General features: G+C 47.2%; 128 protein-coding genes, 1 riboswitch and 1 other annotated feature (2 of these 130 cut by a window edge). Of the genes, 118 read left to right on the top strand and 10 right to left on the bottom strand.

Annotated features, from left to right (window positions below):
• From ABEQ74_RS19450 to ABEQ74_RS19355, 20 genes are all read left to right on the top strand, one after another.
• On the top strand, window positions 1-660 hold the 3' portion of the coding sequence (locus tag ABEQ74_RS19450) for a SpoIIIAH-like family protein (RefSeq protein WP_430123791.1). The gene continues 198 nt to the left of window position 1, outside the view; only the last 660 of its 858 coding nucleotides appear in the window; its start codon lies off the left edge, out of view; it ends in the stop codon at window positions 658-660.
• A gap of 167 nt (window positions 661-827) precedes the next feature.
• Window positions 828-1,331, top strand: a complete 504-nt coding sequence (gene accB / locus ABEQ74_RS19445) for an acetyl-CoA carboxylase biotin carboxyl carrier protein (protein WP_430123790.1) — start codon at window positions 828-830, stop codon at window positions 1,329-1,331.
• Window positions 1,332-1,385: 54 nt separating this feature from the next.
• Complete coding sequence (gene accC, locus ABEQ74_RS19440) at window positions 1,386-2,729, top strand: acetyl-CoA carboxylase biotin carboxylase subunit (RefSeq protein WP_430123789.1); 1,344 nt, start codon at window positions 1,386-1,388, stop codon at window positions 2,727-2,729.
• Window positions 2,730-2,848: 119 nt separating this feature from the next.
• The gene (locus ABEQ74_RS19435) at window positions 2,849-3,262 is read left to right on the top strand and encodes an Asp23/Gls24 family envelope stress response protein (RefSeq protein WP_430123787.1); all 414 of its coding nucleotides are present in this window, start codon (window positions 2,849-2,851) and stop codon (window positions 3,260-3,262) included.
• 70 nt (window positions 3,263-3,332) lie between these two features.
• The gene (gene amaP, locus ABEQ74_RS19430; RefSeq protein WP_430123786.1) at window positions 3,333-3,872 is read left to right on the top strand and encodes an alkaline shock response membrane anchor protein AmaP; all 540 of its coding nucleotides are present in this window, start codon (window positions 3,333-3,335) and stop codon (window positions 3,870-3,872) included.
• A 15-nt stretch (window positions 3,873-3,887) separates the two neighbouring features.
• A complete protein-coding gene (locus ABEQ74_RS19425) occupies window positions 3,888-4,121 on the top strand; it encodes a DUF2273 domain-containing protein (protein WP_006209372.1) in 234 nt (77 codons plus the stop codon).
• Between the two features lie 177 nt (window positions 4,122-4,298).
• The gene (nusB, locus tag ABEQ74_RS19420; RefSeq protein WP_053488855.1) at window positions 4,299-4,769 is read left to right on the top strand and encodes a transcription antitermination factor NusB; all 471 of its coding nucleotides are present in this window, start codon (window positions 4,299-4,301) and stop codon (window positions 4,767-4,769) included.
• A gap of 48 nt (window positions 4,770-4,817) precedes the next feature.
• Complete coding sequence (gene folD, locus ABEQ74_RS19415; RefSeq protein ID WP_430123785.1) at window positions 4,818-5,678, top strand: bifunctional methylenetetrahydrofolate dehydrogenase/methenyltetrahydrofolate cyclohydrolase FolD; 861 nt, start codon at window positions 4,818-4,820, stop codon at window positions 5,676-5,678.
• Window position 5,679: 1 nt separating this feature from the next.
• Window positions 5,680-7,050 carry an exodeoxyribonuclease VII large subunit gene (xseA, locus tag ABEQ74_RS19410; protein WP_430123783.1) on the top strand — a complete coding sequence of 457 codons (1,371 nt, stop codon included), beginning with the start codon at window positions 5,680-5,682 and terminating at the stop codon, window positions 7,048-7,050.
• Window positions 7,040-7,300: an exodeoxyribonuclease VII small subunit gene (gene xseB, locus ABEQ74_RS19405; RefSeq protein ID WP_053488852.1), complete on the top strand. Its 261-nt coding sequence runs from the start codon at window positions 7,040-7,042 to the stop codon at window positions 7,298-7,300. The genes xseA and xseB overlap by 11 nt, the downstream gene beginning before the upstream one ends.
• The gene (locus ABEQ74_RS19400; protein WP_430123782.1) at window positions 7,275-8,198 is read left to right on the top strand and encodes a polyprenyl synthetase family protein; all 924 of its coding nucleotides are present in this window, start codon (window positions 7,275-7,277) and stop codon (window positions 8,196-8,198) included. The genes xseB and ABEQ74_RS19400 overlap by 26 nt, the downstream gene beginning before the upstream one ends.
• Window positions 8,199-8,306: 108 nt before the next feature.
• On the top strand, window positions 8,307-10,214 hold the full coding sequence (gene dxs / locus ABEQ74_RS19395) for a 1-deoxy-D-xylulose-5-phosphate synthase (protein WP_430123781.1): 1,908 nt from the start codon (window positions 8,307-8,309) through the stop codon (window positions 10,212-10,214).
• Between the two features lie 19 nt (window positions 10,215-10,233).
• Window positions 10,234-11,106, top strand: coding sequence for a TlyA family RNA methyltransferase (locus ABEQ74_RS19390; RefSeq protein WP_430123780.1), 873 nt, complete (start codon window positions 10,234-10,236; stop codon window positions 11,104-11,106).
• A gap of 68 nt (window positions 11,107-11,174) precedes the next feature.
• Window positions 11,175-11,666 carry a hypothetical protein gene (locus ABEQ74_RS19385; protein ID WP_430123779.1) on the top strand — a complete coding sequence of 164 codons (492 nt, stop codon included), beginning with the start codon at window positions 11,175-11,177 and terminating at the stop codon, window positions 11,664-11,666.
• Between the two features lie 18 nt (window positions 11,667-11,684).
• On the top strand, window positions 11,685-12,134 hold the full coding sequence (ahrC, locus tag ABEQ74_RS19380; protein WP_430123778.1) for a transcriptional regulator AhrC/ArgR: 450 nt from the start codon (window positions 11,685-11,687) through the stop codon (window positions 12,132-12,134).
• 49 nt (window positions 12,135-12,183) lie between these two features.
• Window positions 12,184-13,908 carry a DNA repair protein RecN gene (gene recN / locus ABEQ74_RS19375; protein ID WP_430123777.1) on the top strand — a complete coding sequence of 575 codons (1,725 nt, stop codon included), beginning with the start codon at window positions 12,184-12,186 and terminating at the stop codon, window positions 13,906-13,908.
• 115 nt (window positions 13,909-14,023) lie between these two features.
• The gene (spoIVB, locus tag ABEQ74_RS19370) at window positions 14,024-15,358 is read left to right on the top strand and encodes a SpoIVB peptidase (RefSeq protein WP_430123776.1); all 1,335 of its coding nucleotides are present in this window, start codon (window positions 14,024-14,026) and stop codon (window positions 15,356-15,358) included.
• 194 nt (window positions 15,359-15,552) lie between these two features.
• Window positions 15,553-16,356, top strand: a complete 804-nt coding sequence (gene spo0A / locus ABEQ74_RS19365) for a sporulation transcription factor Spo0A (protein ID WP_054401615.1) — start codon at window positions 15,553-15,555, stop codon at window positions 16,354-16,356.
• 464 nt (window positions 16,357-16,820) lie between these two features.
• Window positions 16,821-17,708, top strand: coding sequence for an NAD-dependent epimerase/dehydratase family protein (locus ABEQ74_RS19360; RefSeq protein ID WP_430123775.1), 888 nt, complete (start codon window positions 16,821-16,823; stop codon window positions 17,706-17,708).
• A gap of 65 nt (window positions 17,709-17,773) precedes the next feature.
• The gene (locus ABEQ74_RS19355; protein WP_430123773.1) at window positions 17,774-17,986 is read left to right on the top strand and encodes a hypothetical protein; all 213 of its coding nucleotides are present in this window, start codon (window positions 17,774-17,776) and stop codon (window positions 17,984-17,986) included.
• 56 nt (window positions 17,987-18,042) lie between these two features.
• Here ABEQ74_RS19355 and ABEQ74_RS19350 read toward each other — a convergent pair whose 3' ends face one another.
• Window positions 18,043-18,348: a DUF2627 domain-containing protein gene (locus ABEQ74_RS19350; protein WP_430123772.1), complete on the bottom strand. Its 306-nt coding sequence runs from the start codon at window positions 18,346-18,348 to the stop codon at window positions 18,043-18,045.
• A 158-nt stretch (window positions 18,349-18,506) separates the two neighbouring features.
• Between ABEQ74_RS19350 and lpdA the strand changes: the two genes are divergently transcribed.
• The 5 genes from lpdA to lipB all read left to right on the top strand — a co-directional run bounded on the left by lpdA (window position 18,507) and on the right by lipB (window position 24,359).
• A complete protein-coding gene (lpdA, locus tag ABEQ74_RS19345; RefSeq protein ID WP_430123771.1) occupies window positions 18,507-19,928 on the top strand; it encodes a dihydrolipoyl dehydrogenase in 1,422 nt (473 codons plus the stop codon).
• Between the two features lie 176 nt (window positions 19,929-20,104).
• Window positions 20,105-21,133, top strand: coding sequence for a thiamine pyrophosphate-dependent dehydrogenase E1 component subunit alpha (locus tag ABEQ74_RS19340; protein ID WP_430123770.1), 1,029 nt, complete (start codon window positions 20,105-20,107; stop codon window positions 21,131-21,133).
• Between the two features lie 2 nt (window positions 21,134-21,135).
• A complete protein-coding gene (locus ABEQ74_RS19335) occupies window positions 21,136-22,122 on the top strand; it encodes an alpha-ketoacid dehydrogenase subunit beta (protein ID WP_430123768.1) in 987 nt (328 codons plus the stop codon).
• A 19-nt stretch (window positions 22,123-22,141) separates the two neighbouring features.
• Window positions 22,142-23,533: a dihydrolipoamide acetyltransferase family protein gene (locus ABEQ74_RS19330; protein ID WP_430123767.1), complete on the top strand. Its 1,392-nt coding sequence runs from the start codon at window positions 22,142-22,144 to the stop codon at window positions 23,531-23,533.
• Between the two features lie 145 nt (window positions 23,534-23,678).
• A complete protein-coding gene (gene lipB, locus ABEQ74_RS19325) occupies window positions 23,679-24,359 on the top strand; it encodes a lipoyl(octanoyl) transferase LipB (protein ID WP_430123766.1) in 681 nt (226 codons plus the stop codon).
• Between the two features lie 25 nt (window positions 24,360-24,384).
• Here the strand turns inward: lipB and prli42 are convergent, their stop codons facing one another.
• Window positions 24,385-24,486, bottom strand: coding sequence for a stressosome-associated protein Prli42 (gene prli42, locus ABEQ74_RS19320; RefSeq protein WP_015734477.1), 102 nt, complete (start codon window positions 24,484-24,486; stop codon window positions 24,385-24,387).
• A 110-nt stretch (window positions 24,487-24,596) separates the two neighbouring features.
• Here prli42 and ABEQ74_RS19315 point away from each other — a divergent pair, with 110 nt between their 5' ends.
• The gene (locus ABEQ74_RS19315; RefSeq protein WP_430123765.1) at window positions 24,597-25,727 is read left to right on the top strand and encodes a tripeptidase T; all 1,131 of its coding nucleotides are present in this window, start codon (window positions 24,597-24,599) and stop codon (window positions 25,725-25,727) included.
• 72 nt (window positions 25,728-25,799) lie between these two features.
• On the opposite strand, the gene ABEQ74_RS19310 is transcribed toward ABEQ74_RS19315, so the two are convergent.
• Window positions 25,800-27,011 carry a tetratricopeptide repeat protein gene (locus tag ABEQ74_RS19310; protein ID WP_430123764.1) on the bottom strand — a complete coding sequence of 404 codons (1,212 nt, stop codon included), beginning with the start codon at window positions 27,009-27,011 and terminating at the stop codon, window positions 25,800-25,802.
• Window positions 27,012-27,099: 88 nt separating this feature from the next.
• The gene (gene mciZ / locus ABEQ74_RS19305; protein WP_430123763.1) at window positions 27,100-27,273 is read right to left on the bottom strand and encodes a Z-ring formation inhibitor MciZ; all 174 of its coding nucleotides are present in this window, start codon (window positions 27,271-27,273) and stop codon (window positions 27,100-27,102) included.
• Window positions 27,274-27,367: 94 nt separating this feature from the next.
• Between mciZ and ABEQ74_RS19300 the strand changes: the two genes are divergently transcribed.
• The 16 genes from ABEQ74_RS19300 (at window position 27,368) to ABEQ74_RS19225 (ending at window position 40,813) form a co-directional block, all read left to right on the top strand.
• Window positions 27,368-27,949, top strand: a complete 582-nt coding sequence (locus tag ABEQ74_RS19300) for an NUDIX domain-containing protein (RefSeq protein ID WP_430123762.1) — start codon at window positions 27,368-27,370, stop codon at window positions 27,947-27,949.
• Window position 27,950: 1 nt separating this feature from the next.
• Window positions 27,951-29,165 carry an endonuclease Q family protein gene (locus tag ABEQ74_RS19295; RefSeq protein ID WP_430123761.1) on the top strand — a complete coding sequence of 405 codons (1,215 nt, stop codon included), beginning with the start codon at window positions 27,951-27,953 and terminating at the stop codon, window positions 29,163-29,165.
• Window positions 29,166-29,254: 89 nt separating this feature from the next.
• Window positions 29,255-29,878, top strand: coding sequence for a stage II sporulation protein M (spoIIM, locus tag ABEQ74_RS19290; protein WP_430123760.1), 624 nt, complete (start codon window positions 29,255-29,257; stop codon window positions 29,876-29,878).
• 109 nt (window positions 29,879-29,987) lie between these two features.
• On the top strand, window positions 29,988-30,449 hold the full coding sequence (locus ABEQ74_RS19285; protein WP_430123759.1) for a Fur family transcriptional regulator: 462 nt from the start codon (window positions 29,988-29,990) through the stop codon (window positions 30,447-30,449).
• 276 nt (window positions 30,450-30,725) lie between these two features.
• Window positions 30,726-30,959, top strand: coding sequence for a YqzK family protein (locus ABEQ74_RS19280; RefSeq protein ID WP_430123758.1), 234 nt, complete (start codon window positions 30,726-30,728; stop codon window positions 30,957-30,959).
• Window positions 30,960-30,998: 39 nt separating this feature from the next.
• The gene (xerD, locus tag ABEQ74_RS19275; RefSeq protein WP_430123756.1) at window positions 30,999-31,883 is read left to right on the top strand and encodes a site-specific tyrosine recombinase XerD; all 885 of its coding nucleotides are present in this window, start codon (window positions 30,999-31,001) and stop codon (window positions 31,881-31,883) included.
• Window positions 31,884-31,937: 54 nt separating this feature from the next.
• The gene (locus ABEQ74_RS19270; RefSeq protein WP_430123755.1) at window positions 31,938-32,759 is read left to right on the top strand and encodes a purine-nucleoside phosphorylase; all 822 of its coding nucleotides are present in this window, start codon (window positions 31,938-31,940) and stop codon (window positions 32,757-32,759) included.
• Window positions 32,760-32,959: 200 nt separating this feature from the next.
• Entirely contained in the window at window positions 32,960-34,153 is a 1,194-nt protein-coding gene (locus tag ABEQ74_RS19265; protein ID WP_430123754.1) for a D-alanyl-D-alanine carboxypeptidase family protein, read from the top strand.
• Between the two features lie 88 nt (window positions 34,154-34,241).
• Window positions 34,242-34,595, top strand: coding sequence for an anti-sigma F factor antagonist (gene spoIIAA, locus ABEQ74_RS19260; protein WP_430123753.1), 354 nt, complete (start codon window positions 34,242-34,244; stop codon window positions 34,593-34,595).
• Complete coding sequence (spoIIAB, locus tag ABEQ74_RS19255; protein ID WP_054401627.1) at window positions 34,592-35,050, top strand: anti-sigma F factor; 459 nt, start codon at window positions 34,592-34,594, stop codon at window positions 35,048-35,050. The genes spoIIAA and spoIIAB overlap by 4 nt, the downstream gene beginning before the upstream one ends.
• 11 nt (window positions 35,051-35,061) lie before the next feature.
• Entirely contained in the window at window positions 35,062-35,817 is a 756-nt protein-coding gene (sigF, locus tag ABEQ74_RS19250) for an RNA polymerase sporulation sigma factor SigF (protein WP_053488823.1), read from the top strand.
• Between the two features lie 184 nt (window positions 35,818-36,001).
• Window positions 36,002-36,646 (top strand): stage V sporulation protein AA, encoded by a 645-nt coding sequence (locus tag ABEQ74_RS19245; protein ID WP_430123752.1) that lies wholly within the window; start codon window positions 36,002-36,004, stop codon window positions 36,644-36,646.
• Window positions 36,643-37,071: a stage V sporulation protein AB gene (locus tag ABEQ74_RS19240; protein ID WP_430123751.1), complete on the top strand. Its 429-nt coding sequence runs from the start codon at window positions 36,643-36,645 to the stop codon at window positions 37,069-37,071. Before ABEQ74_RS19245 ends, ABEQ74_RS19240 begins: the two co-directional genes overlap by 4 nt.
• A 23-nt stretch (window positions 37,072-37,094) precedes the next feature.
• A complete protein-coding gene (locus ABEQ74_RS19235; RefSeq protein WP_430123749.1) occupies window positions 37,095-38,732 on the top strand; it encodes a spore germination protein in 1,638 nt (545 codons plus the stop codon).
• Between the two features lie 117 nt (window positions 38,733-38,849).
• Window positions 38,850-40,181: a diaminopimelate decarboxylase gene (gene lysA, locus ABEQ74_RS19230; protein WP_430123748.1), complete on the top strand. Its 1,332-nt coding sequence runs from the start codon at window positions 38,850-38,852 to the stop codon at window positions 40,179-40,181.
• A 200-nt stretch (window positions 40,182-40,381) separates the two neighbouring features.
• On the top strand, window positions 40,382-40,813 hold the full coding sequence (locus ABEQ74_RS19225; protein ID WP_009595227.1) for a peptidylprolyl isomerase: 432 nt from the start codon (window positions 40,382-40,384) through the stop codon (window positions 40,811-40,813).
• 71 nt (window positions 40,814-40,884) lie between these two features.
• On the opposite strand, the gene ABEQ74_RS19220 is transcribed toward ABEQ74_RS19225, so the two are convergent.
• Window positions 40,885-41,286: an acyl-CoA thioesterase gene (locus ABEQ74_RS19220; RefSeq protein ID WP_430123747.1), complete on the bottom strand. Its 402-nt coding sequence runs from the start codon at window positions 41,284-41,286 to the stop codon at window positions 40,885-40,887.
• A gap of 202 nt (window positions 41,287-41,488) precedes the next feature.
• A riboswitch (FMN riboswitch) is annotated at window positions 41,489-41,672 on the top strand.
• A gap of 272 nt (window positions 41,673-41,944) precedes the next feature.
• On the opposite strand from ABEQ74_RS19220, the gene ribD reads away from it, so the two are divergent.
• The 6 genes from ribD (at window position 41,945) to scpB (ending at window position 47,184) form a co-directional block, all read left to right on the top strand.
• Entirely contained in the window at window positions 41,945-43,045 is a 1,101-nt protein-coding gene (gene ribD, locus ABEQ74_RS19215; RefSeq protein WP_430123746.1) for a bifunctional diaminohydroxyphosphoribosylaminopyrimidine deaminase/5-amino-6-(5-phosphoribosylamino)uracil reductase RibD, read from the top strand.
• A 24-nt stretch (window positions 43,046-43,069) separates the two neighbouring features.
• On the top strand, window positions 43,070-43,738 hold the full coding sequence (gene ribE, locus ABEQ74_RS19210) for a riboflavin synthase (protein ID WP_430123745.1): 669 nt from the start codon (window positions 43,070-43,072) through the stop codon (window positions 43,736-43,738).
• Between the two features lie 49 nt (window positions 43,739-43,787).
• Window positions 43,788-45,026, top strand: coding sequence for a bifunctional 3,4-dihydroxy-2-butanone-4-phosphate synthase/GTP cyclohydrolase II (locus ABEQ74_RS19205; RefSeq protein ID WP_430123744.1), 1,239 nt, complete (start codon window positions 43,788-43,790; stop codon window positions 45,024-45,026).
• 259 nt (window positions 45,027-45,285) lie between these two features.
• Window positions 45,286-45,753, top strand: a complete 468-nt coding sequence (gene ribH / locus ABEQ74_RS19200) for a 6,7-dimethyl-8-ribityllumazine synthase (protein WP_053488812.1) — start codon at window positions 45,286-45,288, stop codon at window positions 45,751-45,753.
• Window positions 45,754-45,818: 65 nt separating this feature from the next.
• The gene (locus ABEQ74_RS19195; RefSeq protein WP_430123743.1) at window positions 45,819-46,610 is read left to right on the top strand and encodes a segregation and condensation protein A; all 792 of its coding nucleotides are present in this window, start codon (window positions 45,819-45,821) and stop codon (window positions 46,608-46,610) included.
• Window positions 46,579-47,184, top strand: coding sequence for an SMC-Scp complex subunit ScpB (gene scpB, locus ABEQ74_RS19190; RefSeq protein WP_053488810.1), 606 nt, complete (start codon window positions 46,579-46,581; stop codon window positions 47,182-47,184). Before ABEQ74_RS19195 ends, scpB begins: the two co-directional genes overlap by 32 nt.
• 164 nt (window positions 47,185-47,348) lie before the next feature.
• Here scpB and ABEQ74_RS19185 read toward each other — a convergent pair whose 3' ends face one another.
• Entirely contained in the window at window positions 47,349-47,963 is a 615-nt protein-coding gene (locus tag ABEQ74_RS19185; RefSeq protein ID WP_430123742.1) for a hypothetical protein, read from the bottom strand.
• 222 nt (window positions 47,964-48,185) lie between these two features.
• On the opposite strand from ABEQ74_RS19185, the gene ABEQ74_RS19180 reads away from it, so the two are divergent.
• The 12 genes from ABEQ74_RS19180 (at window position 48,186) to ABEQ74_RS19125 (ending at window position 58,899) form a co-directional block, all read left to right on the top strand.
• On the top strand, window positions 48,186-48,866 hold the full coding sequence (locus tag ABEQ74_RS19180) for a DUF2953 domain-containing protein (RefSeq protein ID WP_430123741.1): 681 nt from the start codon (window positions 48,186-48,188) through the stop codon (window positions 48,864-48,866).
• A complete protein-coding gene (gene ytfJ, locus ABEQ74_RS19175) occupies window positions 48,839-49,282 on the top strand; it encodes a GerW family sporulation protein (RefSeq protein WP_430123740.1) in 444 nt (147 codons plus the stop codon). Before ABEQ74_RS19180 ends, ytfJ begins: the two co-directional genes overlap by 28 nt.
• Before the next feature lie 120 nt (window positions 49,283-49,402).
• Window positions 49,403-50,584, top strand: coding sequence for a D-alanyl-D-alanine carboxypeptidase family protein (locus ABEQ74_RS19170; RefSeq protein ID WP_430123739.1), 1,182 nt, complete (start codon window positions 49,403-49,405; stop codon window positions 50,582-50,584).
• Between the two features lie 59 nt (window positions 50,585-50,643).
• A complete protein-coding gene (locus ABEQ74_RS19165) occupies window positions 50,644-51,276 on the top strand; it encodes a nucleoside recognition domain-containing protein (RefSeq protein WP_430123737.1) in 633 nt (210 codons plus the stop codon).
• Between the two features lie 6 nt (window positions 51,277-51,282).
• Window positions 51,283-51,816, top strand: a complete 534-nt coding sequence (locus tag ABEQ74_RS19160) for a spore maturation protein (RefSeq protein ID WP_430123736.1) — start codon at window positions 51,283-51,285, stop codon at window positions 51,814-51,816.
• Between the two features lie 124 nt (window positions 51,817-51,940).
• Window positions 51,941-52,279 (top strand): N-acetylmuramoyl-L-alanine amidase, encoded by a 339-nt coding sequence (locus ABEQ74_RS19155; RefSeq protein WP_430123734.1) that lies wholly within the window; start codon window positions 51,941-51,943, stop codon window positions 52,277-52,279.
• A gap of 21 nt (window positions 52,280-52,300) precedes the next feature.
• Window positions 52,301-53,056 (top strand): pseudouridine synthase, encoded by a 756-nt coding sequence (locus tag ABEQ74_RS19150; RefSeq protein ID WP_430123733.1) that lies wholly within the window; start codon window positions 52,301-52,303, stop codon window positions 53,054-53,056.
• A gap of 126 nt (window positions 53,057-53,182) precedes the next feature.
• The gene (locus ABEQ74_RS19145) at window positions 53,183-53,710 is read left to right on the top strand and encodes a redoxin domain-containing protein (RefSeq protein ID WP_430123732.1); all 528 of its coding nucleotides are present in this window, start codon (window positions 53,183-53,185) and stop codon (window positions 53,708-53,710) included.
• Window positions 53,707-55,410 (top strand): cytochrome c biogenesis protein ResB, encoded by a 1,704-nt coding sequence (locus ABEQ74_RS19140; RefSeq protein ID WP_430123731.1) that lies wholly within the window; start codon window positions 53,707-53,709, stop codon window positions 55,408-55,410. The genes ABEQ74_RS19145 and ABEQ74_RS19140 overlap by 4 nt, the downstream gene beginning before the upstream one ends.
• A complete protein-coding gene (ccsB, locus tag ABEQ74_RS19135) occupies window positions 55,397-56,650 on the top strand; it encodes a c-type cytochrome biogenesis protein CcsB (protein WP_430123730.1) in 1,254 nt (417 codons plus the stop codon). Before ABEQ74_RS19140 ends, ccsB begins: the two co-directional genes overlap by 14 nt.
• Before the next feature lie 97 nt (window positions 56,651-56,747).
• Window positions 56,748-57,464: a response regulator transcription factor gene (locus tag ABEQ74_RS19130; RefSeq protein ID WP_430123729.1), complete on the top strand. Its 717-nt coding sequence runs from the start codon at window positions 56,748-56,750 to the stop codon at window positions 57,462-57,464.
• 1 nt (window position 57,465) lies between these two features.
• Window positions 57,466-58,899 carry an ATP-binding protein gene (locus ABEQ74_RS19125; protein ID WP_430123728.1) on the top strand — a complete coding sequence of 478 codons (1,434 nt, stop codon included), beginning with the start codon at window positions 57,466-57,468 and terminating at the stop codon, window positions 58,897-58,899.
• Between the two features lie 125 nt (window positions 58,900-59,024).
• Here the strand turns inward: ABEQ74_RS19125 and serA are convergent, their stop codons facing one another.
• A complete protein-coding gene (serA, locus tag ABEQ74_RS19120) occupies window positions 59,025-60,617 on the bottom strand; it encodes a phosphoglycerate dehydrogenase (RefSeq protein ID WP_430123727.1) in 1,593 nt (530 codons plus the stop codon).
• A 172-nt stretch (window positions 60,618-60,789) separates the two neighbouring features.
• Window positions 60,790-61,017: a binding site (T-box leader), on the bottom strand.
• Between the two features lie 227 nt (window positions 61,018-61,244).
• Here serA and ABEQ74_RS19115 point away from each other — a divergent pair.
• The 3 genes from ABEQ74_RS19115 to ABEQ74_RS19105 are packed head-to-tail and all read left to right on the top strand — an operon-like array spanning window position 61,245 to window position 63,053.
• A complete protein-coding gene (locus ABEQ74_RS19115) occupies window positions 61,245-61,838 on the top strand; it encodes a CPBP family intramembrane glutamic endopeptidase (protein WP_430123726.1) in 594 nt (197 codons plus the stop codon).
• Entirely contained in the window at window positions 61,831-62,238 is a 408-nt protein-coding gene (locus ABEQ74_RS19110; protein ID WP_430123725.1) for a hypothetical protein, read from the top strand. Before ABEQ74_RS19115 ends, ABEQ74_RS19110 begins: the two co-directional genes overlap by 8 nt.
• Complete coding sequence (locus ABEQ74_RS19105; protein ID WP_430123724.1) at window positions 62,235-63,053, top strand: metallophosphoesterase; 819 nt, start codon at window positions 62,235-62,237, stop codon at window positions 63,051-63,053. Before ABEQ74_RS19110 ends, ABEQ74_RS19105 begins: the two co-directional genes overlap by 4 nt.
• 64 nt (window positions 63,054-63,117) lie before the next feature.
• On the opposite strand, the gene ABEQ74_RS19100 is transcribed toward ABEQ74_RS19105, so the two are convergent.
• Window positions 63,118-64,035: a polysaccharide deacetylase family protein gene (locus ABEQ74_RS19100; RefSeq protein WP_430123723.1), complete on the bottom strand. Its 918-nt coding sequence runs from the start codon at window positions 64,033-64,035 to the stop codon at window positions 63,118-63,120.
• Between the two features lie 93 nt (window positions 64,036-64,128).
• On the opposite strand from ABEQ74_RS19100, the gene ABEQ74_RS19095 reads away from it, so the two are divergent.
• The 47 genes from ABEQ74_RS19095 (at window position 64,129) to ABEQ74_RS18865 (ending at window position 106,904) form a co-directional block, all read left to right on the top strand.
• Window positions 64,129-64,488 (top strand): hypothetical protein, encoded by a 360-nt coding sequence (locus ABEQ74_RS19095; RefSeq protein ID WP_430123722.1) that lies wholly within the window; start codon window positions 64,129-64,131, stop codon window positions 64,486-64,488.
• 200 nt (window positions 64,489-64,688) lie between these two features.
• Window positions 64,689-65,297: a genetic competence negative regulator gene (locus ABEQ74_RS19090; RefSeq protein ID WP_430123721.1), complete on the top strand. Its 609-nt coding sequence runs from the start codon at window positions 64,689-64,691 to the stop codon at window positions 65,295-65,297.
• 58 nt (window positions 65,298-65,355) lie between these two features.
• Window positions 65,356-66,051, top strand: a complete 696-nt coding sequence (gene prsW / locus ABEQ74_RS19085) for a glutamic-type intramembrane protease PrsW (RefSeq protein WP_430123720.1) — start codon at window positions 65,356-65,358, stop codon at window positions 66,049-66,051.
• Between the two features lie 311 nt (window positions 66,052-66,362).
• Window positions 66,363-67,712 (top strand): germination protein YpeB, encoded by a 1,350-nt coding sequence (gene ypeB / locus ABEQ74_RS19080; protein ID WP_430123719.1) that lies wholly within the window; start codon window positions 66,363-66,365, stop codon window positions 67,710-67,712.
• Window positions 67,713-67,864: 152 nt separating this feature from the next.
• Window positions 67,865-68,518 (top strand): flagellar brake protein, encoded by a 654-nt coding sequence (locus tag ABEQ74_RS19075; RefSeq protein WP_430124239.1) that lies wholly within the window; start codon window positions 67,865-67,867, stop codon window positions 68,516-68,518.
• Window positions 68,519-68,581: 63 nt separating this feature from the next.
• Window positions 68,582-68,869, top strand: a complete 288-nt coding sequence (locus ABEQ74_RS19070; protein ID WP_430123718.1) for a DUF5359 family protein — start codon at window positions 68,582-68,584, stop codon at window positions 68,867-68,869.
• Between the two features lie 176 nt (window positions 68,870-69,045).
• Window positions 69,046-69,726, top strand: a complete 681-nt coding sequence (gene cmk / locus ABEQ74_RS19065) for a (d)CMP kinase (RefSeq protein WP_430123717.1) — start codon at window positions 69,046-69,048, stop codon at window positions 69,724-69,726.
• A 21-nt stretch (window positions 69,727-69,747) separates the two neighbouring features.
• Window positions 69,748-70,338: a lysophospholipid acyltransferase family protein gene (locus ABEQ74_RS19060; RefSeq protein ID WP_430123716.1), complete on the top strand. Its 591-nt coding sequence runs from the start codon at window positions 69,748-69,750 to the stop codon at window positions 70,336-70,338.
• Between the two features lie 121 nt (window positions 70,339-70,459).
• Window positions 70,460-71,677 (top strand): 30S ribosomal protein S1, encoded by a 1,218-nt coding sequence (gene rpsA, locus ABEQ74_RS19055; protein ID WP_430123715.1) that lies wholly within the window; start codon window positions 70,460-70,462, stop codon window positions 71,675-71,677.
• A 211-nt stretch (window positions 71,678-71,888) separates the two neighbouring features.
• Window positions 71,889-73,211 (top strand): ribosome biogenesis GTPase Der, encoded by a 1,323-nt coding sequence (gene der, locus ABEQ74_RS19050; RefSeq protein ID WP_430123714.1) that lies wholly within the window; start codon window positions 71,889-71,891, stop codon window positions 73,209-73,211.
• 11 nt (window positions 73,212-73,222) lie between these two features.
• A complete protein-coding gene (gene plsY, locus ABEQ74_RS19045; RefSeq protein ID WP_430123713.1) occupies window positions 73,223-73,849 on the top strand; it encodes a glycerol-3-phosphate 1-O-acyltransferase PlsY in 627 nt (208 codons plus the stop codon).
• Window positions 73,842-74,882, top strand: coding sequence for an NAD(P)H-dependent glycerol-3-phosphate dehydrogenase (locus ABEQ74_RS19040; RefSeq protein ID WP_430123712.1), 1,041 nt, complete (start codon window positions 73,842-73,844; stop codon window positions 74,880-74,882). The genes plsY and ABEQ74_RS19040 overlap by 8 nt, the downstream gene beginning before the upstream one ends.
• A gap of 63 nt (window positions 74,883-74,945) precedes the next feature.
• Window positions 74,946-75,221 carry a stage VI sporulation protein F gene (locus tag ABEQ74_RS19035; protein WP_009595189.1) on the top strand — a complete coding sequence of 92 codons (276 nt, stop codon included), beginning with the start codon at window positions 74,946-74,948 and terminating at the stop codon, window positions 75,219-75,221.
• A 144-nt stretch (window positions 75,222-75,365) separates the two neighbouring features.
• Complete coding sequence (locus ABEQ74_RS19030; protein ID WP_006209457.1) at window positions 75,366-75,545, top strand: DUF2768 family protein; 180 nt, start codon at window positions 75,366-75,368, stop codon at window positions 75,543-75,545.
• Window positions 75,546-75,587: 42 nt separating this feature from the next.
• The gene (locus ABEQ74_RS19025; RefSeq protein ID WP_430123710.1) at window positions 75,588-76,172 is read left to right on the top strand and encodes a hypothetical protein; all 585 of its coding nucleotides are present in this window, start codon (window positions 75,588-75,590) and stop codon (window positions 76,170-76,172) included.
• A gap of 74 nt (window positions 76,173-76,246) precedes the next feature.
• On the top strand, window positions 76,247-76,606 hold the full coding sequence (locus ABEQ74_RS19020; protein ID WP_430123709.1) for a 2Fe-2S iron-sulfur cluster-binding protein: 360 nt from the start codon (window positions 76,247-76,249) through the stop codon (window positions 76,604-76,606).
• Window positions 76,607-76,672: 66 nt separating this feature from the next.
• Complete coding sequence (locus ABEQ74_RS19015; protein WP_430124238.1) at window positions 76,673-77,383, top strand: hypothetical protein; 711 nt, start codon at window positions 76,673-76,675, stop codon at window positions 77,381-77,383.
• Window positions 77,384-77,884: 501 nt separating this feature from the next.
• Window positions 77,885-79,363, top strand: a complete 1,479-nt coding sequence (spoIVA, locus tag ABEQ74_RS19010; RefSeq protein ID WP_430123708.1) for a stage IV sporulation protein A — start codon at window positions 77,885-77,887, stop codon at window positions 79,361-79,363.
• 259 nt (window positions 79,364-79,622) lie between these two features.
• Complete coding sequence (locus tag ABEQ74_RS19005; RefSeq protein ID WP_053488776.1) at window positions 79,623-79,895, top strand: HU family DNA-binding protein; 273 nt, start codon at window positions 79,623-79,625, stop codon at window positions 79,893-79,895.
• Between the two features lie 85 nt (window positions 79,896-79,980).
• Entirely contained in the window at window positions 79,981-80,205 is a 225-nt protein-coding gene (gene mtrB / locus ABEQ74_RS19000) for a trp RNA-binding attenuation protein MtrB (protein WP_053488775.1), read from the top strand.
• Window positions 80,206-80,389: 184 nt separating this feature from the next.
• Window positions 80,390-80,968 (top strand): DoxX family protein, encoded by a 579-nt coding sequence (locus ABEQ74_RS18995; RefSeq protein WP_430124237.1) that lies wholly within the window; start codon window positions 80,390-80,392, stop codon window positions 80,966-80,968.
• Between the two features lie 120 nt (window positions 80,969-81,088).
• The gene (locus ABEQ74_RS18990) at window positions 81,089-82,060 is read left to right on the top strand and encodes a 1,4-dihydroxy-2-naphthoate polyprenyltransferase (protein ID WP_430123704.1); all 972 of its coding nucleotides are present in this window, start codon (window positions 81,089-81,091) and stop codon (window positions 82,058-82,060) included.
• Window positions 82,061-82,473: 413 nt separating this feature from the next.
• Window positions 82,474-83,019, top strand: a complete 546-nt coding sequence (locus ABEQ74_RS18985) for a hypothetical protein (RefSeq protein WP_430123703.1) — start codon at window positions 82,474-82,476, stop codon at window positions 83,017-83,019.
• A gap of 112 nt (window positions 83,020-83,131) precedes the next feature.
• Complete coding sequence (locus tag ABEQ74_RS18980; RefSeq protein ID WP_430123702.1) at window positions 83,132-83,989, top strand: heptaprenyl diphosphate synthase component 1; 858 nt, start codon at window positions 83,132-83,134, stop codon at window positions 83,987-83,989.
• 8 nt (window positions 83,990-83,997) lie between these two features.
• The gene (locus ABEQ74_RS18975; RefSeq protein WP_430123701.1) at window positions 83,998-84,750 is read left to right on the top strand and encodes a demethylmenaquinone methyltransferase; all 753 of its coding nucleotides are present in this window, start codon (window positions 83,998-84,000) and stop codon (window positions 84,748-84,750) included.
• A complete protein-coding gene (locus ABEQ74_RS18970; protein WP_430123700.1) occupies window positions 84,743-85,615 on the top strand; it encodes a UbiA-like polyprenyltransferase in 873 nt (290 codons plus the stop codon). The genes ABEQ74_RS18975 and ABEQ74_RS18970 overlap by 8 nt, the downstream gene beginning before the upstream one ends.
• A complete protein-coding gene (locus tag ABEQ74_RS18965; protein WP_430123699.1) occupies window positions 85,615-86,217 on the top strand; it encodes a UbiX family flavin prenyltransferase in 603 nt (200 codons plus the stop codon). The genes ABEQ74_RS18970 and ABEQ74_RS18965 overlap by 1 nt, the downstream gene beginning before the upstream one ends.
• A 145-nt stretch (window positions 86,218-86,362) precedes the next feature.
• Window positions 86,363-87,337 carry a polyprenyl synthetase family protein gene (locus ABEQ74_RS18960; protein ID WP_430123698.1) on the top strand — a complete coding sequence of 325 codons (975 nt, stop codon included), beginning with the start codon at window positions 86,363-86,365 and terminating at the stop codon, window positions 87,335-87,337.
• 103 nt (window positions 87,338-87,440) lie between these two features.
• Window positions 87,441-87,884 (top strand): nucleoside-diphosphate kinase, encoded by a 444-nt coding sequence (ndk, locus tag ABEQ74_RS18955; RefSeq protein WP_053488769.1) that lies wholly within the window; start codon window positions 87,441-87,443, stop codon window positions 87,882-87,884.
• A gap of 37 nt (window positions 87,885-87,921) precedes the next feature.
• Complete coding sequence (locus ABEQ74_RS18950; RefSeq protein WP_430123697.1) at window positions 87,922-88,722, top strand: CheR family methyltransferase; 801 nt, start codon at window positions 87,922-87,924, stop codon at window positions 88,720-88,722.
• A 169-nt stretch (window positions 88,723-88,891) separates the two neighbouring features.
• Window positions 88,892-90,061 carry a chorismate synthase gene (aroC, locus tag ABEQ74_RS18945; RefSeq protein WP_430123696.1) on the top strand — a complete coding sequence of 390 codons (1,170 nt, stop codon included), beginning with the start codon at window positions 88,892-88,894 and terminating at the stop codon, window positions 90,059-90,061.
• Window position 90,062: 1 nt separating this feature from the next.
• Entirely contained in the window at window positions 90,063-91,157 is a 1,095-nt protein-coding gene (aroB, locus tag ABEQ74_RS18940; protein WP_430123694.1) for a 3-dehydroquinate synthase, read from the top strand.
• A gap of 3 nt (window positions 91,158-91,160) precedes the next feature.
• Window positions 91,161-91,535: a chorismate mutase gene (gene aroH, locus ABEQ74_RS18935; RefSeq protein ID WP_430123693.1), complete on the top strand. Its 375-nt coding sequence runs from the start codon at window positions 91,161-91,163 to the stop codon at window positions 91,533-91,535.
• A gap of 356 nt (window positions 91,536-91,891) precedes the next feature.
• A complete protein-coding gene (trpE, locus tag ABEQ74_RS18930; protein WP_430123692.1) occupies window positions 91,892-93,445 on the top strand; it encodes an anthranilate synthase component I in 1,554 nt (517 codons plus the stop codon).
• 18 nt (window positions 93,446-93,463) lie between these two features.
• Window positions 93,464-94,504, top strand: a complete 1,041-nt coding sequence (gene trpD / locus ABEQ74_RS18925; protein ID WP_430123691.1) for an anthranilate phosphoribosyltransferase — start codon at window positions 93,464-93,466, stop codon at window positions 94,502-94,504.
• Window positions 94,494-95,303: an indole-3-glycerol phosphate synthase TrpC gene (gene trpC, locus ABEQ74_RS18920; RefSeq protein ID WP_430123690.1), complete on the top strand. Its 810-nt coding sequence runs from the start codon at window positions 94,494-94,496 to the stop codon at window positions 95,301-95,303. Before trpD ends, trpC begins: the two co-directional genes overlap by 11 nt.
• A gap of 14 nt (window positions 95,304-95,317) precedes the next feature.
• Window positions 95,318-95,992, top strand: coding sequence for a phosphoribosylanthranilate isomerase (locus ABEQ74_RS18915; RefSeq protein ID WP_430123689.1), 675 nt, complete (start codon window positions 95,318-95,320; stop codon window positions 95,990-95,992).
• Window positions 95,989-97,185, top strand: coding sequence for a tryptophan synthase subunit beta (trpB, locus tag ABEQ74_RS18910; protein WP_430123688.1), 1,197 nt, complete (start codon window positions 95,989-95,991; stop codon window positions 97,183-97,185). Before ABEQ74_RS18915 ends, trpB begins: the two co-directional genes overlap by 4 nt.
• Window positions 97,182-97,988, top strand: coding sequence for a tryptophan synthase subunit alpha (trpA, locus tag ABEQ74_RS18905; RefSeq protein ID WP_430123686.1), 807 nt, complete (start codon window positions 97,182-97,184; stop codon window positions 97,986-97,988). The genes trpB and trpA overlap by 4 nt, the downstream gene beginning before the upstream one ends.
• Before the next feature lie 41 nt (window positions 97,989-98,029).
• Window positions 98,030-99,127, top strand: coding sequence for a histidinol-phosphate transaminase (gene hisC / locus ABEQ74_RS18900; RefSeq protein WP_430123685.1), 1,098 nt, complete (start codon window positions 98,030-98,032; stop codon window positions 99,125-99,127).
• Between the two features lie 54 nt (window positions 99,128-99,181).
• Complete coding sequence (locus ABEQ74_RS18895; protein ID WP_430123684.1) at window positions 99,182-100,270, top strand: prephenate dehydrogenase; 1,089 nt, start codon at window positions 99,182-99,184, stop codon at window positions 100,268-100,270.
• A gap of 976 nt (window positions 100,271-101,246) precedes the next feature.
• Window positions 101,247-101,753 carry a MauE/DoxX family redox-associated membrane protein gene (locus ABEQ74_RS18890; protein ID WP_430123682.1) on the top strand — a complete coding sequence of 169 codons (507 nt, stop codon included), beginning with the start codon at window positions 101,247-101,249 and terminating at the stop codon, window positions 101,751-101,753.
• Window positions 101,750-102,310, top strand: coding sequence for a TlpA family protein disulfide reductase (locus ABEQ74_RS18885; RefSeq protein WP_430123681.1), 561 nt, complete (start codon window positions 101,750-101,752; stop codon window positions 102,308-102,310). Before ABEQ74_RS18890 ends, ABEQ74_RS18885 begins: the two co-directional genes overlap by 4 nt.
• A 278-nt stretch (window positions 102,311-102,588) precedes the next feature.
• The gene (locus tag ABEQ74_RS18880; RefSeq protein ID WP_430123679.1) at window positions 102,589-104,412 is read left to right on the top strand and encodes an ABC transporter ATP-binding protein; all 1,824 of its coding nucleotides are present in this window, start codon (window positions 102,589-102,591) and stop codon (window positions 104,410-104,412) included.
• Window positions 104,413-105,099: 687 nt separating this feature from the next.
• A complete protein-coding gene (locus tag ABEQ74_RS18875; protein ID WP_053488756.1) occupies window positions 105,100-105,693 on the top strand; it encodes an RNA polymerase sigma factor in 594 nt (197 codons plus the stop codon).
• Window positions 105,690-106,292: an anti-sigma factor family protein gene (locus ABEQ74_RS18870; protein ID WP_430123678.1), complete on the top strand. Its 603-nt coding sequence runs from the start codon at window positions 105,690-105,692 to the stop codon at window positions 106,290-106,292. Before ABEQ74_RS18875 ends, ABEQ74_RS18870 begins: the two co-directional genes overlap by 4 nt.
• A gap of 24 nt (window positions 106,293-106,316) precedes the next feature.
• A complete protein-coding gene (locus ABEQ74_RS18865) occupies window positions 106,317-106,904 on the top strand; it encodes a histidine phosphatase family protein (protein WP_430123677.1) in 588 nt (195 codons plus the stop codon).
• Between the two features lie 66 nt (window positions 106,905-106,970).
• Here the strand turns inward: ABEQ74_RS18865 and ABEQ74_RS18860 are convergent, their stop codons facing one another.
• The gene (locus ABEQ74_RS18860; protein ID WP_430123676.1) at window positions 106,971-107,729 is read right to left on the bottom strand and encodes a class I SAM-dependent methyltransferase; all 759 of its coding nucleotides are present in this window, start codon (window positions 107,727-107,729) and stop codon (window positions 106,971-106,973) included.
• A gap of 349 nt (window positions 107,730-108,078) precedes the next feature.
• Here ABEQ74_RS18860 and ABEQ74_RS18855 point away from each other — a divergent pair, with 349 nt between their 5' ends.
• The 8 genes from ABEQ74_RS18855 (at window position 108,079) to ABEQ74_RS18820 (ending at window position 114,170) form a co-directional block, all read left to right on the top strand.
• Window positions 108,079-109,227 (top strand): hypothetical protein, encoded by a 1,149-nt coding sequence (locus tag ABEQ74_RS18855; RefSeq protein WP_430123675.1) that lies wholly within the window; start codon window positions 108,079-108,081, stop codon window positions 109,225-109,227.
• Window positions 109,228-109,340: 113 nt separating this feature from the next.
• On the top strand, window positions 109,341-109,520 hold the full coding sequence (locus tag ABEQ74_RS18850) for an IDEAL domain-containing protein (protein ID WP_430123674.1): 180 nt from the start codon (window positions 109,341-109,343) through the stop codon (window positions 109,518-109,520).
• Window positions 109,521-109,623: 103 nt separating this feature from the next.
• Window positions 109,624-110,061, top strand: a complete 438-nt coding sequence (locus tag ABEQ74_RS18845) for a DUF2487 family protein (protein ID WP_430123673.1) — start codon at window positions 109,624-109,626, stop codon at window positions 110,059-110,061.
• Between the two features lie 168 nt (window positions 110,062-110,229).
• Window positions 110,230-110,775: a ubiquinol-cytochrome c reductase iron-sulfur subunit gene (locus ABEQ74_RS18840; protein WP_430123672.1), complete on the top strand. Its 546-nt coding sequence runs from the start codon at window positions 110,230-110,232 to the stop codon at window positions 110,773-110,775.
• Window positions 110,776-110,790: 15 nt separating this feature from the next.
• Window positions 110,791-111,462 (top strand): menaquinol-cytochrome c reductase cytochrome b subunit, encoded by a 672-nt coding sequence (gene qcrB / locus ABEQ74_RS18835; protein ID WP_006209500.1) that lies wholly within the window; start codon window positions 110,791-110,793, stop codon window positions 111,460-111,462.
• A gap of 21 nt (window positions 111,463-111,483) precedes the next feature.
• Complete coding sequence (locus tag ABEQ74_RS18830; RefSeq protein WP_430123671.1) at window positions 111,484-112,368, top strand: c-type cytochrome; 885 nt, start codon at window positions 111,484-111,486, stop codon at window positions 112,366-112,368.
• A 245-nt stretch (window positions 112,369-112,613) separates the two neighbouring features.
• A complete protein-coding gene (locus tag ABEQ74_RS18825; protein WP_430123669.1) occupies window positions 112,614-113,246 on the top strand; it encodes a DUF1405 domain-containing protein in 633 nt (210 codons plus the stop codon).
• A gap of 66 nt (window positions 113,247-113,312) precedes the next feature.
• On the top strand, window positions 113,313-114,170 hold the full coding sequence (locus tag ABEQ74_RS18820) for a sporulation protein YpjB (RefSeq protein WP_430123667.1): 858 nt from the start codon (window positions 113,313-113,315) through the stop codon (window positions 114,168-114,170).
• A 51-nt stretch (window positions 114,171-114,221) separates the two neighbouring features.
• Here the strand turns inward: ABEQ74_RS18820 and ABEQ74_RS18815 are convergent, their stop codons facing one another.
• Window positions 114,222-114,365, bottom strand: the 3' end of a protein-coding gene (locus tag ABEQ74_RS18815; RefSeq protein ID WP_430123666.1) for a YitT family protein. The gene runs 726 nt beyond the window's last position; only the last 144 of its 870 coding nucleotides appear in the window; its start codon lies off the right edge, out of view; it ends in the stop codon at window positions 114,222-114,224.

Here is a 114,365-nt window from a genome sequence, read left to right as displayed (position 1 = left end):
AACGAAGTGCTCGAAGAAGGTACAGATGGAGATTCTGGCGCTAATGAGCAGGGAGCTGGACTGACAGATACCGGAGTTACCGGTGTAGATGACCCGGCGGAAGCCACACAAGGTAAAGAAGGGGAACAAGGTAAAACAAGCGGCAGCGCAGAGCAAGGCAAAGCTGGCGGAGAAGCGGATAAGGCAGCTGAACCCGAAGTTAAGGAGTCCAAGGAAGGATCCGAGAAATCCAAAGATACAAGCAGTATCGACAGCGGCGTGAAAACAGAGAAGGAAGTACTGGAAGAAGTGGCGGCTAACGCAACCTCAGCTGTAGCTCAATTGGATTCCTATAAGCTGGATCGCAATCAGAAAAATATGAAACTGTACGATGATTTAATTGCCAAGATAAACAATCATGAAAATCAGCCGGAACAAACGGCACAAGCAGCTGAGCAACTGAAAGCGGCCGAATGGAAAGAAGAGGTAATTAACAGCATTGAAGAATCACTGCAGCAGCAATTCGGCAACGCTGTTGTTAAGGAAGAGAGCGAGAAATATAATGTGGTTGTCCTGAGTGAGAAACTGGATGCAAAAGGCGCAGCGGGCATCATGAATCTGGTGATGAAGGAACTTAAAGTATCACCTGATAAAGTAACTGTTCAATATGTTACGCCATAAGCAGGTCTACAGATTTCAACAAAAATCCCGAAATTATGATTAACCTGAAAGAGTCTAAGGATTCCCTTGGACTCTTTCTATTTCGCTCGATTGTGATATAATACTCTAAGCTATTGACTGACTGTCCCAAGCGGGCTTCCAAGAAAGTGAAGGAGTGAACGTCGATAATGTTCAAATTAAATGAAATCAAGGAACTTATTAAGCTGGTGGATCAAACGTCCGTGCATGAATTGGAGATTGAAAGCGAAGGTACACGCTTATCCATTAAGAAACCGAATGCGGCCGAGATCGTAAACCATTACCAGGCAGCACCGCAAGCGTACATGCCGGCGCAGCAAGTGATGGCACCGCCAGTCGTGCAGCCAAGCACAGAGAATCAAGCACCTGCAGCAGCACCTGCGCAGGAAGCAGTGGAGGATAGCAACAGCTCATTACATAAAATCGTATCGCCGATGGTTGGAACCTTCTATCGTTCCCCATCCCCAGAAGCAGGGCCATTTGTAAGCCCTGGAGACAAGGTGAGCGACAAGACAACGGTCTGCATCATTGAGGCCATGAAATTGATGAATGAACTGGAAGCAGAGATCACAGGCGAAATCGTTGAAGTCCTCGCGCAGAATGGTCAACTTGTTGAATTCGGGCAGCCTCTGTTTCTGGTAAAACCGGAGTAATATGGAGGGACTCGCCAAGAACGAGAGTCATATGAGTCCGAAGGAGGTTACTGCATGACATTTCAAAAAATACTTATCGCGAACCGCGGAGAGATTGCTGTTCGTATTATCAGAGCTTGCCGGGAACTTGGCATCGCAACCGTTGCTGTATACTCAGAGCCGGATCGTGAATCTCTGCACGTTCGCTTGGCTGACGAGGCTTATTGCATCGGCCCGACTTTATCGAAAGACAGCTATTTGAATATTACCAATATCATAAGCGTCGCTACGTTGACCGAATGTGATGCGATTCATCCGGGCTACGGCTTTTTGGCCGAGAATGCGGATTTCGCTGAAATCTGTGAATCCTGCAATATCACCTTTATCGGCCCTTCTGCTGATGCAATTAACCGTATGGGCGACAAGGCGGTTGCGAAGCAAACGATGAAGGATGCTGGTGTACCGGTTATTCCGGGGTCCGATGGATTGGTTGAGGATTTGAATGAAGCCGTTATGCTTGCCCGGGATATCGGATATCCTGTCATTATAAAAGCAACAGCAGGCGGTGGCGGTAAAGGCATCCGAATCGCAGAAGATGAAGAAACGCTGGTTAAACAGATCACTAACGCCCAGCAGGAAGCTCAAAAAGCGTTTGGCAATGCCGGCGTTTATCTTGAGAAATACCTGACTGGCATGAAGCACGTTGAAATTCAAATCATCGCTGATAAACATGGCAATGCCGTTCATCTTGGGGAGCGTGACTGTTCTGTGCAGCGTCGGAGACAGAAGCTTGTTGAAGAAGCTCCTTGTCCGGTGCTAAGTGAAGAGGTACGCAGCCGGATGGGGGCAGCCGCAGTTCGTGCAGCGAAGGCGGTTAACTATTCGGGAGCGGGAACTCTGGAATTTCTATTGGGTCCAGATGGTCAATTTTACTTCATGGAGATGAATACACGAATTCAAGTGGAGCATCCAGTCACCGAAATGGTTACCGGAATCGATTTGATTCAGGAAATGATTCATGTGGCAGAAGGCAACCCGCTTTCTTTCAGCCAAGAGGATGTTGTCATCAATGGCTGGTCGATCGAGTGCAGAATTAATGCCGAGAATCCGGACAAGGGATTCATGCCTGCTCCTGGAACCATTCAATTCTATTTGCCTCCAGGCGGACCTGGTGTGCGTGTAGACAGCGGAGCATATCCTGGCTATACGATTTCACCTTTTTATGATTCCATGATTGCCAAATTAATCGTTTGGGCACCGACAAGGGATGAGGCGGTCGCGAAGATGAGACGTGCATTGGCTGAATTCGAAATTGAAGGAATTCATTCAACCATTCCATTTCATCAAAAGCTCTTGAAACACCCTACCTTCTTGAAAGGTGATTTTGATATTAAATTTCTGGAAGAAAATGAGATTTAAAAACTTTGGCCAAGTTTGTCATAAACTTGGCCAAATGGTATAGTATGAGTAATAAGAGCGCATGTCCTTAAGCTGTTTTCGGATCATTCGCTAACTTATTCTGAAAGGGTGTTGAGACAATGGCGGAAACTTTGCCTACTGAATTTGAACGTACAGATATTGGAGAGATTCAAATTGCCCCGGAAGTAATTGAAGTTATTGCTGGGCTTGCCACGGTAGAGGTGCGCGGAGTGGCTGGAATGAGCGGAGGCTTTGCTGGTGGCATCGCTGAACTGCTAGGCCGTAAGAATTTATCCAAAGGTGTCAAAGTAGAAGTTGGACAGCGCGAAGCTGCTGTTGACGTATCCGTCATCGTGGAATATGGTCATCGTCTTCCGGAAGTAGCCGGGGAAATCCAACGCAATGTGAAGCGTTCTATTGAGAATATGACAGGACTCACGGTGATTGAGGTCAATGTACATATTCATGACGTCCATTTCATGAAAGCCGCTGAGAAGACGGAAGAATTGGATTTGGCTCAACGCGTGAAATAGAATAGTTTCAGGCTAGCCCTGGACAGCGATGTCGAGGGTTTCAACTAATTTAAGGAGGCTGTGCTATATCGTGGCCAAAATCATGGACAGACTTCTACTGTTTATATACAGCTTAAGCATCGGTGTTATATCCGTAGTTGCCATCCTCCTATTGAGCGGCGCTGTTCCTTATTCATTGACGAGTGTTCAGGAACAACGCCTTTTCTGGGCTGGAATTATCGTTGCTGCGGTTGTGTTTCTGCTGAGCATTCGTTTCTTCTACATCTCTGTAAGACGCGATCGCTCGAATCTGAATTCCATCGATCAGCGCACGGAATTCGGTGACATTCAAATTTCGGTGGAGACGATCGAGAATCTATGCCTGAAGGCCGCTTCTCGCGTTCGGGGTATCAAGGATTTGAAGTCACGGATCAAGGTGTCCCAATCGGGTCTTAATATTGCGATTCGGGCTGTGGTTGATGGCGAGGAATCTATTCCTGTTCTGACTACCGACGTGCAGAAGCAGGTGCATGACTTTGTTGAAGATACAACAGGAATACCCGTATCCTCTGTATCCGTGTATATAGCAAACGTGGTTCAGGCACCAAGCTTCAAGAGCCGCGTGGAATAGAGGTGAGCTTCCCAAATGCCTTGGAAAGAAATATGGGAGAGTCACAGAGGAAGAATTGCCGGGGTAACCGGCGGGCTTGTGTGCGGACTGATTTATTTATTATCCGGTTTTTGGGATATGCTGTTCTTTGCATTAGTGGTATTTATCGGCTATATATTTGGCAAGCGTAAGGATTTGAAGCAGGGCTCCATGTTCCACTTTCAGGAATGGGGACGCTGGCTTTCCGAGCGCTGGCGGCCGTTTAAATGAACCCTGTGATATGCTTTCTCCGGAAAAAATGCTAAAGGACAGGCGTAGTGTGCCTTTTTTGCGGAGAGAGATATTCACAGGTTTTTTTTTGGCGTTTAATTGTTGTCAATTCTTGATGGCAAATGGATCATACTAATTAGAAAAAATGGATTCAGCAGGGTCCGCAGGAGGAACAAGATGAAAAGACGTGTAGCTAGAGAGATTGTCGTTCAGAGTCTTTATCAGATGGAAATGAACGAAGTCGACAGTGTAGAAGCCGTGTCGATGCTGCTCTCGGAAGCGGCCGAAGAAAATGAGACCGAGCGGGTCATCGGTGACGAAGTCCAAATGAGGGACTATGTACTGCAGCTGGTTGATGGAACTTGGGCACTCAAGGATGCGATTGATGAACTGCTCGCTCATTATTTAAAAGGTTGGCAGGTGAGCCGTCTTTCCCGTGTGGATCGTCAAATCCTGCGTTTAGCGGTATATGAGCTGACTCATCGTGAAGACGTGCCAGGGAAAGTGGCGGTAAACGAAGCGATTGAGTTGTCCAAGCATTTTGGAACCGAGGAATCAGGTAAATTCGTTAACGGTGTGCTTGGCCGGATGATCCAGGAGCTGGATCAAGTGAAGGAGAAGCTTGCTCCTCCATCGGCGAACGGCTAGGCTTTTTCGTAAACGGCATCATTCTATCATAGTGGAGGAGAGATGAGGATGACAGCAGCAACGATTATTAGCGGCAAACAGATTTCTGAAGAAATTCGCAAGGGGATTGCGTTAGAAGTAGAGCAATTGTCCAAGCAGAATATACGTCCCGGTTTGGCTGTTGTACTTGTAGGTGATGATCCGGCTTCCCATGTTTATGTCCGCAACAAGGAGAAAGCATGTCAGGATCTGGGCTTCTATTCTGAGGTACACCGCCTGCCAGCGGAATCCAGCGAAGACGAAGTACTGGCTCTTGTGGACAAGCTGAACGCACAGGCGTCTATTCACGGAATTCTCGTCCAGCTTCCTTTACCCAAGCACATCCGCGAGAAAGCAATTATAGATGCCATCGCAGTGGAGAAGGATGTGGATGGTTTCCATCCGGTAAATGTGGGCAATCTCGTCATTGGCGATGACAGTCTGCTGCCATGTACGCCTGCGGGTGTTATTGAGATGATAAAACGGACAGGCATTCAGATCGCGGGTAAACATGCTGTTGTTATTGGCAGATCCAATATTGTCGGCAAGCCGGTGGCACTTCTCCTTCAGCGTGAGAATGCTACCGTTACAATGTGTCATTCGAAAACGCATAATATGGCTGAAATCGCCCGCCAAGCCGACATTCTGGTTGTTGCGATCGGCCGAGCGAATATGATTGATGCCAGTTATGTGAAACCTGGAGCAATCGTTATCGACGTCGGAATGAATCGTCTGGAGAGCGGAAAGCTTGCCGGGGATGTTGACTTCGAAAGCGTCAAGGAAGTGTCCGGCCCGATCACTCCGGTACCTGGCGGGGTGGGACCCATGACCATCACGATGCTCATGCAGAATACTTTGATAGCGGCCAAAAGACTGAATGGGTTGAATTAATATGAAGTCTTCAGATCCGGGACGTGTATTATCCGTAAAGGATATAAACCGTTATATTCGTATGAAAATGGAAGGCGACGCGAGACTATCTGACGTATGGATCCGCGGAGAAATTTCGAATTTCACCCATCATTCCAGCGGACATATGTATTTCACCTTAAAAGATGAGAGCAGCCGGATTCGTGCGATTATGTTTGCGACCCATAATCAGAGGCTTCCTTTCATACCGAAGGAGGGTACTCGCGTCATTGCCCGCGGCAATGTGTCTGTATATGAACGGGATGGTCAGTACCAATTCTATGCGGTTCAAATGCAGCCCGATGGGATTGGCAGTTTGTATCTGGCTTATGAACAGCTGAAGACGAAGCTGGATAACGAGGGATTGTTTGCTGTTGGACGCAAGCGGCCTCTACCTCGTTATCCTCAGACAATTGGTGTTGTCACTTCACCTACAGGAGCTGCCGTCCGGGATATCATGATTACCATCCGCAGACGCTATCCACATGCCAGGACGATCTTGTATCCGGTGCTCGTTCAGGGCAAAGGAGCTGCCCCTTCGATTGTGAAGGCTATCCAAGTGATGAACGACATGGCTGAGGCGGATGTGCTTATCGTGGGGCGCGGCGGGGGATCACTTGAGGAACTTTGGGCGTTCAATGAGGAGATCGTTGCCAGAGCCATCTATCAATCCGATATTCCTATCATTTCAGCCGTTGGACACGAAACGGATTTTACAATTGCTGATTTTGTTGCCGATCTTCGTGCTGCTACGCCAACTGCTGCAGCGGAGCTCGCTGTACCAAGCAGTGCAGAGCTGAGAGGGCAGCTTCTTCAAAAGCAACGGCAGCTGAATCAGGGGCTCCAGCAGCGCCTGAAACGAAGTCGTGAGCGTTTAAGCTCGCTGCAGCGTTCTCCGGTCCTCATATATCCCAGAAGGTATATGCTTCAGCATGCTGAGCGGCTCGATATGCTAACACAGCAGCTGCAGAGCAGCCTGAAATCACGGCTGTCCTTGACCCGCCAGCGGCAGCTGTCCTTGCACCGGGGGCTGATCCGGTTTAATCCTCGGACTCAAGTGGAGATAGCCGTCAAAAGAAAAGAGCAGGCCAACCGGCAGTTAATGAATGCGATGCAGTTGATCATGAAATCGAAGATGTCGGAGCTGCAAACGGAAATAAGGCATCTTGATGCGCTCAGCCCGCTGAAGATTATGTCCAGGGGATATAGTCTTGTGTACGATGAGAAAGAGCAGAAGCTTGTTAAGTCTATAGATGAAGTGCAGTTAGGTGATTTGGTTAACGTAAGGGTGACCGATGGACGTCTGCTGTGCCAAGTGTGGGGAATGAAGGAGGATGAAGAGTATGGCGAGTGATACATTGGAGATTAGTTTTGAAGACGCAATGGCTCAGCTCGAAACGATCGTGGAACAGTTGGAAGACGGAGATGTGCCGCTGGAAAAAGCCATCGATTTGTTCCAACAAGGCATGAAGCTTTCACAAATCTGCAGTAAAAAGCTGGAGCAGGTGGAGCAAAAAATCGAAATGATCGTCGAAGAAGGCGGAGAATTAAAGCGTAAGCCTTTTGGCGGAATGCTTGATGAGACAGGTGAAATCATTGAATAATCGAATTTCGATCCATCAATATATGAATGACATCGGAGACCGACTGGATCGCGAGTTTAGCAATCTTTTTCCGACGAGCTGGAAAGTTCCTGAAACTTTGCGTGAATCCATGTCGTATTCATTAAAGGCTGGAGGTAAGCGAATGCGACCGCTGCTTGTCGTTGCGGCATGCGAGGCTGGTGGCGGCAACCGTGACGCTGCCCTTCCTGTGGCGGCAGCCGTCGAAATGGTCCATACCTATTCCCTTATCCATGATGATTTGCCGGCAATGGATAATGATGATTATCGTCGAGGCAAATTGACCAATCATAAGGTCTTTGGCGAAGCGAGTGCTATATTAGCAGGGGATGCTTTACTGACACATGCATTCTATAGCGTAATCCAAGCTTCGAGACAGCATGGTGTTTCAGCGGAACGCGTGCTGACGATTGTCGAAGATCTGGCCGAGTATGCAGGCCCCCGCGGGATGGTAGGCGGGCAGGTTGCCGATATGGAGGGTGAGCAAGGTTTAACGACACTGGAGCAGCTTGAATACATCCATCTGCATAAAACAAGTGATCTCATTATGTTCTCACTAATGGCGGGTGGACATATAGCCAACTGTTCAGAGTCACAAATCGAATCACTGCGAACCTTCGGGCATCATATTGGGCTGGCTTTTCAGATCCAAGATGACATCTTGGATTTGGTCGGGGATGAGTCTAAGCTTGGGAAACCGGTACAAAGTGATCTGAAACAAGAGAAAGTGACCTATCCGTACTTCATCGGTTTGGATGCATCCAAACGTGAGGTTGAGCGCCTGACAGCAGAGGCTAAGCGAGTTATTTCCGAAGGAAACTTCACCGATCCAACAAGACTTCTGGAAATCGCAGATTTCTTGATGGCTAGGGACCACTAAGCACGCTTTACATGCAAACGGTTTTTTTGTGATATAATGTCTGTTAATGGCTGAACTCATTCAGCTTAAGAAACGTAAACTTATTCAAGGAAAGCGGGGAGATTCTTCGTGCTTCTTCCAAATATCAAACATCCCGAACAACTTAAGTCTCTATCGGTGGACGAACTCGAGGATTTAGCAGGACAAATCCGTCATTTTCTAATCGAAAAGCTCTCCGCCACCGGTGGCCATCTAGCACCGAATCTGGGAGTCGTTGAACTCACGCTGGCCTTGCACTACTGCTTTGACAGCCCTCGTGACAAAATGATTTTCGACGTTGGGCATCAGGCCTACGTACACAAGATTTTAACCGGGCGAATGGAGAAATTCGATACCCTCCGTAAATACAAAGGTTTGTGTGGGTTCGTCAAGCGTTCAGAAAGCGAGCATGATGTGTGGGAAGCCGGACACAGCAGTACCTCACTATCTGCTGCAATGGGAATGGCTATGGCGCGTGATCTGAAAGGTGAAGACAACCGTGTTATCGCTTTGATCGGTGACGGCGCACTCACCGGAGGCATGGCGTTTGAAGCGCTGAACCATATTGGACACGAGCAGAAAAAGCTGATGGTCATTCTGAATGACAATGAGATGTCCATTGCTCCGAATGTCGGCGCCATGCACAATTATCTAAGCAAGATTCGCTCTGACCGTTATTATCTGCGGGCCAAAGACGAGGTGGAAATGCTCCTGAAGAAAATCCCGGCCATCGGAGGCAAGCTTGCCAAGACCGCGGAGAAGATGAAGGACAGCCTTAAATATATGATGGTTCCGGGCGTATTATTCGAGGAATTAGGATTTACGTATCTCGGGCCTGTTGACGGGCATGATCTGAACAAACTGATTGATACACTAAAACAGGCCGACAATGTAGACGGACCTGTCCTGATTCATGCTGTAACTACGAAAGGCAAGGGATATCGGCCAGCGGAATCCGATTCCCATAAATGGCATGGTATAACGCCTTATAAAATAGAATCCGGGCAAGTGTTAAAGGCAGTAGGGAATCCGATGTACACGGAAGTGTTCGGCCAGACTCTCGTTGAACTGGGCGAACAGGACGAACGGATCGTAGCCGTTACGCCAGCGATGCCTGGCGGCTCGGGACTCATCCCGTTTAGCAAGAAGTTCCCGAACCGGATGATCGATGTAGGGATTGCGGAGCAGCATGCGGCAACATTATGTGCAGCGCTGGCCATGGAAGGCATGAAACCTGTATTTGCGGTCTATTCCACATTTATGCAGCGTGCCTATGATCAAATCGTTCATGATATTTGCCGTCATAATGCGAATGTTATGTTTGCAATTGATCGTGCCGGGTTCGTCGGTGCTGATGGCGAAACACATCAAGGCGTTTACGATGTAGCCTTCATGCGCCATATCCCGAATATCGTGATCATGATGCCGAAAGACGAGAATGAGCTTCGTCATATGATGAAGACCGCTCTTGATTATAATGAAGGACCTATCGCATACCGCTATCCGCGGAACAATGTGCGTGGTGTCCCTATGGATACTGAACTCGTGCCGATCCCTATCGGTACATGGCAAGTCGTCCGGCCTGGTGAAGGATACGCTATTCTGGCTGCCGGTCCTATGGTGCAGCTTGCCGAAGAAGCAGCGGAACAGCTCAAGCGTGAAGGAATCATGGTCGAGGTGGTCAATGCCCGTTTCCTTAAACCGCTTGATGGTGATATGCTGAAGAACCTGGCGAAGAAGGGAACCTCGATGCTGGTTCTGGAAGAGGCTTCACAAGCAGGCAGCTTGGGCAGTGCCGTCTTGGAATACTTCGCTGAACAAAAACTCCATGATGCGGTAGTATCCTTAATGGGCATTGAAGACCGCTTTATTGAACATGGAAGCATTCAGCAGCAGCGTGAAGAAGTAGGTTTAACATTGGAAAATGTTTGTCAGGAAATACGGCGTTTGAAGAATGCCCGGACAGCTGTGCTTGGCAAGAGAGGTTTTATGTCTTAGTAACGATCGGGAGTATAATATGGATCCAACTCAGAAAGAACGCATTGATGTCCTGCTCGTGGAGCAGGGATATTATGAGAGCCGCGAAAAAGCCAAAGCGGCGATTATGGCAGGCCTTGTGTATGCCGGAACCGAACGGATTGAGAAAGCCGGCATGAAGATACCAAGGACGTCGGAGCTGAAGGTCAAGGGTTCCGTGCATCCGTATGTTAGCCGTGGAGGATTAAAGCTTGAGAAAGCGATTCGTTCATTCGGTATCGATATGAAGGGACGCACTATGCTGGATATCGGGTCATCGACAGGCGGGTTTACGGATTGCGCGCTTCAGCACGGGGCAAGCTACGTTTATGCCATTGACGTGGGGTATAATCAGTTGGATTGGTCACTTCGTAATGACGAGCGTGTGTGTGTCATGGAACGAACGAACTTTCGTTATATGACCCCTGAGGACCTGAAAGGGCCACATCCCGACTTTGCCAGCATCGACGTTTCTTTTATATCTCTACGCATTATCCTGCCGCCTTTGAAAAATCTTCTGGGTCATTCCGGAGATATAGCCGCTCTGATCAAACCTCAATTTGAGGCAGGGCGGGATAAAGTAGGCAAATCGGGTGTGGTACGGGATCCGAAGGTTCATAAAGAAGTGCTTAGGCAAGTGCTGACTTTCGCTGATGAATTGGGCTTTAAGTTGAAAAATCTGACCTTCTCTCCCATTACGGGAGGGGAAGGAAATATTGAATTCCTGGCCCACTGGCGTATCGAGCCAGAGGGTGCTGAAAGCTCGGAAGAACCGACTCAGGAGAGTGGACAAGATTCGGTCCACTTGAGTCAATGGATTGACACCGTGGTCATGCAAGCGGCTCATACATTCACAGGAAACTCATCGAAATGATGAGTTTCTTTTGTTGAAAAAGAGGAATTTATGTTCTCATCCGCGAATACAAAATTCGAGGTGAGAGGATGAATGAGCGTTATGATTGGTTAATAATGATACTGCTTGGTATCGTCATTGCCCTGCTTATCGGCTACAGGCTGAATCGTTGGCTGATGTCGCCGACACCGGACCGGCTGCCGGGCATCCCGATTAATGAACGCATTCCAGATCACCCAGTGATTGGGCTGCTTGAACAAGAAGGATATGATGTGGTCGGGGGCAAAGTAAAAATAAACTTATCGTTTGAAACAGGACATAAGCCCATCCTAAGTCGTTTGTTTATTGATTATGTAGCGTCCGATGAAAGCGGCGAGCTCTATATGGTGAAGCTGGCCCGGGATCGAATGCCGGTCGATTGGACGGGATCAGGCATTCGTGATCGGTTGATGCCGTTTCTCCTGCTGTACCCCGAGTGCGCCGGGCTGCTCTACATTGATGCCAATGAGAAGGCGATCCACCGTATCAGCATGGATTGGTCAGACGAAGAATGGACTGGTCAAGATGAATACAACAGTTAAAAATTCAGGAGGCTCTTTATGAAGGGACAACGTCATATAAAAATCAGGGATATAATAACTCACCATGATATCGAGACACAGGATGAGCTTGTTGACGCTCTAAGGGCTGAAGGATTTCAGGTTACACAGGCTACGATATCGCGTGATATTAAAGAATTGCTCCTTATCAAAGTACCTACAGATGATGGGCGATATAAATACTCCATGCCGACAGATCAGCGTTATAACCCTGTACAGAAGCTCAAGAGAGCGCTTGTTGACAATTTCGTTTACATTGATCGTACTGGTAATCTTGTCGTCATGAAATGCTTGCCAGGGACAGCTAATTCGGTTGCAGTACTACTCGATAATATGGAATGGTCCCAGGTAATGGGTACTATATGTGGAGATGATACGATCTTGTTAATTTGCCGTACGGAAGAGGATGGGGAACATGTGGTTTCCCAAATCAAGAATTTTCTTTTGTAATGAGTAATAAAACACGTGTCTTTCTATATGCAGTAGTGGAGGTGGTTACATGTTAAACACGCTATCGATTCGGAATTTGGCTGTCGTGGAAAGTGTGGATGTTCACTTTTATCCAGGGTTCCACGTTTTGACAGGGGAGACCGGAGCAGGTAAGTCCATCATTATCGATGCCTTGGGATTGATTGCTGGAGGGCGCGGTTCGGCTGAGTTAATTCGTTATGGCTGTGATAAAGCGGAAATTGAGGCTTTATTTGAACTTCCTCCTGCACATCCTGTATGGCATACGTTGAATAAGCTTGGTGTGGAAGCGGATCCAGAAGAGCTTTTATTAATCCGGCGTGAATTGACCTCGCAAGGAAAGAGCACTTCGCGCATTAATGGACAACTGCTGAACCTGAGCATGCTGCGCGAGGTTGGTGAGAAGCTGATTAATATCCATGGTCAGCACGAACACCAAAGCTTGCTGCGAGCAGAGCAGCATATGAGTCTCTTGGATACATATGGAGATAAGGTCATAGGACCAGCCAAGCGTAAGTATCAGGAGCTGTATGGCGAATTCAGCAAAGTGGAGAAAGAGCTTAAGGAACTGCAGGAGACCAGTCAGAAGGCCTATCAAATGCTGGATATGTATCGTTTTCAGCTGGAGGAAATTGCGGCAGCAGATCTGAAAACCGGTGAGGATGAGGAATTGTCTGAAGAGCGGATCAAGCTGTCTCATAGCGAGAAGATGATGGATTCAGTAGCGGGCGCATATGACCAATTGTATGGATCTTCGGGTCTTGAATCTGTCAGCCGATCCCTATCCAGATTGGATGATGTGTCCGGTTATGACGAGAAGGGCTTAAAGCCAATTGTAGAACAGCTTCAATCCGCATATTATCAGCTTGAAGATGCGGTATTTCAGCTAAGGGATTATCGCGACAGCATTGAGTTTAATCCGGAACGGCTGAATGAAATTGAGCTTCGTTTAGATATGATATCCGCATTACGGCGTAAATATGGGGATAATGTAGAACAAATTCTGGAATACTACGGGAGAATTCAGCAGGAAGCCGATATGCTGGAGAATAAGGACGAATTTATCCAAGCATTGGAACAGCGTCGGGACGAGCTGTTGAGTGTGCTCTTGGTCAGCGCCAAGGAGCTTCGCCATGCCCGTAAACAATGCGCACTGGATTTGGCAAGGCAAGTGGAGGGCGAACTGAAGGATCTTCAAATGGAAAGAACCTCGCTGGAAGTTCGTTTGGACTTGCAGCTTGATCCGCACGGCTATGAATTTGAGGGCCAAAATGTACGCTTGACCAAGCATGGAATAGATACGGCCGAATTCCTTATATCCGCGAATCCAGGGGAGCCTCTGCGTCCGCTTGCCAAAATTGCTTCAGGTGGAGAGATGTCCAGAATTATGCTGGCGATGAAGAGTATATTTGCCCGTCATGATCAAATCCCTGTCCTTATCTTTGATGAAGTTGATACAGGGGTCAGCGGAAGGGCTGCCCAATCGATTGCTGAGAAGCTGTTCCTGCTGGCAAAAACCTGTCAGGTGTTCTCCATTACCCATTTACCCCAGGTTGCTTGTATGGCGGATCATCAGTATCTAATCGAGAAGAGGCTTGAAGCCTCAAGAACCATGACCCAGGTAGAACATTTGAATGAGGAAGGACGGGTAAAGGAGCTTGCGCGCATGCTCGGCGGAGTCGAAATTACCGAAAAAACATTGCATCATGCCCAAGAAATGCTCAATCTGGCGGCAGCGCAAAAGGCATCCAGATAGGCATTGGGTCAATGATTGACAGTTATAAATCCTTAGGGGCAGGGTAACTTAAAGGTACGCAATTGGCGACCACCTTTTCGTCAAGCGAAAGAAGAAAAAGGGAGCGTGACAGCCATTGAAGCCCAACCTCAGGAGAAAACTGCTCGGTTTCGTTCTTGCTTTCCTTCTTTGTTTCCTTGGAACTGCTGATCCTGTTCAGTCGTTTGCTTCATTGCCTGATGAGCTTAGATTGATTTCCGGACAGCAGTCCCATCTTGATGTTGCTATGCCCGTTCAAGCCCTCGCTTCAGTTGATCGACCCGATGTCCTGCAGTTAAATGGTTCCCCTGAATCGAAACTTCAAGTATCATTAAAGCAGCCATTGGAGCTTAATCCCCAGCAAAGCGGCAAAGCCGAGGTTAGCCTGAAATTATTTGGTAAAATTCCTTTGAAGACTGTCCATGTGAATGTAGTGCCCGAGCTTAAGGTGATTCCGGGAGGACAAACCATTGGCGTTAAAGTGAAATCCTCCGGTATTCTGGTCGTGGGACATCATTTGGTTCGTGGCCAGAACGGTGCCAAGGTTTCACCCGGGGAAGCAGCCGGGTTAAAGCTTGGTGACCTGCTCACAACGATGGACGGTAACCCTCTAAACGATGTATCAAAGGTGGCCGACATTGTTGAGAAAGCAGGAAAGGCCAAACGTCCACTGGACATAACGTTTAGACGAAGCGGCAAGGAATTGAGAACGAAGCTCAGTCCCGCTTATGATCAAGAGGACCAAAGCTGGCGACTTGGCCTATATATCCGTGACTCTGCTGCTGGTGTAGGCACCTTAACGTTCTACGCTCCCCATCAGAAAGTGTACGGGGCTCTAGGCCACGTTATAACCGATATGAATACACAAACAGCCATTGAGGTTGGAAGCGGGCAGATCGTTCAATCCAACGTCACATCCATTAACCGAAGTGAAGAGGGAGAGCCTGGAGAGAAGCGGGCAACATTCACTAAAGACGGCAAAGTTTTGGGCAATGTTGAGCGCAATACTCACTTTGGCATTTTCGGCAAAATGAATCAACTTCCCGAGCATGGTCTTTATCAGGAACCGATTCCTGTCGGCTTATCTCATGAGGTGAAGGAAGGCCCCGCTGAAATCTTGACCGTTGTGGAAGGGCAGAAGGTGGAACGTTATACCGTAGAAATTGTTCATGTTTCCAAACAAGATGCCCCTGCAACAAAGGGAATGGTACTGCGCATTACAGATCCAAGACTCCTCAAGAAAACGGGAGGGATTGTTCAGGGGATGAGTGGCAGTCCAATCGTTCAGGACGGCAGGCTGATTGGAGCAGTGACCCATGTATTTGTTAACGACCCTAAGTCAGGGTATGGATGCTTCATCGAGTGGATGCTCCAGGACTCCGGCATATTACAAACTAAAAAAGCAACACCTCAAAATCTTAAGGCTGGTTAGCGCCTTGAGATTTTTTGTCGTAAAATAACGAAATACAGATTAATTTGAAACAAAATATTTAATTATAAATCAACTGCAAAAAAAAATAAAGAAAAATAATTTTCGACAGAAGGAATTTAAATCAACATGTCGAAAACTTAATATTACAAGAAAATGTTAAAATTACAACTGATCTGTTAAAGGAGGAGCACGAATTGCAAAAGATCGAAGTATTGTTGGCAGACGACAACCGTGAGTTTACAAACCTGCTTGGTGAATACATTTCGGATCAACAAGATATGGTGGTTTCCGGAATCGCTTATAACGGAGAAGAAGTACTGAGCATGATTGAGGAATCGGGTAAAGTCCCGGATATACTGATCCTCGATATTATTATGCCCCATTTGGACGGCCTTGGCGTTCTGGAGCGTTTACGTGATATGAATTTGTCTCCGCAGCCGAAAGTCATCATGCTTACAGCTTTTGGTCAGGAGAATATCACCCAGCGTGCTGTGCAATTAGGTGCTTCTTACTATATTTTAAAACCGTTTGATATGGAGGTCCTTGCAAGCCGAATTCGCCAGCTTGTGGGCTCTACGAACAGCATGTCCTCCAGCGCGTCATTTATGAATATGAAATCCAATGTGGTTCCCATGGGCAAGGGGAAGAACCTCGATGCGAATATTACCTCCATTATCCATGAGATTGGCGTTCCTGCTCATATCAAGGGTTATCAATATTTGCGTGAAGCCATTACGATGGTATACAACAATATCGAAATATTAGGCGCGATTACAAAGACATTGTATCCGGCAATCGCCGAGAAATTCAAAACTACACCTTCCCGTGTGGAACGTGCGATTCGTCATGCCATTGAAGTCGCTTGGACACGTGGCAACATCGATTCCATCAGCCATCTGTTCGGCTACACGATTAACATCAGCAAGTCGAAGCCAACTAACAGCGAATTCATCGCGATGGTGGCAGATAAGCTGCGGATTGAGCATAAGGTATCGTGAAACGCTGGTGTAACGCGGAACAATGATGATGGATAGAACGTTATTCGCCTAACTTATCGAACTGTTGGCATGAGATTCAGGTAAATCTTAACGTGTTATCTGTGATGAACTTTTCCGTATTCACCTATAACTTTAACTGATGCATTACTTGCGCATTTTACTAATAATAGTAATCAAAGTTACCCGCTGGCGTATTACTATCGTCGGCGGGCTTCTTTGCGTTTGCAAGGTCATAACACTTAATGTGTCTGCGAGATATGCCGCTGTAGGCCGACTGAGCAATAGACCGAACGATGTACAAATTGCTGCTTAGGATACAGACCGCATAACATAAAATATAGGAGAAAAGAAGGAGTCTGAGATCTCTATGGAGAAATTGGACAGGTCGCTATATTCATTGGGTATGATTGTATAAAGGGGCGTCAAATCGATCGTATTCTTATCCTTACAGGGAGGAATTATAAATGGCTAACATTTTAGTATTGGGCGGGACTCGCTTTTTCGGGAAACGATTGGTTAACCGGCTGCTGGCTCGCGGCGATACCGTTACGATTTTGACACGTGGATCTCATAAGGATTCCTTTGGCAATGCTGTACAGCGGCTTATCGCGGATCGGAAAGACCCGGATCAACTGAGACAGGTCGTAGAAGGCCGGGAATTTGACATTCTATATGATAATATATGTTATACTCCGGAGGAAGCTGGGCAAGCCGCAGATATCTTCTCGGGTCGAGTGGGACAATATGTATTGACATCCTCCTTATCGGTCTATGATTTTGCAGATCATCCCTTGAGGGAAGAGGACTTTGATCCCTATCGATATCCTGTCATGATGAATGATCGCAGAGATTACAGCTATGAGGAAGGAAAGCGTCAGTCGGAAGCCGTCTTATTCAGTCGGCATAATCTGAACGTTGCTGCCGTCCGGTTTCCAATCGTTCTTGGACCAGATGATTATACACGAAGACTGCTCTTTCACATCGAACATGCAGCAAGTGGAGAAGCTATCGGACTGCCTGATCCGGATGCGCGGATTTCGTTTGTGCATGCCGAGGAAGCGGCTGAGTTTTTGGAGTGGGCGGGACATACTAAATTTGAGGGTCCGGTAAATGCTTGCTCCAGCGGAACGATTTCAGTTCGCGAGCTGATGAGCTTGATCCAGCAGAAAATTGGACGAACAGTCCCTCTTCAAACCTCGGCAGCACCTGAACATATGTCTCCATTTGGCATACCGGGAGATTGGACAATGGACCATTCCAGAGCAGCAGCAGCTGGTTTTAAATTTTGGGATCTGAGCGAATGGATGCTGAATTTGATTGCTGAATTGACTGCTGACTTGAAGGGGCGTTAGCATAGGTACATGATAGAGCTAGGATAGAAGGATAAGTGGAGTAGTTTCCTGAAAGGAAGATCAGCATGAATGACAAGTTGGAAGCATGGAAACAGCGGATACAAGAGATGGAATCCAAGGGGCACTTATCGGGGGATGCCAGCAGGCTGGTCAATGCGATGTATGAAGAAATTGAAATGTTAACGAAGCAGAATATCAATCTGCGGAAAACTGCATTAAAGGCAACCTCCAAAGAAATGAGAATGTCGAGTAAACTGAAAGACGCACTGATGGAATAAACGAGGAAAACGCCAAACACCGGGGAGAAAGGAGCCCGGTGTTTGGTGTTTATGGACTACTGTTTAGATGTCGTGCCTGATTTCGGTGCTACGCGTTTCTTTTTGAATCTCGGTCCCACATAATTTCGCTTGCGATCCCGGAATAGAATCCAGCCGCCCAAGAAACCGATCCCAATGACGAACAGCGCGAGACCGCCAAGGAAAGAAAGCCACCCGAACGCAGGGTTTGCCACGGTATCGTCACCATGAACGGCAATATATAAAAAGACCGCGTCCTTCATCATTAAGAAACCCTTCATCGCCAGAAAACCCGGAATAACCAGAATCAAGATGGCAATGAAACGGGAGATTAACATTCTCATAGAAGATTCCTTCCTGCCATTGAAGTCATTAACTAACGTTTATCATACCTTTTTCACAGGGGGATGTCTATTTGGATTTATGGTTCAAGATTTTGTAATCAGAAAAAAAGAGAGTACAATGATAGTGTGAAAATGGACTTATTATGGAGGTGCCGTTAGTGGCTATAACATGCGATGTAGCAATTCTTGGCGGGGGAACCGGTGGATATGTAGCAGCCATCCGCGCAGCCCAGCTTGGTAAAAATGTCGTCATCATTGAACAGGACAAACTGGGAGGAACCTGTCTGCACCGTGGGTGTATCCCAAGTAAATCTTTGCTGCGAAGCGCTGAGCTGTTTGCGGAAATGAAGGACAGTGAGAGCTATGGAATTGAGACGGACGGAGTCCGGTTATCTTTTGGCAAGGTACAGGAGCGTAAGAACGGCATTGTGGAAAAGCTGCATCAAGGCGTCCAATATTTAATGCGTAAAAATAAAATCACCGTGGTGGAAGGCAAAGGAAGAGTCATCGGCCCCTCCATCTTCTCACCTCGCAGCGGAGCAGTGGCGGTTGAGCTTCCGGATGGAGAGATGGAAACGGTGGTGCCTACACATCTGATCATTGCAACTGGTTCTCGTCCGCGTCATTTGCCGGGGCTTGAGCCGGATGGCATACATATTCTAACTAGCGATCATGCGCTTGAGCTTGAGGAGCTACCATCGTCGATCATCATTGTAGGAGGCGGCGTAATCGGAGTGGAGTGGGCCTCGATGCTGAATGATTTTGGCGTAAAGGTCACGCTCGTAGAGGCGGCCTCTCATCTGCTTCCGACAGAGGATGAAGACATCGGACATGAGCTGACCATGATGCTTACAGCCAGAGGCGTAGAAGTTATCACCAATATCAAACTTTTAGATGACAGCTGTACAATTCAGGATCAAAGCGTGTCCATCATGATCGAGCATAAGGAAGAATCAATCACATTGACGGCCGATAAGCTCCTTCTCTCTGTAGGAAGAGTTGGCAATACCGAGAATATCGGACTTGAAAATACAGATGTTCGCGTGACCAATGGTGTCATCGCAGTGAACGCAAACATGCAGACTACAGAGCCTCATATTTACGCCATCGGCGATTGCATTGGTGGTCTTCAGCTGGCTCACGCGGCTAGCCATGAAGGGATAACAGCTGTAAACCATCTTGCTAGTGAAAAGTCTGAAGCATTCCCAAGCGAATGGATTCCGCGCTGTATCTATACACGCCACGAGGTGGCAAGTGTCGGCTTGACAGAGAAACAGGCGAGAGAACGGGGACATGATATCAAAATTGGCAAGTTTCCATTTTCAGCAATCGGAAAAGCGTTGATTCATGGAACCAGGGAAGGGTTCGTCAAGGTCATTGCCGACCAGAAGACGCAGGATATCCTGGGCGTGCATATGATTGGACCACATGTCACCGAGTTGATCGGTGAAGCTGCATTGGCACAAGTGCTGGATGCCACGCCATGGGAAGTGGGAACTGCCGTACATGCGCATCCATCCTTGTCCGAAATTATCGGCGAAGCGATGCTTGCCGTGGACGGTCGTGCGATTGGTTTATAGGGGGAGAATATATCCTTTTGTGGAATCCCTCATTTCTTTTTGCCGAGAAAGGGATTATAATAATATTAAGCCAAGTCTTAGTACCAGGTTTTAATACTTGATCAAACACACCTCTAACTAATGGATAATTAACAGATCAAGTCTCAAGTCATGGCTCACATAAAGGAGGGATCTCCATGAAAGAACAAGAAACGGTTACAACAAACAACAATAGGCATGAGCAGCTTGGACTGACGGACGGACAAGTGCTAGACATGTACAAATATATGGTGCTGGCACGGAAATTCGATGAGCGCAACCTGCTGCTGCAGCGTGCGGGCAAAATTAATTTCCATGTGTCGGGTATCGGGCAGGAGACTTGTCAGGTTGCAGCGGCTTTTGCACTGGATCGGGAGAAGGACTACTTTTTGCCTTACTACCGCGATTACGGATTTGTGTTGGCAGTAGGGATGACGCCACGCGAATTGATGCTGTCGGCTTTTGCCAAGGCTGAAGATCCAAACAGCGGCGGACGACAGATGCCGGGGCACTTTGGTAGTAAACGACTGCGAATCGTAACGGGCTCCAGCCCAGTGACGACCCAGGTTCCGCATGCCGTAGGAATTGCGCTTGCAGCGAAGATGCAGAAGAAGGATTTTGTCTCTTTTGTAACGTTTGGAGAAGGCTCAAGCAATCAGGGTGATTTCCATGAAGGCTGCAATTTTGCGGGCGTTCACAAGCTCCCTGTTATTATCATGTGTGAGAATAACCAATATGCGATTTCTGTTCCTCTTCATAAGCAGATCAGCGGGAAAGTAAGCGACCGTGCTCTCGGGTATGGATTCCCGGGTGTTCGGGTAGACGGCAACGACGCGCTTGAAGTATATGCCGCCGTGAAGGAAGCCCGCGAACGGGCAGTCCGTGGAGAAGGCCCTACACTGATCGAATCCATGATGTACCGTTTGTCGCCGCATTCTACCTCAGATAACGATTTGGCCTATCGGACGAAGGAAGAAGTTGAAGAGAACTGGAAGAAGGACGGCGTCGCCCGTTTTAAGAACTATCTAATCGACTGCGGACTCTGGGACGAAACACGCGAACAGGACTTGATCGCACAATTAAACCTGGAGATCAAAGAAGCGACGGAATCTGCAGACTTGGCTCCGTTCCCTAAGCCTGAGGACACGCTTCTTCATGTATATGCCGATGATCAAGGAGGCGCGTAAAGATGGCAGTAATGGAATATATCGATGCAATTCGCCTAGCTATGAAGGAAGAGATGGAGCGTGACGAGTCTGTATTTGTGTTAGGTGAGGACGTTGGCGTCAAAGGCGGCGTGTTTACAACAACTAAGGGCTTGATGGATCAATTCGGCGAAATGCGGGTGCTGGATACGCCGCTCGCAGAATCAGCCATTGCCGGTGTAGCGATCGGTGCGGCAATGTACGGGATGAAACCAATCGCCGAGATGCAGTATTCGGACTTTATGTTTCCGGCTACCAATCAGATTATTAGCGAAGCTGCGAAGATTCGCTATCGTTCCAATAACGATTGGAGCTGTCCGGTCGTTATCCGCGCACCGATTGGCGGCGGCATATTCGGGGGCTTGTATCATTCCCAATGTCCAGAATCAGTATTCTTCGGTACACCTGGTCTGAAGATCGTAGCGCCGTACTCAGCCTACGATGCAAAGGGACTGCTTAAGGCTGCGATTCGTGATCCGGACCCTGTGTTGTTCTTTGAAAATAAAAAATGCTACAAGCTGATTACCGGCGATGTACCTGATGATGACTATGTTGTGCCGATTGGCAAAGCGAAGGTGCTTCGTGAAGGATCGGATATTACGGTGATCGGCTACAGCCTGCCGCTGCATTTTACAATGCAGGCTGCGGAAGAGCTCGAGAAGGAAGAAGGCATTACCACTCATGTACTCGATCTGCGAACGATTCAACCGCTTGACCGCGAAGCCATTATCGAAGCTGCCCGCGCAACGGGTAAGGTGCTGATCGTTCATGAAGATAATAAAACTGGCGGCGTAGGCGGGGAAGTATCCGCTATTATTGCCGAGAACTGTCTCTATGATTTGGATGCACCGATCATGCGCCTATGCGGCCCGGATGTGCCAGCCATGCCAATCAGTCCGCCGATGGAGAAGTTTTTTATGCTGAACAAGGACAAAGTCAAAGAATCCATGCGTCAATTGGCGCTTTATTAAGAACAAGGGAGTTGTGAGCATGTCCGAAAATCAAAAATTGACCGATGTTACGATGCCTCAGCTGGCAGAATCCCTTGTTTCGGCGACCATTGCGAAGTGGCTAAAGAAACCGGGAGATTCGATTGAGCAGTATGAGCCTATCTGTGAAGTAATAACCGATAAAGTCAACGCCGAAATTCCATCCACCTTGGATGGCGTCATGGGAGAAATCCTTGCCCAGGAGGGCCAGACCATCAATGTCGGTGAAGTGATTTGCCGCATTGCCGTTGGCTCCCTTCCTGAGACGAAGATTGAACAGCCAGCTGCAGCCCCGACTACTCAAGCTCAGCTAAATACCAGTGAAGACAGCTTTATGCGCTTCCGTTATTCTCCGGCTGTCCAGACGCTGGCTGCCGAGCATCAGGTTGACCTGGCGCGTGTGCAAGGGACCGGCATGGGCGGTAGAATTACCCGTAAAGATGTGCTGGCTTATATTGAAAAAGGGGGAGCCCAGGGCGCTTCAGCCGCAGCAGCACCAAGCCAGCGTGTGGATGCACCTAAACAATCGGTACAGCAGAGCTCCGCTTCACCGTTCAAAGGCCTCCAGCATCAGACACCAACGGAACCTTCGCCTCCGCTCGGCACAGCGATCCCTAATGTTCGCCATTCGGGACTGCATCTGACAGAATCGCCGAAGATTCCGACCATCGAAGTGGAAGGAATGGAAGGCGGCAGATCGGAATACTTCATCGATGTTACGCCGATGCGTAACGCCATAGCTAGAAACATGCGTCAAAGCGTGACGGAAATTCCGCATGCCTGGACGATGATTGAAGTCGATGTGACCAATATTGTGCTGCTGCGTAATCAGCTGAAGGATGAGTTCAAGCGCAAGGAAGGGGTAAACCTGACCTATCTGGCCTTCTTGCTGAAAGCAGTCGTGAATGCAATTAAAGATTATCCGATCATGAACTCGTTCTGGGCTGTTGATAAAATCGTGGTCAAACGTGATATCAATCTGTCATTGGCTGTCGGCACAGAAGACTCCGTATTGACACCGGTCATTCACCGTGCGGATCAGAAGAATATTGCCGGTTTAGCTAGAGAGATCGAAGAGCTTGCGCGCAAGACCCGTGAAGGCAAGCTGAAACTGGACGATATGCAGGGCGGTACCTTTACGGTGAACAATACAGGATCCTTCGGGTCGATTCTGTCCTATCCGATCATCAACTACCCGCAGGCCGCCATTCTGACCTTCGAATCCATCGTTAAAAAGCCGGTGGTCATCAATGACATGATCGCTGTTCGTTCGATGGCGAATCTTTGCTTATCTCTGGATCATCGGATTTTGGATGGGGTGATCTGCGGAAGATTCCTGCAGCGAGTAAAAGATAATCTGGAAGGTTATACGCTGGATACAAAGCTTTATTAAGCACAATCATTCCATACGGCGTATTTCTTGTGGAGGAAAGCTCACCACTAGTTGAAGAATCGGAACATGATGTCATTTCATATGAAGTCGATGTCAGTTACATTGAATGGTTTATGGGAACCCTGATGAAAGAAGGCGTTGTCGCATGAATAAACCCTTGGAAATAACGTATACGCCGATCGTCGATTATGGCTTGGCTTGGGAGCATCAGAAACAGCAGGTAACCGCTATTGATTCGGGGGAGTGTCATGAAAGATTGATGCTCCTCCAACATCCTCCAACTTATACGATAGGATCACAGCGTCATCCAGAGCACTTGTTGTTAAGCAAGGAGGAGTTGGAAAGACAAGGCATCGGCTTGTTTGAAATTGATCGTGGCGGGGATATTACATATCATGGACCTGGGCAGCTTGTAGGGTATCCGCTCTTATTGCTGGATGGCGGTAAAAATCTGGATCTGCACGGCTACCTTCGCGATGTAGAGCAGGTTATTATCGATTATTTAGCCTCCTACAATATCGAAGCAGATCGAAAACCTGAGTATACCGGAGTGTGGGTTGGAGATTTGAAAATATGCGCCATTGGGGTCAAATTCAATAAATGCCGGCAGCATCGCGGATTTGTAACGAGCCATGGCTTTGCTTTTAATATTAAATCGGGAATCGCAGAAGCCGGCTTCTCAGGAATTATACCTTGCGGGATACAAGAATATGGAGTGACCTCATTGGAGGATTGTACAGGGCGCACTTTTGAGGTAGAGGAAGTAGCCCGGGAGATCGTCCCTTTCTTCACCCGGGTATTTCCATATGAAGCTCATTGGTTGTAACTCGTTGTTCTGGGAACGTTAGGTGTTAACGAAGGAATAAAGGCTCAAGTATAACGAGAAGCGTTGATCCGACCATGGCAATCAGCATGAGATAAATCACAATTCGAAACCACTTTTTACGTTGCATTGTGTAACTCCTTTAAAATAGGTTTAATGATGAACAGGCATGCTGCATTCATTACATGAGATATGGATATAAAGACATTGTATCGTATCTGCGAAAGAGAGGGAAGTCCAGTGATCTCAGAAGAACGTATCATCCAAGAATTCATGGAATTGGTTCAGGTCGATAGCGAAACCAAGCATGAACAAGAAATCTCGAAAGTTCTCAAACATAAATTCTCCGAACTTGGCTTTGACATCATCGAAGATGATGCGAAGGAGCATACCGGGCACGGAGCGGGTAATTTGATTATTACATGGAAAGCGGATCAATCGGCAGAGCAAGCTCCTAAGCTGCTCTTTACTTGTCATATGGATACCGTAACACCTGGAAAAAGCATTAAACCGAGTTTAGGCGCAGACGGATGGATTCGAAGCGATGGCACAACTATACTCGGGGCTGATGATAAGGCAGGCATTGCAGCTTTGCTGGAAGGAATCCGGGTCATTCAGGAGAACAACATCCCGCATGGACAGATCCAGTTTGTAATTACAGTTGGGGAGGAGTCGGGTCTCGTAGGAGCTCGGTCACTTAACCCGGATCATCTGGATGCAGATCTTGGTTTTGCCTTGGATTCGAACGGAGAGTTAGGCTCTATTGCTGTTGCTGCTCCGACCCAAGCCAAAATTCAAATGATCATCAAAGGGAAGTCCGCCCATGCAGGTGTAAACCCGGAGGATGGCATCAGCGCGATCCAAGTCGCATCCAAAGCGATTGCCAAAATGAAGCTGGGACGTATCGATAAGGAAACTACAGCCAATATCGGCAAGTTCCAAGGTGGAGGAGCAACCAACATTGTCTGTGACTATGTTCAGATTGATGCCGAAGCGCGCAGTATCGTTCAAGAAAAAGTAGAAAAGCAAGTGAACGATATGCGGGAAGCTCTGGAAACCACGGTTCGTGAATATAGTGCCAATTGTGAGTTTATCAGTGAAGTCGTATACCCGGCCTTTAGCTTCAATGAACATGATGAGGTTGTCCAGCTTGCGCAGCGTGCTATAGGCGGATTAGGTTTGCCAACGCGTACATTCCATTCCGGAGGCGGCAGTGATGCCAATATTTTTAATGGACTCGGGATACCAACAGTTAATCTGGCCATCGGATATCAGGATATTCATACCACACAGGAGCGCATTCAAGCTTCAGATTTAGTTAAGGCAGCGCAGATCGTGGTAGGCATTATTCAAGAGACAGCGAAAGCTTAGTATATTGTGATTCAATGTAAAGCCCGTTGCAGATGATCCATTCTGCTACGGGCTTATTTATAATTGATCATATTAATTTAAGATGGACTTGGGCTTAGAGTTTTCGATCCTGTCTTGTGCAGGCGACCAGATCGTACGCCAGTTAGTGCTCTCCACGATATGCAGGGCAGTATTAACATTGTTCATATGAGATTTGATCTCTTGGCTTGCAGATGCAGAAGTGTATTGTGCTTCCAAACGAGAGGAGAGGGAGATCAAGGTCGTTTGCAAATAGCAAGCAGCTTCGCCAAATCGTGTCTCCTCATGTAGAGGATCAGCCAATCTGAGCTGTTCGAACAAGGAGGCGGCTTCATGATATTTTCTGTGTATATACAAATTCTCAGCGGCGATAAAACATAGTTTCTTGCTGAAAGTGTCTCGACCATCCAGAGGCAGTGCCTCAAGCTGGCCCATTTTTGAGATCGCAAGATCTCTGTACCCTTCATAATAAAGAAAACAGATCAGAGCATAATAAGCAGAGGTGTCCTGCTCAGGAAGGAGAGCTTCTGCTATAGGGACCATATTAAGCGATACGGCCATGCGAGCCAGCTCCAAGGCCTCTGACTTGAAGATAAACCTATCGGGGATTGAATCTGCCAAAGACCATTTGCATAGTTTCCCGATTCTGGACAGCTGAATCGCTTCGGATGTTCTTGCATTAGGTCGTTTGATGGGATCGCCATGATGCTCGTGGAGGTAATGGTCGATGAACTGCAAAGCTTCAGCGATTTGACCCGTCATAACCATACTGGCAGCATTCTGGATGCAGCTATCGGAATATATGCGCTTTTGTTTGGCGAAACATAGAGAAGCATAGCGATATGCTCCAATATAGAACATCGATTTGCCAACCATGCTTGGTGCCGTATTATAGTTCCTGGTTTCGTCCAGGAGCCGTTCGCATATCAGTTGATCGGGCATTCCTTTCATGAGCAGGAGTGCGGCCCACTGATTTAATGCCTCTTGAGCGTATGTACCGGAATGCTGCACGACAATTCTGAAAGCTTCCTCCGATTTAGCAAATAATCGCATGCGCATGCTTAATAACCCGTACTCGAGCCAGCTTGGGTCCACTTCCTTCCATTCCCGGCTTTCTATGTCGGTGGAAGTAGTATGTGCGGCTGCCTTGAAGCTCTCCAAAGCCTGTTCAAGATAACCGCGTCTTTTGTACCATTTACCGCGCTCATAATGGTTTGAAGGCGGATTGGCTATAGGTCCGGTTTCAATAATTGGTATATTTCGCATCACGAAGCCTCCCAATGATATAACACCTATATAGGAGCAAAGGTCATGGACTTTGATCAAAAAAAAAGAAAAAAGTCGAAAAAAGAGTCTAAAGACCTAATTTATTACTCTTTTTTTCGTGAAAATCACTTCCGTTTTTTGTAAGTATATCCTTAACCATCGTTCCGGGTCCCCATTGCTGCTGCCACTGCTTTAACATGATTCGAATCTGCCATGCCTGTCCTACCATATGTATCGAGTTCTCCCCTTTATAGCTTTTCATCTGGCGCTTCCTTCTTTCTTGGAAATTTTGATATAATACACCTTATGCAATAGCATGGTCAGTCATACCGTTTTTAAACAAAGGAGGTCATGATATGAGCGATTTCGGTAGTAATAACCGAGAAGCTTCGGATAAATTGCTGGAAGAAACCACGGTTTCCACCCAATCTATTTTTAAAGGAAATATCATTTCTTTACAGGTAGACACGGTTAAACTGCCCAATGGACAAGAAGCAACCCGTGAAGTGGTTAGGCATCCGGGGGCTGTAGCAGTGCTGGCTATAAAAGGCGATAAGATGCTAGCGGTGAATCAATATCGTCAACCGCTTGGACGCTGCGAGGTCGAAATACCTGCAGGCAAGCTCGAACCAGGCGAAGATCCACTGGAAGCCGCCAAGCGTGAACTGCAGGAAGAGACGGGTTATACATGTGGGTCGATCCGTAAACTTCACTCCTTCTATACGTCGCCTGGCTTTGCAGATGAAATCATTCACTTGTATTTAGCAGAGGATCTGATCAGTGGAGATATGAATCCGGATGAGGATGAATTTATCGAAATGATGGAGATCACGCTTGAAGAAGCGTATTCACTCATACAAGCAGAGCGAATCAGTGATGCGAAAACCATTCTTGCTGTTTACGCTTGGGATATGTATATCCTGAAAGGAAAGATCTAATATGCCGCAATCCAAGAAGAATGTGTCTCCCGCCGGAATTCAATCCTATTACTGTGACATGCACATTCATATTGGACGGGCAGGTAACGGTCAAGCTGTGAAAATAAGCGCAAGCAACAACTTGACCTTTGAGAACATCGCCGTTGAGGCTTCAAAGCGGAAGGGTATCCAGATGATCGGCATTATCGATTGCCATTCTCCTTCGGTCCAGGAAGATATTCTGAAGTGTTTGGAGGGCGGCTCCATGCGAGAAGTAGAGGGCGGCGGCATTGCGTATCAAGATACGGTGATACTGCTCGGAAGCGAGATCGAGATTCGTGAAAGCGGACGTGGTGCAGCCCATGTACTGGCATTTTTCCCTGATCTTCGCACCATTCAGGAGTTTTCTGTTTGGATGGCAAAATATATGAAAAACATACAGCTCAGTTCTCAACGCATTTATGTATCGCCACGCGAACTGCAGCAGGAAATTACGGATCGAGGAGGACTGCTGATACCTGCGCATGTATTCACTCCGCACAAAGGCTTGTACGGCAATATGGCTGATCGCATGAGCGAAGTCTTCAACCTGAACGAAATTGCTGGAATCGAACTTGGGCTTAGTGCGGATTCCTCAATGGCGGGACGGATCAGCGAACTGGACGCTTACTCGTTCTTAACCAATTCGGATGCCCATTCACTTGGTAAGATCGGCAGGGAATACAACCGGATTGACATGGCAGAGCCATCATTTTCTGAATTTCGCAAAGCGCTAGCGATGAAGGAAGGCCGCAGAATCAGTGCAAATTACGGTCTTAATCCCCGGTTAGGGAAATATCACCGCACCTTCTGCAATGGATGTGATAGTGTCCTGGATGAAGGAAGCGATATTCATGAATTGGTCAGATGTCCGTACTGCGGAAGCACAAAGCTGGTTCAAGGTGTATTTGACCGGATTTTGAACATTGCTGACCGCCCAGAACCTATCGTTCCGGAAAGCCGACCGGCGTATTACTATCAGGTTCCGCTAGAGTTCATCCCTGGTCTCGGAAAGTCCTCCATGTCGAAGCTGCTTGACGCCTTCGGTACCGAAATGAATATCCTTCATCAGGCTACGGAAGCCGAGCTGGCGGCCGTTGCCGGCGAGGGGCTCGCGGCAAGCATCGTGATGGCCCGGAATGGGACACTGCCCTTATCAGCTGGAGGCGGAGGCTCTTACGGGAAGGTGCTCCAGTAAAATCGGGTCAACTCTCTCAACCAAGAGTCATACAAGGCTTACGATTGTCATAAAGTAGAGTAGAGACACCAGAAAGGAGACTCTATTCTATGCAATCATTCCGCCAAGCTTTTAAAGATCAGACCATGCTTTATGTGTTCGTAGGCGTCTTGTTTTTGGTAGGTGTCCTGTTTGGAGCACTGATGGTCAATGCCCTTTCTTTGGAGCAGCAGCAAGATATGGCCCGTTATTTAAACCACTTTTTTGTCAATGTCCAGGATAGTGGAAACACAATGGGTTCGTCTTCTTACTGGAGTATCGCAGCCCTACACCTGAAATGGATCGGTTTGATATGGATTCTGGGATTGTCCGTGATCGGGCTTCCGGGAATATTGATATTGGATTTTTTAAAAGGGGTTCTCATCGGGTTTACCGTCGGTTATCTGATTGGCCAGTATTCATGGAAAGGCCTGCTGTTCGCTCTGGTATCGATTGCCCCGCAAAATTTGTTTGTCATACCTGTGCTTATGATGTGCAGCGTGGCAGCGATCACGTTCTCGCTATATATTATAAGGGATCGATTTATCATGAATCGCGGCAGCAGCATGACCAAGCCTTTTGCATCGTATGCCATGTTGACTTTCATTATGGTCCTGCTCACACTCGGAGTTGCTTCATTTGAAACTTGGGTAACACCCGTCATGATGCGCTGGGTCACCCCAGTGTTGCTATAATCCGAGAATTTTTCCATATAGCAAAACCGTTTGACTTTGTTTGTCAAATCCCCCTATAATGAAGGAAGTGAACAATAACGTGCAGTGATTTCCAAGGGGGAGGGAAACGATGGAAGCGCGGATCGACAAAATTAAACAGCAGCTACAATCCCAAGGATACAAACTAACGCCCCAACGGGAAGCCACGGTAAGCGTATTGTTGGAGAATGAAGACGACCACCTTAGCGCAGAGGATGTTTTTATGCTCGTGAAAGAAAAGGCTCCGGAGATCGGTCTGGCAACCGTTTACCGTACCCTAGAGCTGCTCAGTGAGCTTCATGTTGTAGAGAAGATAAATTTTGGCGATGGTGTTGCCCGCTATGACTTGCGGACGGATACGTCGAAGCATCATCATCATCATTTAATATGTACTCAATGTGGAAGCATGGATGAGATTCGCGAGGATTGGCTTGGTCCTTTGGAAGAGCGGTTGGAGAGAGAATTCAACTTTACCGTTCATGACCATCGGCTTGATTTCCACGGCATATGCTACCGTTGCAAAGAGAAGGGCAAGAACGACCAGGACAATTAATAATCTTATACCCATTAACAACCCGCAGTGATAACCATCACGGCAAGCCCTCTACGGCGTAAGCCGGGAGGGTTTTTTAGATGGTATCAATCCATGCTACGTCCCAAAAGACGTTTTTTTATTATTCTCAGCATCTTTCAGAGGAACCATCATCAATGGCACTGAACAGGGAACATCATAATCCGGCAGCTTGTATCATAAGCTTTATTTGATATGACATCGATGGCGATGGCCCATTTACGGTGATCATTCAATGATGAAAGAGAGGCGCTGCCCGTGATTATTTCGATTCGAAAAATAGGTTCCCTGATCCGCTTCATTTCGGTTTTTGCTGTTCTGACCATGTTCTTTTACATTGTATTGGGATGGGTAGGAGATTGGATGACGCCAGTTGATCCGTACCGTACACCTACCGGACAAGCGATTAAAGCGTTTCGACCTGAAAGCACGATGGATTCCCGTTATTCGCCAGCTGAACGTCTGCGTCTGTATTATTGGTATGGGGAGTAATATGGTTAGGGACGCAAGGAAATAGGAGCATGAACAATTATGAAGCAATATCTGCACGATTATACGACTTATTTAGAAGACGAGAAGAGACTTTCTCGAAATACGATTGAATCCTACCGGGCTGATATTGCCGGATTCATCGCGTATGCGGAGGAGAAGGGAATAACCGGCCCGCATGAAGTGAATCGAACCACACTGGGACTGTATATGGGTAGACTCAAACAGCAAGGCCGGGCGGCCTCCAGCCTGCTTCGAAACACTGCTTCTCTGCATTCCTTCTTTCAATACTTGGTTCGGCAATCTGTGATCTCCCAAGATCCGACCCAGCTGATCGACCGTCCAAAGCCCGAACGGAAGGACCCGAAGGCTCTGACGATAGAACAGGTGGACAAACTGCTGTCTGCACCGGATTCCGGTACACCCATAGGGGCAAGAGACAAGGCGATGCTTGAACTGTTATACGCCTCAGGTATCAAGGTTTCGGAATTGGTGAATCTCAATACGCATGATATAAATATTGAGATGCGGTTCTTACGCTGTGCCTCCGCCGGAGGGAAAGAGCGGGTTCTTCCGATTACGCAGATTGCTGCCAGGAGCATGGCTGATTATTTGCCTAATATGAGGGAACAGCTGGTAAAGGATACCGAAGAGGAAGCATTATTTCTGAATTCCTTGGGTACTCGCTTGACAAGGCAAGGATTCTGGAAAATTATTAAAAAGTATGGCAAGCAGGCTGGAATTGAGGAGGAAATTACGCCGCATACGCTCCGCCATTCGTTTGCCATTCATCTGCTTCAGAACGGCGCTGATTTACGCTCGGTTCAGGAAATGCTGGGGCATTCGGCCTTATCCACAACCAGCATGTATCAGCCTGCAAAGAAAAGCATGAAGGAAGTATACGATCATCATCATCCTAGAGCTTAAAGCGGTTGTCTTTGGAGTACTATAACTTAATCTCAGTTAGGAGAGGTATGAATTATGAGTACAGTTCAACAGCATATTAAGGAAGCTGCAGCATACATACGCGAACAGAAGGGCGTCGAACCTGAAGTTGGTCTGATTTTGGGTTCAGGTCTCGGTGTATTGGCTGAATTGATTCAAAATCCGGTATCCATCCCGTATACAGACATTCCCCATTTTCCGGTATCGACTGTAGAAGGCCATGATGGGGAGCTGCTGCTTGGAACGATTCACGACCGACCTGTCGTTCTGATGAAAGGCCGTTTCCACATGTACGAAGGCTATGGCCCGGAAGTAACCGCCTTTCCGGTGCGGGTCATGAAAGAGCTGGGAGTGAAAAGTCTGCTGGTTACGAATGCTGCAGGCGGAATCAACACCTCGTATGAGCCTGGTGACCTGATGCTGATCTCTGATCATTTGAATATGACCGGCACCAACCCGTTGATCGGCCCAAATGAGCCGGAGCTCGGCGTCCGGTTTCCGGACATGTCTCAAGCTTACAGCCGGAAGCTGCGTCAATTGGCAAAAGAGGTGGCCGTGAGCCAAAATGTTGTCCTAAGAGAAGGGGTTTATGCTGGCTTGCTGGGACCAACCTATGAAACACCAGCTGAGATCGTCATGCTGCGCACACTCGGTGCGGATGCGGTAGGCATGTCAACGGTCTCGGAAGTCATTGTTGCAAGACATGCGGGTCTCGAGGTGCTGGGCATCTCATGCATCAGCAACATGGCAGCAGGGATATTGGATCAGCCGCTCTCCCATGATGAAGTTATGGAAACGGCTGAGAAGGTTCGGGCGAAATTCCTCGACCTTGTCATGGCTATTATTCCAAAAATGTAACTAAGTCCTATAAAGAGGCTGAGCTTTTTGCAGATAAAAGTATCTGCAAAAAGCTCAGCCTCTTTTTCATATCTCAAGGTTAAATGTCACAGAACTTTTCGTGATAAGCTGGAATAATTTGTTTTCATCCTGACGACAATGAATAGCAGACCCGTACTTATCGGGATGCCATGATTACGAATGTCAGGAGGGGACAGAAAGTGAAAAAAGCAATAATCGCTGGATTTCTCGTACTGTTGATGGGATGGTCCAGTGCAGTGGTACCCGCTTATGCAGAAGAGCAGAGTAAGGGCGGCGGAGGTTTGAACCAAGGGGAACTGGCCCCAAGCGCGCGTTCCGCCATATTACTGGATGCGGACACCGGGACCATTATTTATGAGAAGAACAGCCATGATAAGCTGCCTCCGGCTAGCATCACCAAGATCATGACGATGCTGCTCATCATGGAAGCGGTTGATGAAGGGCACCTGAAGCTTACGGATAAGGTACAGGCTAGTGAATATGCAGCCTCTATGGGCGGATCCCAGATTTTCCTTGAGCCTGGCGAAGAAATGACCGTGGATGAAATGCTCAAGGGTATTGCCATGGCATCGGGAAATGATGCTTCTGTGGCAATGGCAGAGAAAATTGCCGGCTCAGAAGAAGGCTTCGTCAAGATGATGAATGACAAGGCAGCCGAGCTTGGAATGAAAGATACGCATTTTGTAAATTGCAACGGACTTCCCGCAGAGAATCATTATACTTCCGCCCACGACATTGCAGTCATGAGCCGGGAACTGCTGAAATATGAAAAGATTACCGATTATACGGGCATCTATCAAGATTATTTGCGCAAAGACTCAGAGAAACCGTTCTGGCTGGTCAATACGAACAAGCTGGTCCGTTTCTATTCAGGTGCCGACGGGCTGAAAACCGGGTATACGTCGGAGGCTAAATTCTGTTTGTCCGCAACAGCTAAGCGGGACGGATTGCGTACGGTAGCCGTAGTCATGGGAGCTCCAGATACCAAGACACGGAACCAGGAAGTGTCCCGGATGTTTGATTATGCCTTTGCCCAGTATACGATGCGCTCTATTTATAAGCCGGGTGAAGTGCTCGGCATTGTAAAAGTGCAAAAGGGAAGGGAGCCGCAGATTTCGATCCAAGCGGAAAAAGATTACAGCGTCCTTGTCAAGAAGGGGGTAAAAGACCCTGATATCCGTCATGAGATTCAGATGGAAACCAATGTAAAGGCGCCTGTATCTGTAGGACAGGTCGTTGGCAAATTAAACGTTTATCAAGGAGATCGCTTGGTGAAAGAGTTCGAGTTGACTTCTCCTGTCGAGGTAAAGAAGGCCGGCTTCTGGAAACTGTTTAAACGGACAACAGGCAAGTTGTTTCATGTAGATTCATAGGAGTTTTCTTCTAGTTTTGTCATGATGCAGGAATGTCTTTTCTCTATGTAGAAATCCTTGTTCATGTCAGGGAGGAGAGTGAGCAAACATGAATCTGCACGTTGATATGGAGCATCACAGACATGTTCTGATCGTCCGTCTATCCGGGGAACTGGATCATCATACGGCCGATCATGTCCGGATGCAGCTGGATGAGGCTATTCAGAGACGTCAAACCGAGCATTTGGTGCTGAGCTTAAAGGAATTGGACTTTATGGACAGCTCGGGTCTTGGGGTCATTCTGGGACGCTATAAATTCATTAAGCAAAAGGGCGGAAAGATGGCGGTGTGCGATGTCAAGCCGCAGGTGTACCGCTTGCTTGAAATGTCGGGATTGTTCAAAATTATGCCGATATATGAGAACGAGGGTACGGCGCTCTCGGGTATGGAGGTCGTGTCATGAGTGAGGGAAAAGCACAGCATAATTTTATGACTCTGCAGTTTGCCGCAAAGTCGGAGAACGAATCCTTTGCCCGTGTCGCTGTGGCTGCATTCATCTCCCAGTTGGATCCGAATATGGATGAGCTGAGTGATCTGAAGACGGTGGTCTCTGAAGCGGTCACGAACAGTATCATTCACGGCTATGACAGCAATCCGGACGGAGTTGTCAAGATAGAAGCCTCCATAGACAAGGATATTATTACGCTGTGCGTTGAAGACTCCGGAAGAGGCATTGAGGATCTGGAAATGGCCAAGCAGCCGCTATATACTTCAAAGCCAGAGCTCGAACGATCCGGCATGGGATTCACCATCATGGAAAATTTCATGGATGAATTTGAAGTGATCAGCGAACCAGGAAGCGGTACGTCGATCAAAATGAAAAAGAGGATCGAATCTAAGAAAGCTTTATATAATTAGGGGTTGGACAAATGGATGCCGATGTGAAAAAAACTTCGCAGACTTATTTGGACGACGCGGAGGTCAAACGACTCATTGCACTTAGCCAAAGCGGGGATAATGTCGCCCGGGATACGCTCGTCAACTGTAATATTCGTCTTGTCTGGTCAGTCGTTCAGCGGTTTATGAACCGGGGGTATGAGCCTGATGATCTGTTTCAAATCGGCTGCATCGGTCTTCTCAAATCCGTGGACAAGTTCGATCTCAGTTATGACGTTAAGTTCTCTACTTATGCCGTACCGATGATCATCGGAGAAATTCAGCGCTTTTTAAGGGATGACGGGACGCTCAAGGTCAGTCGGTCGCTTAAGGAAATGGCCAACAAGGTCAGAAAGAAGCGGGACGAGCTGTCCAAACAGCTTGATCGGCTTCCAACGATAAAAGAGGTGGCAGAAGAGCTTGGAGTAACGCCTGAAGAAGTTGTGTTTGCCCAAGAGGCGAATAAACCGCCAACCTCCATTCATGAAACCGTATTTGAAAATGACGGAGATCCTATCACACTAATGGATCAGATTGCCGATGACTCGCAGGAGCGATGGTTCGACAAACTGGCTTTGAATGAAGCGATAGGGGGTCTGACTGAACGGGAGCGGCTCATCGTTTATTTGAGGTATTACCGTGATCAGACGCAATCGGAAGTTGCCAGCCGTTTAGGTATATCACAGGTTCAGGTATCACGACTCGAGAAAAAAATATTGCAGAGTATTCGCAATGAAATCGCGCAGTAACCTGGACCTTCAACAATCGAATAATTTGCTCGAATCAGCGCCGTCCTTAGGGACGGCGCTTTTATTGATACTGAAGTACCTTGGGCCATCCTAGGATTATCAAAGAAAAGTACGGATTAATCCGAGTAGAAACGGAAGGCTTTTCCCATACTAACGGTAATTTAGCAGTAAAGGAGTGTTTCGGATGAAGATTAATCCCACTCCGACGGTGTTTTTGCAGCTGCGAAGCCGCATACGGTTACCCAAAGACCAGACCGTCAAACTCGGTGATGTCGCCTTCATCGTCTGTGAGCCCGAATGGGAGAGTAGGCTTAGAGCCATGCCGCTAACGCAACCGAAGGATATGGATGGCAACCGGCTTGTCATGGATCTGATTCAAATCATTCCCAAGATCAAAGCATTGATTCCCGGCGTTCATATTGAAACGATGGGCAACCATCACACGCTGGTCGAGCTTGTTGGTCCTGACAGCAAACGCTCGAAATTGTGGTTTCCACTCATATGGCTGCTTTTGTTTTTCGGTTCTGCGCTTACCATCATGAACTTTCATGCCGATGTCAACATGCTTGAGGTACATATCCGGATTGTTGAGATGGTGACAGGGGAAAGAGATGAACATCCGTATTTGTTCCAAATTGCGTATTCCCTTGGCCTCGGATTCGGAATGACGGTGTTCTTCAATCATTTGTTCAAGAAGAAATGGAATGAAGAGCCGACTCCGCTTGAAGTGGAGATGTATCTGTATCAGGAAAATCTGGATCAGTTCGTCGTTGCCGAAGAATATCGCAAAATGAACGGCAGTGCCAATACAAAAGGTACCAAACGATGACCTTGTCCATTCTTCAGGGGATTTTCATTTGCCTGCTCGGTGTCGCGGGAGGTATTGCGGTCGGAGGTGGAGTGATAGCACTTATCATTGTGCTGGACATCATTCCGAGACTATCCCAGCTGACGGCTACCTATGGGCGGGTACATTGGTATGAGGGTGCATTGATCGCAGGTTCTTTCATTGGGACGGTGGCCGATTTCTGGAAATGGTCCATACCGCTTGGACCGATGGTGAGTACTGTAATCGGATTGATGTGCGGCATATTTATCGGTATGCTGGCAGCTGCGCTAACGGAAGTATTGAATGTATTACCGATCCTGGCCAAGCGGCTCCGCTTGACAGGTTATTTATTTGGTCTTCTTATGGCCATGGTGGCAGGAAAGGTAGCAGGCTCTTTGTTCGACTGGTTTGTTTACAACAAGTGATTGTCATGGCTAGGAGGCAGCTTATGGACGACAAAACAATGCATAATGGTGAACTCGAAACCGGGATACCCGTGATCCCTCCATCGGAAATTAAAGCGTTGGAGGAAGAGGCGCTGAAGGAGAAGAGGGAGTCCGAAACATCCGACAGTACAGAGGAATCGGTCCTATATTGGCAGCAAAACGACCATATTCCCGCAAAATTGAGTGTCCTGAAAGAAACTCTTAAAGAGGTGATCGGCCTAGGAGTATCGTTTGATGTGGTATTTCGTGAAATGAACTTTGCTGGCAGAAATGCGGGGCTGCTGTTCTTAAACGGGTTCACCAATGACGATATACTGACGGAGATTTTAACCAGGCTAACGTACTTGAAACCGGAGGACGTTAGTAATCAACAAGTGCTGACCGAGATGATGACCAAGTACATTCCCCATGTTCAGGTGGAGCGGGATACAAGGCTTAGTAAGATAATCAATGAAGTACTCTCCGGCTTGTGCGCGCTATTCATAGAGGATGCGCACTCCGCCATTCTATTGGATGCCAGGAAATATCCGGTTCGCGGGCTCGAAGAACCTGATGTGGAACGTGTCGTCCGCGGTGCCAGGGATGGTTTTACGGAGACGCTTGTTACCAACGTGAACCTGGTGCGCAGGCGGGTTCGCGATCCGGGACTGCATATAGAGATTTTGAAAGTGGGAAGGCGGACAAGGACGGACGTCGGTCTCGTCTTCGTTGACGACATAGTCGATCATATTCAGGTTGAAGCGATTCGTGCGAAAATTCAGGAAGTGGATTTGGAAGGACTCCCTCTCGGTGACAAGCAGTTGGAGGAAGCTATTGTGAATAAAGGCTGGCATCCCTATCCACTGGTAAGATATTCGGAGCGGCCCGATGTGGTATCTTCGCATCTGTTGGAAGGCCGAATCGTAATCATGGTAGACACCTCGCCAAGCGTGATGATCATGCCATCCACTTTCCTGGACCTCTGTCAACATGCCGAGGAGAATCGCCAAACGCCATTTATGGGGACATACTTGCGCTGGATTCGTTTTATAGGCATTTTTGCCTCGATGTTCCTTCTCCCGCTATGGATGCTGTTGGTGGTCCATCCTGAGTTAAAGCCACCGGGACTTGATATTATCGGTCCCCATCAGAATGGGAAGATACCCATTATTCTGCAGTTTATGATCGTGGAGTTCGGTGTCGACCTGCTCCGGCTGGCGGCCGTTCATACACCGACCCCTCTTGCGTCGGCAATGGGGTTGATTGCTGCCATTCTGGTTGGTGACATCGCCGTCAAGACTGGATTATTCGTGAATGAGGTCGTATTGTATATGGCGGTTGCCACCATCGGAATGTATGCGACTCCAAGCTATGAGCTGGGACTTGCCAATCGAATGGTCAGGCTGCTCCTTCTGATAGCTACTGCATTATTCGGAGTGAAGGGTTTTGTCATCGGGACAACGCTTTTGATTCTGCTTCTGACGACTCACCGTTCCTATAACTCGTCTTATTTGTGGCCCTTTATACCGTTTAGTGCAAAAGCGATGGGCGAGATATTATTCCGTAAACCACTGCTTATGTCGAGAAAACGTCCGGCTCTGAACAAGACTCGAGACAATACCAAAATGGGGTCTGATATGAATCCGAGACGCGAGCATTAACAATAACACAAAAGTTGTGTTGAAAAATCCATTTTGATTACGTTCCGTTGTCTGCTATACTGTGAACAATTATTCGATTACTTTAATTTGAATCAATGGATCGGAGGAATTGTAAGCATGTTTTTACACGGGACGAGCAAGATTAACGATCAGGGGCATTTAGAGATTGGTGGGTGTGACACCACCAGCTTGAAAGCTCAGTACGGAACACCACTTTATATTATAGACGAGCAGTCGGTTCGAAACCGTTGCCAGGAATACATTAATGCCTTCAAAGCCTCTGGGTTGAAGTTTCAAGTCGCTTACGCGAGCAAGGCATTTTGCGTCATGGCAATGTGCCGTTTGGCCGAAGAGGAAGGCATGTCACTTGACGTTGTTTCTGATGGAGAACTGTACACAGCACTCGAGGTGGGTTTTCCGGCAGACCGAATTCATTTTCACGGAAACAATAAAACGCCGGAAGAAATCGAAATGGCGCTGGATGCTGATATTGGCTGTTTCGTTGTAGATAACTTGGTTGAGCTCCATACACTTCAATTCATTGCTGCTGAGAAGAATAAAAAGGTTAATGTTCTTCTTCGCGTGACACCAGGCGTCGAAGCCCATACGCATGAATATATTTCAACAGGTCAGACCGATTCAAAATTTGGCTTTGATATCGGAAATGGCTCGGCTTATGAGGCTGTGAAGCTTGCAGATACTCAAGCGAATATTCATCTTCTGGGCATTCACTCCCATATCGGTTCACAAATATTTGAAGTGGATGGATTCCAAATGGCGGTTCAGCGCGTTGCTGAATTTGCCGCTTCTGTAAAAGAAGGATTGAACATTGTATTCAAGGTAGTTAATTTGGGCGGTGGTTTTGGTATCCGCTATGTGGAGGGGGATACGCCCCTTCATGTTTCTGAATATGTAAAAGCGATTACGGATGCGGTAAAGGTTCACTTTGCCGACCTGGGCTCAGAGCTTCCCGAAATTTGGGTGGAGCCAGGCCGCAGTATCGTAGGAGAAGCAGGAACCACGCTCTATACGGTGGGCACAAGCAAGGATATTCCCGGCGTACGTAAATATGTAGCTGTTGACGGCGGAATGACGGACAACCCGCGTCCTGCATTGTATGAGTCGAAATATGAAGCGCTGCTCGCTAACCGGGCTCAGGAGAAGCCGGAAGAAACGGTGTCCATTGCGGGCAAGTGCTGTGAGAGCGGAGACATGCTGATTTGGGATTTGGAGCTGCCAAAGGTGACAGCAGGCGATCTTCTAGCCGTAACCTGCACGGGCGCATACAACTATTCCATGGCCAGCAATTACAACCGAATCCGCAAGCCAGCTGTCGTATTCGTTAAGGACGGACAGAGCAAATTGGTCGTGCGCCGTGAATCGCTTGCAGACATCATCAGCCACGATGTCGTGCCAGCGAACACTGCGAAAGAAACCGTAACAAGTTAACCGCGTCATCAGATAAACCTCATCAGAGGGCCCACCCACGCCTCCGGCAGGGACTGGGCTCTTTGGCCTGTTTTTTGCGTTGATTATATCCTAAAGAGAATGTGTAAGTACGTTTTGCTTCAAGGCTCATTTCATAGTAAACTATAACTTGCATTGTAAATAATCGATGAAACGTTCTAAGAACGGAAGGAGATACACAAATGGCGAAAAAAGCGAAGATCACATTAGAGAATGGTAAAGAGGTTGTACTTGATCTGTTTGAGAACGATGCACCGAATACGGTAGCCAATTTTGAGAAACTGGCAAACTCCGGATTTTATAACGGTCTTGTATTTCACCGTGTAATCCCTGGTTTCGTTGCTCAAGGCGGTTGCCCGCAAGGTACTGGTACCGGCGGTCCTGGTTACACAATCAACTGTGAGATCAACCCTAACAAGCATGAGCGTGGAAGCTTGGCTATGGCGCATGCCGGCCGCAACACGGGCGGAAGCCAGTTCTATGTATGCTACGAGCCGCAGCCGCATTTGGATGGACAACATACGGTATTTGGTAAAGTAGTAGAGGGTATGGAGTACGTGGATGCATTTAAAGGCCGCGACAAAATGGAAAAAGTAGAAGTATACGAAGCTTAATTTATCGCCTCGTATTGGACAGGCTCGCCTCAGAGGTGAGCCTGTTTTTTATGTTGCTGGAAGGAGTAGAGTCACACAGATTTAGGAAAAAATTTGCGGAGCTCCTCCGGAACCGGTCGGCTTTTACGCGTATCAACATCCATGGCAACACTGGTCACTGCAGCATCCGCACAGAGTTCTCCCTGTTCGTTGTATATCTTCTGATTTAGCACATAACTGGTACGACCTATAGCATCCGGTTCTGTCACGATCGTTAGTCTCTCGCCTTGTCCGCATTCTTTACGGTAATTTATGTTAATATTGACGGTTACGGTCTGGATGCCAAGCCGTTTCAACACATCGTATGGAAGGTCTCCTGCTTCGTACCATTCCTCCCGGCCCCATTCCAAATACTCCAGGTATTTCGCATTGTTTACATGTCCATTGACGTCGATCTCCGTAGGACGGACGATGATGTCCAGTGAAGTTTTCATGATGGTTCGCTCCTTTATAAAACTGTGATCCTTGATGTGATTGTGTAACTGTACTGTTCTCCCCCTGGTGTGGATTCTCCTTCTACTTCTCATGTTTGGTCAGATATTTATGTTATATGCTTTAAAAAAGTTAGTATTGTTTTCTTGCAATTTTCAGAAGGTGGTGATAAGATTCTCCTTAAGATCGTACAATTGAATAAGTTTGATCCTTCGGGGCAGGGTGAAATTCCCTACCGGCGGTGATGTACGCAGTAGAGCAGCTTACCGAAGCTGAACGCTGCGTCTTAGTCCGTGACCCGGATACGCGTGTGATGATACACACCGTATGCGGTGGACCTGGTGTAAATCCGGGACCGACAGTATAGTCTGGATGGGAGAAGGAGTGAGAGACACAAATATGCAGTATCTGCTATTGTGTCTACGCGTACAACGTGACATGCGTTATGTGCAGGTTTTCACATGCAATTCAAAGCTGTTATGGCGATTTTTTTGGCGTCGCTGACAACGGGATTTGGATCGTTTGTTGTAGTCAAAATCTGCGTTCATAACGGTTATTTATCATGTCCTTTATTTTACTCTCATCAAGCCCTGGTAAGGATTCCACCGAATCCTGCCGGGGCTTATTTTGTGTCATTGCAATGAAAGGGGGTTTGTTTAGATGGATATCGTTAATGATGAATTCTATATGACACTTGCCCTGGACTTGGCTGAACGCGCTCAAGGCCAGACGGGGACGAACCCGGTTGTCGGCTGCGTCATCGTAAAGGACGGTGCGCTTGCAGGAGTAGGTACTCATCTAGAGCGCGGAACCCCACATGCCGAAGTGCACGCCCTGAATATGGCCGGCCAGAAAGCAGCAGGCAGCACAGTATACGTGACATTGGAACCTTGCAGTCACTATGGTGCGACGCCTCCTTGCAGCGAAAGGCTGATTGCCGAGAGGGTCAAGCGAGTTGTCGTTGCCTGCGAAGACCCGAATCCCCTTGTAGCAGGAACAGGGATACAGATGCTTCGTGCAGCAGGAATCCAGGTCGATACTGGCATACTCAGAAACCGTGCACTTCGCCTTAATGAAGCCTTTACTAAATACATTACGACGGGTCAGCCCTTCGTAACGCTTAAGACGGCGAGTACGCTAGACGGCAAAATCGCTTCGAAAACAGGCGATAGCAAATGGATTTCCAATGAAAAATCAAGGGAGCTTGTGCATAGTCTTCGTCATCGGCATCAAGGCATTATGGTTGGCGTCTCCACGGTAATAGCAGATAATCCGAGTCTAACGACCCGGCTTGGCGTTGAAGGGCTGCATCCAGTTAGAATCATTGTAGATTCCAGCTTGCGCATACCGCCTGACAGCAGGGTTGTAACAGATGGATTGGCCCCTACATGGATCTTGACAACGGAACAGGCTGACGGGATAAAGCGAGCCAGGTTGGAAGAACATGGGGTTCAGATTATTCTCTGCGGGGCAGGGCCTCGCGTTGATATGAAGGCTGCGATGGCGAAGCTGGGACAGATGGGGATTTCCTCCATTTTGCTTGAAGGCGGGGGAACACTCAATGGATCGATGCTGGAGAATAAGCTGGTAGATCGGATCGTTCAGTTTATCGCCCCTAAAATTATCGGAGGATTCGATGCCCCTGGAAATTACATGTTTAGCGGTTATGAGTTAATGAACCAAGCCATTCAGCTGACAAGGCTTGAGACAGAAAGACTGGACGACAATATATATATAACTGGTATTCCAGTCTGGCATTAAGAAAACATGGAAGGAGGCATGCCTGTGTTTACCGGATTGGTCGAGGAGATCGGTGAGATGAGGCGGATTGGGCGCAAAGGCGAGGCCATGCTGCTGAGCATCTCAGCTAGCCGGATCATGGATGATTTAAAGCTGGGCGACAGTGTATCCGTGAATGGCGTCTGCTTAACGGCTACGACGATTGACAAAGGAATCTTTACGGTGGATGTCATGCCTGAAACCTATAGAAGCACCAATCTAAAGGATCTGCAGCCTGGAGGAAAGGTCAATTTGGAACGAGCGATGGCAGCCGGAGGAAGATTTGGCGGCCACATTGTGCAGGGGCATGTCGATGGTGTGGGGGTCATCCGAAGCGTGCTGACGGATCAGAATGCCGTAGTGTACGAGGTTGCGCCTGTGAACAAGGACATACTCAAATATATTATTCCGAAAGGCTCCGTTACCTTGGATGGAATCAGCCTGACTGTTGTCAAAACGACAGAGACCTCCTTTACGGTGTCCATTATCCCTCACACGCTGGCGGAGACGGTGCTCGCTTACAAAAAAGCAGGCAATACAGTGAATATCGAAACTGACATTTTAGGGAAATATGTGGAACATCTTCTACACTTCGGCTCAGAAGATAGGGGAAGAAGAGAAGGGACAAAGCCCGGATTGAGCAGAGACTATCTTGCTGAGCATGGATTTGCATAAAAGATTGCTTCTAGTCAACAGACGTTTTGGAGAAGAAGGAGGGGCAACGATGGATGAACGTTTTTCATTTCATACAATCGAAGAGGCGTTATCAGATTTGAAGGAAGGCAAGGTCATCATTGTCGTTGACGATGAAGATCGCGAGAATGAAGGGGATTTTATCGCTCTGGCAGATAAGGCAACCCCTGAGGTTATCAATTTTATGATCACCGAAGGCCGCGGGTTGGTATGCTTGCCGATGACGCAGGCCAGAGCTCAGGAACTTGATCTCAAACCGATGGTTACCCAAAATACAGATTTTCATGGAACGGCTTTTACCGTCTCTATTGATCATAAGGATACAACGACAGGCATATCCGCCTATGAGCGGTCTGTAACCGTGAAGAGTATCCTGGATTCAAGCGCGTCTGCTGCGGATTTCCGCAGACCGGGACATATGTTCCCGCTAATTGCAAAGAACGGGGGCGTCCTTCGCCGTGCAGGACATACAGAGGCGGCGGTCGATCTTGCTCGGCTCAGTGGCTCCTATCCGGCCGGCGTCATCTGTGAGGTGATCAAGGAAGACGGAACGATGGCCCGGCTTCCCGACCTGGTGGAGATTGCGAAAAAGCATGCTCTGAAGCTGATTAGCATCAAGGATCTGATCCATTACCGCAACGAAAAAGAAAAGCTCGTGCAGCGTGAGGTAGCTGTGCGGATGCCGACCGACTACGGTGTGTTTCAGGCCGTTGCGTACACCAACGACGTGGACAACAAAGAGCATGTCGCTTTGGTCAAAGGAGAGATCGACCCAAATGAGCCAGTTCTCGTCCGCGTTCACTCCGAGTGCCTGACGGGGGATGTGTTCCACTCCCATCGCTGCGACTGCGGTCCGCAATTTGAGGCGGCCCTTCGCCAGATCGATGAAGCAGGCAGAGGCGTACTCCTCTACATGCGACAGGAGGGGCGGGGTATCGGCTTAATCAACAAACTGAAAGCCTACAAGCTCCAGGAAGAGGGACTGGATACCGTTGACGCGAATCTGAAGCTCGGCTTTGCGGCAGATCTACGTGATTACGGCATCGGTGCCCAGATTCTGAAGGATCTGGGTGTGAGACATATCCGCTTGCTGACAAACAACCCGCGCAAAATCAAGGGCCTTGAAGGTTACGGCCTGGAGGTTGTGGAGCGGGTCCCGATCCAGATGCCGGAGAACGAGGATAACACAGGCTATCTGCATACCAAGCAAGCGAAGCTCGGTCATATGCTGAAATTCAATGACATCGAGCAGAACGAGAGTGCCAACTAATCAAACACAAAATAACAAAGGTCTTTTTTGAGAAGAAGGTTTTGCTAAAGCATTGATAAGCAGAGGAGCAAATCAGTTCTGGAGAAGTGCCAGCGTTCGCCTTTAACTCCTGATTTCTACCCTGGTCAAATAGTTCATGAAATCAGGAGTTAACAGTGATCGGAAGAACGATTTGATCCGGCAGCGACTTAAATGCGCAGCATGACTATGATCACGGTAAGACCTTTATAAACTCCAAACCGAAAGGAAGTCATCCATAATGGCAACAATATTTGAAGGTAAATTAGTATCCGAGGGTCTGAAGTACGGTATCGTCGTAGGTCGTTTCAACGAATTCATCACCAGCAAGCTGCTCGGCGGCGCTCTAGACGCATTGAAACGTCACGGTGCAGATGACAACGAAATCGACGTGGCTTGGGTACCGGGAGCATTCGAAATCCCGCTCATTGCCCAAAAAATGGCAGAAAGCGGCAAGTACGATGCAATCATCACCTTGGGAACCGTCATTCGCGGCTCCACCACTCACTACGATTATGTATGCAACGAAGTGGCCAAAGGAGTATCCGCCATTAATCTGAAGACCGGCGTACCAACGATTTTCGGAGTCGTCACGACAGAGAATATCGAGCAAGCCGTTGAACGTGCAGGAACCAAGGCGGGCAATAAAGGCTGGGATTCGGCCATGGCAGCCATTGAAATGGCGAACTTGACGAAAAGCTTAAAATAGTGCTTATTTAATGTAGTGCTCTTTTTTAAGAGCACTGCATTTTATTTTTGGCGGGAGGATTTACCGTGACCGTATTATACAAGCTGGAAACGTTTGAAGGACCGCTCGATCTACTGCTGCATTTGATTGATAAAGCGGAAATCGACATCCAGGATATTCCCGTCAGTGAGATTACTGAGCAGTATATGGCCTATTTGCACAATATGCAGGAGCTGGAGCTGGAAGTTACGAGCGAATTCCTGGTCATGGCTGCCACGCTGTTGTCTATAAAGAGCAAGCTGCTGCTTCCTAAGCCTCCCATTATCGAAATGGACGAGTTCGATTTTTATGAAGAGGACGACATGGACCCGAGAGCAGAACTCATTGCCAAGCTGATTGAATACCGCAAATATAAAGGCATCGCACGCCATCTGCATGAGAAAGAGTTTGAACGCAGCCACATTTATTCCAAGGAAGCGGAAGACCTGAGCGCTTATATGCCGTTAGTGGAGGAAAACCCGGTACAGGGATTACATATATCGGATTTGATCAGCGCTTTCCAGAAAGCGTTAAGCAAAGCAGTCAAGCGTACTTCGTATGCTCGTATTCAGCGGGATGAAATATCGGTAAAGGACCGCATTCGCCAGGTTATGGACACCTTGGAACAGGCCGGCACAGGGGGAAGGGTTCTGTTCTCCAAGCTTCTACACGAAGAAATGGAACGGCATGAGATCGTGGTGACCTTCCTGGCCATATTGGAACTTATGAAAATGAAACAAATTTTGTGCTATCAGGAGAAGTTGTTTGAAGATATCGTTTTAGAGTGGAGAGGGGAAGAACGCATTGATGGATTATCCGAAGCTGAAATCGATTATTGAGGGGCTTCTGTTCCTGTCCGGAGAAGAGGGTTTGTCGGTCAAGCACATCGCTGAGATTACCGAGCAATCGGATGGTCTGGTTGGCGAAGCACTTGAGGACATGAAGGAGGAATGGGAGCGTCAGGAGCGGGGAATTCAGATCGTTCAAATTGCTGGAAGCTACAAAATGGCTACATTAGCCGAGCATGCCCCCTACTTCGAGCGATTGGCCTATTCGCCTTCCCGCTCGGCATTGTCTCAAGCTGCGCTCGAAACGCTGTCCATTGTCGCTTATCGCCAGCCGATAACGCGTGTGGAGATTGAGGACATCCGGGGCGTTAAATCCGAGCGTGCAATCCATACATTGGTGAGTAAGGGGTTGATTGAAGAAGTCGGACGTGCCGAAGCGATTGGAAGGCCGATTCTGTATGGAACGACCAAATCATTTCTGGATTATTTCGGACTCGCCAACATCAAGGATTTACCCGAGCCGTCACAGTTTGAGGATACGGATCAGTTAGAAGAAGAGACACAGCTGTTATTCGATAAGCTGGACGATCGTCAGCTTACGTTTGATGATGTGGGAGAAAGCTAGTATCTCATATAAGATGGGATGGATCCTGAGCGCGGTTTAATCGCGCTCGGGATTTTTTTGTGTTTTCATGGAATAAATCAACCTTCGATAAATTTCAATTAACTTTGTGCTTTCAATTGGGCTTTTACAACTAGCAACTGTTAACTTTGTTATAGGGCAATATGTCACCACTTTTTTTCACCGATCTTCCACTGGCCATCTTCCTTAAACATTAGATATATAGCTGTTCCGAAATAAGCATTGGGGGAATCGGTGGAATTGGGAAGATAGGATTCTTCTTTAACACCTACTTCCATATCAGAAAAGTACTCCGAAGGACCCTCATAAAAAGTCGCATCAGATAAATATGTTATTTTGATATTTTTCAGATATTGTTCAGTATCTGTTTGTTGGTAGTGGTCTTTTGTCAAAACACTTCTATAGATATCCACATTTTCCGTAAGAATGCTCTTCATCATTTTATTTAGCAATCGAACAATTTCTAATTCGTCCCCTTCGTAGAGGCTTTCATCAAGATACTGTGGGTTATCGATATATTTCGCTTTATAGGGTTTCTTAGAATTTTCAGATTCTTGAGATACTTTGTCCACTTCGCTCTTACCATCTTTTGCTTCATTTGTATTCGTTGGTTGCTGTGTAATCTGGCCAGCGCTTTTCTGATTGTTTGAAATTTCTGTCTCATCCGATATTTGAACATTCTGGTCTTGTTGATCGCCATTGCAGCCGAGAACAGTTGACAAAAGTCCCGTGATTAAAAAGAAACTAAAAATTTTATTCATCTATACACCTCATTTATGAAATGTTCTACGGGTAAATTATACTGCATTATCTATATTGTCATAAAATTTTCCAATGCAAGATTTTGCTACTCACACACGGAGCAACTGTTTCATCCTCCTTGGCCTTTTAAACTAAAAGGCTCCGCATCTTTTGGAGGAGTTTTTGCCATACTAAGCCAAGCGGATTACATTTTACTAAGCTCGTTTCTTGGGGGTTACTTCGTGAGGATATGGATCTTACTGGCGGCGGGCCTGGTCGTGCTCCTCATCTTATTGCTGATCGTTGTATTGAGCTCTCGGGTAACGATTAAGCTGGATGTGGTTTTGAGGAACAATGAATATAAAATATTGGCGGAGATGAAGATGATTTTCGGATTAATTACACGCAAGTATGAGGTCCCTTTTCATCTGGCCAACGGCGGCATTGAGTATAAAAAAAAGACCGTTCCCGGAGACCAGGGTATCCCGCTTGGTTCAAAAGAAGAGAAACATTCTTCAAGCAGAACGGTTCGATATAGTGACTATGTGCGGGTATTGTTATCAACAAAAGGGCTCAAAAAATGGACGAAGAAGACAATGGCAGCGGTACATCTTATGGATGTACGCTGGTCGACTCGCATTGCACTCGAGCATGCAGCCGATACGGCAGTTGCAACAGGTATTCTTCATGGTGTAAAGCATACCCTACTTGGATGGATGTCTTACCGCTTGATTATGGAGGAGATGCCACAGGTTGAGGTGGTTCCGATCTTTAACGGTCCTCCGCAAATTTCCACAGAGCTATACTGCATAGCGAAAATCTCCTGCGGTAAAGCTATGTATGCTGGACTGGTACTTATAGTTCGCGTGTTAAAGGTGAAAGGAGGAATTAAAACATGGCAGAACACCCTATTCAAGGCTTGATGCAAACCGCTATGGAGAACATCAAGGGAATGGTGGACGTTAATACCATCGTAGGCGACCCGGTGAATACGCCTGATGGCAGTGTTATATTACCCATCAGTAAAGTGGCTTTCGGGTTCGCGGCTGGCGGCAGTGATTATAACATCGAGGGCGGCGGTCATCAGCATGCTGCTAACGGGGCTCATGGCGGCGATCATAATCCCCTTCCTTTCGGTGGCGGCAGCGGTGGCGGTGTCTCCATTCGCCCGATTGCTTTCCTGGTCGTAGGCAAGGATGGCGTGCACATTGTGCCACTCGACAACCAAACCCATCTGTTTGAACGAATTATCGACGCAACCCCATATTTACTTGAGCAAATCCAGTCGATGTTTCAATCAGCCAACAATGGGCACGACAACAATACGTCTGCTTATTGATAGGCGCAAGCTGATCCCTTCCAGGTATGGAGGGGATTTTTGCTGTAATAAAATTGGACATACCTTCGGCGAAGAGGACATATACTTGTACAAGATTTCTGAACCCCGGAGGATAAAATAATGAAAATGAAGCGGACAAACTGCAAGTCGTTGGTATCTTTGGTAGTCTCCCTATGTCTATTGCTGGTGATGTATGTTCCCGTATATTCGGATCATGAGAGTGGACCGCCCAATCATGCCCAGGCAGCAGCGCTGATTGATGTTACTTCCGGGAGAATCCTGTACAGCAAGCAAGGGGATGAGAGATTAAGAATTGCCAGTTTGACCAAAATCATGACAGCCATCGTAGCTATTGAACACGGCAAGCTGGATGATCGCGTCAAAGTTTCCAAGAATGCTTTTGCCAAAGAGGGCTCTTCGATTTTCTTGAAGCTTGGAGAAGAGATGACGTTGGAAAATCTATTGTATGGCCTAATGCTCCGTTCAGGGAACGACGCGGCAACCGCCATTGCCGAACATGTAGGTGGTACGGAAGAAGGCTTTGTCATGTTGATGAATGAGAAGGCGATGGAGCTAGGGATGGCGAATTCACATTTTATGAATCCCCATGGTCTTGATCATGATGAACACTACTCTTCTGCGAACGATGTAGCTAAACTGACAGCCTATGCGCTCACTAACCCTATTTTTAGCGAAATCGTCAAAACACCTACCAAGAAGGCTCCCAATCCGAATGAGGCATGGGATTACAAGTGGGATAACAAGAACAAGATGCTTCGGTTCTATGAAGGAGCTGACGGTGTCAAAACGGGTTATACCAAAAAAGCCTTTCGCTGTCTGGTCAGTTCGGCAACCCGAAACGGCCAGCAGATTGCGGCAGTAACGCTTAATGATGGTAATGATTGGAATGACCACTCCACGATGCTGGACTATGGATTCGCGAATTTCCCATTAAAGAAAGTGACGGAAAAAGGGCAAAAGATCCAGGGCTATTCACTGGTTGCGGGCAGTACATTTACTTATGCATTCGCCCATGACGAGGAGGCACAGCTGGTCAAAAGGCTGGTACTGTATAAGACTGCCTCACCGGATCTGTCGTTTGGACTTCGCGGTCATATTGAGCTGCTGCTCAAGAATGTCAGCATCGGAAAAATACCGGTCTATGAGGAAGGAAGCAAGCTTCCTGAAACTCCTGAGTTTGTGCAGAAATCCAGAAGCGCATCGGCGCCTGTCGGTTCGTTGTCGTTATGGCAGGCTGCAGGAGAAGTGCTAAGGGAGCTGTTCAGGGCCCACCATAATTAGTCTTCGCTAAAGAGATCCTGTATTCTCATGCAGCGGGGCCACAAAACGGAGGCGAAGTGATGATTAATTTAATTTGGATGGGGATGATATTGGTTGGGTTTTGCTTTGCGGCATTTAACGGCAACATAGACAGTGTTACTAAGGCCGCATTTGATGGAGCTCAAACCGGAGTGACTGTCTCTTTCGGTCTAATCAGTATCCTGGTTTTTTGGCTGGGTATGATGCGGCTGGCTGAGGATGCTGGACTGCTCGCTAAGGTTGCCAAGCTGCTCGGACCGGTTGTCCGCTTCCTGTTCCCTGATGTGCCTAAGAATCATCCTGCCATGGGATATATTCTATCTAATATGAGTGCCAACTTGTTTGGCCTTGGCAATGCTGCAACCCCGATGGGAATTAAAGCGATGCAGGAGCTTCAGAAGCTGAATCCAGATAAGGATACGGCCTCACCGGCGATGTGTACACTTCTCGCGTTAAATACCGCCAGCATCACGCTAATACCGACAACCCTCATAGCGATCAGGCTGAATTATCAGTCTGCGAATCCGTCAGAAATCGTTGGTACAACGTTATTAGCAACAGCGATTGCAACGGGAGCAGCGATTATCGCAGACCGGTGGTATCGGAGGCAGACGATACGTCGCCAAAGACGGCCGGATATTCGAACAGATCTGAACCCGGATGTGAAGGGGTGATACACATTGCTGTCATGGATAAATCTCGTTTCAGCATGGTCTATTCCCATTATTATCGCTTTTATCCCTCTTTATGCTTATACACGAAAAGTACCTGTATACGAGTCATTTGTGGACGGAGCCAAGGACGGCTTCTCAACGGCGATCGGAATTATACCGCATTTGGTAGGGATGATGGTGGCCATCAGTGTTTTCCGCTCTTCCGGGGCGTTAGAGTTTTTTGTTGGTTGGACAGGTTCCTTCCTTCAAGCCTTGGGGGTACCTAGCGAGATTTTACCATTGGGAATATTAAGACCGCTGACCGGGACGGGCTCACTAGCTTACACGACGGAACTGATCCGGGCATATGGTCCGGATTCGATGATCGGACGAATGGCATCAACCATCCAGGGAAGCACAGACACGACATTGTATGTGCTGACCGTTTATTTCGGAGCTGTTGGCATTCGGAATGGTCGGTATGCGCTGAAGGTGGGATTGTTCTCCGATTTGGTAGGTTTTATCGCGGCGATTGCCGTCTGTTTACTGGTTTTCGGTTAGTCGGTACCCCGTGGTCAACATTTAAGTGACGGGTAGATTTCCATTAAATCGAGAGATATGCCTATACCCTTGGTTCCACTGCATCATATACTGCTGCAATGAAAATTGTAGGAGGGGTGATGAAATGGAAATCGAGGGTTTTGTTATTCATCATAACGCATGTTTAGAGAAACAACAGAACTATGACTTTATTATTCATGCGGACGGTTCGGTCACCGCCTCTTCGATATCTGTCCACCCGGGGCAGATTCATATTTGTCTGGAAGGCGACTTCAATATCGGCTACGCCGCCATGAGCCTGGACCAAAAAACCCAGCTGTTTATCGCCAGCAAAATGATTATGGAGCTGTCCAGACTCCATGATATCTCCCCGCTATACCTATTTCCGCACACAGACGATTGCCCTGGCTCATATTTTCCTTGGAACGCGCTTGTGATTTATCCTGTCGATGGTTATCATTAGGAATGAGGTGACCTAAAGAACATGGAGAGATTACAGAAGATAATGGCACAGGCCGGAGTTGCTTCCCGCCGCAAGTGCGAGGAATTGATTCTTGAAGGCAAGGTGCAGGTAAACGGAGAGACCGTTACCGAGCTCGGCACGAAGGCCGATCCAGCCCAAGATGTCATTACGGTTTCAGGCAAACCGATTAAGAATGAAAAAAAGGTATATATCATGCTGAATAAGCCGAAGGGAGTCATTACAAGCGCTTCCGATCCCGAAGGCCGAAAAATTGTATCCGATTATCTTAAAGGCATTAAAGAGCGGGTCTATCCGATAGGGCGACTGGATTACGACACGGAGGGTTTGCTGCTGCTAACCAATGACGGCGAGTTCGCGAATTTGCTCAGCCACCCTAAATATCATGTGCCCAAGACATACTTGGCTACCGTGAAAGGGGTGCCTCATGGCACTGAACTGGACAAGCTCCGTCAAGGGATTATGCTGGAAGACGGCATGACATCTCCTGCTGAAGTGGAGTATAAGGATGTCGACCCCGATAATAAACAATCCGTTATTTCGATTACCATTCATGAAGGGCGCAACCGTCAAGTGAGAAGAATGTTTGAAGCGATATCTCATCCGGTTGTTCGCTTGAAGCGAATATCGTACGGAGATCTGCTCCTTCAGAATTTAAAAAGGGGCCTATACCGCCATTTGACGCCAAATGAAATCAATCAGCTGCTGCAGATGGCGAAATCCGCGAAACCGGCCGGAAAATCGAAGAAAAAACGCTAAACCCGACACATAATATTCAAATTGGCGAGCGGCGTTTATGACAAATTTCGTTATAATTGTTCATAGGATGTTCACACCCGCAGGGTACGTTTATGATGATTGTCATAGAAAGGAAGCTGCTGCATTATGGGCAAATCGAAGAAAAATATACAGATCGTGATTCTGCTTGCCATCGTGTTGGTCGGAGTATACGCCGTTGCCACGGTTGTTTTCGGCTCTGACAAGGTACCCAAAGTGGGTCAGAAGGCAGCGGATTTTGAACTTCTAGGCATGGATGGTAACGTACATACCATGAGTGATTATGAAGGTAAGGCCAGAGTGATCAATTTCTGGGGAACCTACTGTCCGCCATGCGTTCGCGAAATGCCGGCTCTTCAATCCCAGTGGGAAAAATGGAGCAGCGAAGGCGTTGAGATCATCGGGATTAACGTAGGGGAGAACAAAGTGACGGTAGAGAATTTTGTTGCCCAGACCGGTGTGAAATTCCCCATATTGATGGATCCTAAACGGAATGCTGTTGCCAGCTTCGGGGTAGGTCCCATGCCAACCACCTTCTTCGTAACGGCCTCTGGCAAGATTGACCATATACGTATAGGCGAACTGGATTTGAACACCCTGGACAAACAAATTGAACAGTTGGTGAATGCGAAATGAGTCAAGGTTCCAAGCCTTTGATCCAGAACACGAAATGTGATTGTGGCCACCAGAATCCCACGGGAACCGTTCTATGCGAGGCTTGCGGAAAGCCGCTTACCGAGGAGGCTGAAGCGCAGCCTGTTTTAGAAATGCGCTACGATGGGGTTGCCCGCCGGTCACAGAAAGCAAATCCCGGGGTTATTGACCAGGTATGGAATTTCTTTTCCTCGGTAAAAGTAGCAATATATCTGATATTGTTCACGTTGATCGGTTCCTCGTTAGGGACGATATTTCCACAGGAGAGCACGTTCCTTAACATTGACCCCTCGGTTTATTACAAAGAGGAGTACGGACAGCTCGGGCATATTTACTACTTGCTTGGCCTGTCACATACATACACATCCTGGTGGTTTGTGCTGCTGCTTGTCATGATTGGCGCATCGCTTGTCATATGCAGTCTTGACCGTGTACTGCCTCTCTACAAGGCTCTTAGCCGGCAGCGGATTCCGAAACATATGTCTTTTCTTACCCGCCAAAAGGTCGTTTATCAAGGACCAGTCGAAGAGGGCGGAGTAGAGTGGGTTGAACGCGTTAAGCCCATCATTAAGAAAAAAAGGTACCGCGTGCGCACAGACGGAGGGACTTTATTGGCGGAGAAGCAGCGCTTCAGCCGCTGGGGGCCCTATGTTCTGCATATTGGTCTGATCATATTCCTTCTGGCGGTACTCGGACGGAATCTTCCAGGGCTGTATATGGACGAGCACGTGGCATTTCCGCAAGGTGAGCCGGTGCATATCAAGAACACCAGTTATTACTTGCTGAACAATGGTTTTAAGGTTGAATTCTATACCGAAGATGATATGCCTGAAGAATTCAAAGGCAAAAATAAAGTGCTGCCGAAAGAATTTCAAACGCAGGCTGTGCTGTACATGTGTGAGGCCAATTGCGGCGATTTGGATAAGGACCCTGAGCTTGTGGAAGTGACTCGCCATAACATTGAGGTGAATCATCCGCTCAACTACAAAGGGTTAAAGGCATACCAATTCGATTATGATCTGACCCCGATTCTCCGTTCGGTTTCGCCAGTGCTGATTAACAGCAAGAGCGGCAAAGAATACGGCAAGATTACATTGTCGATCAATGATCCCCAGAGAAAGTACCAGGCGGGAGAGTACTCGCTCACGCTAACCCAAACCTATACCGATTTTGGGCTTGGCGATAACGGTAAACCGGTAAACCTGTCACCGAACCCGAATGCGCCTGCATTCTTATTTCTGATTGAAGGGCCTGATTTGCCGAAGGAAGGTATTCAATACTTTTACTTCCCGAAACAGATCGATAAGGAACGATTCAACCAGGAAGCGATTAATGCACAGCTGGCAGGCGGGGAAGAAATCGTATCACTGGATGTGCTCAGCATGGACGATGTAGACTTTGCAGAATCGACGACGTATTTGAATATACGTGTAGATAAAGCCATGCCGTTCATATGGGTTGGTTGTTTCATAGGCATGGTCGGGCTGATCATGGGCTTTTACTTCACCCATCGCCGAATCTGGCTTCGTATTGATAACGGCATGCTGACTCTGGGCGCTCATACGAATAAAAACTGGTTTGGACTTCGTAAGGAGATCTCCGCAATATTCAAGGGAATGAATATGGATGTCGACGAGAAGTCATTGGAGAATAACAGGGGGAATAAGCATGAATCTAATTGATTTTAGTGGTAACGCGTTTGTCGTAGCCTTTGCCTTGTATTGTGTAGCGTTTATCCTGTATGCACTTGCCGTAATGGGAAGAAGATTCCGCAAGCGGGACCCGGAAGCCCATTTGGCGAAATGGGGCAAAATTGCGTTTGTGACGGCAGCGATCGGCTTGATTGGGCATCTGGTGTACTTCTTCACAAGATGGGCGGGCTCAGGTCATGTACCTGTAAGCAACATGTACGAGTTCATGTCCTTCTTGTCGATGGCAATCATGATTGCCTTTCTTGTGCTCTATTTTATATACAAAAAGTCACTGCTTGGACTGTTTGCACTGCCGCTGGCGATTCTGATTATGGCCTATGCAGCCGTGTTCCCGCAGGAGGTTCAGCCGCTGATCCCATCTCTTCAGTCCTATTGGCTGGGCATTCACGTTACGCTCGCGGCATTGGGTGATGCATTTTTTGCCGTCGGCTTCATAGCCGGTTTGATGCACCTTCTCCGTACTGTTAACTTTAGCGGAACTGACAAGGGTTCGCGCAGAGAACAACTCTGGCTTGAACTGTGCATGTTTGCCATCGTTATTCTGATCGGATTTATAGTGTCGGTATACGGCTTCCGTACCGCCGGTTATCAGGCTGAATTTAATCAGACATTGGTTGACCCGAAGACAGAAAATAGTACAATAGTAAAAGTGGAATACAACATGCCTCCACTTGTTGCGCCATACAAGAGCGAGACGGAGAGCATGCAATCCTTCTTGGGAATGAAATCTCCTCTCATGGAAGCACCATCCTGGATGCACGGAGTAAATGCGGGGCGCAAGCTGAATACAGTCATTTGGTCGCTGCTCACTGGGGTGATTCTATATGGACTGCTCCGCCTGATTCTGCGTAAGCCGCTGGCGAAATTCATTCAGCCTGCGCTAAACCGACTGGATCCGGATGATCTGGATGAGATTAGTTACCGAGCCATTGCGATTGGTTTCCCAGTATTTACACTTGGCGGGCTCATATTCGCCATGATCTGGGCAGAAATTGCCTGGGGCCGGTTCTGGGGCTGGGATCCGAAGGAAGTATGGGCGCTTATTACATGGCTGTTCTACAGCGTGTATCTCCATCTCCGGCTGTCACGCGGCTGGCAGGGTAAATACTCGTCCTGGCTGTCCGTTATCGGCTTTATCGTAGTCATGTTTACGCTGGTTGGTGTCAATCTGATTATCGCGGGTCTGCATTCATACGCCGGTACCGATTAATCGAACATAATAGCAATGATTAATATCAGAAGGGCCCTTTCTTAGTTAAGAGGGCCACTTCTGGTTTTCCCTATCATTCATAAGGAGTTGGCTGCCAATGTCAGAACACGGAAATCGTATTCTCGTTGTTGATGATGAAGAACGGATTCGCCGATTATTGAAAATGTATTTGGAGAAAGAAGGCTATGAAATCGAAGAGGCGGAGGATGGAGAGACCGCCCTGCGTAAAGCAAGTTCGGAAGATTACGGACTCGTTATTCTGGATGTCATGCTGCCCGGAATGGACGGGGTCGAAGTGTGCACCCGCCTTCGTCAGGTGAAGTCTACACCGATTCTGATGCTGACCGCCAAAGGCGAAGAGATCAACCGAGTTCAGGGGTTTGAAGTGGGGGCGGATGATTATGTCGTCAAGCCGTTCAGTCCGCGCGAGGTGATCTACCGGGTGAAGGCGATTTTGCGCCGCTCATCGGCTACTGCCTATCTGACCAAAGAATCGAATCCTAGCAACAGCATCGTATTCCCGCATTTGGTCATCGAGCATGATGCTCACCGCGTAACAGCGGGCGGACATGAGATCAGCTTGACGCCGAAGGAGTACGAGCTATTACACTATCTGGCCTCCTCGCCAGATAAGGTGTTTTCGCGCGAAGAACTGCTTAAAGATGTATGGAATTATGAATTTTTCGGTGATCTGCGCACAGTCGATACCCATGTGAAACGACTGCGTGAGAAGTTAAACAAGGTTTCCTTGGAATCTGCGGCGATGATCACGACGGTATGGGGAGTAGGCTATAAGTTGGAGGTCCCGAAGTAACGTGAGTTTCTGGAGGTCACTCGTCGGCAAGCTTTGGATTACGATCACTTGTTTGGTCGCGTGCGTGCTCCTGACGCTCGGATTATTTCTGCTCCCTTATATTGATACGACGTTTGCGAATTCAGATGCGATCAAGCGATTATTCACGTATGTGGCCATTATTGGTTTTTCAATGACAACTTTCTTCGGCTTGTTCCTGTTAACGAAGATTACGCAGCCGATGCAGCAGCTCATTGAGGCGGCTAATGACATTCGTAAGGGGAAGTACGGGACTCGATTGAATCTTGTAACCAGTGATGAGATCGGCGAACTGGCAAATACGTTTAATCATATGGCAGCAGAGCTCGAATCGAACATTCGCAATTTGAATCATGAGAAGGAGCATTTATCTAGTGTGCTGAGAAGCATGAGTGATGCCGTTATTACCTTCGATAACCATGGCCAGGTCATTTTGGCGAACCCGCCGGGACAAGACATTATGAAGAGCTGGAAAGGTCTGCAATGGGACGATGAGCTGCAGGGCGGAGGCTGGGCAGCCGATGTTATGCCAAAACCGTTAAGTGAGCTATACTATGCCACCGTACATGAAGGTATAGACAAGAGTGCCGACCTGCATGTCAACCAGGGGATATGGTCAGCCCATATGGCACCTTTATCTTCGGATGATATGATTCGAGGCGCTGTTGTCGTGTTGAGAGATATTACCGAACAGGTGAAGCTGGAGAAGATGCGTACAGATTTCATAGCGAATGTGTCGCATGAAATTCGAACGCCGTTATCCATGATGCAGGGCTATAGTGAAGCGCTGCTTGACGGGATGGCGGCTTCACCGGAAGAGAGCCGCGAGCTCATCCAGGTGATCCATGAAGAGTCTCTGCGCATGGGACGGCTGGTAAAGGATTTGCTTGATTTAACCCGTATGGAGGCGGGACATTCTGAATTATCGCTTAGGAAGATGGATGCTGGTGAATTATGCGAACGGGTATATCGGAAGTTTACGGTTCGTGCCAAGGAGCGCCATATTGATCTTCAACTGAACAAGCTAAATTCGAATCTTCAACTTGAAGCAGCCGACGAAGACAAACTGGAGCAGGTGTTGACCAATTTGCTCGATAATGCTTTTCGTCATACGCCTTCGGATAAGCAAATCCAAATTGTCGCTGATCGGATCCGCCAATCGAACACCGAAGCTCTGCAAGTGAAGATTTGCGACCAAGGGGTCGGGATTCCACAGGAGGATCTGCCCTTTGTGTTTGAGAGGTTCTACAAGGCCGATAAGGCACGTGTACGGGGTGAGACAGTGGGAACAGGAATAGGACTCGCCATTGTGAAAAATATTGTGAATGCTCATCATGGAACGATTACTGCAACGAGTGAAGTGGGAAAAGGGACCGTGTTTACGTTGACCATTCCCGCAAAAGCGCCAGAATCCTAGAGCATCTCCGCATATAAGACAAAACACGCTCCCCGGGAGCGTGTTTTTTTGTTGAAATGAAGGGATTAATCTTGTTCTACGTGGAACAATGATTAAACCCTTTATGAATGATTTAGTCCAATATGTTAGCCCATAGCGATTTGTTGTGCGGTGTTCAGGTCTGACAGACCGGTAAGCTTGATTAACACGTCCTTAGGAACGTTCTTGTCGACCGTCAGGAGCATGATCGCCTCTCCGCCAATGACCTTGCGTCCAACCTGCATGGAGGCGATATTGACATCGTTCTCGCCAAGCAGGGTTCCAACACGCCCGATAAGTCCTGGCTTGTCATTATGGGAGATCAGAATCAGATGACCTTCCGGAGAAATATCGACTGGGAACTTGTCAAGCCGGACGATGCGCTCTCCATAACCGAGCAGAAGTGTACCAGCGACGATTCGCTCCATACCGTTTTGCGTTTTGAGCGTAACAGTAACCAGGTTGGTGAAGTCCTTGGTTTTCGGTGTCTGGGTAACAACCACATGTAAGTCACGGCTTTTTGCGAGATGCATGGAGTTAACAATGTTCACTTCATTACCAAGATGGCGTTCTAGCACTCCCTTGACGATGTATCGGGTCAGGGCCTGCGTATCTACTTCAGCCAGCTCACCGGCATAGTCCAGATGAATCTCTTTCACCGCATGTGCAGTGATCTGTGCCGCTACACTGCCCAATTTCTCGCCGAGGGAGAAATAAGGCTGGAGCTTGTTCATAACACTCGCCGCTACAAGCGGGAAGTTGACAGCATTCTTAAACGGTTCGTTACGCAGTATGTGAAGAACTTGTTCCGACACATCGATTGCCACATTTTCTTGCGCTTCAACAGTAGATGCACCCAAATGCGGAGTTACGATGACTTTTGGATGACTCAGGAACGGATGATCACTTTCCGGCGGCTCATGCTCGAAAACGTCAAACGCAGCGCCTGCAACAATGCCCTCATCAATGGCTTCCACGAGCGCGAGCTCGTCGATAATGCCGCCGCGGGCGCAGTTCACGATCCGCATGCCGCGTTTCATGACTTCAAATTGTGGTCTGGCGATCATATGGCGCGTCTCCGGCGTAAGCGGCGTATGAACGGTAATAAAGTCTGCGTTGCGGATAATATTATCCACGGAAGAGAGCTTCACGCCGAGTTTGTCTGCACGTTCCTCCGTTAAGAAGGGATCGAAAGCCAGAATATTCATACCGAAAGCTTTGGCGCGTTTGGCCACTTCGGTGCCGATTCGTCCCATACCCATGACGCCAAGCGTCTTGTTACGAAGTTCAACACCAAGGAAAGATTTTCGGTCCCATGTTCCGCTTACCGTCTTGGCATAAGCCTGAGGGATGTGACGGGCGAGGGCAATCATCATGGCGAATGTATGCTCTGCAGTCGTAATTGTATTCCCGTCAGGGGCATTAATGACAACGATACCGAGCTTGGTTGCTGCCTCGAGGTCAATGTTGTCAACACCTACGCCAGCGCGGCCAACCACCTTAAGGTTTGAGCCAGCTTTCATAATGAGTTCTGTAACACGGGTTTGACTGCGAACGAGGAGACCGTCGTATTCACCGATAATGGCAGTGAGCTCATCTTCGTTAAGCCCGGTTTTTTTGTCTACCTGCACATCGGCAGCATCCATTAACTGCTGGATCCCTAAATCACTGATCGGATCCGATACCAATACTTTAAACATGGTTTTCTCTTCCTCCTTAACATTTCTCTGTAAATGTGGTACTGCATATTGTATAAGGAACACGCATAAGCGCGGTCCGTTAAACACATAAAATGACTATGAATAACTGACGCGTTGTCGTGGCAAAGGATGTGAAATATAAAAAACTCCCAATCCGCATACTACCTCCGTAGTAAGGGACGAGAGTTATTCGTGGTGCCACCCTTATTCGCTGCTGTCGCGCAGCCTCAAGCGGTCTGTTCAGACCATGATTGGTAACGGATATCATCCGATTTGCGCCTACTGTATACTTCAGCGAAATGTCTCAGGAACGCTCAAGATTACTTTCTCGCCACCGATTTCCACCAACCATCGGCTCTCTGAGGACGTTACAGCATCTTTTTTCCGTCATCGGTTTTCACAGATTAATTTTTTCATAATGTATCATGGCTTCTAACATTGTGTCAATAGGTGAATCATTTGTTCATAGATTGGTAGCCGGGGGAAGAAACCGCGGAAACCGCGGATAGCTTGAACATCATGCTGTTAATTTGCTATGATGCATATGCCCGCCTAATTCATTGAATCATCATTTGCTAATCATTATGATATATTTAAAAATCAGGATGAAAGACAGGCCCATCTTCTATGAAAAAATTTAAAATACGTGTTAAAAGAATTGAAGCGCATCAATTAAACGACCGGTTGCTCTTAATTAATCTGTATCTTACACAGGCATTAACGCTCATCACGGGACTCATCTGGATTTTATTTCAGAAGAGGAATCCCTTTGGGCTATTCGCCATCCCTCAAGATGTCGAGTTTGTTTACTGGGGGCTGGGTCTTGCTGGAACCATGCTGGTTGTAGATTTTGTATTATCCCGGTTTGTGTCGGAAGACAGTATGGATGATGGTGGAATTAACGAAATGTTATTCCGAAAAAGGCCGATATGGCATATATTTGTGATCGCTCTGATGGTATCCATCTGTGAAGAACTCTTGTTTCGCGGAGCGATTCAACATGCCTTCGGACCCTATTGGACAAGTATATTGTTTGCACTTATCCATGTCAGATATTTAAAGCATTGGTTACCGACAGGCTGGGTATTTCTGAGCAGTTATGGTTTGGGATACGTATATATTCATACAGGCACCATTTGGGCACCCATCTTGTGTCATTTTCTGATCGATTTCATATCAGGAATGTTGATTCGGTTTCGGAGGAAAGAGGAGCATGAGTGAGCTTAGCAGAATGCAGAGACACCAGAGCCGTAATAAAGGCCGGAAAAACAAGACATCGGCTCAATCACAAAAAGGAAAGACAACAAAGGCAGGACAAACAGAGGAAATATGGGGGCATACTACATCTTCCAACTCTGCGAGAGCAGGGACGAAACGGACGCAAGGGAGGGCTTCAACCGAAGGATTGAGCCGCTCCAGATCGTCAAGATCAGCGCCGGCCACAATGGAAGAAGAATTGGCTCCCAAACGAACGAATACATATTCCTCTTATCGCGTAAGAATGAGCAAATGGTTTGTGAACTCATTGATTATCGTCTTCATATTATTAATGGCGTCACTATTATGGTGGGGACTTATCGGAGCGCCTCCATTAAGGGAGCTGCTTAAGGAGATATTATGAGTGTGCTGATGTGGTTAGCATGTGCTGCAGCTGTCGGAGCGGGCGCCATTGGGTGGATGAGTATGGAAGCGCAAGGCTACCGGATGCGTGAACAGGAAGTCATATCAGACCGTCTTCCGCAGTCGTTTGACGGGTATCGAATATTATTTATTACCGATATACATCGTAGAAAGTTATCAGAAGCCAAGTTAACCTCTCGTCTATCCGGGGTTGATTGTGTGCTTGTTGGCGGGGACATTACGGAGAAGGGCGTGCCCTTTCAGCGCTTAAGACATAATATGTCGTTGCTTGTGCGTATCGCTCCGGTGTATGCGGTTCTAGGGAATCATGATCTGTTTGCAGGCAAAGATGCGGTGCGTAAAGTATTGCGAGAAACAGGAGTCACGCTGTTGAACGATAAAACCATCACCCTCCAGCGTGAGGAAGAGGAAATTGTTTTAAGCGGAGTTAGACAACCGGCAAGCAGGAAGCACCCGTATACCCAATTTCGGGGGAAAGCACATGAGGAAGATTTCCATATCATCCTTGTGCATGATCCGATCTGGGTCAAGGGAAGGCAGGAGATGCAAGCGGATCTCTTGCTGGCTGGTCATACCCACGGAGGGCAGATAGTTCTGCCTCTGGCAGGTGCCGTGCGCTTGACGCGTTTTTACAAAAAGTTCAAATCAGGCTGGTATACGCTGCCAAGAACAGCAGCAGAAATCAAGCCTTCTTCCCGAATGTTGATAAGCCGTGGATTTGGCACGTCTCATATCCCGCTGCGTCTGCAATGCCCATCAGAGTATCATTTGCTTACACTGCGCAAAAAACCATAATTCGATCGTCTAGGGAATGACGGAAGAATTATGGTTTTTTGCAGTTTTGATATTTTGTTTGGACTTATCTTATTTTCGGCTCAATCAGCTGCGGATCGACGAAGCCATAACCTTTGGCTTCCAGCTTGGTCAGCAGCTCATCAAGTGCTTCAACGGTCCATGGAAGCTCGTGCATGAGAATGTTGCTTCCGGGATGAAGCTGTTCCATAACATTTTTTATAACTTCATCGGGTTTATTCTTGTTCTTGCCTTCCCAATCCAAGGAGCCGTTGGACCAAGTCATAAACAACAGGTCATGATCTGCGGCGATTTCCTTGACTGTATCTCCTCCAGAGCCGAAAGGAGGGCGGAAGAACCTTGGTTCCGATCCGGTTGCTTCCTTTACGATTTCCTGCACGTCCCCGATCTGTTCCTTAACCTTCTGTTTGCTTTCCTTTTTGAGGTCGATATGATCCCAGGAATGATTGCCAATGAATTGCTCGCGATCGTGAATAAGTTTCAATAGCTCAGGATGAGCTTTCGCACGATACCCGTTTACGAAGAAGATAGCCTTGGCATTATGTTTATCGAGTGTATCAATCAGTTGATTGATCATACCCTCATCTTTAGGCCCGTCATCAAAAGTAAGCAGTACCACTTTGTCAGGAACGGACTCGTCGTTAGGTACGATTCGGTATACCTTGTTCATGTGGTACTTCGGTTCTATCGGTGCTGTGACATCGGTGCTTTTCTCGGAGTCCTCAGAAGAGCCTTCATCTGTCGCCTCTGCATCCGGGGCGGCCTCTGGGTCCACTTCCTCCGTTTGTTTAACCGGTGGCTCGGAGGCTTGTCCGGTATTATCATTCTGTTGTGTTACGGGCTGTTGCGCTGCGGGTACATTACCGCCTTCAGTGGCTGTACCTTGCTTATCTGCTCCGTTATTTCCGCAGGCGCTAAGCATGAGGCAGCAAGCCAGCAAAAGGACTGTTCGTTTTAAGGCCATGATTCCATCTCACTTTCCTGTATTTATGTAGCATGAGTTACGGGCGGTGCGAGAACAATAATCTCGAGTTTACCATAGAAGGAGGTATCATGTATGAAGACTTCGTCATTTTTATGTGGTGTCATACTCGGTGCGGTGGCTTCCCGAGTGATCTCCCGTAAAAACAACATGTCGATTTCATCGATGATGAAAAATACAAATCTCGGCCACTTTGCCGATACCGCAATCAGCAAAATGCAAGGCACGAAAAGCCAGTATTCCGGCTCCAGCCAAGAGAGCATGGGCCAACATGACATCAACCGCACTACGGGTGTATCTGGGGTACAGACTACGACCCAAACGAAATCTGCCAACCTGAAGCAAGTCAAGGATTTCATTCGCAATAACCCGGATGTGAAATCCGAAGTCGAACAGATTTTAAAAGAAACTCACACCGTCATACCGGGTTTGTAAACGGCAAGGACCTTTTTGAATCATTCTCGGGGAACGATTTCTCTGGTCCCTGGAATGATTCTTTTTTCTTCTGCTACATATTTACGTGCATTTGTGGGTATTAAATGATAAAATCAATTATATAAAACCATTTTTATCACGTCATAATCCAGACATCATAATTTGTTATAAACTTTTGTTTACGTAAGGAGGATCCTGTCATGAAAATAGAGCGTTTGAGTCAAGATAAGATACGGATTTTCCTCACGTTTGACGATCTGAGTGAGCGTGGGATCCAGAAGGAAGAGATGTGGCAGGAAATACCGAAAGTTTATGACCTGTTTACGGAGATGATGGATCAGGCATACAGTGAACTCGGGTTTGATGCCACCGGACCTCTTGCCGTTGAGGTGTTTGCACTGCCTGCCCAAGGCATGGTGGTTATTGTGACGAGAGGGAAATACGATCATTTCGGCGGCCTGTCCGAAGAAGATATGCCGGACGAGATCTACGAAATGGAGTTAACGCTGGATCAAAGTGATACAATCGTCTATGTTTTTCAAGATTTTGAAGTGCTCATTGAAGCATCACATATGTTGAAGGACCTAGTAGGCGGAGCAGGTAAGCTCTATCACTATATGGATAAATGGTTTTTGTACTTCGACCCTGAGGAATTAAACAGCGAGAAGCTGCCGGCGGTCATTGCCATGCTCGCTGAATTCGGAGAATCCTCCTCAGTAACGGAGGCTATGCTGGAGGAATACGGGAAGAAAGTAATGCCTCAGCAAGCAGTTGAGGTGATCTGTACACACTTCCAGCGTCAGCAATAATGGATGTGGGCGTGCGTGCCGGACTCTAGGCTCGCAGCGGATGGAAGGGGATTTTTTAGTGCTTATGTTCTCGGTAATTGCGTCAGCTTTGGCGCCGGGACTCGCATTGCTCACGTATTTCTACCTGAAGGACAGGTATGATCAAGAACCCCTGCACATGGTAATCAAAGTATTCATGTTAGGGGTTCTGATTGTTTTCCCGGTGATGATCCTGCAACGGGGAATGATGCTGTGGCTAGGCGATAATCCGGTTGTCAACTCTCTGTTCGTTTCCGCGGGCGTAGAGGAATTTTTGAAATGGTTTGTGATGTATCATATTATTTTTAACCATACGGAATTTGACGAGCCATACGATGGCATCCTGTATGCAGTTGCGATATCGTTAGGTTTTGCAACGGTGGAGAATTTGATTTATTCCTGGTACAGCCAGGCTGCCTTTGGTCCCATGCTCTTGCGCGCCTTGCTACCGGTATCAGGTCATGCAATGTTCGGTGTTATAATGGGGTACTATATGGGACACGCCAGATTTACAGAAGGGAAAAGGAGACGCTTCTTTCTCGCTTTGTCCCTCATGCTGCCTTGGATGTGGCATGCTCTTTACGATGTTATTCTGAATTTATTCACTCATACATGGTTATGGTTTATTGTTCCGCTTATGGTACTGCTATGGTATGGTGGTATGGGCAAAATCACAAGGGCCAACAACCGTTCTCCCTTTCGCTTAATCCAGCGGGATGAAGAGGTTAATACGTGACAAATAAGGGCACACTTCGTTCTATAGAGCCTGGCTGGCAGCCGGGTATCCTAGATAAGGAAGGTGTCCTTTGTTGCGTATAAAAGTAAGAATTCTTTGCAGAGACTGCGGCGAACGGTTTGTGCTTCGGGGAAAGAAAGAACAAGGCAGGATTGAAACGGGCTTTAAACAATGTTTGTGCAACAACCGTGATCATTTCGATATTGAGGAAGATTATTAATTTCACGATGTGATCCTGGAAAAAGTGCATAAGACTTCTTTCTTCTAGTCAAACTAATTGCAGTGAGTAGAAGAAAGGAGACGATCGTATCATGTACAGACGAATAAGCGCTATACTGTTTCCTCTGGCGACCATTTTATTGGTCGGAGCTTTGGTGTGGGGATATCAAGAGAATAAAGAAAAAAACGCCATATTGATTAATGCGGAGAACCAATACCAGCGGGCGTTTCATAACTTGTCGTATAATATGGACAGAATTCATGCAGAGCTTGGCAATACGCTGGCCGTAAGCTCTACCTCTCAGGGGATGCACCGGAAAGGCTTGATGAATGTATGGCGTCTGACCAGCAATGCGCAGAACGAAATCAGTCAGCTGCCGCTTACGCTGCTTCCTTTTAACAAAACGGAGGAATTCCTCTCACGTATCTCCAATTTTGCTTATAAAGCCGGTGTACGTGATTTGACGAAAGAGCCGCTCAGTGAGAGTGAGGTCAAAACGCTTAAAACGTTGTACACCAACTCGGGCGAGATCACAAAGGATTTACAACAAGTGCAGCATAAGGTCATCACAAACAGTTTGCGATGGATGGACGTAGAAACGGCCCTGGCTACGAACAGTATAGAGGATAACTCGATTATTGACGGATTCAAAACAGTTGATAAAAAAGTGGAGTCCTATCCTGAGCTGGATTGGGGTCCGTCCGTTAGCAGCATTTATAACAAACGCTCCGTGAAACAGTTGGCAGGCATGCCGATTACGGAGGAGGATGTAAAACGAAAAGCACTGAAGTTTGCCGACGCCGGCGATAATGCCCGAGTACAAATAACGAAGAATGGGAAAGGAACCGATTGGGTATCCTTCACGGCAAAGGTGAAACATCCGAAAGGCTATATGATCAGTATGGACTTTACTGAAAAAGGCGGCCAAATCATTTCATACACAAATGAACGGAATGTTGGTGCGCAGAGGGTATCTGTTCAAGACGCTATTGATCGTGCTCAGCTATTCTTGGAGAAGAAGGGGTATCCCGATATGACCGCCGTTTCAGCGGATCCATATGATAATCTCGCTAACTTCTCATTTGTACGTGAAGAGGATGGTGTTCTGATTTATCCTGAAAAAATCACCGTTCGTTCAGCTTTGGATAACGGGGATGTCATCGGTTTTCAGGCCAGCGACTTTGTTTATGAGCATCAGATGAAGCGCGAGATTCCACAGCCATCCATCAGCCTCGCCGAAGCGAAAAAGGTTCTGAATCCTGATTTCAAGGTGCTTTATCATCGGAAAGCCATCATTAAAAATGATCGTTCCGAGGATGTGTTATGCTACGAATTTGGCGGACGCATCAATGGATCTCAGTACCGAATTTACGTTAACTCGGATACCGGGCTTGAAGAAACGGTCGAGGTTGTGAAAGATGCACAAGCTGGAGTTAGATAATTGTTTTACCGAGTATACGAGCCGATTAAGGAAATCCTTAATCGGCTTTTTCTGTAGAAGTCGGCATGTGCGTGAAGATTTTTCCCTATCGAGCCGGGCAAGCCGTGATATAATGAAACATATTGATTATGATGAAGTAGTGGGTGAGAGTATTGTATCCAAAGATCAATGATGTCCTCTATATCCAGCTGGATACGGGTGATGAGAAAGAAGCTAGCATTGTGTATAAATCCCGTATTTCCGACATGGATGAAGAATCGATGTATATGGAGGTACCGCTTCAGGAAGGAACCGGCAGATTAAAGAAGCTATTTATCGGAGATGAGCTTTCTGCTTATTTTTTGACAGAAGGCGGCGTAAAAAATTATTTCAATACATATGTTCTAAGCCACCACGAGGATGTAATACGCCTAGTCCGCATCAAAAAACCGGAACCTGATCAGATCACAAAAGTACAAAGGAGAAGCTTCCTAAGAGTACAGGCTGAGCTCGAAGTTGCAGTTACAGCCAAAGATGGCACACAGTTCTTAACGAAGACGGAGGATGTCGGCGGAGGCGGTATATCCTTCTACTTGAAACCGGAACAGCGGATTAAGGAAGGAAGCGTACTTCATTGCTGGTTACTCGTCCCTTATAAGAACGGGTCGGTCGAGCATGTCCCTTTTGAAGGTGAAGTGGTCAGAATCAAAGAACTGCCTACGAATCGAAGCATTGCCATGTTGAAATTTAAACAGATTGCAGACATGGAACGCCAGAAGCTGATTCGTTATTGTTTTGAGAGACAATTTGATTTTCGTAATCGTTAATGAATAATCGAATCGATATGGTGGTATACTAGCGGAAATTTCGTGCTGGAAGGAATATCTGCCATGTCAAAAACATGCAATGAACAAGATCAGATGACGGGGACGAAGAATGTCGATTGGACAGCAGAGGAGCAGGGTCAAGCACTAGATGAGCGGTATGGCAAGGTGTTTTTGAGGCTGTTGATCGGACTGATACTTACCCTGATTGTAATCCAGCTGCTGCTCCATTACGAGCCCAGCAGGCCCTATATTTCACCCGTTCAGCAAATGGAAGGAATTCCTGTTAACGAGCCAAATGTAAACGATTGGATGTGTGGAAACACCCCTTCTCTTTTGCATCACTCTAGCTAGTGTGGTATAATTTTCACGTCGCAGGCGGGCGCCTGCTTTTTTAATGAAATATGAAGAATGTGTCGAAATATCCCTCACGTTCTTAATATTTTTGCGAAGTAACGGTGGTGCCCATCCTTTTTAGGGTGGCAAGCTCTTTGATTTTGAAGGTTCATGTTTGAGGGAGGAATGCCCCGTTGGTTACGCAGGGGACAGGTTATCGCGACAACATTAATATTGCCATTGACGGCCCGGCCGGCGCAGGTAAAAGCACAGTGGCACGTATGGTGGCCAGCAGGCTCCAATACATCTACGTGGATACCGGTGCCATGTACAGGGCAGTTACCTGGTTTATGTTGGACCATGGAATTTCTGCAGAAGATTCCGAAAAAGTGCTTCAACATGCCCAAAACTTGGTGATTGAATTAAAACCGCATGAAAATGGCCAAATGGTTTGGCTTAACGGCGAGGATGTCACCCCCTATATTCGTTCCCATCAGGTGAGTGCAGAAGTGTCGAAGTATGCGCGAATCGAAGGCTTGCGAGCACAACTTGTCCATTTGCAGCAGCAAATGGCACAGGATAAGGGCGTTGTGATGGATGGACGTGACATCGGAACTACGGTTTTACCGGATGCCGAGGTGAAGATTTTCATGACGGCCAGTGTCAAAGAACGCGCGCTTCGCCGTTTCAATGAGTTGAGTGATGAAGGCATAACGCTGGAACAACTGGAAAGAGATATCGCAGAACGTGACAGGCTTGACCAGGAACGTGAAGTGTCGCCGCTCCGATGTGCTGAAGACGCCATCATTCTCGACACGACACATATGGATATCAACCAGGTTGTGGAGGCAATCCTTTCATACTGCAAAACTTAATTGGGATGGAGAGAAAAGAACATGATTTATGTTTTTTGCAGAGCGGTGGTCCGCGGTTTGTTCGCTATTCTCTACAGATTTGAATCTGTCGGCGTACATAACATACCTTCTGAAGGCGGCGTGCTGATCTGTAGCAATCATATTAGCATAAGAGATCCGATATCGGTCGGGATTCACGTCAAGCGCCAGGTGAAATTCATGGCAAAAGCTGAATTATTCAAAACCCCGGGGTTCGGATGGCTGCTTCATCAGCTTGGAGCTTTTCCGGTTAAGCGCGAAGGCGTCAGCAAAGAGTCCATCAAGACGGCTCTTACAATTCTGCGTTCCGGCGAGATTATGGGAATCTTCCCTGAGGGCACGCGCAATTCTGATGCGACGGCTGCCAAACGGGGAGCAGCAAGCTTTGCACTTCGCAGTGGAGCAACCGTTATTCCGGCTGCAATTATTGGGGATTATAAACTGTTCCGGAAAGTGAAGATTATCTATGGGGCTCCTGTGGATTTATCCCGCTTCGAAGGAGAGAAATCACCAGAAGCACTCGATGCCGCAACCGAAATCATTATGAGTAAAATTCATGAAATGCGAGCAAGCGGCCAACCAACCGTGAACTGAAATTATGCGCTTCATGCATAAAAACCATGGGAAGTTTGGAAAGATACTACAGCAATTATGTTTTGAACTTCGCCTATGCGAGTTTAAATAAATGGGGTTTGAATTGAGGAGGTTATTTGACATGTCGGAAGAAACAAGAAACCAAGAGGCTGTTGAGAATCAAGAACAGCTCGACCAAATCGTATCCTTGAAAAAAGGGGACACCGTGAAAGGGACGATCGTCAAACTGGAGGACAACCAAGCTTATGTAAGCATTGGATATAAATATGACGGCGTAATTCCTGTTCGCGAACTGTCTTCGGTACAGCTTGATAATGCTTCTGAGGCGGTTCAGGTTGGCCAAGAAGTAGAATGCAAAGTTGTAAGCATCAATGATGACAAAGAGAGCCTGGTATTGTCCAAACGCGCCATCGATACCGAGAACTCATGGGAAGAGCTTGAGAAGCACTTTGCAGATCAAGACGTCTTCGAAGTAACGGTAGCAGATGTAGTAAAAGGCGGGCTTGTTGCTGATGTAGGCGCTCGTGGATTCATTCCTGCATCTATGGTAGAACGTCATTTTGTTGAAGATTTCAGCGACTATAAAGGCCGCACACTTCGCGTAAAAGTGAAAGAACTGGACCGCGAGAACAACAAAGTGATTCTTTCCCAGAAAGATGTTCTGGAAGAAGAGTTCGAAGCGAATAAACAAAAAGTAATGTCCGAACTTCAAGAAGGCCAAGTACTGGAAGGTACAGTACAACGTCTTACACAATTCGGTGCATTCGTTGACGTAGGCGGCGTAGACGGTCTCGTACACGTATCTGAGATTGCTTGGAGCCACGTTGACAAACCAGCGGACGTATTGTCCGAAGGCGATCAAGTGCGTGTGAAGGTACTGAAAGTGGATCCTGAAAAAGGAAAAATCAGCCTCAGTATCAAAGCTGCTGCTCCGGGCCCTTGGGAAACGGCTGGCGAGCAATTCAAAACTGGCGACATCGTAACAGGTGTGGTTAAACGACTGGTTACCTTTGGTGCTTTCGTTGAGCTTGCTCCAGGCGTAGAAGGTTTGGTTCATATCTCCCAAATCTCTCACAAGCATATCGGAACTCCGCAGGAAGTATTGAAAGAAGGCCAGGAAGTTCAGGTTAAAGTGCTGGATATCAACACTTCCGAGCAGCGTGTAAGCTTGAGTATCAAAGAAACTGAAGAAGCACCGGCTCAAGCTCCGCGTGCTGAAAAACCGTCCAAAGGTCCTAAGATCGACCTGAAAGACAATCCGAACGTTTCTTTGAGCAATCAAGGCATGAGCGTTACGCTTGGAGAGCGCTTTGGCGATAAGCTGAGCAAATTCAAGTAAGCCCGGGAACAGTTTTGTTCGGTCTATCGACCTATCATAACGAAGTCGGCGAACCCAGATCTCTGGGTTCGCCATTTGTTTTTTTAGAGGACGAATAGCAGCGGATGTTGTAACATGGGGTGGAGCATAATAGAAATAAGAATGAAAGGTTAGCCAATTGTAACGTTTTTTGCTATGATGATAATCGTAAGAATTGACAGGAGGAGTGACTATGGCAAGACCCGTAGTGGCTATTGTTGGACGGCCGAACGTCGGTAAATCCACCATATTTAACCGATTGATAGGCGACAGATTGGCCATCGTTGAAGATAAACCGGGTATTACCCGCGACCGAATTTACGGAAATGCCGAATGGAACGGCAAAGCGTTCAGCGTCATCGATACCGGAGGTATCGAAATTGACGGCGACGACATGATATTGAAATCCATACGCATGCAAGCCGAACTTGCTATTGAAGAGGCGGATGTCATCGTATTTATGTGCGATGCAAAGACGGGAGTTACCCAGTCGGATGAAGAAGTAGCACAAATTCTGTTTCGTTCCGGCAAACCCGTCATCCTAAGTGTAAATAAAGTTGATAATTTGAAACGTGCTGACGATATTTACGAGTTTTATTCCCTCGGGTTTGGTGACCCTGTTGGAATATCGGGCAGCCACGGCACTGGAATCGGTGATCTGCTGGATGTAGTGGTAGAGAACTTGCCAGAACTGGAAGAAGATGAGTATGACGAGGACGTTATTCGAGTTGCCCTGATCGGCCGACCGAATGTGGGCAAATCCTCGCTGGTTAATGCTATTTTGGGAGAAGAACGCGTTATCGTCAGCGATGTTGCAGGCACGACCCGCGACGCGATTGATACGCCTTTCGAGAAGGACGGACAGCGCTATGTGCTCATCGATACAGCGGGTATGCGTAAACGCGGCAAAGTCTATGAAACAACGGAGAAGTACAGCGTTATGCGTGCCATGCGAGCCATCGAGCGCGCAGATGTCGTTCTTGTGCTTATTAATGGCGAAGAAGGCATCATTGAGCAGGACAAGCATATTGCCGGTTATGCTTATGAAGCAGGTAAAGCTTCCTTATTTGTCGTGAACAAGTGGGATATGGTTGAGAAAGACGATAAAACGATGCAGCAGTTCGAGAAGAAGATCAGGGATCATTTCCTGTTCATGACATATGCACCGGTTGTGTTCCTATCCGCCAAAACCAAACAGCGCCTGCAGAAATTGCTTCCTGTGGTTAAGCATGTGGCAGATCAGCACTCATTGCGTGTTCAGACACATTTGCTTAACGATGTGATATCCGACGCGGTTGCCATTAACCCGCCTCCGACGGATAAGGGAAGAAGATTACGTATCAATTACTGTACGCAGGTTGCGGTCAAGCCGCCGACCATGGTTGTGTTTGTCAACGATCCGGAATTGATGCACTTCTCATATGAACGTTATCTTGAGAATAAGATTCGGGCCGCGTTTGACTTTGAAGGTACACCCATCAGGATATTTACTCGAAGAAAGTCTGATGAGAGTTAGGGGAGAATAGTTTGTTTCTAGAAATCGTAGCGATCGTAGTGTGTTATTTACTTGGTTCGGTAAGCTTTAGCGTACTGCTTGCCAAAATCCTGAAAGGGATTGACATTCGTCAACATGGCAGCGGTAACGCTGGGGCAACGAATACCCTTCGTGTCCTTGGAAAGGGACCTGCCATTCTCGTATTGGCTTTGGATGTTATTAAGGGCATCGCTGCGGTTTGGATCGGACGATGGCTCGGAGGAGACAATGCGTGGCTTCCCGGATTATGCGGCATAGCGGCTATTATCGGTCATAACTGGCCGATATACTTCCGCTTTCGGGGAGGAAAGGGAATTGCAACCGCCATTGGGGTGCTTGCTACGCTATGCTTTATTCCAGCGTTGATCGCTGGTATCATTGCCATCTTATCTATCGTAATTACTCGATATGTATCACTTGGTTCCCTTATATTTGTAATACTTACACCTATTTTTCTATTGATTGCAGGATATCCCTGGCCAATTTTTTGGACGAGCTTGATCATTTGCTTATTCGCCATCTGGAGGCATCGCTCGAACATCTTGAAGCTGGTAGAGGGCCGTGAAAATAAGCTGGGTTCTGGAAAAGGAAAGGACAAAGGAGGGAAGCGTGTTGTCTGACAAAGTTGCTGTGTTGGTAGCAGGCAGTTGGGGAACCGCTTTGGCAAGTGTTCTTGCGTCGAATAACTTGGATGTCGTAGTCTGGACAAGAACGGAGGAACAGGCTCGCGAAATTAACGAGTCTCATACCAACAATCGTTATTTGCCTGGTGTGGAACTTTCTCCGAAGATTCGGGCTACAACTGAAATGGGAGAAGCAGTCTCTTCCGCTGCTGCAGTCGTCATCGTTGCGCCTTCGTCCGCGATGCGGGAGGTTACAGGGCAACTGAAGCAATATTGGAGCGAAGATATGCTCGTTATTCACGCAACCAAAGGATTTGAGATTGAATCTTTAAAGCGAATGTCCAGTGTCATCGCCGAAGAGCTGGGCTGCGAGGAAGGGCATGTCGTGGTATTATCAGGACCGAGCCATGCCGAGGAAGTGGTCAGACGTTGTCCAACTACGGTTGTTGTGGCTTCATTGGACGCCGAGGCAGCCGCAGCTGCTCAAGATTTGTTCATGAACGCCTATTTCAGAGTCTACACAAACCGGGATATGATTGGCGTAGAACTGGCCGGTGCGTTGAAAAATATTATCGCGCTCGGAGCTGGGATGTCTGACGGACTGGGCTTTGGCGATAATGCCAAAGCAGCACTCATTACGAGAGGTTTGGCGGAAATTTTAAGAATCGGCATGGAGATGGGAGCCAATCCTCTCACTTTTGCCGGGCTTGCAGGGATCGGAGATCTGGTCGTAACGGCGACAAGTCAGCACAGTCGGAATTGGCGCGCTGGCTCGATGCTAGGACAAGGAAAAAAGCTGGACGAGGTTCTAAGTTCTATGGGCATGGTTGTAGAAGGCATTCGTACAACTAAAGCGGCACATGCGATCTCAGAAAAGTATGGCGTACAGATGCCGATAGCCGATCAGCTGTATCATGTATTGTTTAAAGACCGGAATCCACGCATCGCCGTGGAAGCCTTAATGGGGCGTGATCCCAAAACCGAGATGGAAATGATGCCACTCGAAACTTGGGAACAGTGGCACACTTAGCTTATTCACCATTCCGATGTTTGACTCATATATTGATGTGAGGATGTCGGAGGAGGGGTGGAAATGAGCAAAAGCTTTCACAAGGATGTTCTGAATGCGATCAACAAGAAGAGTGGCAAAAAAATTTCTTCAGGGGCTGTCAATAAGCTGGCTAGCACGGTTAAACCGTCTACAATGCAAAATGAAGCCCAGCTCCGCCAGCTGATCAAGCAGGTATCGGCCATGGCCAATATACCTGTGAGTGAGGACACGATCCAGGAGATTGTCGGCGCGGTCAAGAAGAGTGGCATGAATCCGAGCAATATGGAAGCCTTGATGAAAATGATGATGAACAAATAAGATAGGGCGATGCAGATCAAAAGCCGTGTCCAGATGGACGACGGCTTTTGTTTTATTCTTTTTGATGTATGCGAATGAGGCGCAATCGTTTTTTGTGATATAATAGGTTGAATAATTTGATGATAGAATGGAGAGTTTCGTGACATGGATCCGATGCAAAAGATGTGGCTGTCCCTTGTCGCATTATTGATTATGGCGCTGTCCGTTATAGTGGTTACGCTTGCGCGGAGCAAAACCAAGGGTTTTCTGCGAGGCACATTGTCATTCGTGGCCTTTATGATGATGATTTTCGGGTTTATTATTGGACTGGCCTCCATTATTTGATATGGAGAGTCCATTCAGGAGATATGGTAGAAGGGGTGCAGCATGACACTGAATGATATGCCGGAATTGGAGAATGTGTTAGCTACAGCCATTCATAAGCTGAATCAGGCCTCAATCCCTTGGTTGTTGGGCGGAAGCTGCAGCCTGCTGCTTCAGGATGTCAATTTACATAAGGCGCCTAGAGATATCGATATATATGCCGATGCAAGCGGGATACAGCTGTTGCATCAGTCCCTGGCCTTCGCGGCGGTGGATGTACCCCACTTGGACCAGGAAGGGATCTATACTTCAACGTTAAGCCACTATGAACTCATGAAATATCCAATTGAACTAGTTGGCGGGTTTGAAGTGAATGCCACAGGGTCGTCTTATAGAGTTGAGATTGATCAGCTGCTGTACCCAGCTGCTGCAGCGCGTCACATACAAGGTGGCACGGTAAGGCTGATGCCCTTAAGCCATGAGCTTGTATTTAATGTCCTTCGAGGCCGGGCTGATCGTTATGAAGCTATTGCGGAGGCCATGCGGAAGGATAAGGAACATCATATACCACTTCTGCAGCAGATTTTATCCCGGAATCAACTGAATGAAGAACATAAGAGAGCTCTTAATCAGCTTCTCGGACAATAACCGCACCACACATAAATCGCGAGGGTCTAGAGCAGGATTGCTTGTGTACATAAGACAAAGGAGCGCGGTTACCGTTGGACTACGAGATATTATTTCAGCCGGATGAGAAGAAGATCAAGGTGCGTCCGCAGACGAATGTCTTGGACGCCTCGCGCCGGGCGGGTGTGCGTATCCCTACTCGTTGTGGGGGCAAAGCCGGCTGCTTGATGTGCAAGATCTTGGTTCAAGGCGAGGAGAAGGAACATTGTTCACCGCCGGAGCCTAAGGAAGTTAGAAAGCTGGGGACATCCATGATTGAACAAGGTTACCGGCTTGCCTGCCAGACAAAAATCATGAATCACTTGAAGGTAGTCATACCGGAGGACCCCCTGAAAGCTGCAATACGTAAGCAGCTGGAAGCTGCGAGAAATCGAGATACGGATGATTTTATTTAATGCGAAGGATGATGATAGTTGAATAGGATCACTTGGTTGACCCGAGCGGCAGGCCGTTCGAAGAAAATGTCTGCCGCCTTGGTTCTGGTGCTGTTACCAGCATTGCTGACAGGCTGTTTGTATCCTGGTGAGAACATGCCTGAGAATAAAGTTTCATATAGGGAAAGCGTCAAAAGAATCCAGTCGGCTGTAGACGACTTTTATCAAGAGCAAGGCATACTGCCGATTATTACGGCTGGCTCAGAAGTTCCGCGCTATGAGAAATATCGCGTTGATCTGGATCAGCTGAAGAACCGAGGGTACATCGATCAAATTCCGAATACGGCATTTGAGAAGGGAGGCAGCGGATATTTTCTCATTATCAATGAAGAAACCGAACCAACCGTGAAGGTCATGGACCTGACCACCACTCAAAAGGTAAATGACGTTCAGAGAGCTGTTAATCTGTATAAAATGAGCCATGACGACGCCCTTCCCGCAGGGGAAGCCTTTTATCCTGGATATACGACGGTGGATCTGTCCAAAACCGATGCCAAATCCCTTAAATTGAACAGTGTGTATTCGGGTCAGGAAATGACTTTTATCATGGATGAAAACGGTACCGTTTATGCCGATTATGCATTCGATATTATGCAGGCAATCCAAAAGAACGGCACTGACCCTAAAAAAGATGAAGATTTACGGAGATATTTGGAACAGGAATCCTATTATGTTCCTGTGAAATCTGTACCCTATACATGGCAGGACGGCCAGCCAGTCGCTCAGCCACTAACTTAAAGCATTATACCCGCCGAGATCGGCGGGTATTTTTTTTGTATCAGCTTGATCTGTTTGGAATATCTAGTAAAGTGCGAGCATAATCATAATTCGAAAGAGTAGTGCGGGCAAGAGCCGGTTGCCCTCATCATGAGCAATACGAAAACGACTGAAGGTGCATAAGGAAGAAGACTTGCGTCCCTGCGGTAGTTTTATCATTGAAAATCTGATGACGGTGTCTAGTTGATTTGGCATTTCCTTCTCTTTAAAAAAATAGGAGGGACATAAGGAGCGACCGTCATATTTTTGAACCCGGTACATATGATGATACTAGTCCAAATGCATGTACGAGTTACTCCGCTTTGCCGTTTCCATCAAAAACTCATGGAATACCGGCGGCGGGATGCTGGCGACATTGTAAAGGCTGCTCATCTGTTGCAATGGCTTTGGCTATGAGTGGAACACGAAGCGGATGCTCTTAAAGCATTTTTCCTTCGGAGTAATTTGAGGAGGGGATCTCTTTTGGAAAAAGTGGACATTTTTAAAGACATTGCCGAACGGACCGGAGGTGACATTTACTTGGGTGTCGTCGGTGCCGTCCGTACGGGAAAATCAACCTTCATCAAGCGGTTTATGGAGACGGTTGTTCTCCCGAATATTACGAACGAGGCGGATCGAGTAAGAGCTGTCGATGAGCTGCCCCAAAGTGCTGCAGGGAAAACCATCATGACAACCGAGCCGAAATTTGTGCCAAACAATGCTGTACAGATCAAGGTTACGGATGGCCTTGAAGTCAATGTAAGATTGGTGGATTGTGTAGGTTACGCGGTTGAAGGCGCCAAGGGCTATGAAGATGAGAATGGTCCGCGAATGATTTCAACTCCTTGGTTCGAAGAGCCAATTCCGTTCCAGGAAGCCGCTGAAATCGGAACCCGTAAAGTGATTCAGGAGCACTCCACGCTTGGTGTAGTGATAACCACTGACGGAAGTATTGCCGAAATCCCACGCAGCTCTTACGTAGAGGCGGAAGAGCGGGTAATTGAAGAGTTGAAGGAAGTCGGCAAGCCATTTGTGGTTGTCATTAACTCTACACGCCCACGCAGTGAGGAAACGCTCCAGCTGCGTAATGAGCTGGCAGAGAAATACGATATTCCGGTTATGACGCTGAGTGCAGCCACAATGACCGAAGATGATGTAACCGGTGTTCTTCGTGAAGTACTGTATGAGTTCCCGGTTCATGAAGTTAATGTTAATCTGCCTAGCTGGGTGATGGTGCTCAACGAGAACCACTGGCTGCGCAGTAACTATGAGAATTCAGTTCGAGATACCGTTAAGGATATCCGCCGATTGCGCGATGTCGATCGTGTGGTTAGCCAGTTCATGGAATATGACTTCATCAACCATGCCGGCCTCAGCGGCATGAATATGGGGCAAGGGGTTGCCGAGATTGATCTCTTCGCGCCTGATGAACTGTATGATCGAATCCTGATGGAAGTTGTAGGCGTGGAGATCCGCGGTAAAGATCATCTGCTCCAGTTGATGCAGGAGTTCTCTCATGCCAAGCGGGAATATGACCGCTTCGCTGAAGCACTTGAAATGGTTAAAACGACGGGATACGGAATCGCTGCACCTTCCTTAGCCGAAATGGCGCTTGATGAGCCTGAGCTTATTCGCCAGGGCACGCGCTTCGGGGTAAGACTGAAAGCGACGGCTCCATCGATCCATATGATACGGGTCGATGTGGAATCCGAGTTCTCGCCGATCATCGGTACAGAGAAGCAGAGCGAGGAGCTTGTGCGCTATCTGATGCAGGATTTTGAGAACGATCCGATCAAGATTTGGGAATCCGATATATTCGGGCGCTCGCTGCACTCGATCGTCCGTGAAGGAATTCAAGGCAAAATCGCTATGATGCCCGACAATGCCAGATATAAATTGCAAGAAACATTGGGGCGTATCATTAACGAGGGTTCAGGCGGTTTGATCGCAATTATTCTATAAGTGAAAGCGGATAAAGCGTTAAAAACGCAGTCGCTAACAGGACAATAGTCCCGATTAGCGACTGTTTTTCGTGTTTTCTTTGGTCCAATAAAGCAAAGTGCTTGAAATTATGAGATGACTGTATTACTATAAATTTGTTCCGCGTCATGCATTCTAAACGCGAAATAGGGGTAAATTACCCGATTGCACGTATAATTTGCGGTAAAACGGAAACAGTGAATAGCAAGTGGAGCACATTCCTTGTTAGGGAGGTGAAAGAATGAATAAATCGGATCTGATTACACAAGTAGCCGAATCAACTGAGCTTTCCAAGAAAGATGCAACGAAAGCTGTTGATGCCGTTTTTGATGCTATCTCTGAAGCATTGCAGAACGGAGACAAGGTACAACTGGTGGGTTTTGGTAACTTCGAGGTTCGCGAGCGTTCCGCGCGGAAAGGCCGTAACCCGCAAACAGGTGAAGAAATCGAAATCCCTGCGAGCAAAATTCCTGCGTTTAAACCTGGTAAAGCGCTCAAAGACGGAATCAAATAATGATTTCTACATATTACCTAAGAGCACAGGTCGTGAATTCGTTCACGGCCTTTTCTTTTAGACATACGGTAAGGAGGTCTTGAAGATGGAGAACGCCCAGAGCGGGGATTATTTTATAGTTAAAGCATTAGATCATGGAGTGCAAGTGATTGGATTGACCCGGGGACAGGATACTCGGTTTCATCATACCGAGAAGCTGGACAAAGGCGAAGTGATCATCGCCCAATTCACGGACCATACATCCGCTGTGAAAATTCGCGGTAAAGCTGAAGTGATAACCAAGCACGGGAAGGTCGAGTCCGGCAGCTGATCTATTCATTTATTCATAAGGAAAAGCCCCACCAATAGGTGGCGGCTTTTTTTGTTTCGGATATTTATTCTCACGCTATGTGTGTTAACAACTTGTTAAACGTACTATTGCCGAGTGCGGGAACTATGTATATACTAGCAGGAATGGGATGAATAAATATACGAAAAGGATGATTGAAGCAGCAATGGCTAACTCGTACAAAGAAGGACAATATGTAGTGGTCCCCGAAAATCCAGTATCCATGTTTTTGTTTAACAGCACTCGGTCTGCATGGATATGGCTGTTTGTGAGACTATATCTTGGTTATGCATGGATATCAGCAGGAATTAAAAAGATTACATCAGAAGCATGGACAGGAAGTGAAGCTGGCTCAGCCATACAGGGCTTTGTAGGCGGCGCACTGGCCAAGGCAGAGGAAGGTAAGGACGTAAGCGGCTGGTATGCTTCTTTCCTCGAAGGATTCGTACTTCCCAATGCCAAGATGTTCTCATACATGGTAGCTTTTGGAGAGGTGTTGGTAGGGATTGGCTTGATCGTAGGTCTTCTGACAGGCATTGCCGCCTTTTTTGGCGGGCTGATGAATGCCAGCTTCCTATTCGCAGGTACGGTAAGCACCAATCCACTGCTCTTTATTTTGGCTACCTGGCTCGTTATGGCATGGAAAGTCGCGGGTTGGTATGGTTTAGACCGCTGGGCCTTGCCGCTGCTGGGTACACCATGGAGCCGGAGACGACAAGAGAAGGATCTATCCGCGAAAGAATAATTCAATGCAAAAGTAACTTTCGTCACTTTCGAGAAGGTTTTGTCAAGTACAATTCCAACAGACTGCGGTCTTGGAATCCTTTATTCTGTAATTAGATCTTTTGGATAAAGGATGATAGCCGTGAGAATAAAAGCTTTTTTTAAATTGGTGGAAATACAGACAAAGGTAGCCAGTATGATCCCGTTCTTGTTCGGAACTGTTTATGCGATGTTTCGCTTTCAGTCATTTGATGGCGTTCATTTTGCCTTGATGCTTGCATCATTGCTCTCATTTGACATGGCTACGACGGCAATCAATAACTACTACGATTATAAAAAGGCAATTAAAAAAAATGGTTTTGGTTACGAACAGCATAATGCCATTGTACGTTATGGCCTGAAAGAGTCTGCAGTCGTGTCTGTAATCGTCATACTGCTCCTTACAGCAGCAGGTTGTGGCATTGCGCTATTCCTTTCGACAGGCTGGCTGATCCTGCTGCTCGGTGGACTGTCTTTTGCGGTTGGCATATTGTACTCGTTTGGGCCGATCCCGATTTCCCGAATGCCGCTTGGAGAACTGTTCTCAGGACTGTTTATGGGATTCGTAATCATTTTTATATCGGCCTGGATTCATCTGGACAACCCGATCAGTCTGGCTGTCCTAGATATCGATCTATGGACAGGGATGGCAGCGATTCACGTGAATTTCTTTGAGGTGATATTACTGCTTATGGTATCTTTGCCTGCCATTCTTGGGATTGCTAACATTATGCTGGCCAACAACATCTGTGACATCGAAGAAGATATGGAGAATAAGCGTTACACCCTGCCTGTATACATAGGGACCAAGCATTCCTTGAAGCTGTTTCGATTGCTGTATTGTTTCGCCTATTTCGATTTGGTAGCACTGCTGATGATTAAGGTTCATCCAGTGCTGGTCCTCCTGGTATTGATCACAGTAGTTCCAATATACAAAAAAAGCGTTAAATTTACTGACGAACCTTCGAAGCAAAAGACTTTCGTAATCGCGGTACAAAACTTTGTGTTGATGAATCTTGCACGAATTGCAGCGTTGACGATCGCTGTGATCTTTACATCCCAATCGCTATTCTAAAACAACATGAGTTTGGTTGACTTAAAAGTGCGTGTTCAAAAAGGTCGATTTTCAGCACCGAGAAGGTTGGATGAAGCTAGGGATGTCAGGAGCGGAGCGTACGTATTGGGTACGTGAGCACCGGAAGGCCCGGCTGAATTCAAGATTCGATGCCGAGTTGCTTCCTGATTCGCTTCGTGTTAGATATAGAATTTATTCGTTATCAGCAGAGCTGATGGAATTCTATATCGCAAGAAAACCTACCTTTGAATCGCGGTCGCTCATCTTTGATTGGCCTCGATTGGTTTTCTTATCAAAAGCGGACTTTTTGAACAACCTCTAAAAGCAGGCATAGCCTGCTTTTTTTCTTTATACAATGAGGTATGGACTTATGGTGAGAGGAAGAAACTTAATAGTAGAGGAGGCTAGGGGACATGAAGCATTGGCATTTCGTACGAGCATTATTATTGCCAGCGGTGATCTCATTTACGATGCTGGCTTTATTAACCGGGCTAAAACCGCAATTGCTTGATAAGGCCGGAGCGATGACTGCAGCGCTTCCTTATCACAGTCGAGAATTAAGCGATGAAGGATTAGTGGATTCCCTCATGTCGATTCCTCTCCACCTCAAGATCAGTCGTGCGGATTATGGGGAGGGCGCCCTCACTCTGGATATCAAACTCCATGATGAAGCTGAAATTGCTGCCACTGATGTCTATGAAGATATTGCCAGCATCCTGTCATTTTCATTTGAGGGAACGGATAATGTGCAGCAGCTTTATCTACGAGTGGTTGCCATTGATCGTTGGAGCGGAAAGCGATATTTGCTGCTCGCTTCGAATATGGCGAGGGAAGCGTGGGATTCAAAATATGCGGAATCTTTAATCGAGCTTGAGAACGGGGAATTCCCGCCAGGGCTTGCCAACTCGCTTAACATAACTTTTACGAATCTTTGGCAGAAGCAGTTCAGCGGCCGATGAAACGGTTAAAATAGTAGATGACAGGGCATGTACGTGCTCTGAACATGTGTTATAATAGATTGGATTGTGAGCTAATTTGGACAAAAGAACATCAAGTGCTCGGAGGCTAAGAATGAAACCGTATCGCGTACCAGAACTGGCAGAGAAATATACTCAATATGATATGATTCAAAAACACACGGACCTTCCTGAATTCCCGGATGCCCGTGTTCATTTGTTATACATATTTTTAAAGGATTCGGGAAAGAACATTGCCGGGCACGAAGAATTGTACGCGCTGGTTACGTCACTGGTTCAGTTGGGACTCGATACACATGAAAGCATCGACGTTACGGAGGGCAATCAAGGAGAGGCGATGATGCGTTCCCGGCAGCTAAAAGTGCTCGCTGGGGATTATTTTAGCAGCCGTTTTTATCAACTCCTTGCCCATAAGGGTGAAATTGCCGTGATCTCGCTTCTTAGCAGGGCTGTCAGCGATGTGAACGTGATGAAGATGCGTTTGTATGGCAAAATGAAAAAATCGTTGCTGCCTTCTGAAGAGTATCTGCAGCTAACTGTACAGCTGAATATGCAGCTGTTTCTTTCTTTTACTCCGCTGCTTGAGGTGTCCGTGCAAGAAACATGGGAGAAGCTGCTCAAGGAATTTACGGCATGTGAAACCATTGTGCGGGAGATGGAGCGTTGTGCTGCGCCTGAAATCGGCAGAGGTGGCTACGCGTTCTGGCATTTGATCGAGTCGGGCAGCGAAGAGGAACGAAATCTGCTGGTTAGCAAGAAGACAGATATGAAGGACTGGAAGAAACTGATTCTGAAGCATAAGGCTTCCGAGAAGCTGCTGGACAAGCTCCGAGATTCCGTTAATGTCATACAGCAGCTGCTGGCAAGCCGCGGCGACAGTCCGTGTACCGGTATGCTGGATCCATTCTTGAAGCGGCTCAGCACGTACCGATCTGTCGTAAGTGAAGGGTAGGGGATACAGTGGATAATCAAACAGTGGGCCTGAGCAAGCATGACGGCAAAAGCCCAAAAGAGGAGTATGTTCATTCCGTCTTCGAAAGCATATCAGGGAAATATGATATGATGAATAACGTCATTAGCTTTAGGAGACACAAAGCGTGGCGCAAATTCACAATGAAAAAGATGGGCATGCGACCTGGTGATACGGCGATTGACTTATGCTGCGGAACTTGCGATTGGACCATCAGCATGGCCAAGGCAAGTGAATCCGGCCACATAGTCGGACTCGATTTCAGTGAAGGGATGCTGAAGGTTGGTCGGGAGAAGGTTGCCATGCAGGGACTGGACGAACAGATTCAACTCATTCAAGGAAATGCAATGAGTCTGCCGTTCGAAGACGAATCATTCGACTATGCCACAATCGGTTTCGGACTTCGCAATGTGCCGGACTATATGCAGGTCCTGCGGGAGATGAAGCGTGTCGTAAAACCTGGCGGGATGGTGGTATGCCTGGATGTGTCCAAGCCAACTTGGCAGCCGTTTAAAGGACTATATTATTTTTATTTTCAACAAGTGATGCCTCGGATGGGGAAACTGGTAGCCAAACGATATGAGCAGTATAAATGGCTTCCAGAGTCGCTGGCTTTATTCCCGGGCCGTGAGGAGCTTGCCGAAGCTTTCCGTCAAACCGGACTCAATCAAGTCCAGGCCTATCCCTTAACCGGTGGAGTCGTAGCCTTACATATTGGGACCAAGGAGAATCTGGATGTTTAAAAAAATAGGAACGTATCTTGAAATGATTAAAGTGGAGCATACGTTGTTTGCTCTGCCTTTCGCTTTTATGGGGGCGATTCTCGGATCGGCCGTTGTATTTAATCAATTGCCTTCCTGGGGAGATATTGGGTGGATTTTTCTCGCAATGTTCGGAGCACGCAGCGCCGCTTTCGGATTGAATCGATTGGCGGATCGACATATTGATGCCAAGAACCCTCGCACCGCAAAACGGGCGATTCCTGCAGGTCTGCTAAAGCCGCTTGAAGTTATATTATTCATTATCCTGTCTTTTGCGGTGTTTTTCTGGGCCACGTACATGTTGGATCCGTTTGCATTTCGTTTGCTGCCTATTGCTATTTTTCTGCTTATTATTTATTCCTTTACCAAACGGTTTACTTGGCTGTGTCATTTGGTGCTCGGGCTAACAACAGCTCTGGCTCCCTTAGGCGGATGGGTTGCTGTAACTGGTCAAATCGACTGGAAGGCGATCGTATTTTATATTGCACTGTCTTTTTGGACGGCGGGATTTGATATCGTTTACGCTTGTCAGGATGAAAAGTTTGATGCGGATGAGAAGCTGTACTCAATCCCTTCCCGGTTCGGCTTACATAAATCGCTCTGGTTTGCACGCGGGTTTCATGTCGTAACGGCGATCGGCTTCATCATTCTTTTCTTTGTTACGCCGGTGGGCTGGTGGTATCTGGCTGGTATGGTCATCGCCTGTGGGATCTTGTTCTATCAGCATTACATCTTGTCGCCGAATGATATGAGCCGATTACAAACTGCTTTCTTTACGATGAACAGCACACTAAGCATCATTTTGTTTGTATTTACGCTGATTGATTTGGTGGTGCGGTATACCTGATGAGTTCCGAGCGCAAAAAAAGCTGGGTTGTCGGTATAACCGGGGCCAGCGGAAGCATCTACGGTGTTCGCCTTACGGAGAGCTTGCTCTCGCTGGGCTTCGATGTGCATTTGGTTATTACCAATGCTGGCTGGCGTGTATTGAAAGAAGAAATGGGATTTCAGGTCACCAGCCGAGAAGAGATGCTGGCCGAGAATTTCGGCGGATATGAGGGGCGGGTAATCTATCACCCGATATCCGACATCGGTGCCACGATTGCAAGCGGGTCTTACCTGGTTGAAGGAATGATTATTATGCCGTGCTCCATGGGTACGTTATCCTCCGTAGCACACGGAGCTTCCGATAATCTGATGGGGCGTGCTGCCGACGTTATGATGAAAGAAGGCCGTCCGCTCGTGCTTGTTCCGAGAGAGACGCCGCTTCATGCGATTCATCTGGAGAATATGCTGACGTTGTCCAAGCTTGGGGTCAAAATTATTCCAGCAATGCCTGCGTTTTATCATAAACCCAAAACGATTGATGATATTGTTAATTTTCTGGTCGGCAAGGTGCTCGACAGCCTGCGCATCGACCACCATTTGTATACCAGATGGGGTGACTAAAGCTGCCGATACTTGATAACGTTGACGAACGACAACAGGAAGGGTTACGCTTATACTTCAAGTTCGAATACGAACTTGGCCTGCGGATCGTTACAGGTAGTGGCCTGTAATTATGGAATGAGAATTTAAGCAGACGGGTGAAAAGATGAAACGATTTGACATATTCGGAACATTAAAAAAAGATATGGACGTTATCGAGAAGGAGCTCTACCTTAGTGTGGAAGGTGACAGTCCTGAACTGACGGAGACTTCATTACATCTGCTTAGAGCAGGCGGCAAACGTCTTCGTCCCGTATTTGTGCTGATGGGGGGTAAGTTCGGGAATTATGACATTGATAAGCTGAAGTATGTAGCTGTGCCGCTCGAGCTGATTCACAGCGCCTCACTCGTTCACGATGACGTAATTGATGATGCAGACACCCGGCGGGGAAAGCCGACGGTGAAGGCTAAATGGGACAACCGAATTGCCATGTATACAGGCGATTATATCTATGGCCGGGCATTAGAGCTGACGACCCGTCTGAAGCAGCCCGAGATACATCAGATTTTGGCCAAAGCCATGGTAGAAATGTCCATCGGCGAAATGGAACAGATTCGAGATTTTTTTAATACGGATCAAAATGTCAGAAGATACCTTCTCCGCATCCGTCGCAAGACATCGCTTCTGATTGCCATCAGCTGCCAGCTTGGAGCGCTGGCTGCCGATGCTGACCGTAAAGTGGCGAGCAGTCTGTACCGGTTTGGGTATAATGTCGGGATGGCATTTCAGATCCAGGACGATCTTCTGGATCTGTGCGGCACAGAGAAGCAGATCGGCAAGCCACCTGGCAGCGATATGAGACAGGGGAATATTACGCTGCCTGTCATATTTGCGCTAGAAGACAGCAAGCGCAAAGAGCAGTTGCTCCAAGAGTTGGATCGAATCCGAGCGCTGAATGGCCAGTGTGATGTGTCTGAAGCCGTAAGGCTTGTAACCTCAAGTGAAGGTGTACCGAGATCCGAAGCATTGGCTGATCGGTATATCCATAAAGCATTGGCTGCATTGGATACTTTGCCTGACATCAAGACGAAAAAACAACTTAGAGATATTGCAAATTTTATTACCAAGCGCTCATATTAGCCTTACTCATGAGGTTGCTATCTGTTAAAATACGGGTACAAACATGTAACATCACCTGAGCATGAAATGTTTGTTCAATAACCTAGGATGGAGTGATGGGCCTATGGAACGTACTTTTTTGATGGTTAAACCAGATGGTGTGCAGCGTGGACTTATTGGCCGAATCGTCGGTCGTTTGGAGGATAAAGGGTTCAAGCTGGTAGCAGGAAAGTTTATGCAGATTTCGGACGAGCAGGCCAAGCGCCATTACGCGGAGCATGATGGCAAGGATTTTTTTGATAATCTGGTTGGATTTATAACGTCCGGACCGGTGTTTGCCATGGTTTGGGAGGGAGATGACATCATCGCGTTGTCCCGCCAGGTCATCGGCAAAACGAATGTGAAGGATGCCTTGCCAGGAACGATTCGTGGGGATTTCTCGGCCCATACGCCGCATAATCTAATTCATGGATCGGATTCCCCGGAAAGTGCCCAGCGCGAGATTGCTAATTTTTTTGAAGAGAAAGAATTGGTTGTATATAACAAGACGCTGTCCCCTTGGCTGTAATCCGGGACGCGAATACTATAGTTAACAGGATGATACGATGACGGAACATGAACCTGTGCTGGAGGATCCGGATTATATCGGCTTTGTTCGCAGCATCGAACGAAGCACGGGGATCAATCTGGCGGATTATAAAGAAGCGCAAATGAAGCGAAGGCTCACCACGTTGCGAATGAAGAAGGGCTATGAAACCTTTTCGGCCTTTTATGATGCCATGATGAAGGACAAGCCGCTATTCCATGAGTTTTTAGACCGAATGACGATCAACGTCTCAGAGTTTTGGCGCAATCCGAACCGTTGGGAGGTTCTTCGCGATAAAATTTTGCCAATTCTGTCTGCGCAGAATCCCGGTGTGCTCAAAATATGGAGCGCTGCCTGCTCTACGGGCGAAGAGCCTTATACGCTTGCCATGATTCTGTCCGAGAATAGGATGCTCAGCCGTGCTCGCATTGTGGCGACGGATATTGATGACGGCGCGTTACATAAAGCGAAAGAAGGCCTGTATGTTGAGAGGTCATTGAAGGATGTCCCTCCGGAAGTGGCCGCCCGCTATTTTCAGGAAGAGGGATCTGTTTACCGCTTCAATGATAATTTGAAGAAGGAAGTTTCTTTTCATAAGCAGAATCTGCTGACGGACCGATTTGAAAGCGGTTATGATTTGATTGTGTGTAGAAATGTGATGATCTATTTTACCGAAGGTGCGAAGCACAAGCTGTATCAGAAATTTGCGGCTAGCCTGAAGCCTGGCGGCTTCCTGTTCGTTGGTAGTACCGAGCAAATCTTTAACCCGGGACAATATGGTTTGGAGAGCAACGAAACCTTTTTCTACCGAAAAATTTAATTAATAGAGCTGTAAGAGCCATAAAGCGCTTTTCAATCCTGAGGATGAGAGGCGCTTTTGCTCGTTTAGCATATTCTTGTCAAAGCGTTGGACCTATACTATAATGAGCAGAAGATGTTTACGGAGTTTAGCGGTTTAACGCTTAAAAGCCTAAAGGGGGAAAAGCAGCATGAGTTTACGTTTTTTAACTGCTGGGGAAACACATGGTCCTCAGTTGACAACCATAATTGAAGGACTTCCAAGTAATTTGGAGCTTGATTTCGAAGCGCTGAATTTTCAGTTGCATCGGAGACAGAAGGGATATGGGCGGGGACGCCGCATGCAAATCGAAAAGGATACCGCTCAAATCCTGGGAGGGGTGCGGCACGGATATACGACTGGCGCACCGATTGCACTCGTTGTGCAGAATAACGATTGGAAGCACTGGCAAAACATCATGAATGTGGAGCCGATCGAGGGCAATGACGAGGCGAAGAGAAGAGTGCATCGCCCAAGACCGGGACATGCCGATTTGAACGGTGGATTGAAGTACAATCTAAAGGATCTGCGTAATGTGCTGGAACGCTCCAGTGCTCGTGAAACGACGGTTCGCGTAGCGGTTGGCGCAATTGCCAGACAGTTCTTGGCACAATTTGGCGTCAAAGTTGCTGGTCAGGTCATTCGGATTGGAGAGATCGAAGCACCTCCACACAATTTGCCGATCGATGAGCTGATCGAGCGGACGGAAGCTTCCTCGGTGCGGGTAGTGGATGAAGAAACCGAGAAGAAGATGGAAGCTTACATAGACGAGATCAAGAAAGAAGGCGACTCCATCGGTGGTGTTGTAGAATGCATCATTGAAGGATTGCCTGTTGGATTAGGTAGCCATGTTCAATACGACCGTAAGCTGGATGGCCGCATTGCACAAGGCGTGATGTCGATAAACGCATTTAAGGGTGTTGAGGTAGGAATCGGGTTTGAGGCAGGGGAACTGCGAGGCTCTCAAGTTCATGATGAAATTATGTACAGTGAAGAGCGCGGGTACTACCGGGCAACGAACCGTCTGGGCGGATTTGAAGGCGGGATGACCAACGGTATGCCGATCGTTGTCCGCGGGGTGATGAAGCCAATCCCTACGCTCTATAAGCCGCTTCAAAGCGTGGATATTGATACAAAGGAAGCTTTCACGGCTCAGGTTGAACGTTCGGATGCCTGTGCGGTTCCGGCAGCCAGCGTTGTCATGGAGCATGTTGTAACCTGGGAGGTCGCCAAGGCATTTCTTGAGAAATTCGGCGGTGATTCAATGGAAGAGATTCATGCCAACTATCAGAATTACCTGAAGCAGCTGGAGAACTACTAATATGAGAACACTTCAGGTTGATCTGGGAGAACGTTCTTACCCGATCTATATTGGAGCCGGAATTCTGGATACTCTCGGTGAACTCAGCGAGAAGCATGGAATTACCCGGAAAAGCCCGCATCTGATCGTGACGGATGATCAAGTAGCTCCTCATTATTTAAAACTGACCGTAGAACGTCTGCAATCACAGGGTTACACCGTAATTACGCATATTGTTCCTGCGGGAGAATCCTCCAAATCGCTTCAGGTCTATGAAGAAGTTATGACCACAGCCATTAACGGCAAGCTGGACCGCAGCTCCGCTGTATTCGCACTGGGTGGAGGCGTTGTGGGCGACTTGGCAGGATTCGTAGCGGCAACCTATATGCGCGGCGTGACATTTGTTCAGATACCCACCACAATCCTGGCTCATGACAGCAGCGTAGGGGGCAAGGTGGCGGTTAATCATCCGTTAGCGAAAAATATGATTGGCGCGTTCCATCAACCGGTTATGGTTGTCTATGATGTGAATACGCTGAAGTCACTGTCCCCGCGTGAAATATCTTCAGGACTTGCGGAAATGGTGAAGCACGGCTTGATCCTGGATCGTGACTTTGCTTATTGGTGCCGAGAGAATGGCCAAAAGCTGCTAAATCTTGATCCGGATACATTGATCTATGGTCTTGAACGGGGATGCGCTATTAAAGCCAAGGTTGTATCCCAGGATGAACGCGAAGGCGGATTGCGTGCCATCCTAAATTTGGGACATACGATCGGTCATGCGATTGAAGCCGTCGGAGGCTACGGGCGCTTTCTCCATGGCGAAGCGATTGCAATAGGAATGGCGGGATCCGCACGTCTGGCTGAAATGCTGGGCAGAGATTCGGATTTATACGGTGAAACGGTTAGTATGCTGAGAGCGGTGAATCTGCCGGTAATTTTGCCGGATGATGTCCCGGTTGAGGGTATAATGGACGCCATGCAGCACGATAAAAAATTTGCCGAAGGGCAAATGGTATTTATTGTGCCAGATTCTATCGGTTCGGTCAGCATCGTAAAGGATGTGCCTGTTGAAGCTGTTCGATCGGTGGTTGAACAGTTGAAGGGAGAGGAATAGTACATGATGAATCGGGGAATCCGGGGGGCAACAACTGTCACTCGTAACGATGAGCAGGAGATTGTGCAGGAAACGCTGAAATTGCTTGAAGAGATGGTGAGACGCAACGAGCTCGAGCCGGAATATATCAGCAACATATGGATAACGATGACGCAGGACCTGGATGCAACGTTTCCAGCCAAAGCGATACGCCAGCTGGATGGCTGGGATCTTGTCCCGTTGATGTGTTCGGTTGAAATACCGGTTCAAGGCAGTCTGCCGCGCTGTATTCGTTTTATGGTGCAGGTCAACACGGATAAAAGCCAGAGCGAGATCAAGCATGTGTATTTGAATGAGGCCAAGCGGCTTCGTCCAGATTTATCAGGATCCAAATCCTGATCTTTGCAATTTAGGGTTGCAATAATATGGTATCATCCTGTATAGTGAGTATCAGAATAGCTGAGTAGAGTTTAGGTTTTATAGATGAGTTGAGTTGAGAAGAGCTGAGACATTTTTAGATCATAACATAATCGGGTAAGAAACCAATCAGATTTCTTGATGAATAGTACAGCATGTTCATATCAAGGTTACAGGCACGTCTTGTACTTGGAGTTGAACAACAGCCGCTGTAGTTTATCAATGGATATGATGGGGGAATCTTAACCGTGCTCTTTTTCCATAGACTTATTCTAATCGTTAACCTCTACTTCGGTAGAGGTTTTTTTGTTGTATACACTCATTAAGGAGGGATTGACATGGCGAATCCATCAATGGAGCAAGTGGTGGCAATGGCAGGTGAATACAACCTGATTCCGGTAGCGATCAGACTGTTAGCCGATATGGAAACCCCGATTCGTATTTTTCAACGTTATGCGGAGCGGGAGCGGGCATTTTTACTTGAAAGTGTAGAGGGCGGCGTACAGTGGGCGCGGTATTCATTCATCGGAACCGATCCCTTCTTAATGATAAGAGGCAAAAAAGGAAAAATCGAACTTGAAATGAAGGGTGAGAAATCCCTGCTGGAGGGTTCCCCTCTTGAAGAGTTGAAGGCACTGCTGCGAACATACCGAAGCCCGCAGCTGAAGGAGATGCCTCCGTTTACCGGAGGAGCAATCGGATTTTTCGGATATGACCTGCTTCAATATTACGAAAAGCTTCCCGCGCATGCCATAGATGATCTCGGCATGGATGATATCAGGTTCATGTTTTGCGATCAAGTGATAGTCTTTGACCATGTTAAACAGCAGATCTTGTTGGTCGGCAATGTTCATGTGAAGCCTGGAGATTCGGATGACACGATCCGCCAAAGTTATATGGACGTATGCCGCACTTTGGAAGCTTTGGCCGAGCAGCTGCAAGAGCAAGGACCGAGAGAGAACGTGAACTCCCGCAGCATTCCTGCCGATGTTGATATGGGTGACATTAAATCCAATATGACCAAAGAAAAGTATATTGAGAATGTGCAAAAAGCGAAGGAGTATATTCGTGCAGGCGACATATTTCAGGTGGTCGCGTCCCAGCGCTTTCATATCGAAACTGATGTTTCTCCGCTACACGTATACCGGGTGCTGAGAACGCTGAACCCTTCACCTTATATGTATTATCTCAAAATGGATGATGACATCATCGTCGGCACATCGCCTGAAGCCTTGGTGAAAGTGGATGGACGCAGGCTAGAAACAAGACCGATCGCGGGTACAAGGCCAAGAGGGCGGGATGAGGCTGAAGACAAGGCGCTGGCTGAAGAGCTTCTTCAGGATGAGAAAGAACGCGCTGAGCATCTTATGCTGGTAGATCTGGGTCGCAATGATTTGGGCCGCGTGTCAGAGTTTGGCACCGTGAAGTGCCAGACATTCATGGAGATTGAAAAATACTCTCATGTCATGCATGTAGTATCCAGCGTATCGGGACAACTGAGCGAGAATAAAGATTTCTTCGATGCGATGCTGTCCTGTCTGCCTGCTGGAACTGTATCCGGGGCTCCAAAACTCCGGGCGATGGAAATTATTGCAGAGCTGGAGCGGGAAGCTAGAGGCACATATGCTGGAGCCATCGGATATCTAGGTTTCGGCGGCAACATGGATTCCTGTATTACGATCCGCACCATCGTTTTTCGCCAGGGTAAAGCTTATGTGCAGGCAGGAGCAGGCATCGTATGGGATTCGGTGCCGGAGATGGAGTATGAGGAAACCGTGAATAAAGCCAAAGGGATGCTCAAGGCGATTCGTGTTGCGGAAGCGATGTTTCCGTCCAGCTCGCACGGTAATGACTTAATAAACCAGGATTATCTGTATCAATATACACCTTAACTGAAGGAGGAGAATCTTATGAACACAATGGAAACGATGCAATCCAGTCTTTCAAAGCTGATTAGTGGTCAAGACCTAAACCGCGATGAATCCCGTGGGGTTATGCAGTCCATTATGGAAGGTCAGGCTACTCACTCACAAATCGGTGCGCTGCTTACAGCCCTGAGAATGAAGGGAGAAACGGTTGAAGAGATTACCGGATTTGCTGAAGCCATGAGAGGCGCTGGCGGGCGTGTCGTTACCGAGCGGAACAGACTGCTGGATACTTGCGGAACCGGAGGCTCTGGTATTCACAAGTTTAACATTTCGACCGTGTCCGCCATTATCTCCTCCTCTGTTTCGGTTAGAGTGGCCAAACATGGCAACCGTTCTGCATCGGGCAGAGCGGGAAGCGCAGATGTGCTGGAAGCGCTTGGTGTGAATATCCATTTGACAGCAGAGCAGGCAACTGCCTGTTTGGAGGATATTGGGATTTGTTTCTTGTTTGCACAGATCTATCACCCGTCCATGAAGCACGCAGCTGCACCGCGCAAAGAGCTTGGGGTTCGAACTGTATTTAATATGCTCGGTCCCCTGACCAACCCGGCGGGAGCCGATCGTCAAATGCTGGGGATATACGATATAAATAAAACGGAAACCATCGCACAGGTGCTTAAAGAACTGGGCTTGAAACGAGCCATGGTGGTAACCAGTCATGACGGTTTGGATGAGATTAGTATTTCAGCACCGACGCGGGTATCCGAGCTGCGCGGCGGAGAAGTCAGAACATATGATATTCATCCTTACGAATTAGGTTTGTCGGTTCATCCGATGAGTGATATTTTAGGCGGCGATGCCAAAGAAAACGCAGCAATCATTGGATCCGTACTGCGCGGTGAGCGCAGTGCATATCGGGATATCGTCCTGGCTAATGCAGGCGCCTGCATTTATGTTTCGGGGCTTGCGGATAGTTTGGCCGAAGGTGTGCAGCGGGCAACAGAGGCTATCGATTCAGGGCTGGCTCAGTCCAAGCTGGAGCAGTTGATCTCAAGAACGGGGGAAATGAGTTATGTATCTTGATCGCATTGTAGAAACGAAGCATAGAGAGGTTGCCGAGCTCCGAGAAACATTGAGCATTTCGGAGGCAGAGAGGCAGATAGCGGATTTACCTCCGACTCTCGGTTTTGAGAAGGCTTTGTCTACTGGACGAAAACGGAGCATGGGATTAATCGCCGAGGTGAAGAAGGCTTCGCCATCAAAAGGATTGATCCGGCCTGACTTTGATCCGGTCATGATCGCCAAAGCTTATGAAGCAGCCGATGCCGATTGTCTGTCGGTGTTGACAGATAAGGAGTATTTCCAGGGCAGTGGAGAATATTTGAAGTCCGTAAGAGCTGCAGTCAGTATTCCATTGCTGCGCAAAGATTTCATTATCGATCCGGTACAAATTTATGAAGCGCGCCTTCTTGGTGCCGATGCGGTGCTTTTGATCGCAAGCATATTAGAGCCAAAGCGAATTGCAGAGTTTATGGACATCGCCGGTTCCATCGGTCTGGATTGCCTGATTGAGGTCCATGATCAAGCCGAACTGGATTCCGTCCTAGGTTTAGGGACAGCACAGTTGATCGGGATTAATAATCGTAATCTGCGGACGTTCGAAACATCGCTGCAAACAACTGCGGACATTGCGGCGCAAGTACCAAAAGGAGTTACTTTAATCAGTGAGAGCGGCATCTCGGGGCCTGCGGATATTTCCTATCTGCATTATGTGGGGGCACACGGTGTTCTGGTAGGAGAGCATTTCATGCGTCAGCCTGATGTGTTCCGGGCCGTGAATGATCTAATGGGACCCTTGCCGATCACCGTGGACACAGAATAAAGAGGGGACACAAGATGATGACTACAGCTCTAAAAATATGTGGACTTCAAAGCGTTGAAGTGCTAAAATCGATGATAAACTTACCTGTGGATTATATCGGATTTGTGTTTGCCAAGAGTCGGCGGCAGGTATCGCCGCAGCAGGCTGCGGGGCTGCTGCAAGTATTGCAGGAGTGGGAAACTGACAATATTCCCTCCGCTGTCGGCGTCTTTGTTAACCCTGATTTGGAGGAGCTGGAAGTGCTCTTGCAAGAAGCGAAACTCGATGTCGTGCAGCTGCATGGACAGGAATCTCCGCAATTTTGCCGGGAAGTGAAGGAGCGCTTCCCGGTTTCCGTATTTAAAGCGGTATCGATCGAGAGCGAACGCCCCGAAATGGAACGACTGTCAGCACTGCAATCGTATGCGGGCTGCATTGACGGACTACTGATCGATACTTACGATCCGGTTTATGGCGGTGGGTCAGGCAGAACATTTGCCTGGGATTTGATCCCACCTTACCAGCAGTGGGCTAAGCAGCAGGGAATTCCCTTATTCGTAGCCGGCGGACTTGATTCGGACAATATAACGCAACTAATGGACCAATACGCCCCATACGGTGTGGATGTATCCAGCGGCGTGGAGAGTGCGCCGGGCGTGAAAGATATAAACAAAGTGACAGCATTCGTAGAAAGGGTGAAGGGGATATGACACAACTTCCTGACCGTAATGGACGCTTCGGAGTGTTTGGAGGCCGGTTTGTACCGGAAACACTGATGAACGCTTTAATAGAGCTTGAGCAAGAATATAACCGTTTTTCTGAGGATCCTGCTTTTAAAGAGGAGATCGCCTATTTGTTAAAACAGTATTCCGGACGGGAAACACCGCTATATTATGCTGAACGACTCAGTCAGCATCTTGGCAAGGCTAAAATATATCTCAAGCGTGAGGATTTGAACCATACGGGTGCGCATAAAATCAACAATGCCATTGCCCAAGGTGTATTGGCCAAGCGCATGGGCAAAGGCAAGGTTATAGCCGAAACGGGTGCAGGGCAGCATGGCGTGGCTACAGCAACCGTAGCTGCTTTGCTGGGACTTGAATGCAAAGTATTCATGGGCGAGGAAGACACCAAGCGCCAGCAATTGAATGTATTCCGTATGAAAATGCTTGGAGCTGAAGTCATTCCGGTCACGTCCGGAAGCCGCACGCTGAAGGATGCTGGTAATGAAGCGCTGCGATACTGGGTCAGCAACGTCGAGGATACCTTCTATGTACTAGGCTCAGCCGTAGGACCGCATCCGTATCCGATGATGGTGCGGAACTTCCAGCGAATTATCGGTGATGAGACACGCAAGCAAATTTTGGAGATGGAAGGACGCCTTCCAAACACGATTCTTGCACCGATCGGGGGGGGGAGCAATGCGATCGGCATGTTTTATCCGTTTCTTGAAGATAAGGAAGTCGGTTTGATTGGCGTCGAAGCAGCAGGTAAAGGAGTCGATACCGATTTTCATGCTGCTACGATGTCCAAGGGGACCCAAGGTGTATTCCAGGGATCGATGAGTTATTTGCTGCAGGATGAGTACGGACAAGTACAAGAGGCACACTCCATTTCGGCCGGTCTCGATTATCCCGGTGTAGGCCCGGAGCATTCCTATTTAAAAGATATTAAACGAGTGAAGTATGTACCTATAACAGATCAAGAAGCATTGGATGCCTTGCAGCTGCTTTGCCGTACAGAAGGTATTATTCCGGCATTGGAATCCGCACATGCTGTGGCACAAGCGGTAAAGATGGCTTCTGAATGGACGGAGAACGATATCATCGTGATTAATTTATCCGGCCGCGGTGACAAGGACGTGGAGTCCATTATGGCTTACACGGGAGGGAAAACGGAATGAATCGCATTGATCAGACCTTTGCGTCTTTAAAACAGCAAAACAAGACCGCAATGATGCCCTATCTGACAGTAGGAGACCCGGATATTAGAACTACGGTGGATATTATTCTAGAGCTTGAAAGTGCCGGAGCTGACATTATTGAACTCGGCGTTCCTTATTCTGATCCGCTTGCGGATGGCCCGGTCATCCAGCGTGCCTCGGAACGTGCGCTGAAGAACAAAGTGACGATCCGTACGGCGATGGAAACCGCACGCTTGGCTAGGGAAAGAGGAAGCCAATTGCCGTTCATTCTGTTCACATATTATAATCCGGTTCTTCAAACTGGATTCGATACTTTCTTCGAGGAAGTAGTGAAGCATGATATCAGCGGCTTAATTATTCCAGATCTCCCGCTGGAAGAATGCGAACAGATCAGATCCCTTGCTCATGCAGCAGGAATACATCTGGTTCCGCTTGTGGCACCCACTTCTCATGAGCGGATTGCCAGCATTGTTTCGGAAGCAACTGGCCTTGTCTACTGTGTATCTTCGCTTGGCGTGACAGGGGAACGCACCGACTTCTATTCAGGCGTAGATAATTTCCTGGAAACGGTGAAACGATACAGCAAGGTGCCTATCGTGATCGGTTTTGGCATCTCATCACAGGAACAAGTAGCCAGATTTTCGAAAATCTGTGATGGCGTGGTTGTCGGCAGCGCGATCGTGCGCCAGGTCGAGTCCAATATTCCTTTGCTTGAGAAGGAAGACACGCGTGAGCAGGGGCTTTTGCAAATTAGAGAGTTTGTGGCACAATTAATAGGATAGTGCTTGTGTATGGCAGTATAGAAAGGTGAGGCGAATATTAAATGAAACCGAAAGCGCAAATCGTTAATCTTCCTGTTTATCAACCCGGAAAGCCGATTGAGGAAGTCAAAAAGGAATTAGGTCTGGATGTAGTCATTAAATTGGCCTCAAATGAGAACCCGTATGGATGCTCTCCGCAGGCAACCGAAGCGATTACCGCCGAATTGGGAGCGCTCAGTCTGTATCCGGATGGCAGTGCAGCTGAGTTAACAGCGGCTCTTGCCGAGAAGCTGGGAATAGAGCGAAGCCAGATTATTTTTGGCTGTGGATCTGACGAGATTATCGCTTTGATTATCCGTGCGTTTCTGGAGCCGGGGGATGAGACCATCATGGCGGACCAGACTTTCTCGGTATACAAAACCAACGCGGACATTGAAGGTGCTGTAAGCATCGAAATACCGCTTGTTGACGGTAAACATGATCTGCAGGCTATGGCGAAAGCTGTTACTGACAAAACCAAAATCATATGGGTATGTAATCCGAATAATCCAACTGGTACGATCGTTTCGGAGAGTGAACTGGTGTCCTTCCTCGATGAAGTTCCTGCCCGTACGATGGTTGTACTCGATGAAGCTTATTATGAATATGTAACTGATGCAGCATATCCGGACAGCATCAAGCTAATGGAACGTTATCCGAATCTGGTGATCCTGCGCACTTTCTCCAAGATTTACGGCTTGGCTGCCCTTCGCATTGGTTATGGCATAGGCCAGCAAGAGGTGATCTCTTTGATTAACCGGGTGCGTGAGCCGTTTAATACCGGGCGTCTTGCACAAGTAGCTGCAATGGCAGCTCTCAAGGATCAGGAATTTATAGCGACATGCCGACGGTTGAATGCCGAGGGAATCACTTATATTCAACGGGAGTTTGATCGTCTGGGTCTGTCTTATTTCCCAGCGAACGGGAACTTTATTATGGTAGATGTGAAAAAGCCGGGTGCTGAAGTATTTAATTCCTTGCTTAGAAAAGGTATTATCGTGCGTCCGGGATTTGCAGTGTATCCGAATTATATTCGCGTCACGGTTGGCTCGGAAGAACAGAACAAAGCATTTATCGGGGCATTGGAACAAGTGCTCAACGAATTAAACGCAACAGCCTAATATTAATGATGCAACAATAATCGCAGCTTGAAACGAGTGAGAGAGAATATGACAATGCATATTTCAATTTTCGGCGTCGGTTTAATCGGCGGTTCATTAGCTTTATGCTTCAAAGGAAAACCAGGCATAACCGTTACCGGTTATGCCCATACCCAAGAGTATGCCGACCAGGTGGCTGCCAAGGGTGTCGTAGATAAGGTGACACTCTCGGTAGAAGAAGCAGCACAGAATGCAGACGTCATATTTTTGTGCGTGCCGGTAGGCAGTCTTGAGTTATATATGAAACGTTTAAGCGAAATATCGTTAAAACCAGGATGTATCATTACGGATGTGGGCAGCACTAAAGCGAGTATCGCCGAGTGCGCGTCCAGAATAGCTCTTCAGGATGCCTATTTTATCGGGGGACACCCGATGGCTGGCTCGGAGCGGTCCGGCGTAGGAGCCGCTTCTACGGTCTTGTTCGAGAATGCTTATTATGTGCTTACTCCACCAGGAGAAGTCCCTCGGGAGAAGCTTGACATCCTTATTGAGCTCCTATCTTATACCCGTGCGCATATCGTGCAGGTTGAACCGAGACTGCATGATGAGATCGTGGGAGCGATCAGTCACCTGCCCCATGTTATCGCAGTGGCCTTGGTGAATCAGATTAGTGCATACAATGACGATAATCCGTTGTATCGTACACTTGCTGCCGGGGGCTTTCGGGATATTACCCGGATTGCATCCAGTGATCCTGTTGTTTGGCGCGATATTCTATTAAATAATCGTAATGTCATGCTGCCGTTACTCCGTGACTGGAATGAGGGAATCCAGCAATTTATGAACATGCTGGAGGAAAAGGACGGCTCCGCCATTGAAGAAGCTTTCCGCAGAGCGGGTGAATTCCGCAGCGTCCTTCCTGAGCGGCGGAAAGGGATGATTGTTTCTCAGTATGATCTGTATCTCGATGTGCCTGACCATCCGGGTATCATCGGCCGCATTGCAACAGATTTGGGAACGAACAGCATCAACCTCAGTAATATGCAAATTATCGAGAGTCGGGAAGATGTGCCTGGTGTGATGAGATTATCCTTCCGCAATGAAGTGGAACAGGAGCGGGCAAAAGAGTTGCTCTTATCCCAAGGACACTCGGTGTACCAGTGATAATTTCCGGTTGTTTAAAACAACCGGAAATAAATGCGTTTTCAGTATTGACAGAATGTAAACGTATACATATAATAAAAGTACAGTATGGTTTCTCTCCACTCCTATCCAAAACTTGTAGCTTTCTAGATGAAAGCTGGCCACTCCTCGGAGTGGTTTTTTTTTTGTCAAAAACGGAATCTCATTTCTTTTGAGTTTCGTGTATGCTTTTTAGCGATCTCCGCCCGAGTGCCTCCACATATAGCTAGCTCCTTGCGCCGCTTACCTTTGTCTCGTAGCCCTTGCGTCTAGGAAATGGTAAGTCTACCGTCGTAGAGCCAACGGTAGATCCGTCTTAAAGCATACAAAAGCTTTGCCTTCCATATGTCGCTTATCGGCTAACAGCTTCGGAGACCAAGTCTGCTCCAACTTCTCACGCAGCTCTTTGCCTCAATCGGGTATGAACTTACATGGCGACACACTCCGCGCTCTTCGCTTCCAGTACGCTTCATGTGCAGTCTCAGCTTTGCAGTATTATTGTTCTGTCCCCGAACAACCTTTCGTGCAATCGTCGAGTGACGATATCTCTGACTTCCATTTTACACTAATCCATTCATGGGCTTCTTTGTTTTTAGCTGTCGAACTTCATATTACACTCCGTCTCTATTTTCGATGTGATTTAATGAGCGCTACTATAGTGGGAATGACAAAACGCTGCGGCAATACGACAAACAAGGCACAAAATGAAGGAGATAAAGAATGAAAAAAACGATATAGCATCATCATTTGTCGTTTTCCATTATAAATTCTGACACATTCAAATAAAAAATCGAAGTCAATACTACCTTATTACCCTTTGCGAAAAAAAAGTGAATAGAATGAGTAATTATTACCAATATTAATAATTATATCAAAAAATGGTTGATATCTTATATAAGACCATTATATGATTTGAACAAGGAATAAATTACAAATTTGGGATTTAGGGGAGGGGAATATGGATATTAATTTGTTGATATCAATATTTTTATCAACGATATTATTGTATTCGGCTATAAGTAAAATCATTTCTTACAAAGATTTCAAAAAAACGATTGAGAAATTACGTTTTCCTTTATACACGACTTGGCTGGTTATAGCATTTGAAATCATTATTGCAGCATTACTATTAATAGACTCGACTCGATCAATCGGAGAAATAGGCTCTCTGCTCTTATTTCTTTCCTTTTGCTTCGTGGCAGCCTATTCAATTCATAAGAAGCTGGACGTGCCGTGCAATTGCTTTGGCAAAGCAAGCGAAGAACAGCTCGGTTGGGGCACGATAGGAAAAGCAGCTCCATTATTTCTAGTCTCGCTCGCAGGCTTTGCAATGAACGGTGCTTCTCACCTTCTTTCCATGGGTACAACCGAGTTGATTGGCGGTATTGGGCTATCTCTTGGACTATTAATGATTTATCTGTTATTCAAAAATATACATTTGTTCAAAGGGGATGCCCAGCCATGAGCCTATTCCAAATTTCTTATCTTGTTTTATGGTTTATTGTCGTTATGCAAACCTACTTGCTCATTCAAGTAAGTAAAACCAAGCAAGCGCGGCCTATTAAAGTTGAAAACAACGACTATACACTTATACATGAAGATCACGGCATTCCTCAGGGAGAGCGGTTTCCACAAATGCAATTTAGAACGGTGAACAAAGGCTCCATTAATCTCAATCGAATTCCAGCTAACGGCGGATTTTTGATAGCGGTTACTTCGCTTAGCTGCAACCAATGCAAGGTTACTTATCCTATTTTGGAAAAGTACAATAAAAAATTTCATAGCCTGCAGATTATAGTATTGAGTGAAGGACAAGAAGAAGATGTCATACAAAATATGCATAATTATCAACTGACTATGCCTGTTGTTCCTATATCAGATATTAGCGAATATCAGACGAGTTACGCCCCTTTCTTCTATTATCTCTCTCCTCAAGGAGAGGTTATTGCCAAAAGCGTTATCTTAGAAGAAGAGCAGCTTTTGATGCTGCTTAATAAGGGAAATTACCTCCAGGTGTCTTAATAGATAGATTCCAGCCATTCATTCGGATAGTAAGGGCAATTGCCTTTCACTATATATACTTAGCATGAAAGGAGGTGAATGTTATGTGTCAATTGGTGACTTATTGCAATAGATGCCCAGGATCGGCACCGAAATACTCCGGTACTCATCAGTATAATTGCGGATTAGGACATACTCATACTGAACCTAAAGCATGTGGGGAATGCTAATCGCGTAACAACAAAGTGAAGAGCGGATTCCGCTCTTCACTTATATTTATGAAGGCGCAGGTGGATACGGTGCACACCACTTCTTTCAACAACACGAACCCTTCTTTTAAAGATAAGAAGCATGTCGTAATAGATGTATTCCGCCGGTTCTTGCCAATTATGTTTAAGGTCATACCGGGCCCGACACTGCTTCTACTCCTTATTAAAGCAATTTTATCTCTCATACCGGTTGTTCAAATTTATATTATTAAGGAATTAGTCGACGCTGTTACACAAATATTTGCTGGTCAACAGCAATTATTAACTGCCGCTTTCCAGCTGCTGGCGCTGCAAGTGATCGTTGTACTAACTGAACGAATATGCTCGTATTTCGAATCCAATATAGCGTTGCGGGCCCAACAAAAGCTGAAATACCATTTTGAAAGACTCTTAATGGAAAAATCATCAAAGCTGCCTTTGAGCTACTTTGACCGTGCAGACTATTATGATCAGTTAGAGCGAACTACGTTCGGTCTGGATCTTAAAGGCTTTAAAATATTTACTTTATTGTCGGATGCCGGACGTACTTGTATTTCCTTGATCGGTTTAATCGGTATTATATTATCCTTTCACTGGATACTGGCGGTCGTTGTTCTTCTCATGATCATCCCTACTATTTTCGTCAATACCTATTTCGGCAGACAAAAATTTTATCAAATGCTTCTTCAAACACCTGAGCAAAGAAAAACCCATTATTTGCTGCAAACGATTTTAAGCCGCAGCGCCGCTAAAGAAATTCGTGTGTACAATCCTATTTCTTATCTAATCTCCAAATGGAAAACTCTTTTCTGGAAAACTTCAAACGAACGCTACGAACTAGAAAAACGAGCAGGCTCCCGTATGCTGCTGGTTCATTTATTCGAATCTCTTATGGATATTGCAGTCATCGTCGTGCTCATCTTGTTCGGTATGCGCGGCTCTTTGACAATTGGTCACTATGTCTCGCTCACCCAAGCGCTTGCTCAAATACAGGGCATGGTTATGAGTCTTGGGACTGCCATAGCCAGCATTTACGAAGAATCCTTATTCGTAAGCGAAGTTCTAAACTATATAGATCTCGAAGAAGAGAATACAACCGAGCGAACGGAACAATTCCCTCGCCGGTTAACGGATCGCATTGAAGTCGACAACTTATCGTTTACCTACGCTACCCATACTTCGCCTTTGCTGAAGGGAATTAGTTTTTCAATCAAGCCAGGGGAAAAAATCGCAATTGTAGGGGAAAATGGCGCCGGCAAAAGTACACTGGTCAAATGTTTGCTCGGACTGTATATGCCGAACCATGGAACGATTCGGTTTGATGGAATTGATATCCGTTCTATTGATTCGAAGAGCATGCGAGATAACGTGTCAGCTGTTTTTCAAGATTTTGTAAGCTATCAAATGACTGCCCGCGAAAACATTGCAATGGGACATGAGCGCATTAATGATGATGCTTTAGTTGAGGAGGCATCAGTCAAAGCTGGGCTTAAACTCATGAAGCTGCCCAATGGTCTTGATACGGAGCTGGGGGCTATGTTCAACAATGGCTATGAACTATCCGGAGGACAATGGCAAAAAATTGCGCTTAGCCGAGCTTTTATGCGAGATTCTCAAGTGGTCATTCTCGATGAGCCAACAGCCGCTCTGGATCCAAGAGCGGAAGCTGAGATTTATGACAACTTCGCCAAGCTCTATGAGGGCAAAACAACTATTATGATCTCGCATCGCTTAAGCAGCTGCAGGCATGCTGATAAAATACTCGTCATGCATAACGGTGAAATTATTGAAGAAGGCAACCATGATGAATTGCTAAGATCTAACGGGGTTTACGCCGAAATGTTTAACACGCAGGCCAAACGGTATACTGCTTAGTTAGTGTTAACGGATAGATGTCTCTGCCAAAAGTTAAAGCCTCTGTCTTTAACTATATACGTTTCTTGAAAGGGGGCCTTCTAATGTGTACGATACATGAATTTTGTTCTTCCGACATGTACTTGGTATTGCGAGAGGAAAGGACTATCCGTGTGCGTTTTCCTGTGAATTGCAATTCGGCAGTTAATTTGCCAGGGATTTAATCTCAACATCATTATAGGGGGAAAAGGTTTGATCGAGCATTCGCTTCAGTTGTTGGCGGCCTAAAGCCGTCTATCTTTCAGTTATGCCGCTGCTTTTCCCATTGGTTCAGGCTTTAGGCAATCGCTTGCCCGACCAGACTGATAAAAAACTACAGCTTCAGGATAAGAGTCTCCACTCCTATCCAAAATATTGCACAATGTGCAGCCGCCTTCAATGTTGAAGGCGGATTTTTTTTGTCTATCTTTCAATCTCTGGAAAAGCTGCTGGCACAAACCTGAACTTTTCACCAATATGTGCTATAATGCTAGAGTGCTAGTGTAGAAGATTTGGGGAAATTGCCATATACATAGAATAGTCAGACATCATGAGGCGTAACTATATATGGTTTGACGGTACTTTTGCAAATCCTTGATTTTGCAGCCTTGAAGTAAGCACAAGGTTAAGGAAGAGGCACCGGTGGGTGAAGGAGGAACGATAAATCATATGACGGATTCCCAGTTAATACAAGAAATTAAGCAAGGCAATACGGAATTATATTCAGAATTAATGCGGCGTTATCAGAGAAAAATATTGGCGTTTGTCTATCATATGTTGAAGAGCTCGCACATGGAGCTTATGGCTGAAGATTTATGTTCGGAAACGTTTTATAAGGCTTTTCGGAGTCTGCATTCCTTCCGTGAGGTCGATGCATCCTTCTCGACTTGGCTTTACACCATTGCACGCAATACCGTACTGAGCGAACTACGAAAGCATCGCAGCGGAACATTGCCTCTGGAAGAAAGCGGGGTCGTACCTGTCGCTCCACCGGAGGTGGCACCGGAACAAGCGATTCTTCGCAGCGAGCGAGTACATATGGTTAGGGAAGCAATTAATAATTTGCCGGAGAAACAGAGGTCAGCACTGATTCTTCGGGAGTACGATCAATTGGATTATCAGGAAATCGCAGATATTTTGGGTCAAAGTGTCAGTTCGGTCAAGTCGTTGTTATTCAGAGCCCGTGGCAGTGTCAAAATCCAGCTCGAGCCTTATTTTTATGAGCCGGTCTTTGAGGATATGAGAGGGATGAAGAGTAGATGACCTGCGATGAAGCCCAAGAGCTGATGGAAACTGTCTGGGATTTGCCTGACAATGATCTGCGGCGACAACGGCTGATCGCGCATGTTCAAACCTGCCAGTCATGTGCGGTGGAATATGAGATGTGGACGGATAGTCAGAATATGCTTCATGAGCTGGAGCATGAGATTCCGGATATGGACGCTGAACAGATCAATCGCAATGTGATGGACCGCATTTATCGTGATTTCCCATGGCTGGTGGAGGAGACCTCCAAAAGCCGTGCGGTGAGCCGGGTGTTCCGTAAACGGTTGACTCTCATGATTGCAGGATTTCTGGCATTGTTTGTTTGCAGCGTCGTCTATTTTGCGGTGACGGGCAACCAGCCCGAGTCCGCCCCGGAAGCGGTCACGACAGGGATTATGCCAACGGGCATGGCTGACACACCCCAAGGACTCAAAATTAAAGACGATTACAAAATCCCGAAAACCAACAGCGGCATTATTGACCCGTTTGTGGTCGATATGAATCCCACTCAACCGGAGTACTGGATGATTTTATCCCTGCTGGGTATTGGTTTCGCTTTGTTTTTCCTGGCAAGACTAAACCGGATTAGAAGATAAAACGAAGGATGGAGGAGAGGTGTCATGCAAATCGGCTTGGTCCGGCATGGATTAACAGACTGGAATGCCTTAGGCAAAATTCAAGGTCAAACGGATATTCCGCTTAACGAAGAAGGTCGTCACCAAGCTCGGTTACTTGGAGAAAGGCTCCTGCAAGAGCCTTATCGCTGGGATTTTGCGATTAGCAGTGGTCTCTCCCGGGCTGAAGAGACAGCAAAGATTATTTCTTCCATGTTGAATATTCCGCTGCTCCCTCCTGACTCCCGTTTGCGCGAGCGCAGGTATGGCCAGATTGAGGGATTAACGGCCACTGAGAGAGAGGCACGCTTCGGTACTGATTGGCATTTGCAGGACCTAGGGCAAGAAACGGATCTGGAATTACAGTCTAGGGGACTGGTTTTTCTTGATGACATGAGACTTAAGCACCCGAAAGCGAATATTCTGGTGGTTAGTCATGGTGGCTTTTTAGCACAGCTATACAAGCTAGTGTGCCGAGGCGTTTTAAGCGAGCGAATTGGCAATCTGTCGCTAACCGTTTTGGAGAGAACAGAAGATGATTGGGCGCCACTACTATTTAATTGCACCAAGCATTTGATGACGAAGCAATCTTAATATTGTAAGCAGCAGAAGGAGCCTTCCTCTCAGGGAAGGCTCCTTCTTGTTGTACTTCAATGAACACTACGCTTCTGCGATAATAATAAACCGATGCTGCTGAACCTCGAAATACCCCTTACTCTCAATGATATGATGAATACGAAGTAACGGCTCAAGGTAGCGCTCCACTGTAAAGTCGGGGATCTGCCAAGGGATTGCTTTTAAGTAATAGACCAGTGCGCCGATGTCAAAAAATCGTTGCAGCGGAAAGTCCTCTCGACTGAAGGACACGTTGAACTTGTGGTTCTGCAGTTCTTGGACAGCGGTGGTCAAATTCCAATTAGCAAACTCTTCATTCAACGGGACACCGAACATTTGGTTGATTCCGTAACAATCAGTTCCTCCTGCTTGCTGGGTTACAAACACGCCATGCTCATTCAGAATTCTTCGTATTTCCGCGACGTAATAGGATTCATGCTGATTAATGATAAGGTCGAAATAATGATCCTGCAGCGGAAGCGAAGTATCTTCTTCAAAATCAACAACCTTTACACCAAGTGGTTCGAGTTTTTGCCTTGCAATCGGTACATTCGGCTTATACCCTTCGGTTGCATAAACGGTATGCGGGAGCGGCTGGAGGCTGGATAAAAATTCTCCGCCGCCCGTACCCATGTCCAGCATCGTTGAAGACTTTCGCATCAACGGGATCACCATGCTGCCTAAAGACCAGGGGAGGGCGCTGGACTGCATGCGATTTGAAGCAGTGATGCGTGAAAAGTCCCATCCTGAAAAATGCTGTTCCGTTTCTTGAATAAAGGCTAAAAATGCAGGGTCTTTGATCATCTTTGAATTACCTCCAAGCAAATAGTAATGTATAGTGTCATCAACTGAACTGCTCTTGCTGGAGGTCCTCGGATGCTATTCGCTCCTAGTTATAATTCATGTTCTGGATTTCTCACTCGCTGACTCCTCCTCGTTGTAGTAAAAACCTTCGTTTATGCAATATTACATCGTATTAGTTGTAGAATTTCATGAGTGAAATCTCTTGCTGCGGTTAGTAAGTATTCTATCATTAAATAAGAGAGCATAGTCATTTCTATATAACATAAAAATTTTTGTAATTCGAAGTGGGTCAGGTATCAAAAGTCCAAAAGCTTCCCATAATGGTTGTAAAACGGTGAGGCGATGGAAGATGAATCTAGCGGATATGCTTACTTATGCCGATATTGGACAGCTTAGCAATATTGCGAATCACTATGGGTGTGACGCAAAGCGTAATTCAAAGCATGACCTGATTCAGAGCATCTTGTCCAAGCTCGGGCGAAGAGAATTCTTTGCGGAACAGGTTCGCGCCCTGTCACCCGCCGATTTGCGATTTCTGAATCATCTGGCCTTTGACACTCGAACAGGGTACAGTCTGGAAGAACTGACGGCCGCAATTCGTCGTACGGCAGATTCTGAAGAAGGAGACAAGCCTGCTCCTTTAAAAAAGCAGCCTGCCTCACAGGCAGAAAGTCCGCGGGATGTTGTTGCCCGTTATCGGAGAAGCGGCTGGCTATTTAACGGATTCACCCACTCCACCAAGTATTTGTTTCAAGTTCCGTCGGATTTGAAGGAACGTTTTCGAGAGGTTCTCCGTGAACGGTTGTTTCAAACGCTGGAACGATTGCCGGATGATCCCGAGGTATATCGGGATGAGCAGGGATTGGCTATGGAAGATCTGCTGCTGATTCTTCGATATATTGGTAAACATGAAGTGGAGCTGAACCAGGAAGGATTCATGTATAGGCGAAACCAGCAACAGCTTCTGAGTTCATTGCATATTACGGAGCCTCTGATTGCGAAGGGGGCATGGCGATTTGGATATGGCCGATCCTGCATTGAATATCCTGATCGGCTCGCCCTGTTGTACGATTATGCCTATGCAAAAAAGTGGGTCAGCGAGAATAATGCGCGGTTGAGCCTGAGTGAAAGCGGAGCAGCGCTTCTTGAGCAAGGAAATCAAGTTGGCGTGATACAGATATTCCGCTTTTGGTTAAGACTCTATAAAGGCGCTATTCCCAATCTTACCTCACTTGTTTATTGGATTAGTCAATGCGCTAAAGATTGGGTAACGGCAGCCTCTTTAAACGAATCGCTGGGCTGGCTAATTCGTCCCTACTATTATGATAATCCACAAAGCATTTTGGAAATCCGGATTATTCGGATGCTGATGCATTTGGGGATGCTCCGGATAGGGGAGAGCCAAAGCAGGGGAACGTCATATAAGATGACCGCACTTGGTTTGAAAGCGGCAGAAACCTGCGTACATATCAGCGATTCGAATGAGTTGATCCTCTAGCATAGTTGTATCGTCGTTATGTTCAAAGCAGAGTGGAAAAACTTGATGCAAGTAAAGCAAACAAAGGGAAAGAATATAGCGAAATGCAAAATTTAGTTTGGAGGTGCATCCTAATGGATAAGATGAAGGTTACTTACGAGGTTATGTTAGGTCTGGCGGCCGAGATGGTGTGGGACGAAGCCTTGCGCAAGCATCGGAGTGAGGAGCTATATAGAGAAATTGACGAAGCGCTGGCTTCCGGCGACGAAGTGGCTTTCCGAAACCTGACGGATGAACTGAGGACTTTGAATTGAAGAAATGCTTTTTACGCATTTCTTCTTTTTTTTGCCTAACCTGTATCCCACTTGTATAATGAAGACAAAATCATTAGAAGTGAACAGAAAGGATGTACCTCGGATGAAATTTAGTGAAGTGGATGAGCAGACTTGGCCGGAGCTAATGCCTTTTTATGACACCTGCCTCATTCCGTATACGGGATTAACAGGTTTGGAGACACCATGGGAAACGACAGCTGCACTTGAGCGTCTTCGTGATTTTATGGATTTGGCAGAAATTCCGTTTAAGGGAAGATTGATTACATATCCTGCTATACAGTATGGAAAGACTGATGATATACAGCTTCTAAATGAAGTATGTCACAATGTCAAATCCATCGGCTTCAAATATGTAATCGTTATGACTGCTGATATGGATCTGTCTGAAGAGCAGGTGACGGAGAGTACGTTAGTCCTGTCGCAGCACAGGTTGGAGGGGATCGAAGGTGTTTCGCTGCCAGCTTTGATATCAAGTCGAATTAGTGAAATGTGGCAGCAGGAAAGCCGAGTCGAATTGTGACAAAAAACCGACAATTTGTGAAGGTGCTATTGGAAGCGAACCCAAATATGGGGTTCAAATTCTTGACGGTCTTGGGTGCCTAAGATATTATTAGTATGTCCTAGTACGTCGTGTGATTTTAATCATTGATGACACTTAAGAACGGTTGACAAAGGGGGTTGAAACAGAATGAGCAGCAACCACAATGACGAGCATGTAGAATCGCACAATCCACCCCGACTGAAAGAGATGTCCCGCAGACAATTTCTTACATACACGTTGGGCGGTGCCACAGCTTATATGGCTGCTGGAGTAGTTTTGCCAATGCTCCGCTTTGCTGTTGATCCGATTCTTCAAAATAAAGAAGAAGGGTCTTTTGTAAAGGTCGTAGAGGAGAGCAAAATTACCAACGAACCACAAGAATTCCATTTTGAGCTTAAACAGCAGGACGGCTGGTACAACAGTACAGCTACTCTGACGGCGTGGATTCGTAAGAACGATCAAGGTGAACTTGTAGCGCTTTCACCGATTTGTAAGCATTTGGGATGTCTGGTTGGATGGAATAACGACAAGAATTTCCCGAATGAATACCACTGCCCTTGCCACGGTGCACGTTATACACCGGATGGTAAGAATCTTGCAGTTGCACCAAAGCCGCTTGACCAGTACGAAACGAAAATCGAAAACGGCTGGATTTACCTCGGCGCAATTGTGCCAAATACCGTAGTTAAATAGGAGGCGTAGATTCAGATGTTGAAGAATGTCTACAACTGGATTGATGAACGTCTCGATATCACGCCGATTTGGAGAGACGTTGCGGATCACGAGGTACCGGAACACGTAAACCCGGCGCATCATTTCTCCGCGTTTGTGTATTGTTTCGGCGGCTTGACGTTCTTTATCACCGTAATCCAGATTCTGTCAGGAATGTTCCTGACAATGTATTATGTACCGGATATCATAAACGCTTACAACAGTGTTGAATACCTGCAGACGCAGGTCGCTTTCGGGCAAATTGTCCGCGGTATGCACCACTGGGGCGCAAGTCTGGTCATTGTGATGATGTTCCTGCATACGATGCGTGTGTTCTTCACCGGTTCTTACAAAGCGCCGCGTGAAATGAACTGGGTTGTTGGTATGCTCATTTTCTTTGTTATGCTCGGTCTTGGTTTGACAGGTTACCTGCTGCCATGGGATAACAAAGCATACTTCGCTACAAAAGTTACACTGGAGATTGCGAACTCCGTGCCTTGGCTTGGACCAATCATTAAAGAATTGCTGCAGGGTGGTACGATTGTTGGTGCTGAAACGTTGACCCGTTTCTTCGCGATTCACGTATTCTTCCTTCCGGCTGTCCTTCTTGCACTGTTGGTTGGACACTTTATTATGATCCGTAGACAAGGTATTTCCGGTCCACTATAAGAAGAAGGGAGGCGCATATTTATGGCACATGGTCATAAATCTGATGAGAAAGTTGTATTCGTCGGTGATTCTCGTGTAAAAAAAGGCAGCGGCTGGGTTACACCGCCTGATTACACCGCTTATCCCGGCAAATCAGAAGCGTTCATTCCTAACTTCTTGTTGAAGGAATGGATGGTTGGTGTAGTTGTACTGGTCGGCTTCCTTGTGCTGACCATCTCGGAACCTGCTCCGCTTGGATATCCGGCAGATCCAGGAGCATCAGTAATCCCGATGCCGGACTGGTACTTCCTGTTCCTGTATGAATATTTGAAGCTTCCATACGCTTCCGGGGATTATGTCGTGCTCGGAACTCTCGGCGTATCAGGCGTTGCCTTTGGTTCGTTGCTGCTTGTTCCATTCCTTGATACGGGGAAAGAGCGTAGGTTTTACAAGAGACCGATTACTTCGGCTCTCATGATTCTGTCGCTGTTCGCAGTCATTTATTTGACGAATGCTGCATGGACGCACTATCAGAATGAGCTGGCTGAAACCGGACAAAAGCCGGAGCATATTCAGCGGGAAGAAGAAGCTAAGGAAAAACACGCAGCTGGACTTCCAACGTCCAATGCGAAGCAGTCTGAGGATAGTGTAGTTGCCATTGTTGATAAGGATAATCCAGCCATGGAGACCTTTAAGACGGCGACATGTATCTCTTGTCATGCTGTAGATTTGAAAGGGGCATCCGGCCCATCGCTTCGTGGTGTAGGGGATACCCACTCCAAAGATGACATTGTGGCTATTATTAATAATGGCCAAGGCAATATGCCGGCAATGAAAGACACAGCTCTCGCAGCTGGCGTTACGGAAGACCAACTCGATCAGTTGGCTGAATGGCTTGCAAGCCAGAAGGCAGACGCAGCCAAGTAAGTTGCATAGAAGAACCTGACCGTTTACGGTCAGGTTCTTTTTTCGAAGATATATTATAGTAGAAACTTTTCGGTGCTTATTATTCTGCTGTTATGCTGAAGACTGCCTTTGTTCACGTGCAGATTTTTTCCAGAGACATCGTCAGTCGATTTTACCGATAGGCAGATGAAATATAGGCAGTGTTTAGGTATAATCGGCTATAGTTGTTACTAATGAATACATAGGTCAAGTCAGGAGGACGAAGTTTGACAATATCGCATCTTTGGAGCCGGGAGTTTCTTAGCAAACGATCAATATTATGGTTGCTGTTAATATGCAACATCCTTGGAACGATCTATGGATACATATGGTACGGTAGCCAAATGGTTGATACGGTGAGCCACGGCTACATATGGCAGGTTATTTTCGTACCGGACAGCCCAACAGCGAGCTTGTTCTTCAGCTTGGCACTGCTGCTGCTGCTCTACCCGCCAAAAGTGCTAGGAATTGGACTGTTGCAACAATTTATTGAAGCACTTGCTGTTGTCACATCGGTCAAATACGGAATTTGGGCAGTTGCTATCATCTTTGCCGGACAAGCGCAAGGAGATGTGCTGGTATGGCAGGATTGGATGCTTGTTGCATCACATACAGCTATGGCCGTAGAAGCGCTTCTCTTTGTTCGTCTGTTTCATTACCGCTGGACAGCGCTTGTTGGTGCAATTGCCTGGACATTGTTGAATGATACTGTTGATTATACTTACGGCGTGTTTCCTTGGCTGCCGGGTCAGTTGTATGACCATTTATCCGCAGTCGAGCTGTTCACTTATCTTTTGACGCTGCTGAGCGGTTTTGCGGCTTGGTATTTTATGAAAAGGACTCATACTAAACGGCGTTAGTCCGTTTGCTCGAATGGTTCTACGTTCTTCCCTTCTGCCATACAAATACGGTAGGAGGGATGTCCCATGTTTCGAACCGTTCCGAAGTTTCTGCTGGCTCTGTCTGCCCTGCTGATGCTGGCTGCCAATAGTATGGTTGAACCGATAAGGGCTAACCCGATCCAAGCACAGCCGCAGTCTTCACCAGCAGCTCCGATTCAAGCCAAGGCATTGAATAAAGAAGCAGAGCAAGTATATCGCCACGTCGAGGAAGGCAATGTCCAAGCGGTGCTTGAGGATATGCGCCGGGTATCGGCATTGTTTGAAGCTTCTTCATTTCAAGGACTGACCGGAGTGGAAGGCATTCATGCATTGTCAGAGAGTATATTGGAGATGAAGGAAGCCACTGCACGAGCCGTACAGGACCCGCAGCATTGGATGAGGTCGGCAGGCAAACTCCGTTTGGCAACAGACAGTCTGATTCAGACCAAAAATGCGTTATGGCTGCAATATCATAAGGTGATCCGCGAAGATCTCAGGGTGATGGGTCAATATGCTGAACAGAAGGATACAGCTGGGATGAAGCGTGCATATGACAGTTTGACTGAACATTACGAGCTTATACGCCCGTCTGTTATCATTCAGCGAAAACCAGAAGACGTGAACATGATGGATTCCTGGATCTCTTATGCCGGGGGGTTGGTCTCTTCTGGGGAATCCGAACAGGTCCAGAAGGTAGTTGCACAGGGTGAGGAAATGATAAACATGTTATTTGGCAAAAAGAAGGATGAGCCCGCCCTTGCTCCTTTAGGAGAAGTTAAGAACCCCATAATGTGGCAGCTAGTAATTGGTGCTTTCATTCTGGCTGCGCTATCCTTCGCAGGCTACCGCAAGTACCGTGGGCAGCTGTACAGCGCAAAGCCGATGTTCCCACCCAAAAGGTGATTGGCAGGACGACATATTCACATTACGATTAGACGCCCGGTGCATACCGGGCTATTTCTCTTTGAAGCCTTCGCCGTGCACATCATTGACATCATTAATGATAATAAATGCCCGGGGATCTAAAGATTTGGCGATTTCCGTGAGGCGGCGTATCTCCTGCCTGGATACGACGCAGTATATCATATGCTTCGCTTG

The organism is Paenibacillus solani, from assembly GCF_050475945.1.
GTDB classification, from domain to species: domain Bacteria; phylum Bacillota; class Bacilli; order Paenibacillales; family Paenibacillaceae; genus Paenibacillus_AQ; species Paenibacillus_AQ solani_A.
Note: the sequence above shows the minus strand (reverse complement) of the source record. Positions and strands in the feature narration are given on the sequence as shown.

Bases quoted from the DNA above. Each gene is read 5' to 3' on its own strand.
- ABEQ74_RS19425 (WP_006209372.1), top strand. From the start codon at position 3,888: ATGCCTTGGAAAGAAATATGGGAGAGTCACAGAGGAAGAATTGCCGGG.
- trpA (WP_430123686.1), top strand. From the start codon at position 97,182: ATGAATCGCATTGATCAGACCTTTGCGTCTTTAAAACAGCAAAACAAG.
- ABEQ74_RS18885 (WP_430123681.1), top strand. From the start codon at position 101,750: ATGAGCCTATTCCAAATTTCTTATCTTGTTTTATGGTTTATTGTCGTT.
- ABEQ74_RS18985 (WP_430123703.1), top strand. From the start codon at position 82,474: ATGAAGCATTGGCATTTCGTACGAGCATTATTATTGCCAGCGGTGATC.
- aroB (WP_430123694.1), top strand. From the start codon at position 90,063: ATGAGAACACTTCAGGTTGATCTGGGAGAACGTTCTTACCCGATCTAT.
- ABEQ74_RS19110 (WP_430123725.1), top strand. From the start codon at position 61,831: ATGAGTGAGCTTAGCAGAATGCAGAGACACCAGAGCCGTAATAAAGGC.
- ABEQ74_RS18950 (WP_430123697.1), top strand. From the start codon at position 87,922: ATGACGGAACATGAACCTGTGCTGGAGGATCCGGATTATATCGGCTTT.
- ABEQ74_RS18855 (WP_430123675.1), top strand. From the start codon at position 108,079: ATGAATCTAGCGGATATGCTTACTTATGCCGATATTGGACAGCTTAGC.
- ABEQ74_RS19220 (WP_430123747.1), bottom strand. From the start codon at position 41,286: ATGAAAACTTCACTGGACATCATCGTCCGTCCTACGGAGATCGACGTC.
- ABEQ74_RS19205 (WP_430123744.1), top strand. From the start codon at position 43,788: ATGGATGAACGTTTTTCATTTCATACAATCGAAGAGGCGTTATCAGAT.
- accC (WP_430123789.1), top strand. From the start codon at position 1,386: ATGACATTTCAAAAAATACTTATCGCGAACCGCGGAGAGATTGCTGTT.
- ABEQ74_RS18965 (WP_430123699.1), top strand. From the start codon at position 85,615: ATGAGTTCCGAGCGCAAAAAAAGCTGGGTTGTCGGTATAACCGGGGCC.
- ABEQ74_RS19185 (WP_430123742.1), bottom strand. From the start codon at position 47,963: ATGAATAAAATTTTTAGTTTCTTTTTAATCACGGGACTTTTGTCAACT.
- ABEQ74_RS19030 (WP_006209457.1), top strand. From the start codon at position 75,366: ATGGATCCGATGCAAAAGATGTGGCTGTCCCTTGTCGCATTATTGATT.
- ABEQ74_RS18820 (WP_430123667.1), top strand. From the start codon at position 113,313: ATGTTTCGAACCGTTCCGAAGTTTCTGCTGGCTCTGTCTGCCCTGCTG.
- ABEQ74_RS18850 (WP_430123674.1), top strand. From the start codon at position 109,341: ATGGATAAGATGAAGGTTACTTACGAGGTTATGTTAGGTCTGGCGGCC.
- trpD (WP_430123691.1), top strand. From the start codon at position 93,464: ATGAACACAATGGAAACGATGCAATCCAGTCTTTCAAAGCTGATTAGT.
- rpsA (WP_430123715.1), top strand. From the start codon at position 70,460: ATGTCGGAAGAAACAAGAAACCAAGAGGCTGTTGAGAATCAAGAACAG.
- lipB (WP_430123766.1), top strand. From the start codon at position 23,679: ATGAATAAACCCTTGGAAATAACGTATACGCCGATCGTCGATTATGGC.
- ribH (WP_053488812.1), top strand. From the start codon at position 45,286: ATGGCAACAATATTTGAAGGTAAATTAGTATCCGAGGGTCTGAAGTAC.
- ABEQ74_RS19095 (WP_430123722.1), top strand. From the start codon at position 64,129: ATGAAGACTTCGTCATTTTTATGTGGTGTCATACTCGGTGCGGTGGCT.
- ABEQ74_RS19025 (WP_430123710.1), top strand. From the start codon at position 75,588: ATGACACTGAATGATATGCCGGAATTGGAGAATGTGTTAGCTACAGCC.
- mtrB (WP_053488775.1), top strand. From the start codon at position 79,981: ATGGAGAACGCCCAGAGCGGGGATTATTTTATAGTTAAAGCATTAGAT.
- ribD (WP_430123746.1), top strand. From the start codon at position 41,945: ATGGATATCGTTAATGATGAATTCTATATGACACTTGCCCTGGACTTG.
- der (WP_430123714.1), top strand. From the start codon at position 71,889: ATGGCAAGACCCGTAGTGGCTATTGTTGGACGGCCGAACGTCGGTAAA.
- ABEQ74_RS18915 (WP_430123689.1), top strand. From the start codon at position 95,318: ATGATGACTACAGCTCTAAAAATATGTGGACTTCAAAGCGTTGAAGTG.
- ABEQ74_RS18895 (WP_430123684.1), top strand. From the start codon at position 99,182: ATGCATATTTCAATTTTCGGCGTCGGTTTAATCGGCGGTTCATTAGCT.
- ABEQ74_RS19015 (WP_430124238.1), top strand. From the start codon at position 76,673: ATGTCTGCCGCCTTGGTTCTGGTGCTGTTACCAGCATTGCTGACAGGC.
- ABEQ74_RS18980 (WP_430123702.1), top strand. From the start codon at position 83,132: ATGAAACCGTATCGCGTACCAGAACTGGCAGAGAAATATACTCAATAT.
- aroC (WP_430123696.1), top strand. From the start codon at position 88,892: ATGAGTTTACGTTTTTTAACTGCTGGGGAAACACATGGTCCTCAGTTG.
- ABEQ74_RS19140 (WP_430123731.1), top strand. From the start codon at position 53,707: ATGAGTCAAGGTTCCAAGCCTTTGATCCAGAACACGAAATGTGATTGT.
- ABEQ74_RS19360 (WP_430123775.1), top strand. From the start codon at position 16,821: ATGGCTAACATTTTAGTATTGGGCGGGACTCGCTTTTTCGGGAAACGA.
- nusB (WP_053488855.1), top strand. From the start codon at position 4,299: ATGAAAAGACGTGTAGCTAGAGAGATTGTCGTTCAGAGTCTTTATCAG.
- ABEQ74_RS18960 (WP_430123698.1), top strand. From the start codon at position 86,363: ATGAAACGATTTGACATATTCGGAACATTAAAAAAAGATATGGACGTT.
- ABEQ74_RS19335 (WP_430123768.1), top strand. From the start codon at position 21,136: ATGGCAGTAATGGAATATATCGATGCAATTCGCCTAGCTATGAAGGAA.
- ABEQ74_RS18995 (WP_430124237.1), top strand. From the start codon at position 80,390: ATGGCTAACTCGTACAAAGAAGGACAATATGTAGTGGTCCCCGAAAAT.
- ABEQ74_RS19245 (WP_430123752.1), top strand. From the start codon at position 36,002: ATGAAGATTAATCCCACTCCGACGGTGTTTTTGCAGCTGCGAAGCCGC.
- ABEQ74_RS18870 (WP_430123678.1), top strand. From the start codon at position 105,690: ATGACCTGCGATGAAGCCCAAGAGCTGATGGAAACTGTCTGGGATTTG.
- ABEQ74_RS19150 (WP_430123733.1), top strand. From the start codon at position 52,301: ATGGAGAGATTACAGAAGATAATGGCACAGGCCGGAGTTGCTTCCCGC.
- ABEQ74_RS19145 (WP_430123732.1), top strand. From the start codon at position 53,183: ATGGGCAAATCGAAGAAAAATATACAGATCGTGATTCTGCTTGCCATC.
- spoIIM (WP_430123760.1), top strand. From the start codon at position 29,255: ATGCAATCATTCCGCCAAGCTTTTAAAGATCAGACCATGCTTTATGTG.
- folD (WP_430123785.1), top strand. From the start codon at position 4,818: ATGACAGCAGCAACGATTATTAGCGGCAAACAGATTTCTGAAGAAATT.
- ABEQ74_RS19035 (WP_009595189.1), top strand. From the start codon at position 74,946: ATGAGCAAAAGCTTTCACAAGGATGTTCTGAATGCGATCAACAAGAAG.
- spoIIAB (WP_054401627.1), top strand. From the start codon at position 34,592: ATGAGTGAGGGAAAAGCACAGCATAATTTTATGACTCTGCAGTTTGCC.
- ABEQ74_RS18865 (WP_430123677.1), top strand. From the start codon at position 106,317: ATGCAAATCGGCTTGGTCCGGCATGGATTAACAGACTGGAATGCCTTA.
- ABEQ74_RS19225 (WP_009595227.1), top strand. From the start codon at position 40,382: ATGGCGAAAAAAGCGAAGATCACATTAGAGAATGGTAAAGAGGTTGTA.
- ABEQ74_RS19340 (WP_430123770.1), top strand. From the start codon at position 20,105: ATGAAAGAACAAGAAACGGTTACAACAAACAACAATAGGCATGAGCAG.
- ABEQ74_RS19390 (WP_430123780.1), top strand. From the start codon at position 10,234: ATGGATCCAACTCAGAAAGAACGCATTGATGTCCTGCTCGTGGAGCAG.
- recN (WP_430123777.1), top strand. From the start codon at position 12,184: ATGTTAAACACGCTATCGATTCGGAATTTGGCTGTCGTGGAAAGTGTG.
- ABEQ74_RS18970 (WP_430123700.1), top strand. From the start codon at position 84,743: ATGTTTAAAAAAATAGGAACGTATCTTGAAATGATTAAAGTGGAGCAT.
- xseB (WP_053488852.1), top strand. From the start codon at position 7,040: ATGGCGAGTGATACATTGGAGATTAGTTTTGAAGACGCAATGGCTCAG.
- ABEQ74_RS19070 (WP_430123718.1), top strand. From the start codon at position 68,582: ATGTCAAAAACATGCAATGAACAAGATCAGATGACGGGGACGAAGAAT.
- ABEQ74_RS19400 (WP_430123782.1), top strand. From the start codon at position 7,275: ATGAGACAGGTGAAATCATTGAATAATCGAATTTCGATCCATCAATAT.
- ndk (WP_053488769.1), top strand. From the start codon at position 87,441: ATGGAACGTACTTTTTTGATGGTTAAACCAGATGGTGTGCAGCGTGGA.
- trpC (WP_430123690.1), top strand. From the start codon at position 94,494: ATGTATCTTGATCGCATTGTAGAAACGAAGCATAGAGAGGTTGCCGAG.
- sigF (WP_053488823.1), top strand. From the start codon at position 35,062: ATGGATGCCGATGTGAAAAAAACTTCGCAGACTTATTTGGACGACGCG.
- ABEQ74_RS18860 (WP_430123676.1), bottom strand. From the start codon at position 107,729: ATGATCAAAGACCCTGCATTTTTAGCCTTTATTCAAGAAACGGAACAG.
- ABEQ74_RS19435 (WP_430123787.1), top strand. From the start codon at position 2,849: ATGGCGGAAACTTTGCCTACTGAATTTGAACGTACAGATATTGGAGAG.
- ABEQ74_RS19060 (WP_430123716.1), top strand. From the start codon at position 69,748: ATGATTTATGTTTTTTGCAGAGCGGTGGTCCGCGGTTTGTTCGCTATT.
- ABEQ74_RS19350 (WP_430123772.1), bottom strand. From the start codon at position 18,348: ATGAGAATGTTAATCTCCCGTTTCATTGCCATCTTGATTCTGGTTATT.
- ABEQ74_RS19100 (WP_430123723.1), bottom strand. From the start codon at position 64,035: ATGGCCTTAAAACGAACAGTCCTTTTGCTGGCTTGCTGCCTCATGCTT.
- ccsB (WP_430123730.1), top strand. From the start codon at position 55,397: ATGAATCTAATTGATTTTAGTGGTAACGCGTTTGTCGTAGCCTTTGCC.
- ABEQ74_RS19105 (WP_430123724.1), top strand. From the start codon at position 62,235: ATGAGTGTGCTGATGTGGTTAGCATGTGCTGCAGCTGTCGGAGCGGGC.
- serA (WP_430123727.1), bottom strand. From the start codon at position 60,617: ATGTTTAAAGTATTGGTATCGGATCCGATCAGTGATTTAGGGATCCAG.
- ABEQ74_RS19155 (WP_430123734.1), top strand. From the start codon at position 51,941: ATGGAAATCGAGGGTTTTGTTATTCATCATAACGCATGTTTAGAGAAA.
- ABEQ74_RS19330 (WP_430123767.1), top strand. From the start codon at position 22,142: ATGTCCGAAAATCAAAAATTGACCGATGTTACGATGCCTCAGCTGGCA.
- accB (WP_430123790.1), top strand. From the start codon at position 828: ATGTTCAAATTAAATGAAATCAAGGAACTTATTAAGCTGGTGGATCAA.
- ABEQ74_RS19170 (WP_430123739.1), top strand. From the start codon at position 49,403: ATGAAAATGAAGCGGACAAACTGCAAGTCGTTGGTATCTTTGGTAGTC.
- ahrC (WP_430123778.1), top strand. From the start codon at position 11,685: ATGAAGGGACAACGTCATATAAAAATCAGGGATATAATAACTCACCAT.
- ABEQ74_RS19240 (WP_430123751.1), top strand. From the start codon at position 36,643: ATGACCTTGTCCATTCTTCAGGGGATTTTCATTTGCCTGCTCGGTGTC.
- ABEQ74_RS19130 (WP_430123729.1), top strand. From the start codon at position 56,748: ATGTCAGAACACGGAAATCGTATTCTCGTTGTTGATGATGAAGAACGG.
- xerD (WP_430123756.1), top strand. From the start codon at position 30,999: ATGAAGCAATATCTGCACGATTATACGACTTATTTAGAAGACGAGAAG.
- ABEQ74_RS19090 (WP_430123721.1), top strand. From the start codon at position 64,689: ATGAAAATAGAGCGTTTGAGTCAAGATAAGATACGGATTTTCCTCACG.
- ABEQ74_RS19310 (WP_430123764.1), bottom strand. From the start codon at position 27,011: ATGCGAAATATACCAATTATTGAAACCGGACCTATAGCCAATCCGCCT.
- ABEQ74_RS19270 (WP_430123755.1), top strand. From the start codon at position 31,938: ATGAGTACAGTTCAACAGCATATTAAGGAAGCTGCAGCATACATACGC.
- mciZ (WP_430123763.1), bottom strand. From the start codon at position 27,273: ATGAAAAGCTATAAAGGGGAGAACTCGATACATATGGTAGGACAGGCA.
- ABEQ74_RS19165 (WP_430123737.1), top strand. From the start codon at position 50,644: ATGATTAATTTAATTTGGATGGGGATGATATTGGTTGGGTTTTGCTTT.
- prli42 (WP_015734477.1), bottom strand. From the start codon at position 24,486: ATGCAACGTAAAAAGTGGTTTCGAATTGTGATTTATCTCATGCTGATT.
- hisC (WP_430123685.1), top strand. From the start codon at position 98,030: ATGAAACCGAAAGCGCAAATCGTTAATCTTCCTGTTTATCAACCCGGA.
- trpE (WP_430123692.1), top strand. From the start codon at position 91,892: ATGGCGAATCCATCAATGGAGCAAGTGGTGGCAATGGCAGGTGAATAC.
- ABEQ74_RS18830 (WP_430123671.1), top strand. From the start codon at position 111,484: ATGGCACATGGTCATAAATCTGATGAGAAAGTTGTATTCGTCGGTGAT.
- ABEQ74_RS18890 (WP_430123682.1), top strand. From the start codon at position 101,247: ATGGATATTAATTTGTTGATATCAATATTTTTATCAACGATATTATTG.
- ypeB (WP_430123719.1), top strand. From the start codon at position 66,363: ATGTACAGACGAATAAGCGCTATACTGTTTCCTCTGGCGACCATTTTA.
- qcrB (WP_006209500.1), top strand. From the start codon at position 110,791: ATGTTGAAGAATGTCTACAACTGGATTGATGAACGTCTCGATATCACG.
- ABEQ74_RS19385 (WP_430123779.1), top strand. From the start codon at position 11,175: ATGAATGAGCGTTATGATTGGTTAATAATGATACTGCTTGGTATCGTC.
- ABEQ74_RS19355 (WP_430123773.1), top strand. From the start codon at position 17,774: ATGAATGACAAGTTGGAAGCATGGAAACAGCGGATACAAGAGATGGAA.
- ABEQ74_RS19300 (WP_430123762.1), top strand. From the start codon at position 27,368: ATGAGCGATTTCGGTAGTAATAACCGAGAAGCTTCGGATAAATTGCTG.
- ABEQ74_RS19005 (WP_053488776.1), top strand. From the start codon at position 79,623: ATGAATAAATCGGATCTGATTACACAAGTAGCCGAATCAACTGAGCTT.
- ABEQ74_RS19235 (WP_430123749.1), top strand. From the start codon at position 37,095: ATGGACGACAAAACAATGCATAATGGTGAACTCGAAACCGGGATACCC.
- ABEQ74_RS19285 (WP_430123759.1), top strand. From the start codon at position 29,988: ATGGAAGCGCGGATCGACAAAATTAAACAGCAGCTACAATCCCAAGGA.
- ABEQ74_RS18845 (WP_430123673.1), top strand. From the start codon at position 109,624: ATGAAATTTAGTGAAGTGGATGAGCAGACTTGGCCGGAGCTAATGCCT.
- lysA (WP_430123748.1), top strand. From the start codon at position 38,850: ATGTTTTTACACGGGACGAGCAAGATTAACGATCAGGGGCATTTAGAG.
- ABEQ74_RS18840 (WP_430123672.1), top strand. From the start codon at position 110,230: ATGAGCAGCAACCACAATGACGAGCATGTAGAATCGCACAATCCACCC.
- ABEQ74_RS19115 (WP_430123726.1), top strand. From the start codon at position 61,245: ATGAAAAAATTTAAAATACGTGTTAAAAGAATTGAAGCGCATCAATTA.
- scpB (WP_053488810.1), top strand. From the start codon at position 46,579: ATGGATTATCCGAAGCTGAAATCGATTATTGAGGGGCTTCTGTTCCTG.
- ABEQ74_RS19295 (WP_430123761.1), top strand. From the start codon at position 27,951: ATGCCGCAATCCAAGAAGAATGTGTCTCCCGCCGGAATTCAATCCTAT.
- ytfJ (WP_430123740.1), top strand. From the start codon at position 48,839: ATGGCAGAACACCCTATTCAAGGCTTGATGCAAACCGCTATGGAGAAC.
- aroH (WP_430123693.1), top strand. From the start codon at position 91,161: ATGATGAATCGGGGAATCCGGGGGGCAACAACTGTCACTCGTAACGAT.
- spoIIAA (WP_430123753.1), top strand. From the start codon at position 34,242: ATGAATCTGCACGTTGATATGGAGCATCACAGACATGTTCTGATCGTC.
- trpB (WP_430123688.1), top strand. From the start codon at position 95,989: ATGACACAACTTCCTGACCGTAATGGACGCTTCGGAGTGTTTGGAGGC.
- ABEQ74_RS18875 (WP_053488756.1), top strand. From the start codon at position 105,100: ATGACGGATTCCCAGTTAATACAAGAAATTAAGCAAGGCAATACGGAA.
- xseA (WP_430123783.1), top strand. From the start codon at position 5,680: ATGAAGTCTTCAGATCCGGGACGTGTATTATCCGTAAAGGATATAAAC.